Origin of the sequence: Citrobacter sp. W9, assembly GCF_026719375.1 — a bacterium.
GTDB lineage: Bacteria > Pseudomonadota > Gammaproteobacteria > Enterobacterales > Enterobacteriaceae > Citrobacter > Citrobacter werkmanii.
Map to the genome: position 1 here is coordinate 53,655 of NZ_JAPPTE010000012.1, position 104,960 is coordinate 158,614.

Consider the following 104,960-nt stretch of genomic DNA (forward strand, 5'->3'; position numbering starts at 1 on the left):
TGGGCTGGAAAGCGGAGAAAGTGGACGCGCGCCTGCACCACATCATGCTGGATATTCACCATGCCTGCGTTGAATACGGCGCCGAAAGCAAACAAACCAACTACGTACGTGGCGCCAATATCGCGGGCTTCGTGAAGGTTGCCGACGCGATGCTGGGCCAGGGTGTGATTTAATATTGTCTCTGTAGAACCGTAGGCCGGATAAGGCACGGGTGCCGCATCCGGCAAAGCCTGATGGCGCTACGCTTATCAGGCCTACAGACTTACACGCCTGCCTCTTCGGATGGCGGGCTTTTTTTCGCCGGGCGTTTACGCGGCGCGCTCTTTTTCTTATCACCACCACTGCCACCCGGCGCGACAATTCCCCGGAAGCGCCGTACCGGCGTACTGCGCGCCTGATCGATGAGCTGATACAGCGTTCCCACCAGCGGCTGCATGAAATCCTGATAACGACACTGTTTTTCGCTGATTTGGGTCAGAATAGATTCCCAGTGCGCGGTCATATCCGGACGCGTCGCCATTTCCGGCAGCGAGTGAAACAACGCTTTTCCGGCATCGGTCGAATGGATATAGCGCCCTTTTTTCACCAGGAATCCGCGTTTAAACAGCAGCTCGATAATCCCGGCGCGCGTCGCTTCCGTACCTAATCCATCCGTGGCGCGCAGGATCTTTTTCAGATCTTTATCCTGCACAAAGCGCGCAATCCCGGTCATCGCTGACAGCAACGTCGCATCGGTAAAATGGCGTGGCGGCTGAGTCTGACGTTCAACCACTTCGCCTTTTTCGCACAGCAATTCATCGTCTTTAGCCACCACCGGCAACGGCGTCCCGTCGTTATCTTCATCGCGCTCCTTATTGCCAAGCAGCGTGCGCCATCCGGCCTCCGCCAGAAAACGCGCTTTGGCGACAAACTTGCCTTTGGCAATATCCAGCTCAATAACGCACTTGCGGAATACCGCATCCGCACAAAACTGCATCAGATACTGACGGGCAATCAGGTTGTAAATTTTCGCTTCGTTGTCGGTAAGGTTAATCGATGAACTCCGGGCCGTGGGAATGATAGCGTGGTGCGCATCCACCTTTTTATCGTCCCAGCAGCGATTTCGCGTATCGGGATCCACCGCGGGTTGCGGAAGCAGATCCGGCGCATGAACGCTAATTGCGTTCATTACCGCATGACGTCCGGCAAAATGTTCTTCCGGCAGATAACGGCTATCCGAACGCGGATAGGTAATCAATTTATGGGTTTCATACAGTTTCTGGCAGATATCCAGAACGTTCTGCGCGCTCAAACCAAAGCGTTTCGCCGCTTCAATCTGCAACGCCGACAGCGAAAACGGCAGCGGCGCGGATTCTGATTCCCGTTTATCGTTATAGCTGGTAACGAGCGCCGGCTGGCCGTTAATACGGTTCACCACGTGTTCGGCCAGCGTACGATTCAGCAAGCGCCCTTCTTCGTCCTGATACGGCTCACATGCTTCGCTGGGCTGCCAGATAGCGGTAAACCGCTCATCGGCGGGCGTCACGATATGCGCTTTCACTTCAAAGAAATCTTTGGCGACGAAGTTTTCAATCTCTTCATCGCGACGCACAACCAGGCCGAGCACCGGCGTCTGTACGCGCCCGACCGAGAGCACACCCTGATAGCCTGCGTTTCGCCCAAGAATGGTGTAAGCACGGGTCATATTGATGCCGTACAGCCAGTCTGCCCGCGCCCGCGCCAGGGCCGACACGCACAGCGGGATGAACTCACTGTTGGCCCGCAGTCGCTCAATAGCGCGTTCGACGGCCTGCGGGTTGAGGTCGTTAATCAGACAACGTTGCACCTGCTGGCGCTTTTCGGGAGCCAGTTGCAGGTAATCCAGCACTTCATCCACCAGCAGTTGTCCTTCACGATCGGGGTCTCCCGCGTGAATAACCTCGCTGGCTTCATGTAAAAAGCGCTTGATAACGTTGAGCTGTTTGGTCACCGAAGGACGTGGCTGCAGTTGCCACTTTTCCGGGACAATCGGCAGATCGACCAGACTCCAGCGCGCATAACGGCTGTCGTAGGCGTCTGGCTGCGCCTGTTCAAGCAGGTGACCAATACACCAGGTCACCACTTGTCCATTTCCGCATTCAATAAAGCCGTCACCTTTGCGTTGCGGCTTTGGCAGCACATCGGCGATAGCGCGCGCCAGACTCGGTTTTTCGGCAATAAACAACCGCATCGAGTTAACGGATCTCAACCATGGCGCGACCGCCACGAGCTTCCACTAACTCACCAATCGCGGTGAGATCGATACCAAACTGTGCCGCTGCCGCTTTCACTTCGGCCTCCGCTTGTGGCGTTACCGCCAGCAGCAAACCGCCGGAGGTTTGCGGATCGCAGAGCAGGTCGCGAACCGGCTGCGGCATTTCACCCATCAGGTGTCCGTAGCTGGCAAAGTTACGCTGGGTACCGCCCGGCACCGCGCCCTGCGCGATGTACTCTTCAACGCCAGGAAGCTTAGGAATATCCTGGTAAACAATCTGCGCCTGAATGCCTGCGCCCTGACACATCTCGCTCAGATGTCCCAGCAGACCAAAACCGGTAACGTCGGTCATGGCTTTCACGCCCTCGATATCGGCAAATGCCGCACCGGCAATGTTCATCCGACACATCACTTCCGTCGCCAGCCCTTTGTGCTCCGGCTTCAGCAGCGATTTTTTCTCTGCGGTAGTCAGGACGCCAATGCCCAAAGGTTTGGTCAGGAACAGCTTGCATCCCGCCTCGGCGGTGCTGTTTTTCTTCACGCGTTCAGTCGGCACAACGCCGGTAACCGCAAGACCGAAGATAGGCTCCGGGGCATCGATAGAGTGACCGCCCGCCAGCGCGATACCCGCCTGACGGCAGGCAAAGCGTCCGCCTTCGGTCACTTCACGGGCGATTTCCGGCGCCAGCTTATCCAGCGGCCAGCCCAGAATAGCAATTGCCATAATCGGTTTGCCGCCCATAGCAAAAATATCGCTGATGGCGTTGGTGGCGGCAATACGGCCAAAATCAAACGGATTATCGACAATCGGCATAAAGAAATCGGTGGTGCTGATAACGCTGGTGCCATTACCCAAATCGTAGACAGCGGCGTCATCGCGGGTTTCATTACCCACGAGTAAGTTTGGATCAACGAACTTCGCCTGCTCGCTGTGCAGGATGGTTTCCAGCACTTTAGGGGAAATTTTACAACCGCAACCGGCTCCGTGGCTGTATTGCGTTAAACGAATAGCTTGCTCGCTCATGGACATCTCCTGTCATTGCAATTCGGATATGGTAGCGCTCATTCCATGATGTGGTAAGAGTGACTGTCTGAATTCAGGTGTCTTTGCTCATAATCCAGACAGTTTTGCCGTTGATATCAGAAATAACGAACAAAAGCGCTCGGATCGGCCAGGCTAATGGTCGTGGACGCTTTTAGCTGCGGTGTACCCAGATAGAGAAAACCGACGATCTTATCCTGCGGACGACAATCAAACGCTTCGCGAACTTCCGCGCTTTCCGTTAATGCGCCGCTACGCCAGATACCGCCAAAGCCCTGAGCAACAGCGGCCATCTGCATGGCCATTACCGCGCAACCGGCAGACATTTCCTGTTCCCACAGCGGAACCTTGTCGTTTTCTTCACATTTCGCGACGACGGTAATGATCAGCGGGGCGCGAAACGGCGCCGTCCGCGCTTTTTCCTGAGCTTTCTCGTCGCTGCCGGCGGCAATAGCGCCTTTTTCAAGCACGGCGCTAAAGCGCTCGCGCCCTTCGCCCTCAATGACAAAGAACTGCCACGGTTGCAGCGTTTTGTGGTCTGGCGCGCGCATTCCCGCCCGCAGAATGTTTTGCAGTTGCTCTCCCGCCGGTGCCGGTTCGACAAGACGAGAAGCGCTACGACGGGTGATGAGTAATTCGAGTGCATCCATTTGTTTAACTCCAACAATGAGATTTATTCACAAAATTAACACGTGAGCGGATTTTGTTACAGCACAGGCGGTGATTCCTGCTGACAAGTGCCCGTTGGGTCATTACGATAGCCACATCTTAACGCCTTTTTCGGGATAACCGGGTGGCGTGTTGTTAATCGGTAGGGAGAATACATGCGAACCCTGTGGCGATTTATTGCCGGATTTTTTAAATGGACATGGCGATTACTCAATTTCGTCCGTGAATTTGTGCTTAACCTGTTCTTTATCTTCTTGGTGCTGGTTGGCGTGGGGATCTGGATGCAGGTCAGTAGCAGCAACACCAGTGAACATGCTGAACGTGGCGCGCTGCTGTTGGATATCTCGGGCGTGATTGTCGACAAGCCTTCAAGCACCAGTCGCTTGAGCGCCATTGGTCGTCAGCTGTTTGGCACCAGTTCTGACCGACTGCAGGAAAACTCCCTGTTTGATATCGTGAATACCATTCGCCAGGCGAAAGATGACCGCAACATCACCGGCATCGTGATGGATTTGAAAAACTTTGCCGGGGCCGATCAGCCGTCCATGCAGTACATCGGTAAAGCGCTGCGGGAATTCCGCGACAGCGGCAAACCGGTCTTTGCCGTGGGCGATAACTTCAGCCAGGGGCAATATTACCTCGCCAGTTTTGCCAACAAAATTTACCTTTCTCCGCAGGGTTCCGTTGATCTGCACGGTTTTGCCACTAACGGTCTGTACTACAAGTCCCTGCTGGATAAACTGAAAGTCTCAACGCACGTGTTCCGCGTCGGTACCTATAAGTCTGCGGTAGAACCCTTCATCCGCGATGATATGTCCCCTGCCGCGCGCGAGGCCGATAGCCGCTGGATCGGCGAGCTGTGGCAGAACTATCTCGATACGGTAGCCGCAAACCGTCAGATCCCAGCCCAACAGGTGTTCCCCGGCGCGCAAGCGATGCTGGACGGTTTGACAAAAGTCGAGGGCGATACCGCAAAATACGCGCTCGACAACAAACTGGTGGATGCACTCGCCTCCAGCGCTGAAGTCGAAAAAATGCTGACCAAACAGTTCGGCTGGAGCAAAGCGGATAAAAACTTCCGCGCCGTCAGCTACTACGATTATTCGCTGAAAACCCCGGCGGATACCGGAGAGAGCATTGGCGTCATCTTCGCGAATGGCGCGATTATGGACGGTGAAGAAACCCCAGGGAATGTGGGCGGCGACACCACTGCCGCACAAATCCGCGAAGCGCGTCTTGATCCGAAGGTGAAAGCCATTGTTCTGCGAGTGAACAGTCCTGGCGGCAGCGTAAGCGCCTCCGAAGTGATCCGCGCTGAACTGGCTGCGGCCAAAGCAGCGGGCAAACCGGTCGTCGTGTCGATGGGCGGTATGGCGGCATCAGGCGGTTACTGGATCTCCACGCCAGCCAGTTACATTGTGGCTAACCCCAGCACACTGACCGGTTCAATCGGGATCTTTGGCGTGATCAACACAGTGGAAAACAGTCTGGATTCCATTGGCGTACATACCGACGGCGTAGCCACCTCTCCGCTGGCGGACATTTCCATCACTAAAGCGTTACCGCCTGAAGTACAGCAAATGATGCAACTGAGCATCGAGAACGGCTATAAGCGCTTTATCACGCTGGTCGCGAATGCACGTAAGACAACGCCAGAGCAGATTGACAAAATCGCTCAGGGCCACGTCTGGACCGGCCAGGATGCGAAAGCCAACGGTCTGGTCGACAGTCTGGGGGATTTTGACGACGCCGTCGCGAAAGCGGCTGAACTGGCCAAACTGAAACAATGGCACATTGAGTATTACCAGGACGAACCCACATTCGTGGATATGGTCATGGACAGTATGTCAGGTTCGGTTCGCGCCATGCTGCCCGCCGCCATTCAGGCAATGCTTCCGGCTCCGCTGGCTTCTGCGGCAAGTACGGTAAAAGCTGAAAGCGATAAGCTGGCCGCGTTTAACGATCCGCAAAACCGCTATGCGTTTTGCCTGACCTGCGCCAACGTTCGTTAACCGTCAAATGCTGCCCCGGATGGGGCAGCATTGATTCGGGTATTCCGACAATCCCCAGGCGTACAGCCAAATTCCCGACTAAACATGCGAATAAAGTGCGCGCAGTCGCTAAACCCCAGACGCAGCGCAATCTCCGTTACGCTCTCTCCAGAATTTATCAGCAGCCAATGGGCATAACGCAATCGGGCGCTACGGATAAACTCCCCCGGCGACTGAGAAAACTCAGCATTAAACAACCGGGTCAACTGCCGTGGACTCAGATTGACTTCTGCGGCAAGCCATTGGGTGGAGATAGGTTTAACCAACCCTTTCTCAATCAAAAATACGGCCTTACGTAAGCGGCTATCGCTCACATGCGTAAAGCCTATCGCTCTGGAAACCGCCACGGAAGTGCCGTCTATTCGGTTAGGCACTGACATCTGGAAAATGGCTTTTGTCGCTCTGTCGGGGCCACAGTGTCGGCGAATAAGCTCCGTCGCCAGTCCGATCGTTGAGATACCGCCCGGGCAAGTCAGTATCCCCTTTTCTTCATGGAAATCGACGCCGGTTCGGGCGGTCAACAGAGGAAATTGCGTCTTAAAATCGTTCAGATGCCAGGGATGAACCGCCGCAGTTAATCCCTGTAGAAAACCCTCCTGCGCCAGAACAAAGCTGCCCGTACAAACACCGACCAGCGGGATATTCCGCTGATGGGCAAGATGCAGATAACGCCGCGCGGCAGGGTCCGCTTTTGCCATACTGCGCAATAGCCCACCGATCACCACGATATAATCGAACTGCTCCGGGGTAACGAATGCACTATCCGGCATCATCGCCATGCCCGAACTGCTTAAAACAGGCTGTTCTGGCGTAGCGCTCATCAGACGCCAGGAACAGCGGATCTTCTGGCTGTCATCCCCCATATCCGCCGCGTGACGCAGCGCATCCGTCAACCCCGCCAGTGCCAGTAAAGGAAATTCAGGCCATAGTACAATCCCGACATTTAATTGCGGCCTGAGGGGCATCGCTGTCTGGTTCGCATCAATGGCGGTGATAATATCGCGATCCGCTTTTCCACCTGGGGGCAACGCAATGTTGTTTTTCTTCACTTCAGGCTCCGGTTTAAACCCGGGCGATGGCGCAAAATTGCCCGGGACGGTAATGACACACAAAGCAATCCTGTCAGTATCAACAGCGCCCCTACGATAAACGCAGGCTGTAGCGATTCTCCCAGAAACATCACACCGGCGATAATCCCCATCGCAGGCGTCATCAGAACCAGCGTTCCCAGCGAAGCAACATGATAATTACGCAGCAGAGTAAACCAGATTAGATAGCTTGAAAATGCGACGACCAGCGTCTGGAAAGTCAGACTAGCCATCAATGTCGAGGTCATATGTATCGTCGTTTCACCCAGCATCAAACCAATAAGCAATAACACAATACCGGTGATAGCGAGTTGATAAAACAACGTACACGATGAAGGGATAGTAGCAAGACGACTGCAGCGAATCACAACGCTGGACGTTCCCCAGGCAATGCCCGCAAACAGCCCGCACAAATCGCCTGCCAGACTCCACTGCGTATTCCCGTCATGCGCAACCCACATCACGGCGACGGCAATCCCGAAAAAGGCGATGCCCAACCCGCACCACTGCAGACGGCTCAGGCGTTCCTCAGGCAAAATAATATGTAACCCGACAGCGGAAAACAACGGCGCGGTGTACAGATAAAGCGCCATATGAGAGGCAGTCGTCAGCGTTATTCCGACAGAAACCAACACGAACTCAAGCGCAAAAAGCAGCCCAACGATAGTACCCATTCTGGCAATACTGCGCTCACGCAGGCGGCCAAATATATTATCCCGGCGGTGAAAAAGCAGTCCAATCAGCAGCGCGGCGATTGCAGAACGCAACCCCACCTGAAGAAACGGCGACATATCATCAGCCGCGGATTTAATCGCAACCTGTTGACTGCCCCAGACACCGCAAATCACCACCATCAGCAAAATAGCGGCATTATCAATTCTCTTTCTGATCATTTCTCGATCCGTAAAAGTACGCGTAAAAGAAGGTCGATACTGTAGGACTGAGGGGGGAGAACCACACTGTATAATCGGGACAACGCACTGAACGTAAATGACATATTGATCAGACAACCGGTATGCGTCATTTGCGCTGTCTTTTTTCAGGAGGGACTTTATACTGCGCCTGTTCATGCACAACTTAATCTGTGACGCCCATGCAAAAGAAATCGATTTACGTTGCCTATACCGGCGGTACCATTGGTATGCAGCGCTCAGAACAGGGTTATATCCCCGTTTCTGGTCATCTTCAGCGCCAGCTGGCATTGATGCCAGAATTCCACCGCCCTGAGATGCCAGACTTCACCATCCATGAATACGATCCGCTGATGGATTCTTCCGATATGACGCCGGAAGACTGGCAGCATATTGCGGAAGACATTAAATCGCACTATGACGATTACGATGGTTTTGTCATTCTCCACGGCACCGACACCATGGCGTTTACCGCTTCGGCACTCTCTTTCATGCTGGAGAATCTCGGCAAGCCGGTGATTGTGACAGGGTCACAAATACCACTGGCAGAATTACGCTCCGACGGACAAATTAATTTGCTGAATGCGCTCTACGTTGCAGCGAATTATCCGATTAACGAAGTGACCCTGTTCTTCAATAATCGACTGTTTCGCGGCAACCGTACCACCAAAGCGCATGCCGATGGTTTTGACGCCTTTGCCTCACCCAATCTTTCCCCTCTACTGGAAGCGGGTATCCATATCCGTCGACTGGGAACACCACCTGCGCCACACGGGACGGGCGAACTGATTGTTCACCCTATCACGCCACAACCGATTGGCGTGGTGACTATTTATCCTGGGATTTCTGCCGATGTGGTACGCAACTTCTTGCGCCAGCCGGTTAAAGCGTTAATTTTACGCTCTTACGGCGTGGGCAATGCGCCACAAAATAAAGAGTTTCTGCAAGAGCTTGAAGATGCCAGCTCACGCGGCATCGTGGTGGTTAACCTTACGCAGTGTATGTCCGGCAAGGTGAACATGGGCGGTTACGCGACGGGGAACGCGCTGGCGCATGCTGGCGTTATCGGCGGTGCGGATATGACGGTCGAAGCAACGCTCACCAAACTGCACTATTTGCTGAGTCAGGGGCTGGACACGCAGAGCATTCGTCAAGCAATGTCGCAAAACCTGCGTGGCGAGCTCACGCCAGACGAATAAAGGAGTCAATGCCCATGGCCCGAGCCTTACTGTTGGTCGATTTACAGAATGACTTTTGTGCCGGCGGCGCCCTCGCCGTCCCGCAAGGCGACAGCACCATCGATATTGCTAACCGCCTGATCGACTGGTGCGCCCCACGCGGCGACACCGTCGTCGCCAGTCTGGACTGGCATCCGGCTAATCATGGTAGTTTTGCCAGCCAGCACCAGGTTGAACCTTACAGTCAGGGGCAACTGGACGGCCTGGCGCAGACGTTCTGGCCCGACCATTGCGTGCAAAACAGCGAAGGGGCAGCCCTGCATCCTTTGCTGAACCAGCGCGCGATAGCGCAAACCTTCACTAAGGGCGAAAACCCGCTGGTCGACAGTTATAGTGCGTTTTTTGATAATGGTCGTCGTCAGGCAACCGCACTGAACGCATGGCTGCTCGAACATCGCGTTGCCGAGCTCATCATCATGGGGCTGGCGACCGATTATTGCGTAAAATTTACCGTTCTGGATGCGCTCGATCTGGGTTACGCCGTCAGCGTCATTACCGACGGTTGTCGTGGCGTCAATATTTCCCCCCAGGACAGTGCAAACGCCTTTATGGAAATGGCGGCGGCGGGTGCGACGTTGTATACGCTGGATGACTGGCTGGAAACCCAACCGTAAGCGACGCCGACAGGATCGCTCCTGTCGGCACGTTATTTCAGGCCAGGGTTGAAATCTCTTCCAGAGAAACTTTGCGTGTTTCGATGCCAAAGCACAACAGAATCAGTGCGCAGAGCACCAGCATAACGCCCAGCACGATAAAGACAGTGGTCGAGCCGTAGCGTGTCAACAGAATAGCGACGCCATAAGGCGTAAATACCGCGACAATCCTGCCCACCGCATTCACGAAACCCGAACCACGCAATCTCAGATGTGTCGGCCACAACTCCGGGACATATACCGCAGAGGCAAAGCAAACATACATATACAGAAAAAAGATCATCACCAACCCGTAGCTCAAAATGGCCCACTCTTCAGTTTGAATCGAATAGAAATATCCGAGCAGCGCGATAATAACGAGTAAGAATGAACCAAACAGCCTCCGTGGAAAACGATCGATAATCATCGCGGCAATAAATATTCCAACGGGCGCGCCAATCATAATTATCGCGGTCATAAAGATAGACTTCGTCACATCGATTCCCGAATTAACAAAAATCGTTGGGATCCATACTGTGATGGTATAGAGCGAAATATTCATCGCGATAAGCACAGTGATCGCCACCAGCGTACAGCGCAACATCGGCCCCTTGAACAGTAGCCAAAATGAACCACTTTCCACGCCAGAGTGCACCGCCAGGCACTGGCTCTGACAGGAGGGTAAGGTGATATTTTTCTCTGTCTCAATCTGCGACTCCACCAGTATCAGGTGTTTTTCAGCTTCACTTCTCTGTCCCTTACCAGCCAGCCAACGGGGAGATTCGATAAAGTACTTTCCGGACAGATACCAGGCCAACAGCATTGTCGCGCCACCGAGCAGAAACATCACCCGCCAGCTTAACCAGGCAATAACCACGACGCCAACAGCCGCGGACAGCATCGGCGACCAGTTACCAACAAATGACAGGCGGGCAGACCACTTTCCACGTACTGCAGGCGGAATAAATTCGGTAAACGAAGCATAGCCCACCATAATCAGCGCCCCCATTCCGATCCCCATCAGGCAACGGAAAAAAATAAGCCAGTACATGTTGGGCACAAACGTTGCCGCGCAAGCAGAGACCCCAACAATCAGCAAATTAATGCGGAATGCCTTGCGTCGACCGAGATAATCACCAATAAAGCCCCCGGTTAGCGAACCGACAAAATAGCCAAACATCAGCGCCGAGGTAAATGCTGCGTTGAGATAATTGTTAGACCAACCAGTACTGACTAATTTTGCCAATACCACATTCCCGGAATAACTGAGGAAACCGGTGACTAATAAACTAAAACTTATAATGCCAAAAATACGAAAATGAAATCGCGATAAGGGTAAACGATCTAATCTTGCACCGATAGGGTCACATTGTTCCATCTGGATGCCTCAAATTCAACTAAACAGAAAGTATGGCGCTCGCGGCAGTGGTAATTTTGCCGCGCCATCCATCATCATTAGATTTTTATGGCATTATCCAGGTGCAAACTAAAATAATATCGACACGAGTAACGTTAAAATTAATAAACGAGTTGAATATTATTCTCTTTACAAAACGCAATCCACTCTGCACCCGGTGCCTTATTGGTTATAAGGTAGTTAATATGGCTAAAGTCCACGAGCTGGACGAAAGCTTTACGATCAAACTTTGAGTGATCAACCAACAGGGCCACCTCAGTCGCCTGGCGGATCATGGTTTTTTTGATTTCCGCTTCTGCTTCGTTAGAGTCAAGCGCCCCACTTTGCATATCCAGACCTTTGCAGCTCATCACCATAATATCAACATGATAGCGACTAATGATCTCCTTGGTGATCCTTCCCTGCAACGACAACGTATTCTTATTCAGTTCGCCGCCAGTAGAAACGACGTTAATTTCTGACTGCGCCAGTTCATGAAATGCTTCAGCCGAGTTGGTTAACAGCGTCAGATCGTTTCTTTCCTTTAACAACTTTAATAATTCCATCGCCGTACTGCTGGAGTCAGCGGCCATTGTGGTTTTATTTTTAATAAACGGTAATGCATTACGAGCAATGATCTGCTTCTCTTCAAAAAAAGACTTTGCACGTTTATAAAAATGAATATTGTCAGACAACGCGGTGGTATTAAGTACCGCACCACCATATGTTCGGGTCAAAAAACCTTCATCTTCCAGCTTCTCGAGATCGCGGCGAATTGTTTCCTCAGTTACCTGAAAGATGGAACTTAAATTAGATACCGCCACTTTCTTATCATTAGCCACCATTTGCTTAATGGCCTGAATCCTGTCTTTTGCCGCCACGATGACACCTCTGTTTCCTGCAAAGTAATAATAAGACCCTAGTATCTCACAGGCTATGTTTATTTTCAAAAGAACATGTCTGAATCACAGATTTAGTACTCTTTTACACAGAAACAGAGGTCATTGCCAGCTGGATTATTTTATATCCAACGCTTCTGCCATTTGTCTCATCAATGATGAATCGCCATCAGTCAGGGCAACGGTCAGCGCCTCGACGTTTTCGCGAACCTGTTCAGGCGCGGTCGCCCCGCTCAGTAAGGTGATTAAATCGCTTTGCTTCAAAATCCACGCCAACGCCAGCGCGGGGATCGTGCAACGGTATTTTTCACACAATGGCCGCCATTGCTCGAGCATATCAATCACCCGCAGCATATTTTCCCGTTGGAACCAGACTTTGTTGGCCCGTGCGCCGCCAGGAATATAATCCCGCGCGATTGTTCCAGTCAGTAAACCCTGTTCGAGCGGTGAATAAACCTGCACGACGATGCCATGCTGCTGACATAACGGCAACAATTCAGCTTCCAGTCCGCGATCAAGGATGCTGTACTTAGCCTGCACGATATCCAGCTCACCGTGTTTGAGATACTCCCTGATATGCCCTGCATCCACGTTGGCAGCACCGATAGATCGAATCTTGCCTTCTTTCTTAAGTGCGTTCAGCGTGTCTACGGTTTCCGCAATCGGTGTAAAACAGGGTTCGACCGATTGCCAGTGGGTCATATAGATATCAATGCTTTCTATACCCAACCTTTGCAAACTGGCATCGACCTCTTCACGAATCGACTCGGGCGTGAGGTTTTTATACAACTGGCGATCGCCCACTTTGTTAAAAAGGCTGCCTGTCCGCTCCCAGACAATGCCGCATTTAGTTTCAACCACGATATCTTTACGCGGTAACTTTTTCAGCGCCTGCCCAACAATGACTTCACTATTACCAAAGTTGTAGCCTGGAGCGGTATCAATCAGATTAATACCGCAGCGATGCGCCTCGACAATGGTATCGATACAAACCTGCAGATCGAGATCGCCGTTCCATGCCGGACCGCCACCAATGGCCCATGTCCCTAATCCCATGCGGGAAAGCATAATATCCGTACTGCCTAAAGGAATCTTTTTCATCTGCCGTTATTACCCTTCATATTCATCAAGAAGTTGTTCAACCAGCTTTCTGTTTTTTACGCCCGTTGTGGCGCCCACGCTCAGTACCGATATTGCTGCCGTTGCGTTAGCAAACAGTGCGCACTCGCGCAGCGACTTGCCTTCAAGTAACGCGGAGATAAATCCCGAGGCAAAATTATCTCCCGCGCCGATGGTGTCGATAGCGGTAATTCCTGAAACCGCCGGGACCTCCATTTTCATATCGGTACGCTTGATAAAGCAGCCTCTTTTACCGGTCTTAATCACTACCGTTTTTACGCCACAGCTCAGGAAACTGTCGGCAATTTCATCCAGCGTCTCTTTGCCGGTAAGCTGTTTTGCTTCCTCAAAATTAGGAAACAAATAGTCTACGTAGCTCAAAGCCTGGCGAATATCGTTCAGCGTTTCATTAAGTCGTGGCTTAATCATATCGGCACAAATAATTAACCGATGTGCTTTCGCCTGAGTGAAGATCGTCGTTAATGCTTCGCCGTCGAGTAGCGGGCTGTTAAAAATACTCGCCAGCGACAGCAGCTTTGCCTGAGAGAAGCGGTCAAAATCAACATCGTTTATATTCAGCTTCCACAGGCTACCATTGCGGTTGGTGACAAAGGTGCGTTCGCCATCAGCTGTAACCAAACCCACGTTAATAGAAGTATCAATATCCGCATTCTGTTTCAGACTTTGAATATCAATGTTCTCCCGACGACAGTGGTCGAGAATAAAATGACCTGCCGCATCATCCCCTACCCGACTAATTAACGCAGTACGATGCCCAAGGCGAGAAATAATAGTCGCTTCATTAATCGCGTCGCCCCCGGTGGTCATGGTAATACGTTCTAACGGATAAGAATCTACATCAAAGATATTTTTACTCACTGGCTGTAAGGGGATATCAACAATTGCAGCCCCTATACAAATAACCTCGATATTATCCATATTGTCATTCCGCTTTACCGTCAGAGCCAAACAGTTTGATTTTTTCCAACGCTCGCTCTTTTACTGCTTTACGAACTTCACGTTCAACATGCAGGAATGGCTGGTTCTGGTTCTCCTGCACCGCCACCATTGCCGCCTGACACAGTTCGGTATGAATATTGATTTTAGAGATGCCTAATGAGATGGCTTTTTTAATATCCGCATCGCTAATGCCGGATGCCCCGTGCAGCACCAGCGGAACAGAAACCGCTCGGCGTACGCGCTCAACCACCTCGAAATTAAGTTTCGGCTCGGAGGTATATACGCCATGCTGGTTGCCAATCGCCACCGCCAGAGAGTCACAGCCGGTACGCTCGACAAATTCCGCCGCCTGGCTCGGGTCGGTATAGTGATAACCCGCCAGCGCCTCTTCGTACACCGTCTCATTGCCCACGTGGCCCAGCTCCGCTTCGACCGGAATGCCTAACGGATGAAAGAAGTCCACAGCCTCTTTGGTCAGACGAATATTCTCTTCAAAATCAAAGGCGGAGGCATCGCGCATCAGAGAGTTCATGCCATGAACCCAGGCGTTGTGAATAATCTCCATGCTACGTCCGTGATCCCAATGAGTAATAACCGGTACCGAGGCCTTTTTCGCCATCGAAACCATCATGTGCGAAAAATCTTCAAACGAGGTATTCCCCACAAATCCGGTGCCAAAAGAGATAATTACCGGCGATTTAGCCTCTTCTGCCGCATCAATGACCCCCATTAGCATTTCCGCATTCCACACGTTAAAGTGAGCAATCGCATAATGTTTATTCTGAGCATCGTTTTCCCAATATTTAATATCTGCCAGCATGGTGTTTCTCCCTATTTAAATTAATGGTTAATTTTAATAACGCCTTTAATAATCTCGCGTTTGTTATTGACGGATTCGTCAAACGCGCGCTGAACATCTGCATAATCATAAATATGCGTCACCATCGACTTCACATCGAAACGCCCGGAGGAAATGGCTTCAATGGTGACCGGGTAGCGATTGGCATAGCGGAAAACAGTTTGTATTGAGACTTCACGATTAATTTTGAGGAAGTTAATCGCTGAATCGCCAGGCACCGTGCCCACGATCATGATTTTCCCACCGCGCATTACCAGATATGGCGCCTGCTTAACCGTGATGGCCGAACCGGCAGTTTCGAAAACAATGTCTGCCCCCATATCGCCGGAAAACTGTTGGCAGCAGGCAACGGTGTCCTCCTTCGCACCGTTAATCACGACCGTCGCGCCAAGCTGCCCGGCCATCGCCAGACGTTTATCCAGGACATCAACAACAGCGATGTCGGTAGCCCCCAAACATTTACAGGCTTGCAGGGTCATTAAACCAATACAGCCAGCCCCCAGAATGACGATTTTCTTGCCCGGCTTCACGTCCGCCAGCATTGCGGCATGCATCCCTACCGCCGCAGGCTCTACCAGAGCGCCTTCCATGGTGTCCATATTGTCCGGCAGCTTGTAAGTAAAGCTTTCCGGGTGGCACAGATAGTACGTTAGCGCACCGCGATAATTTGGCTGTGTGGCCATAAAATCGACGTCAGGACAGATGTTGTATTTCCCTTCCAGACAGTAGCGGCAGTGGCCACACGGCACGCCGGGTTCAATGTTGACCCGGTCGCCCGGTTTAAATTTACTAACGCGACTTCCCACTGCCACCACCGTACCGGCGCATTCATGCCCAAGACCTATTTCCTGATTGGGATCTTTCGGCGGAATAAAGGGGCCCGATTCAAAACCGTGAACATCTGAACCGCAAATACCAACATATTCAACTTTAATTAGCACTTCATGCTCTTTAGGTACCGGAATATCGGCGGCAATGATTTTCATCGTGCCCGGCGTTTTTAATATCGCTTTTGAATTTTTCATTTTATTTCCCGTCAATATTATTTGCTGGTAACGGCATCGATACCGAGACTCTCGACAGAGACGCCTTTTGTTTCAATTCCAATGGTGGCAATAGCAACAGCGACAATAATTGAGACTGCGCCCAGCAGTACAAATACGCCCGTCACGCCATAACTATTAAGTAATACAGCGACCGCATAAGGCGCGGCGATACCGCTGATACGCCCTATCGCGTTAGCAAGCCCAGACCCGCGCAGCTTCGCTTCAGTCGGCCATATCTCTGGAACATATACCGCGGAGGCATAGCAAACGTACATATACACAAAGGTAATCAGGAAGAAACCAATTAATGTGATTAGCAACATGCTGGTTTGCAGCGAATAGATATAACCCAGCAGGGCAATTAACACTAATAACCCCACCCCCATCGTTTTCCTCGGAATTTTATCCATTACCAGCATGGCGATGAAAATCCCAAACGGCGCACCGAACATACTCATGGTATTTAAGACTATGGAGTCTTTCAGATTAATCCCCTGAGTCATAAATATTGTCGGTAACCAGTTAATTAAGGTGTACTGCACAACGTTCATGGCAATCAGAACAAAGGAGCCCAGAATCACCCGCTTTAATAAAACTCCCGTTAATAAGGCGGAGTACGGCACTGAACGCGGTTGTTTGTCATCATCTTCTGTCACGACCGGCGGTAGTGGCTTACCTGTCTGTCGAATGACACCGTCTTCAATGGCCCGCATCACCTGTTCAGCTTCCTGATAGCGTCCGCGAGACTCCAGCCAACGGGGCGACTCCGGGAAACTGCGCCATGCAATAACGGTTGCAATGAGCGACAGCACAGCCGGAATCAACAACTGTACGCGCCAGTTCCATTCCGCGCTGATCAGTGGCGTTAACCCCATCGCAATCAGTGAACAGAGCGGATAAGACCAGTTGCCGATAAACGAGACCCGACTGGACCATGTGCCACGATTCCGTCCTGGCATATATTCGGTAAACCCGGCAAAAAGGGTTACCAGCAACGCGCCTAAACCCACCCCCATGACAAAACGACAGGCGATCAGAAAGGTCATATTGGGTGAAAACGCGCCAATTACCATGGATATAATATGAATCGCTTCATACAGGATAAACGCGTTTTTACGCCCGGTTTTATCACCGATAATTCCGCCACCCAGTGCACCAAGAAACATACCCGCTGTAGTAATGGCGGAAAACGTGGCGGTGGTAGAATTATCGGTCCAACCGAGTTCTTTTAGCTGCGCGAGAATTAATCCGCCAACGGCATTACTCCAGCAAACCAGTAATCCGAAGGCTACCATAGCGAACATCGACGTATGCCAGCGGCAGTCAGGCAGCCTGTCCAACCTGGCGCCGCAGTGCGGTTTTGCAATCTGTTCCATGCGATAACGTCCCTTTAATAAACATGTTATTCATCAAAGTCGTAAGTCATGATGACTTTAATCGCGGTTTTATCGACCATGGCGTCAAAACCTTCGCGCCATTGCGATAAGCCGATACGGTGAGTGATCATCGGTTTGACTTTAATCGCACCGCTCGCAAGCAGACGAATGGCGTTACGCCAGGAAGTGGAGTCGTAAGCCATATGACCAATAATGCTTTTGTTCCACGCGGTAATATCATTAATGGAGAAGTCGAGTGGTTTGAAACCCATCCCTACGCGGACAACTTCACCGTTGGGACGCAGCATTTCAATAGCTTGTTTCAGGGCAATATTGGCACCGGAACATTCGATAACTAATCCCAGATTGTCTTTGCCGCAGATTTCCTGACAACGGGCGACCACATCTTCGTTCGAACCGTTGACGACCGCCGTCGCCCCCAACTCTTTGGCGATAGGAAAGCGCACCGCGACATCCTCTTCCAGCCCGACCATGACGATATTAACGGCCCCCATAATGCGTGCCATTTGCACGGAAAAGAGACCTAGCGGGCCAGTACCGAAAACCACCACGTCCTGACCTGGGAGAAATTTGGACTGTTGGGCGATAGATTTGTAGGCATTACAGATGGGGTCCAGGACTGCCGCCTCTTCATAATCAACACCAGGCGGGATTTCCCACAGCGCATGGCGGTGAATTTTGAGGATTTCCCCAGGAACCAGACAATATTTCGAAAACCCACCGCCCCAGGTATTGTTGTCCAGGCCTAAATTCACCTTTTCTGTACAACAAAGAAAATCACCTTGTTCGCAGGCAGGACAGACACCGCAAACGTGCCCGCTGTTGTCAGAAACCACGCGCTGACCCACTTTCCAGTCCTTAACCTTGTCGCCGACCTGGACAATTCGACCGGCAAATTCGTGACCACGAATCGAATTAAACTGGTCGGAACCACTGTCAACGTTATAGTGCTTCATATCTGCGCCACAGATAGCAGCTGCCCTGATTTCAATCACAACGTCATCCGGACCACATACCGGCTCCGGAACATCAATCATCTTGTAGCCACCAAAGGCCTTGCCAAATCTTGCCAGTGCTTTCATTGAATTTTCCTTTGTGTTTAGTTTTGCATCAGTGATCATCATACTTATCCATGTAATTTTTGAGGTCAACACAAAATCTTTAAAACACAGATTAAGATCTGCATTTCACAACTCAGATCACAAATAAGTGCAAAGATGTACTGAAACCTACAGAAACGTGGAGGCCGCTTCGCCTGTACGCCGTGAACCCCTTCGCATTTTTTCTGTTATGAAACGGTTAATCTGTAAGAGCTGTTTTTTTCGCCACGCCTTTCCGTGGCGTGTTTACTTGTTTAAATGTCAAAGAGGAACACCGATGAAACTATTGCCTTTGTTGGCAGCATTCCCCCTGCTCTGCGCCAGCGTTGTTTCCGCCAATTCACTGATGTCAGTTGGCTACTTTAATGGCGGTGGCGATGTCACTGCCGGTCCAGGCGGCGATATCAATAAACTGGATGTGCGCCAGATAACCCACCTCAACTATTCGTTTGGTCTTGTCTACAACAACGAGAAAGACGAAACCAATGACGCCCTAAAAGACGCCAGCAAGCTGCATCAGATTTGGCTTTCAGAGAAAGTGCAGGCTGATTTGCAGAAAATCCCGGAGCTGCGTAAGCAGAATCCGAATCTGAAAGTTCTGCTTTCTGTCGGGGGTTGGGGGGCGCGTGGATTCTCAGGCGCGGCAGCAACGAAAGAAACACGAGCGATATTCATTCAGTCTGCGCAGGAAATCATTGAGAAATACGGTCTGGATGGTATCGACCTCGACTGGGAATATCCGGTCAATGGCGCATGGGGACTGGTCGAAAGCCAACCAACCGATCGCGCTAACTTTACCGCGCTGTTAAAAGAGCTGCGGGCAGCATTAGGGCATAAAAAGCTACTGACCATTGCCGTGGGTGCGAATGCGGAAAGTCCGAAAAGTTGGGTGGATGTAAAAGCCATTGCGCCATCACTCGACTACATCAATTTGATGACCTATGACATGGCCTACGGCACTCAATATTTCAACTCCAACCTGTATGATTCGACGAAATGGCCGACCGTCGCCGCCGCAGATAAGTACAGTGCGGATTTTGTGGTCAATAACTATCTCGCCGCCGGGTTAAAACCGAGCCAGATGAATCTGGGTATTGGTTTTTATGGACGCGTACCAAAACGCGCCGTTGAACCGGGAATTGACTGGAGCAAACCTGACGCGCAGAAGAGCCCTGCCACCCAGCCCTATTTCGAAGCAGCACAAATTGCGTTGTTCAAATCATTGGGCGTCGATCTGAGCAAAGATACCTATGTGAAGTACAACGATATCGTGGCGAAGCTGATCAACGATCCGCAGAAGCGCTTTAGCCAGCATTGGGATGATGAGGCGAAAGTACCGTGGCTGTCGGTACAGTCAGCAGACGGGAAAGCGCTCTTTGCCCTCTCCTATGAAAACCCGCGCTCGGTGGCGATCAAAGCCGACTACATCAAGAGTAAGGGGCTGGGAGGCGCCATGTTCTGGGAATACGGTGCGGATGACAACAATCAACTGGCTAAACAGTTAGCCGATTCATTGGGCATCAAACACTGATCCCAACGCCTGACACAATAGGTTATGATTACCGAATTCCGCTGCGCCAGCCTTTGGCGCAGCTATTCATTTTCTATTGGAGGCATGAGCTTTTATGGCTTTTATCCCTAAAAATTACGCTCGTCTGGAAGTTGGTTACCGGGAAAAAGCGCTTAAGCTCTTCCCCTGGGTCTGCGGACGCTGTTCCCGCGAGTTTGTCTATTCAAATTTGCGCGAGTTGACGGTACACCATATCGATCACGATCACTCCAATAACCCGGAAGATGGTAGCAACTGGGAAATGTTGTGCCTGTATTGTCACGATCACGAGCATTCTAAATATACGGAAGCGGACCAGTATGGTTCAACGGTGGTTGCCGGAGAAGATGCGCAGAAGGCTGTTGGCGAAGCGAAATATAATCCGTTTGCCGATCTGAAGGCGATGATGAACAAAAAATAACAGCGACTGCGGGCCCGACATCATGACTGCCGGGCCAGGATTATCAGGATTTGAACGTTGCTATAGGCTCAGGCGTAATACCAAATTCAACCTTTAGCTGCTGCTTGCTCTTCATCACCATCTCACCGTTGGTATCAATCGTCATATGTTGCGCATCAATGTTGTTGCGCGCCTGCCATAACATCACCAGTTGTAAGCTGTTCTCTTTTTGTTCTGCCGTTAGCGCCACGCCATCCGGCCATTTTCCGAGTTCAACGGCGGTAGATAAGCGCTGATAAACTTCCGGCGTCATGCTGTTGATCATCTCATCAAGATTCATGTTAAATCCCCTCTCCGTAGAATAATTTGCTGAATCGTTTCTTCAACCCTTAATTTGTTCACCGTTTTCGCCATCGGTAAAGTTCAAAGAGGCTGAGTTGACACAGTAGCGCTCACCGGTAGGTTTTGGGCCATCCGGGAAGACGTGTCCCAGGTGCGCATCACAGTTCCCACAGCGGATTTCAATGCGCTGCATACCATGCGAGGTATCTTTTATGTAACGGATAGCCTCTTCGCTGACCGGCTCGTAAAAACTGGGCCAGCCGCAGCCAGAGTCATATTTTGTCTCGGAACGAAATAGCGGTTTATCGCAGATCAAACAGTGGTAGATGCCGTCACGCTTGTTATGCAGCAAACGCCCGGTAAATGGCGGTTCTGTCCCGTGATTCTGCGTCACGTAGAACTGCATTTCTGTTAAATTTTTTTTCAGTTCTTCTGGAGAAGGTTGATTAGCCATTTGCTCACATCTCGCTTTATCTAAACTCACATCGCGAGACAGATTCTAACAAAACATTAACACCGGAGTGCGAACTTTTGTTCTAAACTTGATCCTTGCGAAATGGCAGCCTGCAATTCGTGATCAGAATCACGTTTTTATCTTGATTGCCCTTTAAAATTCGGGCCGCCGACCCCATGTGGTTTCAAGCCCAAAGGAAGAGTGAGGCGAGTCAGTTGCGTAAAGCTTAGGCAGCAGATTGATTTGTCGCAATGATTGACACGATTCCGCTTGACGCTGCGTAAGGTTTTTGTAATTTTACAGGCAACCTTTTATTCACTAACAAATAGCTGGTGGAATATATGACTATCAAAGTAGGTATCAACGGTTTTGGCCGTATCGGTCGCATTGTTTTCCGTGCTGCTCAAGAACGCTCTGACATCGAGATCGTTGCAATCAACGACCTGTTAGACGCTGACTACATGGCTTACATGCTGAAATATGACTCCACTCACGGCCGTTTCAACGGTACCGTTGAAGTGAAAGACGGTCATCTGATCGTAAACGGTAAAAAAATCCGTGTTACCGCTGAACGTGATCCGGCTAACCTGAAATGGGACGAAGTTGGTGTTGACGTAGTAGCTGAAGCTACTGGCCTGTTCCTGACAGATGAAACCGCTCGTAAGCACATCACTGCTGGCGCGAAAAAAGTGGTTCTGACTGGTCCGTCCAAAGATAACACTCCGATGTTTGTTAAAGGCGCTAACTTTGACAAATACGAAGGTCAGGACATCGTTTCTAACGCTTCCTGCACCACTAACTGCCTGGCTCCGCTGGCTAAAGTTATCAACGACAACTTCGGCATCATCGAAGGTCTGATGACTACTGTTCACGCGACCACCGCTACTCAGAAAACCGTTGACGGCCCGTCTCACAAAGACTGGCGCGGCGGCCGCGGCGCATCCCAGAACATCATCCCGTCCTCTACCGGCGCTGCTAAAGCTGTAGGTAAAGTACTGCCAGAACTGAACGGCAAACTGACTGGTATGGCGTTCCGCGTTCCTACCCCGAACGTATCCGTTGTTGACCTGACCGTTCGTCTGGAAAAAGCTGCTTCTTACGAAGAAATTAAGAAAGCAATCAAAGCTGCTTCCGAAGGCCCGATGAAAGGCGTTCTGGGTTACACCGAAGACGACGTAGTATCTACCGATTTCAACGGTGAAGTTTGCACTTCCGTGTTCGATGCTAAAGCAGGTATCGCACTGAACGACAACTTCGTGAAACTGGTATCCTGGTACGACAACGAAACCGGCTACTCCAACAAAGTTCTGGATCTGATTGCTCACATCTCCAAATAAGTTGAGATGAAACAGTAATCTGTAAGAGCGACTATGGTCGCTCTTTTTTTTGCCTGAAGATACCCGTCATACTTCGAGTTGCAGGTGTGTTGGCTACGCTCTCTCACCCGAATCACTTACTACAGTAAGCTCATCGGGGTTCGTTCACTTGCCGCCGTCCTGCAACCCGAATTATTTAGGGTTAAAAAGGATTGCGTAATGATTAATAAAATTTTTGCACTTCCGGTAGTCGAACAAATTGCCCCGGTACTCTCCCGCCGTCAGCTTGATGAGCTTGAGGTCATTGTTGTCGATCACCCGCAGGTTAAAGCCTCTTTTGCGCTGCAGGGCGCACATCTTCTTTCCTGGAAACCAAACGGTGAAGAAGAAGTCCTGTGGTTAAGTAACAATACGCCGTTTAAAACCGGTGTTGCGCTGCGTGGCGGCGTACCGATTTGCTGGCCGTGGTTTGGCCCTGCCGCTCAGCCAGGCCTGCCGTCTCATGGTTTTGCACGTAACCTGCCCTGGACGCTGAAGGCGCATAACGAAGACGAGAAAGGTGTCGTACTGACGTTCGAACTGCAAAGCAGTGCTGAAACGCGTCAGCTTTGGCCGCACGAGTTCTGCCTGCTGGCCCGTTTCAAAGTGGGCGCCACCTGCGAGATGGAGCTGGAAGCGCACGGTGAGTTTGAAACCACCTCCGCGCTGCATACCTATTTCAATGTGGGTGATATTGCGGCGGTGAAAGTCAGCGGTCTTGGCGATCGTCTGATCGATAAAGTGAATGATGCCAAAGAAGACGTACTGGCTGATGGTATCCAGACCTTCCCGGACCGTACCGATCGTGTCTATCTGAATCCGGAAGCGTGCAGCGTCATTCATGATGATGCGCTGAATCGCAATATTGACGTAATCCACCACCACCATCTGAATGTCGTGGGCTGGAACCCAGGCCCGGCGCTGTCTGTCAGCATGGGCGACATGCCGGATGACGGCTACAAAACATTTGTTTGCGTAGAAACGGCTTACGCCACGGCACCGCAGAAAACCACCGAAGAAAAACCGTCTCGTCTGGCACAAACGATTCGTGTTGCTAAGCGCTAAGATCGTGTCAGTTGCCTGATAGTGTTTGCGCCATCAGGCAACTCAGCGCGCCATGCGGCAAATCAGGCCATATCCAGCGCCGTTTTACCTTTTGGCGCCGGATATGCCTTATCTAACTGCGTCAGCTCATCGGCAGAGAGCGTTATCTCCAGTGCCGCGGCATTCTGTTCGACATGCGCCACATTCGCGGCTTTCGGAATGGCTATCACCCCCGAAAGACGAATAACCCATGCCAGTAAAATCTGCGCAGCGCTGGCATTGTGGGCGCGCGCAATGTCATTGACCACTGGGTTAGAAAGCAAGTCCCCCCGGAGCCGTCCTGCCTGAGCCAGCGGACTGTAGGCCATAACCGGCATCTGCTGTTGCTGGCACCATGGCAGTAAATCATATTCAATGCCGCGCGATGCTAAATGATAGAGCACCTGATTAGTTGCACAGTGTCGTCCACCTGCAACCTGCCATAATGCCTGCATATCATCGTAATCAAGATTAGAGACGCCCCAGCGGCGGATTTTGCCCTGCGCAATAAGCGTTTCCATAGCGTCGACGGTGTCAGCAAATGAAAAGTCTCCCGTCCAGTGCAACAAATAGAGATCCAGATAATCGGTTTTCAAACGACGCAGGCTGGCTTCGCAGGCGGCAATCGCTTTCTTGCCCGCGGCATTCCATGGATAAACCTTCGAAACTAAAAAAGCGCTATCACGCCGACCTGACAGCGCCTCGCCAACAACCTCTTCCGCTGCACCATCTGCGTACATTTCGGCTGTATCAATCAATCGCAGGCCAAGATCCAGCCCAGCCCGTAACGCGGCGACTTCATCCCGACGTCGGGCTGAATCCTCGCCCATGTACCATGTTCCCTGCCCAATCGCAGGAAGCGATACCTGCTCCGTAAACATCACCTGTTTCGCTGTCATCGCACCCTCCTGTGTTAATGCACCACAGTAAAGCAAAACAACAGACATGTGTCCTGTTATGGTGCACAAATTGCACCATCATAGTTTGGCGTGTCGCCCGTTAATGCGATTAAAGTCAAAGGCCCGGGATCTGATGCAGATCACGGACCTAAATAATGCAAAATTTTCACTAGCCAGCGCTTATTTCAACCGACCTAAATATTTGCCCTCTTTCATGGCGTTAATTTTTCCGTTTTTATAGACAATGACGGAAATCAAACCCGCACTGTAAGTTTGTGCATCGGCATTATTTTCATCATTTGCCGCAGGGTTGCCATTAATATATGCAATACCATCAGCGCCACGTTTAAAGTCCACGCCCAGCTTATTCACATGCACGGATGTGGTTTTGCTGGCGTGCACCGGGGCATTAGCGTCGCTGACCTGAGTTTTGTGTTCATGCTGTAATTGCTGACGATATGCTTCGCTGATAGCATAAGCAGGCGCAGCAGATGAAGCCACCAGCGCAGCGATAATAATCAATTTCTTCATGAGTTAAACCTTAGTATTTATCGTGTTTGTGGTGATGGTCGGGATGGGTGCCATCAGAGCTATACAGATTTTGCGCGTTTTCCAGGGCCTGTTTTTCAGCCGCGGCATTGATTGTCGCCTGACGGTTTTGTTCGGCGATGTAGCAGGCATCGCGGCTGATCCCTTTGTTTTCGCATGCACTCATGCGTGAAGCCTCGCTGGTGCATCCAGCCAGGACCCCGCCCATCACAGCTATCATGATTAACTTTTTCATTATTTATACCAGGTTTTTACTCAAGATATCCCCGTGGCATATTTAAGGCCTTACCACGAGAGTTGCTATCACTACTTTTAAAGTTTAATGAATATCGGCAATAGGATATTTAATGTCAATTTTAATTTTTTCAGACAAATACCTAAAGGATGTAAAATAAAAACAAATGATTAATTTTTTATTTTTTCACCTGAAAGTTAACATTCGAAATAAGCCAAAATAGTTATCAGTTATCTTTATGCCACTTGAGAATAAATACCCCGCGCATCGCGACACAATAAACCACAGTATTATCAATAAATTATGAACCCAGAAAACGACAGACCACAACAATAAATCATTAAGGCATGACGATATTACCTCATAAAAAAAACAATAGCTATCAGGCTAATCAAATGAGAGGTTTATTTTTAGTAACGGCAAAAGAAATACCTGGTTAAATAATCGTTGCGGCCAGGCGAAACATAAAACCACTATAAAAATGCAATCTCATGTTTTAGATCAATATTCATCCCCACGAAGCATAAAAAAGCCCGCATCTCTGCAGGCTTGTATTTGACACGCAATAGCATCAGAACTTGTAGGTCACACCCACCGAGAAGATGCCAGACCAGGATTTATCGACCATCGGGCTATCCTTCACTTCATCACTCAAACGCACATAACGGCCAGTGCCGTATACGTTCCAGTTGCCAAGGAAGTTATAGCTCGCAGTCAACTCCAGGTATGGATCCCATCCATCGTCAGCGCTGTAGCTTTTCAGACCACTGCGGCGAGACTCGTGATTGGACACGCCATAATAATAGTCGTTGTAGTTTTCGCTGCTGTACTGCACACCGATACCCGGCGTCAAAGTCAGCGCACCGTTAGTGTAACGGTAGAGCCAGGCCAGATCCCAGATAAAGCCGTTGCTATTATCCAGGGTATCACCCGCCAGAGCGGTACGCAGGAAACCATACTGGGTGTTATGTACATACGAGAGGCCAGCCATCAGGCTGCTTTTACGCTTGTCGAGTTGGCGCAAAGCATGGCTGTCGCTGTCACCCGGCTTGAAATGCGTCGGATCATAGTACGCCATGATGGAGAGCTTATCTGCCGTATCATTCCACAGATAGTAGCCGCCACCCAGACCGTGGAACCAGACGTTATCGCCTTCATAGGTGACAACCGGAACGGGATAAACATCGCGGTCATACTGTTTGTACGGGCTGTTAATCACGCCGACACCTGCACCAACAGTCCACTGACTTTCCGCGTGTGCGGTGCTAACTGCGGTTGCGGCAAGCACGCCAAGTGCCAGAAGTTTGAGTTTGGTCACAATCCATAATTCCTTATTCAAATGTGTAGCGGTCAAAGTGTAACCGCCAATACGCTTCAGCCCAACTATTTTACGTATTAGTCCAGGAATGTAACCCCCTAATTTCTCAGCGAGTGATGACATTTTGCTTGCAGGATAGTGAACACCACATGAATCCCGCCCCATTTCTTTACATAAGATGTGCTTTTTTTGCTGATGAGTTATTGATATGCCATTGAAATTCATTTGCGCACCCAGGCAAGTTTTGCAAATGCCATCTACGCTTAATTTTAGAAGGTGTATCACCGAATACGTTGATCTCCTGACCATCAAAATGGCATGAGAGTTGCTTATTTCTTCAGCAGCGACGTCGTTCAGTTTACCTCTTCAGGGGCCTCTACTATTCATATGAACGGCTCTTAACATGTGCTAAAAAACGAAAGGACGGCATACCATGAATATATTCGATCACTATCGCCAGCGTTACGAAGCTGCCAAGGACGAAGAGTTCACGCTGCAGGAGTTTCTTACCACTTGTCGGCAAGATCGCAGTGCTTATGCCAACGCGGCAGAGCGGCTATTAATGGCTATTGGTGAGCCTGTCATGGTTGACACTGCCCACGAACCTCGTCTTTCTCGACTCTTTTCGAATCGGGTAATTGCACGCTATCCCGCTTTCGAAGAGTTTTACGGCATGGAAGACGCCATTGAGCAGATTGTTTCTTATTTGAAACATGCAGCTCAGGGGTTAGAAGAGAAGAAACAGATTCTGTATCTGTTGGGGCCTGTGGGAGGGGGGAAATCATCTCTCGCTGAGCGACTCAAGTCGCTGATGCAGAGAGTTCCGATTTATGTCCTGAGCGCCAATGGCGAACGTAGCCCGGTTAACGATCATCCGTTGTGCCTGTTTAATCCACAGGAAGATGCGCAGATCCTGGAAAAAGAGTATGGGATCCCGCGTCGCTACCTCGGAACGATCATGTCGCCATGGGCGGCGAAACGCCTGCACGAATTTGGCGGGGACATTACAAAATTCCGCGTCGTCAAAGTCTGGCCGTCTATTCTGGAGCAGATCGCTATCGCCAAAACGGAACCTGGCGATGAAAACAACCAGGATATCTCTGCGCTGGTCGGGAAAGTGGATATTCGTAAACTCGAACACCACGCCCAGAACGATCCTGATGCCTACGGTTACTCGGGGGCGTTGTGCCGCGCTAACCAGGGGATTATGGAGTTCGTAGAGATGTTTAAAGCACCGATTAAAGTGCTGCATCCTCTGCTGACCGCCACCCAGGAAGGTAACTACAACGGGACGGAAGGTATCTCTGCCCTGCCGTTTAACGGAATTATTCTTGCCCACTCGAACGAGTCCGAATGGGTGACGTTCCGCAACAACAAAAACAATGAGGCGTTCCTTGACCGTGTTTACATTGTCAAAGTGCCTTATTGCCTGCGGATCTCCGAAGAGATCAAAATTTACGAGAAATTGCTTAATCACAGTGAGCTGACCCATGCGCCTTGCGCACCAGGCACGCTGGAAACGCTCTCTCGTTTCACCATTCTTTCTCGTCTGAAAGAACCTGAGAACTCGAGCATTTACTCGAAGATGCGCGTTTACGATGGCGAAAGTCTGAAAGATACCGATCCAAAAGCGAAATCCTATCAGGAGTATCGGGATTACGCCGGGGTCGATGAGGGAATGAACGGTCTGTCCACGCGTTTCGCGTTTAAGATCCTCTCTCGCGTCTTTAACTTTGATCATGCCGAAGTCGCGGCGAACCCGGTGCATCTGTTCTACGTACTGGAACAGCAAATCGAGCGTGAACAGTTCCCTCAGGAGCAGGCAGAACGTTATCTTGAGTTCCTGAAAGGCTACCTGATCCCTAAATATGCTGAATTTATTGGCAAAGAGATTCAGACAGCTTATCTCGAATCCTATTCCGAATACGGACAGAACATTTTCGACCGTTACGTCACCTATGCGGATTTCTGGATTCAGGATCAGGAGTACCGTGACCCGGATACCGGTCAACTGTTCGATCGCGAGTCGCTGAACGCAGAGCTGGAAAAAATTGAGAAGCCAGCGGGTATCAGTAACCCGAAAGACTTCCGTAACGAGATCGTCAACTTTGTTCTGCGCGCCAGAGCGAATAACAGCGGTCGCAATCCAAACTGGACCAGTTACGAAAAACTGCGCACGGTGATTGAGAAGAAAATGTTCTCCAATACCGAGGAGTTGCTGCCGGTTATTTCGTTCAACGCCAAAACCTCGACTGACGAGCAGAAAAAACACGACGATTTTGTCGACCGTATGATGGAAAAAGGCTACACGCGTAAACAGGTGCGTTTACTGTGCGAATGGTATTTGCGCGTACGTAAATCGTCTTAAGAGCATAAATGGCCCGGAAAATTTTTCCGCTTACCGGGCCAATATTTCTTCTGTACGCGAAATCATTCAAGAGGTATCAAGGCGGCAAATGAGTGAATTCCCAGGAGCGTACATAAGTACGTGGCTGGGTGAGCGAATGCAGCCAACGCGGAGACAACTTGAAGGATGAAGCGTAAGTTGGCAAATGCAGTACGGGGGGCTTATGACCTGGTTTATTGACCGGCGTCTTAACGGCAAAAACAAGAGCACGGTAAACCGCCAGCGCTTCTTACGCCGTTATAAATCGCAAATTAAACAGTCGATCTCCGAGGCCATTAACAAGCGTTCGGTGACTGATGTGGATAGCGGCGAATCTGTCTCTATTCCGACTGAAGATATTAGCGAACCGATGTTCCATCAGGGGCGCGGTGGCTTGCGCCATCGTGTGCATCCGGGTAATGACCATTTTGTGCAGAATGACCGTATTGAACGTCCACAGGGCGGAGGCGGCGGTTCGGGAAGCGGACAAGGCCAGGCGAGTCAGGATGGCGAGGGTCAGGATGAATTCGTCTTCCAGATTTCTAAAGATGAATATCTCGATCTGCTGTTCGAAGATTTAGCTCTGCCAAACCTTAAACAGAATCAGCAGCGTCAGCTAACGGAGTACAAAACGCACCGGGCTGGTTTTACCTCTAACGGTGTGCCGGCCAACATCAGCGTGGTGCGCTCCCTGCAAAATTCACTGGCGCGTCGCACGGCAATGACGGCAGGTAAGCGTCGCGAACTGCATGCGCTCGAAGCGGATCTTGAGACCATCGCGAAAAGTGAACCGGCTCAGTTGCTGGAAGAAGAACGGTTACGCAAAGAAATTGCCGAACTACGGGCAAAAATCGAACGCGTGCCGTTTATCGACACCTTTGACTTACGCTACAAGAATTATGAAAAACGGCCCGATCCTTCCAGCCAGGCGGTGATGTTCTGTCTGATGGACGTCTCCGGTTCGATGGATCAGTCGACCAAAGATATGGCAAAGCGTTTTTATATTCTGCTGTATCTGTTCTTAAGCCGCACCTATAAGAATGTGGAAGTGGTTTATATTCGCCACCACACCCAGGCGAAAGAGGTAGATGAGCATGAGTTCTTCTACTCTCAGGAAACCGGGGGAACTATTGTCTCCAGCGCGCTGAAGTTAATGGATGAAGTGGTGAAAGACCGCTACGACCCTGCTCAGTGGAATATCTATGCCGCGCAGGCGTCGGATGGTGATAACTGGGCGGATGATTCACCGTTGTGTCATGAGATTCTGGCGAAAAAACTGTTGCCGGTAGTGCGATATTACAGCTATATCGAAATTACCCGCCGCGCGCACCAGACCTTATGGCGTGAATATGAACATCTACAATCAACCTTTGAAAATTTTGCGATGCAGCATATCCGCGATCAGGATGATATTTATCCGGTATTCCGCGAACTGTTTCATAAGCAAAGTACCACCAGCAATAATTAAGTAACCACTTTCGGCCGAGGCTCAGGCTTCGGCTGATTACATTACCCTGTATCATGATCGTGACATTTTGCAATGGTTTATCCCGCCGCTTCGTTAGAGCGAATGTGGAGCATGTGGTAAAATCGCATCTCTAACCTATGGGCTGTAATTCATTATGAAGTTGCATCATAAAGCGCTCAGGCTCTTTATCTCAGTCAGCGTTGTTGTTTTGACATCTTCTTTTTTAGTTTATGAACTCATTGCCAGCGATAAGGCAATGAATGCCTATATGCGCTATATCAATGAGAAAGCCGACTCCTCCTTTCTCTATGATAAGTACACCAATCAGAGTATTGCAGCCCATCTGATGCGCACATTTTCATCCCCTAAGGGCCCCGCATCTGTCGAACAACAAAAAGCGTTCTGCGATGCTTTCGATAGCGTTAACGGTACACATGGGCTCAATCTCACAGCGCATAATTATCTGCCATTACACGGTACGTTGCAGACCACCTCTACGAAATGTAGCGGGCAACTTGAAGACGTATTCCTGTTACCCTCTTTTGACCGGGCGGTGAACGTCAATCGCCTGCAAAAGGATTATGGGCAGGGATTAGGGACGCTGGAGTATAAATTTCGCTACTACGTCGATCTGAAAAATAACTACGTCTATTTCTATGACCTGATCGACTCACGGAAATTTGCGATACACAACTGGACATTTTTGCAAAAAGGCTCGCTGGGAATCGATCAGAATGATATTGACGGTATTTTCACTGGTCGGACGGTGATCTCCAGTATTTATAAGGATAACCTGACCGAGAAAAAGGTGATGAGCTTTTTAACGCCGGTCTACTATGCCGGTAAGCTAAAAGGCGTGGTGATGGTGGATATTAACAAAGAAAATTTAAAAAATATCTTTTATACCAGCGATCGCCCTCTCGTCTGGCGTTTTCTTAACGTGACGCTCTCGGATATCAGCTCAGGAAAAGAGATTATTGTTCACCAAAGTGAGACCCATTTATTCCGCTACGTTCACTACGAAAAGGACATCCCTGGCGGCATACGCGTCACGTTATCTCTTGATTTTATGTACTTTATCGTCTCATCATGGAAAATATTTGCCTTTTATCTTCTGGCAACGATATTGCTGCTGAATATGGTCAGAACTCATTTTCGGTTGTATCACAACGTCACGCGGGAAAATATCAGCGATGCGATGACCGGACTCTATAACCGTAAAATTTTGACGCCGATGCTCGAACAGCGTTTGCAGCAGTTGGTCAACACGGGAACCCTCGTGACCTTTATCGCCATTGATTGCGATAAGCTAAAAGTCATTAATGACACATTGGGGCATAAGGAAGGCGATCGCATTATCACCCTTCTGGCTAAAGCCATTCAAACCTCGATTCGCAAAAGCGACTATGCCATCCGACTCGGCGGGGATGAATTTTGCATTATCCTCATCGATCATCCCAGTGAATTAACGCACCGCGTGCTGGAACGGATTCGCTACAACTTACAAATTATTGCGCAAGATATATCAATCAGCTTCTCTGCCGGGATTTATAATATGCAGCCAAATGACACCATTGATGATGCTTACAAAGCATCGGATGCCCAACTCTATCTGAACAAACAGAAAAAGCGCACCGATGCGTAATCATTTTTCAGCCAGGATTTTCATTGTTGTACCAGGAGCAAGTCATGACGGAAGTGAACAAAGGTAACGCAACGCATCAGCGTTTAATTTCGTTATTATCAGAACAAGGCGCGACGTATCGCGTGGTTAGCCATGAAGCCGTCGGCAAATGTGAAGCGGTCTCTGAAATTCGAGGTACTGCACTGGGCCAGGGCGCAAAAGCGCTGGTCTGTAAAGTGAAGGGTAACGGCGTTAATCAGCATGTTCTGGCGATTCTCTCTGCCGACCAGCAGGCCGACCTGAGCCTGTTGGCCGGCCATATCGGCGGGTTGAGAGCGTCGCTCGCCAGCCCGGCGGAAGTCGATGAACTGACGGGTTGCGTATTTGGCGCCATCCCACCATTTAGTTTCCATCCGAATCTCAAACTGGTCGCCGATCCGCTGTTGTTTGAACGTTTTACTGAAATTGCGTTCAATGCCGGAATGCTGGAAAAATCCGTGATCATGGATACTGCTGATTACCTGCGAATTGCACAACCGGAATTAATTTCGTTCCGCCGCGTTCAATAACAGCCGAGTTAGCAGTAAATAACGCCGCATCGTGCATTAGCTCAAAAAAATCATAATTATTAAATAAAGCCTGTTCCGTCACGCATTTACGCGTACAGTAAGCAGGCTTATTTTTTCTTTTGGCAAGGAAACTACGATGTTTGATGTCACTCTGCTGATCCTCCTCGGACTGGCAGCTCTGGGCTTTGTCAGCCACAACACCACTGTCGCTGTTTCAATTCTGGTGCTGATCATCGTCCGTGTAACCCCTCTGAATACGTTCTTTCCGTGGATTGAAAAACAGGGACTGACCATCGGGATCATTATTCTGACTATCGGCGTAATGGCACCGATCGCCAGCGGAACGCTACCGCCCTCCACGCTCATTCACTCCTTTGTAAACTGGAAATCACTGGTCGCAATTGCCGTCGGCGTGGTTGTCTCCTGGCTTGGCGGGCGCGGCGTCACGCTGATGGGCAGCCAGCCCCAGCTTGTGGCCGGTTTACTGGTCGGTACGGTGCTGGGCGTGGCGCTGTTTCGCGGCGTACCGGTGGGGCCGCTTATTGCGGCAGGTCTGGTCTCGTTGATTGTTGGGAAGCAGTAGCAAGTCAGCTCAGATAACGGCCAGGGGTCTGCCCCAGGCCTTTTTTGAACATCGTGATAAATGCGGTGGTTGAATCATAACCGAGCATTTGCGCGACCTGCTGCACATTATGACCATCGATCAGCGCCTGCAGCGCCAGAATCAACTGCAGCTGATGACGCCAGCGGCGAAAGCTCAATCCCGTTTCCTTGACGACCAGCCGGGCAAGGTTGCGCTCACTCATCGCAAATACGTCGGCCCACTGCCCCAGCGTCTGCCATTGGGCAGGCTCTCGCGCCATTGTCGCGACCATTCTGCGGATTTTCGGATGATCGGAAACCGGTAACTGCAGTTGCTCCTGCGGCTGCTGCGGGAGTTCATCAAACAACACCTGCGTCAGTCGCTGAGTTGACGGTTCCAGTCGTTGGTCGTCCGTTTTCGACGCCAGCGAGAGAATGAGCTCCCGGCACAAGGGAGATATCTTTAGCGTACAACAACGCTCAGGCATCACGACGGCATGAGGTTCAATAAACAAGAAACACAATTGTGCGCCTACGGTTACATGGTTACTGTGCGGAATTTCACCAGGGATCCACACCGCATATTGGGGAGGTACCATCCACATGGCATTTTCGACCTCGCAGGTAATCGCGCCATGCAAAGCCAGAATCAACTGCCCCTTACGATGCTGATGCAGCGGACTAAAGAGTTCATCTTCCCGGGCCTGAATGCAGAACGCCACCGCGGCATCATGGTGAAGGTCAGGTTCATACCCATCCAATCTTAGTCCCAACATAAGAATGTCCGATTTTAGCGATAAACTGTCATTTTAGCTTGATTCACTCATGGCGTAAAAACGCTAAGGTATCGCCTCGCCTGACAAGATGAGAAAAAAATGATAAATACGCCTTCCTCCCGCGGTAAAAACGCTGCTTTGCTGATCGCGGGTATCCTGATGATTGCCACCACGCTGCGCGTTACCTTTACCGGCGCCGCCCCGCTGTTAGATGCAATTCGTGCCGACTACGGTCTGAGTACCGCCCAAACGGGACTGTTGACCACCCTTCCGCTGCTGGCCTTCGCGCTGGTATCCCCTCTGGCCGCAGCCGTTGCGCGCCGCTGGGGCATCGAACGCAGCCTGTTTGCCGCTATGCTGCTGATTTGCGCAGGTATTACGATACGCTCGCTGCCCTCACCGGGATTGCTGTTTAGCGGAACCGCTATCATCGGGTGCGGAATAGCCCTGGGAAATGTCCTGTTGCCAGGGCTGATTAAGCGTGATTATGCCCAGCATGTGGCAAAACTTACTGGCGCTTACTCGCTGACCATGGGCGCAGCGGCAGCGCTGGGTTCAGCCATGGTTGTTCCGCTGGCGTTAAATGGATTTGGCTGGCGCGGCGCACTGATGGTACTGATGGTTTTTCCGCTGCTGGCGCTGGTTATCTGGTTACCCCAATGTCGTCAGACGGGCAATGCCAGCTTGAGTAACTCACGCGCATTACATTCCCGTGCTATCTGGCGCTCCAGCCTCGCCTGGCAGGTGACCCTGTTTCTGGGAATCAACTCGCTTATCTATTACGTGATCATCGGCTGGTTGCCCGCCATTTTAATCAGCCACGGCTACAGCGAGGCGCAGGCCGGTTCGTTGCACGGTTTACTGCAACTGGCGACCGCCGCGCCAGGGTTATTGATTCCTCTCGTCCTGAACAGATTTAAGGATCAGCGTGCCATCGCCGCCCTGGTTTCAGTAATGTGCGCCGTTGGCGCGGCGGGATTCGCCATAATGCCCGACCAGGCTTTACTGTGGACCATTCTGTTTGGCTTTGGCTCAGGTGCGACCATGATCCTCGGCTTGACCTTCATTGGCCTGCGCGCAAGTTCCGCACATCAGGCCGCGGCGTTGTCCGGAATGGCGCAGTCTGTCGGCTATTTACTGGCCGCCTGCGGGCCGCCCTTGATGGGTAAAATTCACGACCTCAACGGTAGCTGGCTGATTCCATTAGCGGGTGTCGCCGTGTTAGCGATGCTGATGGCCGTGTTTGGTCTGTGCGCTGGGCGCGATCGGGAGATCGCGAACGCATAATGTAGCGGGCAGGTTAGCTAACCTCCTGCCCGGCATTTTATCCCCGCGCAGCGCGGAGCATCGCCTGGACTAACGGCACGGGTTTTCCCGCCAGCGCGCCACGCTCATGTTGAAAGAGTGTGCCAACAAAGAAAGGATGCGTTACCAGTTCAATGGCGCGAATATCCCCGGCGTCATCCCAACCGGTCACCCGGAGATCGCCGCTCTCAAGCTCGGTGGCAAAAGCGTCCGACACACCATAGTTGCAGTGATACCCCTCCGTGATAGCATCGCGTCCATAGGCTTTCGCAATCAGCGTATTGGCCCGGAGCTCAATATCATCCGTTTTTTCAACCAACGAGCAGGTCAACGGCGCGATTACCATTCGCCCAGCGGTATCCGTTTCAGCATGCGCGGCATCACTCCAGCCCAGCACGTTTCGGGCATACTCCAGTATGGCGTGTTGGAAACCACCACAGGTGCCTAAAAATGGAATGCTGTTCTCGCGTGCGTAGCGTATCGCAATCAGCGCCCCTTCCGGGTGTCGATAGGGGCTGCCTGGCACGACCCAGATGGCATCATAGCCAATCAGGTCTTCACGGCTATTGATATCAGAAGTGGTTAGCCAGTCATAATCAGCCACTAACTCCAGCACGGCAGCAGCATCATCAATGGCAAGGGGAATCGCCTGGTGCGCCACAATATCGGGGTTGTAATCGCCCACCAGCGCAATGCGAAGCGTATCTTTTATCGGGGAAATGTCCATTAAGGTTTCCTTATGTCCAGACAATAAGGGACAACATAAGGAGCCTCAGCCTACCGACTTTTCATCGGTATCACAATCCCTTAAATTGGGAGTCCAGGCTGGCAAAATGCTATAATGGTCACGTTTTAGGATCTTATTTAACCGTCATAAAAATGATGCTAAATACCAAAGCGGCGGCTTAATGGAGCGGATGAAAAGATGAATATTCAGTGTAAACGCGTGTATGACCCGGCAGAAACAAGCGATGGTTATCGCGTTCTGGTCGATCGGTTGTGGCCACGGGGGATAAAAAAGACCGACCTTGCTTTCAATGAATGGAATAAAGCGCTGACGCCGTCATCAGATTTACGTAAAGCATTCCACGCAGAGCTGATTGATTTTTCTCACTTCTCCCAGCAGTACCGTAGCGAACTAGCCCAACAGCAGCAGGAAGGGAAGCGCCTCGCAGAAATTGCCCGGCAGCAAACCTTAACGCTACTGTATGCGGCGAAGAATACTCAGCAAAACCACGCGCTGGTGCTGGCTGAATGGCTACGTCAATGCTAACAGCGGATCACTTCCCCGCTGCCGGATGATCTCTACGCCAGAGTTCCCATTCATCTATCACTTCCCCTCCGGGGAGTTTGCAGTCAGACCTTACCCCTTGCGGAGTCTGCACCGCAATCAGCGAGCCGCCCTTTTGTTCGCAATACACCGATGCCGGATTCGCCATACCAATTTTCGGCGGCATTGGCGCTTCCGGTTGTGGGGTACTACACCCTGCCAGTACCAGCATGCCGGGCAAAATAACAGACGCCAGTTTCATATCAACTCCTGCTAAGAACGTTATCCGGCAAGATTACCCCGACTCCTCATATATCTCCATGTTTTACCACCGGGCTTCAATTTTATGTTTACATTTTAACCGGGAGCACGTGTTTCATCTTTCACCTTGATGTTCTATCATGCGGGCAACGCCAGCCTTGTCATTATTCAGGAGTATTTACACCTCATGTCGGACATGATCCTCGCCAGAGTCTCACAATCCTTAGCCACGGAGCAGTCTGTTGAGAGTCTGGTTCGGCAACTTCTGGAGATGCTGGAGGTGGTGACAGAGATGGAATCAACCTATTTAACCAAGGTCGATTTAGATGCTCGCCTGCAGCATATTTTGTACGCGCGCAATAGCAAACAAATGCAGATCCCGGAAGGGCTGTCCGTCCCGTGGGATGAGACGCTATGCAAACGCGCCATCGAAGATAACTGTCTGTATAGCGACAACGTGCCCGCACGCTGGCCGGAATGCAGCGCAGCCCGCGCGCTGGAAATCACTACGTTTCTCAGCACGCCTGTTCATCTTCCGGACGGAACGTTTTACGGTACGCTCTGCGCCACCAGTCGCCGTCAGCAGGCATTGAGCGAGCGAGGTGAACAGGTGCTGAATCTGTTTGCCGGCCTGATCGCCCAGTCTATTCAAAAAGAGTCGCTGGTCGCTCAGTTACGCGAAGCCAACGCCGCGCTGATTGCGCATTCCTACACCGATGCGCTGACCGGATTACCGAACCGGCGCTCGATTTTTGAAAATGTTGAAACCCTATTTTCGCTTGCCCGACATCTCCGGCAGAAGGTCGTCGTTGCCTATATTGATTTGGATGATTTCAAACTGATTAATGACCGCTTTGGTCATGAAGTTGGCGACCAGTTCCTGATCCAGATCGGACAGCGCCTGCTCCACGAATGCAGCGACAATGATATCCTTGGTCGACTGGGCGGTGACGAATTTTTAGTCGTTAGCCTGTCGCCGGAAGATGAAAGCGATCGGTGTGAGCGCCTGCAAAAGGTGAAAAATCAGCTGCAACAGCGCATTTGCGGCGACTATCACTTGGGAAGCGTCCATCTGTTTTATCCTGGCGCCAGCCTGGGCGTGGTGGAAATTGATCCGCATGAGACCGATGTAAACTGTGCGCTCCATATGGCAGACAGCGCAATGTACAAAGATAAAAAGCGACAGGATAAAACCACTTTTGTCGTACATTAAGCCCTGCTATGCTGGCTCGTCTTTAAATAACTCTGGCAGATAATCCTATGCGACTCGGTATTATTTTCCCCGTCATTATTTTCATTTCCGCTGTCGTTTTCTTATCCTGGTTTTTTGTTGGCGGCTACGCTGCGCCGGGTGCATAACGATGAAAAAAACAACGCTCATTATGATTGGCGTGGCTATCATCGTGGTTCTGGGAACGGAACTGGGCTGGTGGTAACTAATAAAAAGGCCACATATCAGTGGCCTTTCATCTCTGTATATTGAGTTAGCTTTTGATCTTTCTGTAGATAAACAGCACCACGATCGCGCCGATAACCGCTACGACGAAACTGCCGAAGTTGAAACCATCAACTTTGCCAAAGCCAAAGAAGGTACTGATCCAGCCGCCAACCACCGCACCAACAACCCCCAGGATAATGGTCATAAAGAATCCGCCGCCATCTTTACCCGGCATAATCCATTTTGCCAAAATCCCCGCGATAAGACCGAAAATCACCCATGAAATAATGCCCATTATTTTCCTCACTTATGTTTTTAAGTTAACGATTGACTCGTTGTATAAAAGCATAGCATAGCGCTGAAAAATTATAATTTGTGATCGGCATCACCTGTAATTTTCATCTTTTTCTGATGTTTCATAGAGTTAGACCAACGACAAAACGGTGATATTTATGACGCTTCTCGTCAATAGTGACGAATCGACAGTCATTCCTCTCTGCTCTCTGGGCAGCAACCCCTGCCAATGCTGGTTTTTCATCTTTGGCATGCTTTATGCTTTAACAACCCGTCACTACGACACATCGTAGCCCGTGATATCTATTCACGTGGCTTCGTCTACAATTCGCGCTATTTCAGCATTTAACAGGTCTGTTATTGATGAAAAAAATCACCAGTGTATGCCCATACTGTGGGGCCGGGTGCAAGCTCAAGCTTGTTGTTGAAAATAACAAAATCATCCGCGCCGAAGCCGCTGAGGGTGTAACGAACCAAAATCAGCTATGCCTGAAAGGCTATTATGGTTGGGACTTTCTGAACGACACCCGCCTTCTGACTCCCCGTCTGACTCGCCCGATGATCCGTTATGAAAAAGGTGGAAAATTCACTCCCGTTAGCTGGGATGAGGCCATTCGTTACACCGCTAAACGCTTATCTGAAATCAAAAATACCTATGGTCCTCGCGCCATCATGACGACAGGTTCCTCCCGGGGAACAGGCAATGAGACCAACTACGTGATGCAAAAATTCTCCCGTGGGGTGCTCAACACCAACAATGTCGACTGCTGTGCCCGCGTCTGTCACGGCCCTTCCGTTGCGGGTCTCCAGGAAACGCTGGGCAATGGCGCAATGAGCAACTCCATCAGCGACATTGAAAACTCAAAATGCCTGCTCATCTTTGGTTATAACTGCGCGGACTCACACCCCATAGTGGCCCGTCGGGTGATTAAAGCTCGTCAGAACGGCGCGAAAATCATTGTTTGCGACCCTCGCCGTATTGAAACCGCCCGTATCGCCGATCAGCATTTGCAGTTAAAAAATGGCTGCAACATGGCGCTGGTCAACGCTTTTGGCCATGTGCTTATTGAAGAGCAGCTTTACGATCGCGAGTACGTGCATAAACATGCCGAAGGTCTGGAAACATACTGGGAAACCGTTAAGGACTATGCCCCTGAAGCCGTAGAACATTTAACCGGCGTCCCTGCACAACAGGTTCGTCAGGCGATGCGTACATTTGCCGCGGCGCCATCGGCAACCGTGATGTGGGGGATGGGCGTCACGCAGTTTGGCCAGGCCGTTGATGTGGTGCGTGGACTGTCGAGCCTGGCCTTACTGACCGGGAATCTGGGACGTCCAAACGTCGGTGTTGGCCCGGTACGCGGGCAAAATAACGTGCAGGGCGCATGTGATATGGGCGTACTGCCTAACCAGTTTCCGGGGTATCAGGACGTGACCGATTTTACCGTCAGGGAGAAATTCGCCACCGCCTGGGGGATTGACGTTAATCAGATGGATGACAAGGTCGGAACGCGCATCACCGAAGTTCCGCATCTGGCGATTGAGGGCAAAATAAAAGCCTACTACATCATGGGCGAAGATCCGCTGCAAACCGAGGCTGATTTGGGGCTGGTCCGGGAAGGATTTAACGCGCTCGATTTTATCGTCGTGCAGGATATCTTCATGACCAAAACGGCAGAGATGGCCGACGTCCTGTTGCCTGCAACATCATGGGGCGAACACGGTGGTGTCTTTACCTGCGCCGATCGTGGTTTCCAGCGTTTTGAGAAAGCGATTGAACCCCACGGGGATGTTAAACGTGACTGGGAAATTATCAGTCTGTTGGCCAGCGAAATGGGCTATCCGATGCAGTATCAAAATAATCAGCAAATCTGGGATGAGATGCGCGAACTGTGTCCGCTATTCTATGGCGTGACCTATGAGAAAATGGGTGAGATGGGCCATGTTCAGTGGCCTTGTCCGGATCTCGATCACCCGGGCACACCGTATCTTTACGCACACAGCCAGTTTGATACCGCGAATGGCAAAGGCAAACTGTTTGCCGCTCCGTGGCGCGCTCCTGCTGAAGTCCCTGATGAGAACTATCCGCTGGTATTGTGTACTGTGCGCGAGGTCGGACACTACTCCTGCCGCTCCATGACCGGCAACTGCGCGGCATTACAGGCGCTGGCTGATGAGCCAGGGTATGTTCAAATCAACACCGATGATGCAGAAAAACTGGGTATCCGTCATCGTGACCTGGTGTGGGTAAGCTCGCGCCGAGGCAAGGTCATCAGCCGTGCGGATGTCTCCGAGCGTATTAATGCCGGCACAGTGTATATGACCTATCAATGGTGGATTGGCGCGTGTAATGAGTTAACACAGGATAACCTTGATCCGATCTCGAAAACGCCGGAAACCAAATATTGTGCTGTCAAAATTGAGCACATTACCGATCAGGGATGGGCGGAGAAGTATGCCGCACAAACGTACAGCGAAATGAAATCACGCTTGTGTGAGGCCATTGCGTAAATTATCGCCCTGACCGCCTGAGTCTGGCCTTCCAGACTCAGGCCTTTTCCAACTACTTCGCCAGATGCGGTTCACTGAAGCAAATAGCGGCAGACTCATGCTGTTTATCCCGCTGCATAAAACCGAGGTTCATCAGAAACAATCCCACCATAAACGGCAGTTCGTACAATTCTTCAATCAAATCGCCGTAGCTGGCGTTATGCAAAAAGACAGGCGCCAGCAGGCGATGATGCTCCACTGTATCGGAAATCAAAAATGCGCAGACGGTGATCGCCAGTAGCCACAGCGGTAGCGGTTCATTACGCAAGCGCCGGGCAATATCCTGGCGTAGGTGCTTCGACAGCAGGACCGGCAGAATAATCATCGCAATTAACACGACTGAGATAGCTCTGAACAGCAGTTTAGGATGCTCCGGGAAGTAATCACGGCCCCAACTGGTGCTTCGGCCCAGTAATACCAGCCACCATACCGCCGCCCAAAGCCAAAATTGCTTCTCGCCTGCAGGACGCGATAAAGGCCGGATGTAGCAGAAAGTAAATACAGCACCAAACAATAACCATAGCGCCTGGCCATTTTCAATCCATGTGACAACCGCGCCATTGAGCAGAGGAAGATGCCAGTTTGCGGTGAACGGGATCGCGACGAGGACCAGTCCAAGAATGAATGCGGATAATGTAAGTCGGGTATTCAATTTCATAAGCGCGAAGTTCTGTATTGTTACTATTTCACGATCATAACCCCTATGAATGATCAACTATTAGCAAACGATGCGAATTTCTTAAGGTATTCTTAAGAAATCTTTTTCCGGACTGCGATCTATCCGGCGCAAATAAAAAACCGCCCTGCGTTATCAAAATGCAGTGCGGTTTTCAAGTTAAGAATCAATCAGTTCAAACGGTATCAGAAGTGAAAGCACTACCATCCGCAGACTTCATGCTCATTTTCGGTATCGTATGAACGGACGGTATTGACCAGGTCTTTGACCACTTCTGCCGCGACATCCGGAACCAATAATGTCATCGGCGCTTCGGTCTCGTAATCAACAGACACACCGTTGCTGTTATTGGTTACTGTGACGGTATAGGTTGCTTTGCCCATGATTTACTCCTTGCCAGTGCGCACGACTTTTCGTTGATTTGCACTCTCCATCAGTACTTCCGGGGCAACGAAAAAATCGATATTAAAGTAAGTGTCGTCGGTCATCACTTCGATGTTATGCCATTTTTCCGGCGGGAAAACGCCAAACTGACCGGCTTCAATAACCATCACCTCTACTGGCTCTGGGCTGTGTTCATCTGCGTAGCCGAGATATTTGACCGCCCCCTGCATAACTGACAGTCGAGGATAAACCCCGGCACGGGTGCCTTTATCAAGGTGGCGTTCGAAAATTCCGGCAGGTGCAGTTTGTTTGTTCCAGAACGGAGTTGAGCGTGTATGGATATGATTCTGTGGAATTTGAAGCATTTTTCTTCCCTTTTCCAGTCGACAACCAGCGAGTCTTATTGAACCGCTGCTGTGTACAGAGTACGCCTCAAAATATACATTTAAAATACCATTTATTGGTTATAACCATTAGCTGATATGTGTGGGGAAGAAAAGCTTAATATTGAAGCCCGCCATATTCAGCGGGCCAATGATTACGACTGAAGCGTCGCCAGACGGGCAGCAAAACCTACGAAAATCAGACCGATAAGGGAGTTACCCACCTTAGCCAACTTCTTCTTGGTACGAATGTACTGGGTCACAAACGCGCCGGAAAAAATAAGGAAACTCAGGTAGAAAAAGCTCACTATCTCAAGCGTTATAGCCAGAATAAAGAATGACAGCCCTGAGTGCGGCGCATTGACATCAATGAACTGCACGAAGAACGAAACATAAAACAGAATTGCTTTCGGATTAGTCAGGCTCAGAATTAAGGCGCGCTTAAAAATGGCGCCAAACGGGACTTCCTCAGCCGCGGCGTCGCTTGCCTTTGATTTCAGTGTGGCGTACAGGATCTTCGCACCGAGATACAGCAGATAAAAAGCGCCGAGATAACGAACGATATTAAATAAAACAGGCGTAGTTTTGATCAAGGCGGCAACACCGGCATAGGCCAAAAACATCAACACAGCATCACCGATAAACACACCGCTTGCGGCGAGATAACCGCCCTTCACTCCCCGACCAACGCTATTCTTCAACACAAATATCGTATTTGGCCCGGGAACCAGCACGATAAAAATAGCCCCCACCAGATATGTCCAGTAATTCAGAACTCCATACTCTGCAAACACGTTAACCTCTTCCTGAAAAAACACATGCACTTGCTGCAAGACAATATGCTAACGAATGCGCAAGGGGATGGAAAGAGAAGGTTGTTAATTAAAATACCCGCCACCAGCGCGGGTATGTACCGTTAACTTAGGCCGGATTAATGGTGCAGCATCTCATCCACCACTTCTTCGCCTTTCAACTGATAAGGATAGTAGGTAGGCCAGTTCTCCATTTCTTCGAGCAAGGCTGCCTGCGAGGTATTTCCCATAAAAATATGGAAGTGGCTTGACTTGCGCGGAGCAATGATATGATCGCTGAACTGGACGTATTTAGGCGCTTTGCTATCAGCAGCTTTACACTCAAACAAATAACGTACACCTTTCTTGCCTGATTTATAGTGCAAGATTTTATATCCGGCATAATCGTATTTGCATGATGTAACCTGATTACCGGTATGAAATTCCATCACACCATTTTCAATGCCGATGGTGTCTACGTTAGTTGCATAGCCTTGACGGTAATAATCTTTAATCTGTTCTGCCGTTTTGCTTTTATCTTTCTCCGCTTTCTTTTTGAATACCGGATCAAGTTCGCCACTGACCAGATACGGATAGACAGATTGCCACATGCCATCCCAGTCAGTCAGCGCTCTGTTCTGTACCTGATCATCATCAAACACGCCTTCTGACGCCTTTTGTTCTGTTTCACTCATCGGAACACCATGTGAATGGTGACCGTGAGCCAAAACCTGACCACTGACCAAAATCATCCCCAGAGCGATTGCCAGTTTTTTAAAATGAATAGCCAAAATTTCACCCTCAAATCGTTTGCGAGTGAAATGTTATAATATAACATAACTATTTAATCAACATCGTAACTTACCGGAACGGGGAAAATCACGGCGTGAGTAGCGCTCGCGTGCAAATCTGATCAAGCAGCGCCTGCTGATGGCTGATAATCAGCATGCCTAACGATCGACGCTGGCACTCTTCGAGCAGCAGCCCCCAGATATCTCTTTGAATGGAAGGATCGAGCTGGGCGGTAATCTCATCGGCAATAAGAAAACGGGTCCGCGGGTCCAGCGCGCGAAGTATGGCGATTCGCGCCAGTTCACCACCAGAAAGCTGTCCGGGGCGACGGGTTAGCCACTCCGGCTTGATATGCAGACGGGTAAGGATTTCCGCGTCGGGCCGCCAGGCGTCATGAACCGCATCGCCGGTGCTACGCCGTGGGTTAAAAGTTAATTCCGGATGCTGCGGTACCAGTTGCACCGGACAATATTGATGCATCGGTAGCGGCTGGTCATCGATAAGAATGTCGCCCGAGGTCGGCTTTTGCCAGCCCGCCAGCACGCGCCCCAACGTCGTTTTGCCGGTTCCGCTGGGCGCACAAATCCCAATACGTTCACCGGGGTGCAATGAGAAAGAAAGGTTTTGCCACAGCACCTTCCCTCCCTGGCGAATCACGACATCACGACAGCACAGCATCGCGCACTCCAAACAATTGATTTCTCTCAGGCAGAGCCCGCCATTGACGTTGCAGATGCTCGCTAATTTCCCCGCGCAACAGCTGTTCACGACTAACGTTATCCGACACGCTTCCCTGATACAGCGCGACGATGCGATCCGCATGCTGGGCCGCCAGCGTGAGATCGTGCGTCACCCATAAAACACCAGCCCCTTGCTCACATAAACCACGCAACTGCTCAAGCAGTTGATTAGCCAATGGCGCATCAAGCCAGGCGGTAATTTCGTCAGCCAGAATATAGCGGGCCTGACTCAGCGACGCGTGACAGGCCAGAACACGTTTCGCCATACCGCCTGAAAGCTGACGTGGGAAGGCATCTAATACGCTGGTTTCCAGTTGACTACGCTGGAGCAATTTTTCTATTTTTCCGGCATTCCAGGTTTGGCCGGAGAGCTGACTTGCTCTGCGCAAATGCTTTTCAATTGAGAGCAGCGGGTTCAGGGCCTGAACGCCTTGCGGGACATAGCTGAAGGTATTGCCCCGACATTCGCGGATGTCATGACTGTTCAGCATTTTGCCATCAAGGGTTATGGCGCCGTGCAGACGCAAATTTTCCGGTAACAGATCGAGCAGACATTGCAGGAGCAGACTTTTCCCTTCACCACTTCCCCCAACTAAGGCCACCATCTGACCGGGCGCAACGTCGAAAGAGATATTCTGCAACATCGGAGACCATTTTCTCGCCCCGAACCAACGATAACGCGCCACGTCCAGCGAGACCTGTCTTAAACTCAACATATGTCACCTCGCAACCATAAACGATGCACCGCCCTCGCGAGCTGATCGAATAACATCACCAGGCTGAATAACATCAGCCCCGGAAACAGCACTAACCACCAGTCCCCATGACTGATAAACCTCAGCGCATCCGCCAGCAGCAGCCCCAGCGACGGTTCATGCGGCGCCAGTCCAAAACCGAGGAAACTCAACGCCGCGCTGTGCAGCACCGCATGGGGGAACATCAGCAATGTCCCCGTGAGCCATTGGGGTAACAATGCCGGTAAATAGTGATGTCGCCAGCAGTAAAAATGACCATGTCCCAGACGCCATGTCAGCGTCAGATAATCGCTATGGGCAACACGTTCGGCCTCTGCACGCAGAATCAGTGCGAGGCGCGGCCAGTGGGTTAGCGCCACTGCCATGATCACCCCACTTTTCCCACCGCCCAGCGTAAAACAAATCAAAATAAGCAGCAGCAGATGCGGCATCGACAGCATGGCATCAGTTATCAGACGCATAAGCACGTCCAGACGTGGATGCAGGCGCGACAACGCCGCCATCATTAACGCAATGAAGCCGCTGCACAAGGCTGCGCCGATACCAATTTGCAGACTGGTTAACGCCCCCTGAAAGCAACGCACCCACAGATCGCGACCGAGGTTATCGGTGCCAAACCAGTACAGCGCATCAGGGGGCAGATGACGGGCAAGCAGATTTACATTCAACGGGTTATCCAGCGTGGCCGCGCCATAAACCGCAATGAATAGCAGACAACTAAAAGAGAGCACCAGACGAATAAGCGTCGGCGTCGGATTATAGAGCATCGGGTCGCTCCAGAGCACGGTTCAACACGTGAACAAACCAGGTAGAAAGTGAATTGCCAATAAAAACCAGCACGGTGCTAAACAAGACGATCCCCATCAGTAACGGTAGATCGCCCCGCAAGCCGGCATCAATGGTCGCCTGCCCAAGTCCGGGATAAGCAAAGACCTTTTCTGCCAGCAGCGCGCCCCCCAACAGTTCTCCCAGCGAGGCGAACTGCAGGCACAGCGCGGGCGTGATAGCGTGGCGCAGAACCTGATGGCGTAACAGTGACCAACCTTTGTCGCCCTGAGAGCGCGCAAAACGGACAAATTCACTCCTCATTACGCTGGCGATACTTTCCCGCGTATGAAGTGTAATCTGCCCCAGCCCCAGTAAACTTAGCGCGCAAACGGGAAGCACCAGATGGCGCAGACGCTCGGTTAGTGTCGCCATATCGCTGTTGTTGCCCGGCTCCCACGCACAGCAGACCGGGAATACCGGCCAACGAACGGCAAATAACGCCAGCAGCAGCATGCCAATCCAGAAGGTCGGTAACGAGGAAAGCAGATAGCTGAGGCGACAAATTGCTTTATCCGGCCAGCGATTCAGGTAGCGTCCGGCGACAAATCCCATTGCCGTCCCCACTATACCGGAGAGCAGCCATGCGCCGCTAAGCAGCGCAAACGAGGTAGCAAAGCGCTCCTTGATCACGCTGGCAACCGGCGCATTAAACAACATCGAGTAGCCGAGATCGCCCTGCAATACCCGTATAAACCAGTTACCAAAACGCTCCCACAGCGGCTGATCCAATCCCCAGCGTGCGGCGATACGTGCATATTGTTCCGGTGGCACGTGCAGGAGATCGTTGCCAATATAAGCACGAATCGGATCGACCGGAGAAAAGCTGAGCAGCACAAAAGTGCCAGCCGCAACCAGCACTAATAACACCATCAGCCGGAAAAAATGGCCCACTACAGACTTCATCAACGGCAGGTCCAGGTCCATTCATCCAGATTATTGAGCAGTGACCAGCTCCCGTGAATTTCCGGTGCGCCTTTGCCTAAGTCAATACATGGATTTGCCAGGTAAGTGTGCTGAATATTCAATAACCATGCCCATGCGGCATCGCCCTGTACACCAGCGCCTTGCTTGCCATCCCACTCAACCTGTTGCCAGAAAGGCAGCGCTTTTTGCCAGTCCGGTGCATCAATAGCCTGTTTGAGATGCTCTTCAACGACAGAATTACTGTAGTAACCGGGGTTGTAATACTCCACGCCCGCAGCCTGATTGCTGTAATGATGGAACAGCTCCATGGGATCCAGGCTTCCCCAGCCAAACAGCGTCGGGTTGGCATGCATATGACGCTCAACGGTTTCCCAGCTTCCGGATTGCAATGATACCTGGATACCCACAGGCTCCAGCATCGCACGTACGGCTTCGGCTAAATCCCGACGCGTACTGTCACCGCTGGCATACCATAAAGTCAGGCGCGCCTCTTTGCCCTCTTTCACTCGTACACCGTCTTTACCCACTTTCCAGCCGGCGTCTTCCAGAATCGTCCGTGCTTTTTCGCTGTCGCCATCTTTGAACGCGACTGACTGCCCCTGCCATGGCAGGCCCTGAACCGCGCTATAGGCGGGGATCGCATGACCTTCCATAACCTGATCGGCGAGCTGCTTACGATCAATGGCGTAATTGATGGCGCGTCTGATCGCGACATCGGCTGTAATATCGTTACCAATCGGATAACCATTGGCGTCTTTTTTACCTGCAGGAATCATCGGGAACACAATGCCCCGATTCTCCACGCTGTCACGCACCCACAGTTTCAAATTCTGCTGCTGAGGGGCAACCGCCATCGAAGGCGCAATACGTACTAATCCCAGTTGCCCACTGCGTGCTGCGGCATAAGCGTTATCTTCATCAAGGAAAACAAACACCAGCTTACTGAAATCATTTTTCTTACCGGCATACCAGGGATTAGCCTCCACAATCAGCTGCTGCCCAGGCTGGAAACTCACCAACCGATAAGGACCTGCGCCAATCGGATGTTTGGCGAATGTTTTTTCGTTATAAAACTTTGCCGGAACAATCCCTAAAGATCCCAGCACATTCACAAAGGTGCTCTGCGGGCTGCTCAGCGTCACTTCGACCGTGCGGTTATCTTTCAAACTGGCATGAGCGAAGTTCCCCATGTCAATTTTTCCACCACTTTTTGCTGCTTTGTTATAAGTGAACACAACATCTTCAGCGGTTAGCGGCGACCCATCAGAAAATTTAAGGTCAGGTTTTAACGTCAGCGTCCAGGTTTTGCCGTCAGCACTGGTCACCACCTTCTCCGTCAGCAGGTTTCCCCAGCTCATATCTGCATTTTGTTTTAATAACGGCGCATGCAAAAGCAAATAGCTGCCATGACTCCATCCCAACATTGGGTCAAACCCTTCCGTTGGCTCCGGTCCAATCGCCAGTTTTAACGTCTGACCTGCGCCCGCATTCTGCGCGGCGAGGAGTGGTGAGGTTAATGCGAGAGTTAATGCACACGTCAGGAGTGCCAGCTTGCCTTTGATCATTATTTTATCCAGATTTGCGTTATGTTTATGCCGCTTAACGATGCATTGTCGTTAAGCAGTCTCCTGGGAAAGGGATTATGGCGAAGAGAATTGGCGAAAAAAATGATGCGGCGCAGAAAAGTATGACGATTTTCTAAAATTATCATACTTTTTTCTGATACTCCGTTATGAGTACGATGTGAACCCCAGAAATTGTTTAAAATTCAACCATTCATTCAATAACATATTAATTCAATTCTAATAATTACCATTAAGACTATTGTCTTAACCACCATTCCCTTACGCTAAATCAATGACAATTTATGTATATTTATTCAAGAAAAACACCAGAAATGACAAGTTATGTAAATCTATAATGATAATTATTTGTATTATCATTTTCATCAATTATCTTACTGCCTTTGAATTTTAACAAAGGAAGTTTGACTATGCGTTTAAAACCGATTGCCTCTGTCGTTCTGTCCTGTATGGGTTTTACCAGCCCCCTGGTTTTTGCCGAAGATGTCATGGTAGTCACCGCCTCCGGTTACGAAAAGAAAATTACCAATGCAGCAGCCAGTGTTTCCGTGATTTCGCAGCAAGAGTTACAAACCAATAAATATAATGATTTAGGTGAAGCCCTGCGTTCAGTAGAGGGCGTGGATGTCGAAAGCAGCACCGGTAAAACCGGTGGTCTGGAGATCAGCATCCGTGGCATGCCTGCGAGCTATACCCTGATACTGATTGACGGTATTCGTCAAAACGGCAGCAGCGATGTAACGCCAAACGGCTTCTCTGCCATGAATACCAGCTTTATGCCCCCGCTGGCGGCAATCGATCATATCGAAGTGATCCGCGGCCCAATGTCGACGCTGTATGGCTCCGACGCAATCGGTGGCGTGGTGAACATCATTACCAAAAAAAGTACCGATAAATGGAGCACCTCCATCAATACCGGCGTTAAACTGCAAGAGAGTAATAAATGGGGTAACAGTACGGTGGCCAACTTTTGGTCCAGCGGTCCGTTAATCGCAGGCGTGCTGGATATGCAGGTTCGCGGGAGCACAACGCAGCGCCAGGGCTCAAGCGTCACCTCTTTGAGCGATACCGCCTCTACTCGCGTACCCTATCCAACTGAATCTGAGAACTATAATATCGGCACGCGCCTGGACTGGAAAACCAATGAGAACAACACGTTGTGGTTAGATCTCGACTCTGCCAGACAGCGCTATGACAATGACGATGGACAGTTGGGCAACCTGACGGGAGGTTATGATAAAACGCTGCGCTATGAGCGCAACAAAGTGACTCTCGGCCACGATACCGCTTTAACGTTCGGCACCTGGAAATCTTCCCTCGGCTGGAATGAAACCGAGAACAAAGGCCGACAACTGGTCTCCTCCGCGCTCACGCCGGAAAACGCGGGCCGTGCCGGTGATGCGCGAGAACTCAAGAACACTAACGTCATTCTGGACTCGGTGCTACTGACGCCATTAGGTGACTCACACCTGTTAACTCTTGGTGGAGAATACTGGGATGCGCGAATGAAAGACGGTGTCGTACTGGCCAATACCGGCGAGACGTTCCACCAAAAAACGTGGGCAGCCTATGCGGAAGATGAATGGCATATACTCGACTCATTGGCGTTAACCGCAGGTACCCGTTATGAGCATAATGATGTCTTTGGCGGCCACCTGAGTCCTCGCGCCTATATGGTTTGGGATGTCTCCGATGAGTGGACGCTCAAAGGCGGTGTTACTACAGGTTATAAAGCGCCCTCACTCAGCCAGTTGCATAACGGCATTAGCGGCGTAACTGCGCAAGGAACCGTTAATACTGTCGGTAACCCTGACCTCAAGCCGGAAGAAAGTATCAGCTACGAAACCGGGCTATATTATGAAAACGAGGCCGGACTGAACGCCAACGTTACCGGCTTCTATACCGAATATAAAAATAAAATTGTCTCGTATTCTATCGATGATAATACCAACAGCTATACCAATAGCGGTAAGGCAAGGACCGATGGTATTGAATTCGCCAGCACCTTCCCTCTCTGGTCGGACGTACTGAGTTTATCTCTTAACTATACCTACACACAGAGCAAGCAAAAAGATGGTGATAATAAAGGCGCACCGTTGAGCTATACCCCCAAACATATGGCTAACGCCCGCCTGAACTGGCAGGCTACAGAAGATATGAACGCCTGGTTGAGCGCCCGTTATCGCGGTAAGGCGCCACGCTTTACCGAAAATTATGAGAACCTCAGCGCGGTACAAAAGGCGGTGTATGACGACAAAGGCGCGAATTTAAAAGCCTGGACCGTTCTCGATATGGGAATGTCTTATAAGCTGACCAAAGACCTGACGCTGAATACGGCAGTTAATAACGTACTGGATAAAGACTTCAGCGAAGTTAAACTGTATCAGGTTGGTCGCAATAGCACCTACGCAGGTGACTACTATCAGACTGCACAATCCACTACCGGCTACGTAAATCCGGGTCGTAACTACTGGGTTTCGTTAAACTATCAGTTCTAATTGTAAAATGTTTTATTGGCAGGACTATCTCTGATAGTCCTGTTCCAATATGCAACTGATATCATCCTCGCGTATATGAATTCGATATTCCCGTCTAAACAACATTAACACATCCCTATTTTTGTGCGTGCTTAATGTTGATATTAATAAAATGTGAGTTGATACCGTAAGTTATCAACAATGACCTACAAAGCATAAACAAAAAACTTATCTATTATTTATCTAACTAAATAATAGATAAACAGCCAGCACAATACTGTCATGCATACACGCTGGTCGGATATGTACCAGCGACATTAAAGAAGATCATTTTCTCACTATCCAACACTTGAGAATGGTAAAAATGAAAAAGTTAATGATTGCGATTATTGCTGCAACAGCTTTATCCGGTTGCGCTCAGCAAACCTTTAAAATCAACAACGGTATTGCAGAAAAACCCACACAGGAAACCAGACAGAATTTTTTTATTAATGGTATTGGCCAGTCACAAACCATCGATGCAGCTTCTGTTTGCGGCGGTGCAGACAAGGTTGTTCGCACTGAAGTTCAGGAGTCGGGTATGGATGTTTTCTTGCGCATCATCACGATTGGCATCTATACCCCTCGTGAAGCCAGAGTGTATTGTTCTAAATGATATTTTAAGCAGGTATTTTCAGGAATACCTGCTTAACTTAATTGATGGTTAATAATATTGAACATTACTGAGAGATGGTAGTACCGAGTCAATATACGCCTTAATAAAACATAAGAAAAATTAAACAATCAGTACAGAAAAACGCCCTCCTGCATCATTAAGTACATTGCCAAAACAATAGCTCCGGCGATACCGCCTAAAAACAGAACAGCGGCAATTGCTAGTTGGTCGCGGTTTGTGTACTTAGTATTACTGCGCACATCCACCATTTTCTTATGTACTACCTTCACTCCACGATTTGAATCGCGTGCCCTGGTAAATGCTATATCAGTCATGCTGTTATCCGTTTGCTGTATGTAAAAATGCAAATAACCACCACATGACTAAGGATATGTTTTTTGAATAGCGCGATCTGAGATTTATCTCACGATAAAGAAAAACACAGGATTTCTACGGCCGATTCTCCCCCATTCTCACCTTTATCAACAAGATTTCTCCCGTTTTATTCGACAAAAACCTTCACTTTGGGTTTTGAAAGCAGAATAAGGATAAACTCAGTAAAAGTGACCGGTTTATAGAAGTAGTATCCTTGCAGAAAAACAATGTTGTTTTTGTTAAGATAATCAAGCTGCGCTTTCGTTTCTACTCCTTCTGCAACAATGCTTAAAGACAGCTTACGCGCCAGATCGAGTACACAATCTAAAATTCGGGTTGAGTCAGGAAGGTCATTTACCCGTCCCACAAAACTCTGATCGATCTTGATATAATCAATGTGCAGATCATGCAAGTAAGAAAGTCCAGAATAACCTGTACCAAAATCATCTAACGCAATGACAAAACCATTTTCATGTAGCGTATTAAGCCTCTGCACAAGATCATCATCCACATGCAATGGTTCTCGTTCAGTCACTTCGATCACCAAATTTAGATCATCACGACTGAAACTACCTCTGTAGCGCAGGCACTCCTCCACAAACGCAGGGGAAGTAATATGGGATGCGCTGAAGTTAATTCCGACATGGAAACCGGATGGTAATTTGCTGGCGATGGAGTTCATATTCGCAGAGACCTGCTTCATCAAGTTTTGAGTAAGCGGTACTATCAGACCTGATTTTTCGGCAACCGGAATAAAAGAGGCAGGAGAGATATATCCAGCCCGTGGGTGCTTCCATCTTGCCAGCACCTCAACACCGCGTAACGTTCCATCGCGACCATTTACGATTGGTTGATAAAAAGGCACTATCTCCCCTTTATCTATCGCTCGGCGCAACGTTTCTTCAGGGGTATCGTTCTTATTCAAATATTTATCGATAGCATACGCTACAGCTGCCGAGATCAGCAGGATGAAAATCAGTATTCCCAGACCATTAGTGACAAGCCTTTTTAAGCTAAATAATGGAGGCTGATCGAAAATAATGCTGAAGGGATACTTTGCAGAATCCACCTGACCAGACTGCCGCGCGTTCGCCTTGATGACTTTCACTTCCGCCGATGAACCAAGTACTTTGTCGCCCACCCGCAACGAATAGGACAGCCCTTTTATTGGGACATTCAATGCGCCCCGGATATGCACTCCACTTATTGTGATAATGATACTACTTGTTTGAAAATGAGTTTGGTAAAGCAGAACAGGTATCTCATTCACCGTATATTGCGCAGGGGCCAGCAGCAAATTTGTATCAGGTATGACGGGTATTTGCTTCAGCAGGATCCGATTACCAGGCAGTGAGGTGCACCAAACCTTCCCTTGCCGAATAATAATCAACGTTCGTAGATGAGGCCGAAGCGCGGCTTCAGTTCCGAGCTGATATTGGCTCTCCAGATCGCATTTCTTTTCAGCGATGCGCTTAGCTGTGCCCGTTGCCTGGAAAGCTTCATTAAGTATGTTGTCCATATTTTTCGCAGCATATCGAGCGCCCCCCAAAGCTTCCTGCGATGAGGAATACCAAAGCTGCATATTGAGAATAAAAACGCCGATTACGAACAGACATATCGCAGCAAATATCGGTAACAGTGCTTTGCGCATTCTTATATCCTGTGGCGAAAAATGAACACGTAAAACGAACGTTGACTGGGTCAAGTTTGTCTCTACAGAGCATGGTAGACAGCAACATAAATCGCCATGGAACCACTCACATTTTTTAAATCACATCATAACGTATTGATTAATAGTAAATAATCATTGAACATTTTCAGTGCAATACCAGTATTGCACCACATTTAATTTGCTATCATATGTAGGCATAACGAGGAGGTGAGCCAATGAAAATTTTTATTACTGACGATGGCGGAAATCTGATCCCTGTCGATGGAAAAAGCGTCGTCATCGAACTAAATAATGGCAAAACGATTGAGATAGCCGAGGAATACGGCAGAGACGACATTCCTGAAGGGATCAATCTTTGGGGTGGACGGGAACCGTCTCCTTCACTCCCTTTTGAGGAAATCAAAGCCAGAACTGAAAGCCTCGGCGTTTACCCATTAGCAGCCAATGCTCTACACGTTTTCCCGTACAAAATCTCGTCGAAAAATTGAATCCTGACAAACTCGCAGTGAACACCAATCAACTATCCGATCGTGTTACCCGAAGCAGACATAACAAAACCCTAATCTCTTAATGAAAATAAGGATTTGTTAAGCTTAATACGATACGGTTGTGGTGGCGTATCATTCGAGGAAAAATAATGAACAGATTCTCAAGACTTCAGATTCGCTTGCACTGGTTAACTCTGGTGTTAATCGCGATAACCTATGCCGCAATGGAATTTCGCGGTTGGTTTCCCAAAGGCAGTACCCTCTATCTGTTGATGAAAGAAACACACTATAATGCAGGGGTATTTGTCTGGTGTTTAATGATAATACGTTTAATTCTCAAACATAAGTATGACGATCCAGCGATCGTACCTACGCCACCCCAGTGGCAGAGGATATCAGCCAAATTAATGCATATCATGCTCTATGTCTCTTTTCTGGCTCTACCGTTATTAGGTATCTTGACGATGGCTTACGGCGGAAAGAGTTGGTATTTTTTAGGGCTAAACATTCCCGCTTTCTTTCATAGCAACGGTGAAATAAAGGCCGTCGTAAAAACTATTCATGAAACTTTGGCAAATGTAGGGTATTTCCTGATTGCAGCCCATGCTGGCGCGGCATTATTTCACCACGCCATACAGAAGGACAATACCCTGTTGCGAATGATGCCTGAGCATAAACACCTGAAATGATAATCTTAGAAACATAGGCACTAAAACACCAAGAAAGCATTAGTTTATTTATTAGTCATCATAATGCTTATGTTTCTTTCTCTCTCCTCATTACATTATCATCACCAGGCGACGTCAATTCGTATTGACGTCGCCCCTTGTATATCAGATAAAAACACAGTATAAGTACTGTGTTTTTATACAGATAAAGGAAAGTAACAATGTTCGTGGAACTCGTTTATGACAAAAGGAATTTTGATGGTCTGCCAGGCGCAAAAGAGATCATTCTGGGCGAATTGAGAAAGAGAGTACAGCGAATCTTTCCAGATGCTGATGTCCGGGTTAAACCGATGCTGACTCTACCAGCGATCAACACTGACGCCAGTAAGCACGAGAAAGAACAGATTAGTCGCACTGTTCAGGAAATGTTTGAAGAAGCCGATATGTGGCTGCTTTCAGATTAAACGCCTTAATTCACTGCCGGAGAAGTACAATCTGCGCGGTTGGTAACAATTATTTATCATTTTACATAGCACATTATGCTTCCTGCTTCATATTGATACTGTTAGAATACCACATTACTACAGATATCAAAAATATATTCCCCATAATCAAATGGTTATTGGATTGAAAAACGGACTACATAGAAATGAATTCATCTATTACCATCGTTACAGCATTTTTCGATATAGGACGAGGAAACTGGACGAGTGATAAAGGTTTCTCTCCTCATCTAGAGAGAACATCTGATACCTACATCAATTATTTTAAAAACTTGTCTGAGTTAGATAATGACATGGTTATATTTACATCCTGCGATCTCAAACCAAAAATAGAAAAAATTAGAAATGGTAAACGTACTGTTGTAATCCCCTTAGATATTAATAAAAAATTCCAACACATTAAAAACAGGATTTCTCAGATCCAGAGAAATGATGAGTTTAGAAATAAGCTTGAAACTCGCCAACTAATAAACCCTGAATACTGGTCCTCAGACTACGTACTAGTTTGCAACCTGAAGACATACTTTGTAAATAAGGCAATAGAGTTAAACCTTGTAAATAATAATATGGTTGCATGGGTTGATTTTGGTTACTGTCGTAATGCGAAAGTAATAGATGGATTATCTCGCTGGGATTATCGTTTTGACGTCAACAAAGTTAACTTATTCACAGTAAAAAAAGGTTTAACTGTCAAAACGCTTCATCAGGTTTTCGATCACATGATTAATAATCGCTCTTATATTATTGGCGGTGCCATTATTGCAACACAAAATAAATGGAAAGAATTTTATGAATTGGTTTGTCAGTGCCAAATGACAACGCTTAAAAACAATATTGTGGATGATGATCAGGGTATTTTTATAATGTGCTACCATTATAAACCTCAATTAATCAAACTAAATCATCTCGGTAAGAACCGATGGTTCAATTTGTTTAAACTGTATGGCAGGAATGATTTTGTTTCTTTTTCACGAAGGTTAAAAGTAACACTTATCGGGAAATAAGATTAAATTGTAGACATACACAATACCGATAAAGGTAAAGCTGACGTCTACTATAAGCGAAGAGTGGTAATTAAATATTCGAACACGACATAAATTATCACTCTGCTCGGTTCTGTTTATCAGTCATGATCAATTAACAGTCAGTCGCAATGCTAATTCTTGCGGGTAGGGATCAAAGTAATTCTGCGTCAGCAGATAATCGTCCGGGTATTCCGCCAGATAATGTTTCAGCAACGTCATCGGGGCCAGGATGGGCAGTAGTCCTGCGCGGTAATGAAGGATCACCTCGCGCAACTCGCCGCGCTGACGCATTGTTAATTGATTACGGAAGTACCCCTGAATGTGCAGAAGCACGTTTGTGTGGTTTTTACGTGAGGCGGGTTTCTTCAGAATTGTCATTAAATTATCCCGGTAGACCGCAAAGAAAGCCTCCAGATCCTCCCATTCATGCAGTGATGCGACAAATGGGCCAATTTGCCTATATCCGGCCTGATGGTGAGCCAGCAATTGCAATTTATAACGGCTATGAAAATCCAGTAGAGCCCGCCGCGTCAGGCCATTTTTGCGCAGCATATTGAGCTCATGTAGCGCGAAAACCCTTTCGACGAAGTTTTCGCGTAGGACCGGATCGTGCAGTCGCCCGTCTTCTTCTACCGGTAGCCACGGATATTTCTCCATCAGCGCGGCGGTAAACAGTCCTACCCCGTCTTTACGCCCGCGATTGCCTTTATCGTCATATAAGCGCACACGTTCCATGCCACAACTGGGGGATTTTGCACAGACGATAAAACCGGACAGTGTGTCCAGCCCTGCCAGATACCGCTGGCAGAAGTCAGCCATTTCGTCGGTCACGTCTTCGTGAGGTGCGTGACTGAAACGCATGCGAATATCCCCGACAGTCGTTTGCACCAGGCGCAGCGCTGGCCGAGGGACAGGCAAACCTATCGCCATCTCCGGGCAAACAGGCTGGAAAGTCACCCACTGGGCTAGTTTCTCCATCGCAAATTCTGCCCGTTTATGCCCGCCGTCAAAGCGGACGGCAGATCCCGTTAAACAGCCGCTGATCCCAACGATGGGTTGCATTTTCATGACCTCTTCCTCACTATCGCGTTTTACGGGAGAAGAAAAGCGTCACCGTACCGACGGTGAGGCCAAATTTCTTCATCTCCGTTTTATTAAACAGATGGTTAGCATCCTGCATGTACATCCAGTCGTCAAAATTCAGCAACCAGGTTCTGCCGCTGGCTTTCACATTCATGCTGTAATGCCAGTTGAACGCGTTGCCCGCTGCTTGCCCCTTCGCCACGCCTTCAATGTCACCGGCAGTACCTTCGTAACGATCGGCGCTAACTTTACGGATACGCCATACCCGCTGCTGTTTCTCTCCATCGTCGTACACAAAGCGTTCGTTGAGGGTCAATGTGTCTCCCACCACATCGCCGTTAATATCGACATGGAAGCGACGAAGCTGTTTACCGCTGCGGTCCTGAATCATCCCCCATGCTTGCGTTTCTCCCTGAAAATACTGAAAGATATCCAGCGTCGGCTGCTGTTGCCGATAGTCGGCAATTTCAGCGCTACAACCAGCCACCTGCATCAGCAAGGGCAGGCTCAGGGCCAATAAACGTTTCATTTTTCACCTCCAGTAAGCTGCTGACGCAGCTCAGGATATTGCGTGCGGGAACCCAGCCAGACAGAGAGAAAGTTTTCGCTGAACGCCGCCGACTGCGGTGGGCCAAGCGGGATAAAGTGCCTTTGAGCCGCCGAAGCGCGATACCAAAACTTCCCCTGCTTATCTTGCAATACAAAAGCCAGTTGCGTACCTGGCGCGACGTCTGGCCATATCTCACTCAACATGCGAAGCCAGGACTCACTCTGCGCTTCCCGCCCGAGAATACCCTGCGCTCGCCACTGATCGCGGGTGGCATTAACCAGTTCTTGCCGTTCAATATTGCGCTGATAGGTGATAATCAGTGCTTGATCCTCTTTCAGCCCGCGATAGCGCCCATCCGGCGTGCGCAGTTGTGAGGTATAGATCGTGAATGGTCCCCAGGAGAGCGTCGCATCGCCGACTATCCGCCAGCTTAACCAGTCAGCGGCACCGGCAAAAGGCGCCGTCGCCATGACGCCCAGCAGTATCAATAGGGCAGGTTTCATTAGTGTTTCCCCATGAAAATATGAAAAAACAGCATCAACACCAGCCAGCCCGTCGCCATTAAGCCAACAACAATAAATGTTGGTTCCAGAAAAATAATGGCCCCCAAACGCTCTCCTATCACATAGGCGATCGGCCCACCACCGGTGGCCATTATGGCCAGCAGCCATCCCGGCAAGGTAGTCGAGCAGGTAAGGTGCGTCCACAGGACAGCGAACATGAGCCAAAGCGCAACCATCCATAACGGCAACAATGCTTCGCCGTGAAAATTAATCAACCCCGTCAACGCCCACAGCGCATCCAGACCACTACCCACCGCTGCCAGCATTAACGCGTACAGACGTTGCGCAGACGGCAGCAAGAAGCAGGCCAGAATAGCCAGCCCAAGCCATAACGCCAGGCCGCGCTCACGAAATATCACCACCATGAGCCAGTACAGATCGAACCCGACAGCCAGGATAAAGACCTGTAAATGGCGGTTCATGGACGTTCCGCCGTCAGTTGCACCACGCTGATCGTGCGGGCGTTAAAACCGGCTTCGCAGTAGCCGAAGTAGTACAGCCACATACGGCGAAAACGCTCATCAAATCCCAGTTTTTCAATGTCATGCCAGGCGTGAACAAATCCTTGTCGCCAGTGCGCAAGCGTTCGGGCGTAGTCGGGCCCCATATCGAACAGATTACGAACCACAAAGTCAGTATGCTTTGTCATCAGGCCGCTCATCGCGGTGATACTGGGTAAAAAGCCCCCTGGAAAGATATAGCGCTGAATAAAATCAACGCCTTTGCTGTATTCGCGATAGCGCTGATCCTGAATGGTAATGGCCTGAATCGCCAGTTTTCCCCCACGACGCAGTCGCGCCTGGCAGGTACGGAAAAACGTCGGCAGATAACGCTGACCAACCGCTTCGATCATTTCAACCGACACCAGTTTGTCGAATTCCCCGGTCAGGTCGCGGTAGTCGCACAGCAGGACGTTGACTCTCTCCTGTAAACCTGCGCGGGCAATCCGCGCTTTCGCCCAGGCAAACTGTTCCTGAGACAGGGTCGTGGTGGTTACACGGCAACCGTAATGGCGGGCGGCGTATTCCGCCATCGCCCCCCAACCAGTACCAATCTCCAGCAGGTGGTCATTCGCGGTCAGTGCCAGTTGCTCGCAAAGCCGCGCCATTTTGGCCTGCTGAGCCTGCGCTAAAGACTGCTCGGGGCGGGTGAATAAGGCGCTGGAATAGAGTAAATCCTCATCAAGAAAGTGCGCGTAAAATGCATTGCCGAGATCGTAATGCGCGGCAATGTTTTCTCTTGCTTGTTGCCGATGGTTGCGACGCGTCCAGTGACGTAAACGCTCGGCGGGTCGGCCAAGCAGGCGAAAACCGCTTTCCAGGCGTCCCAGTAGGGTGCTGTTAAGCGCAAATATTTGCAGTAACGGCGTGAGCTGTTGCGTTTCCCACTCTCCGTCCATCCAGGCCTCAGCCGCCGCAAGACTTCCGCCTTTCAGCACCCGCCAGTACACCCTGGGCGAGAGAATATGTACGTCAGCGCGTAATTCAGCTGAAACATCACCAAAGTGTAAGGTCTGCTCCCCTTCCCGCACCGTGACTGAACCCTGGCGAAGGCCGCTCAGCATGCGGAAAAGAAGCCAACGCGCCACACGCAGGTTGCGCGGAACATCAGGTTCAAGCGCAAAGACGGGATCGGTCATGATCGTTCACTCCTGCTGACGGGATGGTTGTAGAGAGGGACTCGCTTGAGCCACAGGCGTAGCGCCTGCCAGTAAATCGCGAACACCGTTTTCAGCGTCATTAACGGCAGTCGTAGCAGCAACGCGCGTAAACTCACCTGCGTCAACGGCTCGCGTTTGAGCATCAGGCTGGCATCAAAAATCTTCTCTGCCTGGTGGTTTTCGATATGCATATGCAGCGTTTTACCCGGCGGGTTAAATCGCCAGTGATAGACCATATCCATCGGGTTAAACGGCGATACATGGAACGCTTTTTCCAACGGACGCTTTTCCTGTGCGTCTACAGCGTAGTAATGTCGCTCATTCCATGGCGTATTGCGGACTTCCGCCAGTACCCAGCGCAGACGCTGTGAACGGTCATAGCAGTAGTAAAAATTGACCGGGTTAAAATGAAAACCGAAATAGCGCAGCTGTGTCAGAAGCATTACACGCCCCCCGGGATGTTCGCCCGTCAGGCAGGTAAGCTTATTCAACACGCTCTCTCTTAACGGTGTCCCCAGCGGGTAATCCGCATCATGAAAAGCGGCCGCGGCGAAGCGATTGCGTTTCACGCCCACGCCCGGAAGCTGTGCGAGTTCATCTAAATCGAGCCACGCCATAAACACCTGATAACTAAACTGGTGTGTTGCTGGCTGGAGGCGGCGATGGCGCAAAACACCGTGGTACAGGCAGCTGTTCATCTTAGCCCCCCTCTCCTGCGGCAATGCCGTGTACTACATCGAGCGCGCTGCGCACGCCATCCTCATGAAAGCCGTTGTACCAATAAGCCCCGCAGAACCAGGTCCGACGCAGGCCGTTGATCTCAGTGCGGCGCGCCTGCGCGCGCCAGCTGTCGGGATTAAACAATGGGTGCTCGTAGACAAAGCGTCGCCAGACGAATCGCTCGTCAATAGGGGTGTCCGGGTTGAGGGTCACGCAGAATAGCGGGCTTCCTTCGGGTAATCCCTGGAGAATATTCATGTTATAGGTGACGCAGGCGCTGGCGCGATCTTGCCCACTCAGGCGGTAATTCCAGCTTGCCCACGCGCGTTCACGTACCGGTAACCAGCGGCGATCGCTGTGCAATACGACCTCATTACGCTGCCAGCTAATTGCGCCCAGCACGTCGCGTTCTGCGGGGGTGGCATCACCAAGCACGACCAGAGCCTGCGAAGAATGACAAGCGAAGATCACCTGATCAAACGTCTGTACTGATCCTGCCAACTGGATTTTGACGCCGCTGTCGTGACGAATAACCTGCTGAACAGGCGCATTGAGGTGCAATGCCAGACGCTCACCCAGCTTCGCTAGCATAACGCGAATGTACTCGCGCGATCCGCCTGGCACCACGTACCACTGCGGACGATGCCAGATATCCAGCAGGCCGTGGTGTTCAAAGAAGTGTAAGAACAGCGGCAACGGAAAACGGCGCATCTCCTGTAGCGAAGATGACCAGATAGCTGCGCCCATCGGCAGAATATAATGACGCGCAAAGAACGCGCTGAAGTGGTGCTGGTCGAGGAAGGTCTGTAGCGTGGCGTTTGCATCGACATCATTCAATGCCCGTTTAGCCAGACGATTAAAACGGACAATCTCTTTCAGCATTCCCCAAAATGCGGGTTTGAGCAGGTTCTGACGTTGGGCGAACAAGGAAGTCAGCGTATGACCGCTGTACTCCATACCGCTTTGCGTATTATGCACCGAAAAACTCATCTGCGTTTTTTGCCCCTGGATACCGAGTTCACTCAGCAAGCCCATAAAACGCGGATAAGTTCGGTCGTTGTAGACGATAAAGCCGCTATCAATCGCGAAATTCCCCTGTGGAGTCGCAATATCTACCGTCGCAGTATGGCCGCCCGGGGTCGACGCCGCTTCAAAAAGCGTCACCTGATGATGTCCGGCCAGACGCCAGGCGCAGGTTAATCCGGCAATACCACTGCCAATGATAGCAATTTTCATGAACGCACCATCCTGCGCAGCAACGCGCGCTGGAGACTCTCAGGCAGCCCGGCTAACAGACGCAGCAACACGCCAAAACCTGTCGGGAAGGCAATACTATTTTTTCCTTTCGCCAGGCCACGGCGAATAGCCTTCACCGCCTGCTCTACACTCACCTGCCCGGGCATAGGAAAATCGTTTTTACGGGTAAGCGGGGTATCAACAAATCCTGGCGAAACAACGGTTACAGCAATCCCCTTTGGCTCCCAATCCAGACGCAAACTATTGGCAAACCAGGTTAGCGCGGCTTTAGACGCACCATAGGCTTCCGCCCGTGGGAACGGCAGCCAGTGCGCCATCGAACTGACCAGCACCACGCGGTTACCGGAAGTTAACTGCGGCTGAAGCGCTGCCAGGCAGTTGATGGGGCCCTGATAATTCGCCGCCATCACCCGTTCAATCTTCCCTGCATCTATCCAGCCGTGGTCGAGATATTCGCAAGTTCCGGCACAGAGAATAACCAGTTCGGGTTTGCAGTCCGCCAACGCCTGGCGACAGGCGTCCCTGTCTGTCATATCGAACAGGCGTACTGTGATGTTGGCGTGGGATTGGCGCAGTTGTTCCAGCCTTTCGGGATTGCGGCCACAGGCAATCACGTGACAGCCGTCATCGGCCCATGATTTTGCAAGCCCGGCGCCAATCCCAGAACTTGCGCCAGTAATGAGGACAGTCATCATGCGCGCACCCTCCTTTTAACGTGGCGAACGGCCCAACCCAACAGCGGTAGATGCTCATAGAGCATCTCACCGGCATCGTAATAATCACGCTGGCGAAAAATCTTCTCGCCATGTGTCTCGACCATTGAACATCCCGGCAAAGATCGTATTTCTCCGCCAGCAATACGCGGATGCGACCAGTACATTGTCCACGTCACGGCAAACCGCCCGGTCTCACACAGTGGAGGGTCAATGGCAAAACGGCAGGCATTCACACTCGCCAGGAGATGCGAGAAATAGCGCTGAATGGCAAACAGCCCGTTATGTTCCCCGAAGGGATCGACAAGTACCGCGTGCACGTCGTACAACCCGGCAAGCGCGGGGACGGACTGGCGATCCAAACTGGCGTAGTAATCCACAAACCTGTCGATAACGGATGGCGGTGCGCGCATAGCTCTTACCCTTGTGTGAACCACATTACGTAGGCGGTATAATTAAAACTTACACAAACACTTTAATTTGTCCAAGTTTATACTAAAAAATAATTATAAATTCATTTAATTCAACAAATTAAAATTTAGTATTTTTGAGAGAATTTATTCGAAAGCCACTAAGGTAGTGGCCAATCAACACACAAGAAAGGTAATGACAGAGGATTAAAGCGGGATCACTTCGAGGGAGTTGACCTGCTGTTGCCAGAGGTCTATCTGTTTTTTGCGCGCTACGGTGAGTTTGCCGGACGTCACCAACAGCCATTTGCGATCGGGGAAAATTTCAGGCGCAAGCATCGCGGGCGGTACAGGAAGCACATCAATGCGATGTCCCTGTCCAGTGCGACCAAGCGCTTCAAGCCAGATCTCGCAGGGGTCGGTAAGATGCCAGCCTGTAATCAGGTAGTTATCGCCCGGCGCACGCTTATCTCCTTCCAGGCAAAACGAGGTGTAAGAAATAATAATACCATCGAGGATTTCACGCAGCGTCATGATAGCCGGCACGTTAGCTGATACCTGGCTTCGCAGAGGGCGCAGCACCTCGCTCACCAGTTCAGGGCGGGGATATTCGCGGCCGGCATCATAAATAAGCTGGCGCAGAGATTCTATTTTCCCTTCGTTCAGGCGCTGCAGCATACTCTCTTGCAGAGCGAACCAGTTATTCGTTCGCCGGGCACCAGGGCGGGACAGCAACGGTTTAACCTGGCTTATCGGTACGCCTTTTTTCACCCAATCGAGAATTTTAAGCGCCTGTTGGATATCGTCATCGCTATACAACCGGTGCCCACCATCCGTACGCTGTGGTTTGAGAAGTCCATAACGACGTTGCCAGGCGCGCAGCGTTGTGGCGGTTATTCCACAAAGCCGCGCAAATTCACCGATGGAATAGGACATACAGAGCACCGAATAACCAAGAATACTTTCAATATACTACGAACCACGAGCAACAATCACTTTCAGAAAGAAGATATAAAGCACAAGGGATTGATATCCAGAAATTATTGGAACATAAATCAAGAGAAATGACAGACAAATATCACGACGACAGGGGTAAGGATTGGACAGTTGTCGAAGTAAAAACAGGGTGAGTACGCCTGGTTTTGGGGAAACGTTTTGGGGAAACAATGTTGCAGGCATAAAAAACGGGAACCTCTCGGCTCCCGTTCTCACACAACCCAGAATCTGGATTACATGTTTTCGATGATCGCGTCACCAAACTCTGAACATTTCAGCAGCTTAGCGCCGTCCATCAGACGTTCGAAGTCATAGGTTACGGTCTTAGCGTTGATTGCGCCTTCCATACCTTTAACGATTAGGTCAGCCGCTTCAACCCAACCCATGTGGCGCAACATCATTTCAGCAGACAGAATGATGGAACCTGGGTTCACTTTATCCTGGCCTGCGTACTTCGGCGCAGTACCATGAGTCGCTTCGAACAGCGCACATTCGTCACCGATGTTCGCGCCCGGCGCGATACCAATACCACCCACCTGTGCTGCCAGCGCATCAGAGATGTAGTCGCCGTTCAGGTTCATACACGCAATCACATCATACTCAGCAGGGCGCAGCAGGATTTGTTGCAGGAACGCATCGGCGATAACGTCCTTAACCACGATTTCTTTGCCGGATTTCGGGTTCTTGATTTTCACCCACGGGCCACCATCGATCAATTCACCACCGAATTCTTCACGCGCTAACTGGTAACCCCAGTCTTTGAACGCGCCTTCAGTGAACTTCATGATGTTACCTTTATGTACCAGGGTAACAGAATCGCGATCGTTCGCGATGGCGTATTCAATCGCCGCACGAACCAGACGCTTAGTCCCTTCTTCAGAACACGGCTTGATACCAATGCCGCAATGTTCCGGGAAGCGAATTTTCTTCACGCCCATTTCTTCGCGCAGGAATTTAATCACTTTCTCAGCGTCTGCGGAGTCCGCTTTCCACTCGATACCCGCATAGATATCTTCGGAGTTTTCACGGAAGATAACCATGTCGGTCAGTTCAGGGTGTTTTACCGGGCTTGGCGTACCCTGGTAATAACGCACCGGGCGCAGGCAGACATACAGGTCAAGTTCCTGACGCAGAGCGACGTTCAGAGAGCGAATACCGCCGCCAACTGGCGTGGTCAGAGGGCCTTTGATGGCAACACGATATTCACGAATCAGATCAAGGGTTTCAGCAGGCAGCCAGACGTCCTGACCATAAACCTGAGTGGATTTCTCGCCGGTGTAGATTTCCATCCAGGAGATTTTACGCTCGCCTTTATAGGCTTTCTTGACAGCAGCATCGACAACTTTGATCATCGGTGGGGTTACATCAACGCCGATACCATCGCCTTCAATGAACGGGATAATCGGATTTTCAGGAACGTTGAGTTTGCCGTTTTGCAGGGTGATCTTCTTACCTTCCGCCGGAACAACTACTTTGCTTTCCATTCACCTCTCCTTCGAGCGCTTCTGGTTTGCTCGTCTGTCATCGCGCTGCATGTGCATTGGCGTCCTGCTGCACGACTGCGTTAGAGCAATTTTTTGTTAATGATTTGTAATGAGCGTGTCAATACTACCCTATTGTTCGTCGCCATGAAAGACACTCGTTCTTAGGCTATAATGCGGCAATTGATATAATCTGAAAATACCATGCAAAAAACTTCTTTTAGAAATCACCAAGTTAAGCGATTCAGCTCACGACAAGTCACTAAACAGCGTAAAGAAAACCAGCCAAAACGCGTGGTTTTGTTCAATAAACCCTACGATGTTTTGCCACAATTTACTGACGAAGCGGGACGCAAAACGTTAAAAGATTTTATTCCCGTGCAAGGCGTGTATGCTGCGGGTCGTTTGGATCGGGACAGTGAAGGGCTTTTAGTGCTGACCAACGATGGCGCATTACAGGCGCGGTTAACGCAGCCCGGCAAGCGCACGGGGAAAATTTATTATGTTCAGGTTGAGGGAGAACCTACGCCCGAAGCGCTGGAAGCCCTGCGCACTGGCGTAACGCTCAACGATGGCCCTACACTGCCCGCAGGAATTCAAATGGTAGAAGAACCTGCCTGGCTGTGGCCGAGAAACCCGCCCATTCGTGAACGGAAGAATATTCCCACCAGTTGGCTAAAAGTCACCTTATATGAAGGCCGCAACCGTCAGGTACGTCGGATGACGGCGCATGTTGGGTTTCCTACACTGCGCCTCATACGCTATGCCATGGGCGATTACACACTGGAAAATCTCGCTAACGGCGAATGGCGGGATGCAACTGTATAAGGAAGCTGTATGTTCAAACCACACGTCACGGTCGCCTGCATTGTGCATGCAGAAGATAAATTTTTAGTGGTTGAGGAAACCATCAACGGCAAAGCTTTGTGGAATCAACCTGCCGGGCACCTGGAAGCGGACGAAACTCTGGTGCAGGCCGCCGCTCGTGAGCTATGGGAAGAGACAGGCATCAACGCACAACCGCAGCACTTCATTCGAATGCATCAATGGATTGCGCCGGACAAAACGCCCTTTTTACGTTTTCTGTTTTCTATCGAACTTGCCAATATGTGCGCTACTGAACCTCATGACAGTGATATAGATTGCTGTCGCTGGGTCTGCGCAGAAGAGATTCTTTCAGCGCCAAATCTGCGCTCGCCGCTGGTTGCCGAGAGTATTCTCTGTTACCAGAGTGGAGAGCGCTATCCGCTGGCAACGATCGGCGAATTTAACTGGCCGTTTACAGAGGGTGTCAAGTAAAGGGCTGCGTGCTAGAATATGCCGCCTTGAAGTTCAATGTCGTGAGTATTCCTATGTCTGAAAGCCCAAAAAAAGTGATCGTCGGCATGTCCGGCGGTGTCGATTCTTCCGTATCTGCCTGGTTGTTGCAACAACAGGGTTATCAGGTAGAAGGCCTGTTCATGAAGAACTGGGAAGAGGACGATGGCGAGGAATATTGCACAGCGGCTGCCGACCTCGCGGATGCACAGGCTGTTTGCGACAAACTCGGCATTGAACTGCATACCGTTAACTTTGCTGCAGAATACTGGGACAACGTCTTTGAACTGTTCCTGGAAGAGTACAAAGCGGGTCGTACGCCGAACCCGGATATTCTGTGCAATAAAGAAATCAAATTTAAAGCCTTCCTTGAGTTTGCCGCCGAAGATTTAGGTGCCGATTACATCGCCACCGGTCACTACGTACGCCGCGCGGATGTCGACGGAAAAAGCCGCCTGCTGCGAGGGCTCGATGGCAATAAAGACCAGAGCTATTTCCTCTACACGCTCGGCCATGAGCAAATCGCGCAAAGCCTGTTCCCGGTTGGCGAACTGGAAAAACCACAGGTGCGTAAAATTGCCGAAGATCTCGGACTAATTACGGCCAAGAAAAAAGACTCCACCGGTATCTGCTTCATCGGCGAACGCAAGTTCCGCGAATTTCTTGGTCGCTACCTGCCCGCTCAGCCAGGTAAAATCATCACCGTTGACGGTGAAGAGATTGGCCAGCACCAGGGGCTGATGTACCACACTCTGGGCCAACGTAAAGGTCTGGGCATTGGCGGTACAAAAGAAGGGACGGAAGATCCATGGTATGTGGTGGATAAAGACGTTGAGAACAACATTCTGGTTGTCGCTCAGGGCCACGAACACCCACGTCTGATGTCCGTTGGGCTGGTGGCGCAACAGCTGCATTGGGTCGATCGCGAACCGTTCACCGGCACCATGCGCTGCACGGTGAAAACCCGTTATCGTCAGACCGACATTCCGTGCACCGTTAAAGCGCTGGATGCTGAACGTATTGAAGTCATTTTCGACGAACCTGTCGCGGCGGTAACGCCGGGTCAGTCGGCTGTCTTTTACAATGGCGAAGTCTGCCTCGGCGGCGGAATTATCGAACAACGCCTGCCTTTGCCGGTCTAATTATTTACACATTTGATACAAGGAAGCAGTGAACGTGGCAAAGAACTATTATGACATCACCCTCGCCCTGGCAGGTATATGCCAGTCGGCACGCCTGGTGCAAGAACTGGCGCACCAGGGGCATTGTGATGCCGATGCGTTACACGTTTCGCTCAACAGTATCATCGACATGAACCCCAGCTCTACGCTTGGGGTTTTTGGCGGGAGTGAAGCTAACCTGCGACTTGGCCTTGAAACGTTGCTCGGCGTGCTCAACGCCAGCAGTCGTCAGGGGCTAAATGCGGAACTCACCCGCTACACGTTAAGCCTGATGGTACTGGAGCGTAAGCTGTCAGCTGCCAAAGGCGCTATGGACACGCTGGGAGACCGTATCAACGGCTTGCAGCGCCAGTTGGACCATTTTGATTTGCAGTCAGAAACGCTGATGAGCGCAATGGCCGGCATTTATGTTGACGTCATCAGCCCACTCGGCCCGCGTATTCAGGTTACGGGTTCTCCTGCCATCCTTCAGAGCCCGCAGGTTCAGGCCAAAGTACGCGCTTCGCTACTGGCTGGCATTCGTGCAGCAGTGCTCTGGCATCAGGTTGGTGGAGGCCGTCTGCAACTCATGTTTTCTCGTAATCGCCTGACGACTCAGGCAAAACAAATTCTTGCTCATTTAACCCCGGAGTTGTGATCTATGGAATTATCCTCACTGACCGCCGTTTCCCCTGTCGATGGACGCTACGGCGATAAAGTCAGCGCGCTGCGCGGGATTTTCAGCGAATACGGTTTGCTGAAATTCCGTGTACAGGTTGAAGTACGCTGGCTGCAAAAACTGGCCGCGCACGCAGCGATCAAGGAAGTTCCTGCTTTTGCTGCCGACGCAATCGGTTTCCTTGATGCGATCGTCGCTAACTTCAATGAAGAAGATGCTGCGCGCATCAAAACCATTGAGCGTACGACCAACCATGATGTGAAGGCAGTTGAGTATTTCCTGAAAGAAAAAGTGGCTGATATCCCGGAGCTGCATGCCGTTTCCGAGTTTATTCACTTCGCGTGTACGTCAGAAGACATCAACAACCTGTCTCACGCGCTGATGCTGAAAACCGCTCGCGACGAAGTGGTCCTGCCGTACTGGCGTAAGCTTATCGACGCAGTGAAAGATCTGTCCGTACAGTATCGCGATATCCCTCTGCTCTCCCGTACCCACGGCCAACCCGCCACCCCATCCACGCTGGGCAAAGAAATGGCGAACGTGGCCTACCGTATGGAGCGCCAGTACCGCCAGCTTAACCAGGTCGAAATTCTCGGTAAAATCAACGGCGCCGTCGGTAACTATAACGCCCACATCGCCGCTTACCCGGAAGTTGACTGGCATCAGTTCAGCGAAGAGTTTGTTACGTCGCTGGGCATCCAGTGGAACCCTTACACCACGCAGATTGAACCGCACGACTACATTGCCGAGCTGTTTGATTGCATCGCCCGTTTCAACACTATCCTGATTGACTTTGACCGCGATGTCTGGGGTTACGTGGCGCTGAACCATTTCAAACAGAAAACTATCGCCGGTGAGATCGGTTCCTCCACCATGCCGCACAAGGTTAACCCAATCGATTTCGAAAATTCCGAAGGTAACCTGGGTCTGTCTAACGCGGTTCTGCAACACCTGGCGAGCAAACTGCCGGTTTCCCGCTGGCAGCGCGACCTGACGGACTCTACCGTTCTGCGCAACCTGGGTGTCGGTATTGGCTATGCGCTGATCGCGTATCAGTCCACGCTGAAGGGCGTGAGCAAACTGGAAGTCAATCGCGAGCATCTGCTTGATGAACTGGACCATAACTGGGAAGTGCTGGCCGAACCTATTCAGACCGTAATGCGTCGCTATGGCATTGAAAAACCGTACGAGAAGCTGAAAGAGCTGACGCGCGGTAAACGCGTTGACGCCGAAGGTATGAAACAGTTTATCGATGGCCTGGCCCTGCCGGAAGACGAGAAAACTCGCCTGAAAGCGATGACACCAGCCAACTATATTGGTCGCGCCATCACCATGGTTGATGAACTGAAGTAATCTGGTTTGTGCCGGACGGCGGTTTCGTCAGTTCCGGCCTCCAGTTGATGTTATATTGAAGCCGGATAAGCGTCAGCGCCTTCCGGCTTTTTAGCCAGTGATAGCCTCCCTTCCCCCGGTTTATTAAATGTTTATCCCCACGGACACATAATCAGCGTTAAACTATTCATACCGTTCATATAGGGAGTAACGATGATGCGCGTACTGGTTGTCGAGGATAATGCTTTATTACGCCACCACCTCAAGGTTCAGTTACAGGATTTAGGGCATCAGGTGGATGATGCAGAAGATGCTAAGGAAGCAGACTATTACCTTAATGAACATCTGCCGGATATCGCGATCGTTGATTTAGGGCTCCCGGATGAAGATGGCTTGTCGTTGATCCGCCGCTGGCGCAGCAATGATGTTTCACTCCCGATTCTGGTATTAACCGCCCGTGAAGGCTGGCAGGACAAGGTGGAAGTGCTCAGCGCCGGCGCCGACGATTACGTCACCAAACCGTTTCACATTGAAGAAGTGGCTGCACGCATGCAGGCGTTGATGCGTCGCAACAGCGGTCTGGCATCGCAGATTATCTCCCTTCCACCTTTTCAGGTGGACCTCTCTCGCCGCGAGTTATCCGTCAATGATGAGGTTATCAAGCTCACGGCGTTCGAATACACCATAATGGAAACACTCATCCGCAATAACGGCAAAGTGGTCAGTAAAGATTCGCTCATGCTGCAGCTTTATCCGGATGCCGAGCTGCGTGAAAGTCATACTATTGATGTTCTGATGGGACGTCTGCGCAAAAAAATACAGGCGCAATATCCTGACGACGTCATCACCACCGTGCGTGGCCAGGGATATCTTTTTGAATTGCGCTAATGAATAAACTATTGCGTCATTTTTTCCCGTTATCGCTACGGCTACGTTTTTTACTGGCAACCGCTGGCGTGGTATTGGTGCTCTCACTGGCCTACGGCATCGTTGCCCTGGTGGGTTATAGCGTCAGCTTTGATAAAACCACGTTTCGCCTGTTGCGCGGCGAGAGCAATCTGTTCTATACCCTGGCGAAATGGGATAACGGTAAAATTAATGTCGAGTTGCCCGAAAATCTCGACATGCAAAGCCCCACAATGTCGCTGATTTATGATGAAAACGGCAAGTTGCTGTGGGCGCAGCGCAACGTCCCGTGGCTGACCCAGAGTATTCAACCTGACTGGCTGAAAACGAATGGTTTTCATGAAATTGAGGCCAATGTCGACGCCACCAGCACATTGCTGGGTGCAGATCACTCCGCACAGCAGCAGTTAAAAGAAGTCAGAGAAGACGACGACGACGCTGAAATGACCCACTCGGTAGCGGTAAATGTCTACCCAGCCACCGCCAGAATGCCCCAACTGACCATTGTGGTTGTCGATACCATTCCTATTGAGTTAAAGCGCTCGTATATGGTCTGGAGCTGGTTTATTTATGTGCTGGTCGCTAATCTGTTGTTAGTCATCCCACTGTTATGGGTGGCCGCCTGGTGGAGCCTGCGGCCTATTGAATCGCTGGCGCGTGAAGTTCGTGAGCTTGAAGAACATCATCGTGAGATGCTGAATCCCGCCACCACGCGTGAACTGACCAGTCTGGTCCGCAACCTCAACCGGCTGTTGAAAAGCGAACGTGAGCGCTACGACAAATACCGCACCACGTTAACCGATCTCACGCATAGCCTGAAGACACCGCTGGCCGTATTGCAAAGTACGATGCGCTCGATGCGTAACGAAAAAATGAACGTAAGCGACGCGGAGCCCATCATGCTCGAGCAAATCAGCCGTATTTCCCAGCAGATTGGCTATTACCTGCATCGCGCCAGCATGCGTGGCAGTAGCGCCCTTCTCAGCCGGGAACTGCATCCTGTCGCGCCGTTGCTGGATAAACTTACTTCGGCGCTGAATAAGGTGTATCAGCGTAAAGGCGTTAACATTAATCTCGACATCTCACCTGAAATCAGCTTTGTAGGCGAGCAGAACGATTTTGTCGAAGTGATGGGAAACGTGCTGGATAACGCCTGTAAATACTGTCTGGAGTTCGTCGAGATTTCAGCGCGACTATCAGAGGATCAACTGCATATTTTGGTTGAAGATGATGGCCCCGGCATTCCGCATAGCAAACGCGAAGTGGTGTTTGACCGCGGACAACGTGTCGATACGCTACGACCAGGACAAGGTGTCGGGCTGGCGGTAGCGCGTGAAATCACCGAACAGTATGACGGGCAGATTATTGCAGGTGACAGCCTGTTGGGCGGCGCGCGCATGGAAGTTATTTTTGGTCGCCAGCAGCCGGGGCAGAAAGACGAGTAATCGTCGCATGTAATAAATATGTACTGACTTCACGCTTGAGGTTAAGTATCCGTTATAATCGGTTGCAGATACCAGCCTGCGGATGCTCATTATGGAATACCAACTCACACTTAACTGGCCCGATTTTCTGGAACGCCACTGGCAAAAACGCCCGGTGGTCTTAAAACGCGGGTTTAACAACTTTATTGATCCACTCTCTCCTGACGAACTGGCTGGACTGGCAATGGAAAGCGAAGTCGACAGCCGACTCGTCAGCCACCAGGACGGTAAATGGCAGGTTAGCCACGGTCCGTTCGAAAGCTATGACCATCTTGGCGAAAACAACTGGTCGCTGCTGGTGCAGGCGGTCAATCACTGGCATGAGCCAACCGCGGCGCTGATGCGTCCGTTTCGCGAGCTGCCGGACTGGCGTATTGACGATCTGATGATCTCCTTCTCCGTACCCGGCGGCGGCGTTGGCCCGCATCTGGATCAGTACGATGTGTTTATTATTCAGGGTACCGGGCGTCGTCGCTGGCGCGTGGGCGAAAAACTACAGTTGAAGCAGCACTGCCCTCACCCGGATCTGCTGCAGGTCGACCCGTTTGAAGCCATCATTGATGAAGAGCTGGAACCCGGCGATATTCTGTATATTCCGCCAGGGTTCCCACACGAAGGCTACGCGCTGGAAAACGCCATGAACTATTCGGTGGGTTTCCGTGCGCCAAACACTCGCGAACTGATTAGCGGATTTGCCGATTACGTTTTGCAGCGTGAACTGGGCAGCACGTATTACAGCGATCCGGATCTGCCGCCACGCGATCATCCGGCTGACGTTCTGCCGCAGGAGATGGACAAGCTGCGCGAAATGATGCTGGGGCTGATTAATCAACCTGAACATTTCCAACAATGGTTTGGTGAGTTTATTTCTCAGTCTCGTCATGAACTGGATATTGCCCCGCCAGAGCCACCGTACCAGCCTGACGAAATCTACGATGCCCTGAAGCAAGGGGATGTATTAGTGCGTCTGGGTGGATTGCGTGTATTACGCATCGGCGACGATATCTACGCCAATGGTGAGAAAATTGACTCGCCGCATCGTCCTGCCCTTGAAGCCCTTGCCAGTCATATCGTACTGACGGCCGAGAATTTTGAGGATGCGCTGGAAGATCCATCCTTCCTTGCCATGCTGGCCGCACTGGTTAACAGCGGGTATTGGTTCTTCGAAGGGTAAATCATTGTGACTGCGCCGGATGGCGCTGCGCTTATCCGGCCTACAAATATCTCATCCCGTAGGCCGGATAAGCGCAGCGCCATCCGGCATCTACATTTATTTTTGTTTCGCCGCCAGCTCCGCAATACGTACAATGACCTGCACCGCTTTTTCCATCCCTTCCAAAGTCACAAATTCATGTTTGCCATGATAGTTGTAGCCGCCGGTGAACAGATTCGGACACGGTAACCCCATAAACGACAGCTGCGCGCCGTCGGTTCCGCCACGAATAGGCTTCAGCACAGGTTCAATATCGCAATCGCGCATCGCCTTCTGGGCAATATCCAGCACGTGCGGATGCTCAATCACTTTTTCGCGCATATTGTAATAGCTGTCTTCGATCACCAGTTCGATATAGCAGTCCGGGTGTAACCCTTTGCCAACCTTCTTGGCGATATCCATGATCTTGCGTTTACGCGCTTCAAACTGCTTGCGGTCAAAATCACGGATGATGTAGTGCATATCCGCCCGATCAACCGTCCCTTTCATGCTCGCCAGGTGATAAAAACCTTCATAGCCTTCCGTCGTTTCCGGGCTTTCATCGGCCGGAACCTCCGCGTGAATACGTGCAGCCAGCGACAGCGCATTCACCATCACCCCTTTTGCGGTGCCCGGATGCACATTGTTGCCCACGATCTTAATATTAACCGACGCGGCGTTGAAGTTTTCAAACTCCAGCTCCCCCACGCCACCGCCGTCAACGGTATAGGCCCACTGCGCATCGAATGCCGCAACGTCGAAATGCTTCGCCCCTTTACCGACCTCTTCGTCCGGCGTAAAGGCCACGCGAATATCACCATGCGGGATCTCTTTTTGGATCAGCACTGCCAGCGCGGTCATGATTTCTGCGATGCCCGCTTTATCATCGGCGCCCAGCAATGTTTTGCCGTCTGTAGTGATTAGCGTCTGGCCCAAAAGCTGATGCAGTACCGGGAACATCACCGGCGACAGAACTTCATCGCCAATACCTAACGCGATATCGCCCCCGCGGTAGTTTTCAACAATTTGCGGATTAACGTTTTTACCACTGCAATCCGGTGAGGTATCCACATGGGAAATGAAACCGATAGCGGGAATATTGCCAGCAACGTTAGCAGGCAACGTTGCCATCAGCGTCCCCTTTTCGCTGAGTGAAATATTGACCAGCCCCATCTCTTCGAGCTGTTGTTTGAGCAGTTGTAATAACTTCCACTGTCCTTCGGTGCTGGGTACTTGCCGCACGCCCGATTTTGATTGGGTGTCCAGCGACACGTAGTGTAAAAAACGCTCAAGTAGTTTATCCATGCAGTCACCCTCACTTTTTGTGACAACATTATCAATAAGCAACAAAAGACAAATATTGCGTCAGGTCACTTTTATCCCCGCAAGTAAGAATATTTCGCCATGACATCCACTCTGACTATAGGGCTAAGTCAGTAATTCGCAACAAGGATTGGCGATTACCATGGTTTGCCGTAGAATAACGGCCCTCATTAAGAGTCATCAAGGTGGTTAACCACAAACCCCGCATCGGTCAGCCATCCGGTGCGTTTACATGGGACAGAGTAAAAAATTGAATAAACAACCGCGTTCGCTTTCTCCACTGGTGCAATTAGCGGGAATTCGCAAAAGTTTCGATGGCAAAGAGGTGATTTCCAGCCTGGATTTGACCATCAAAAACGGCGAGTTTCTCACGCTGCTCGGCCCCTCTGGCTGCGGTAAAACAACCGTTCTTCGCCTGATTGCCGGTCTGGAAACGGTTGATTCCGGTCATATCATATTGGACAACCAGGACATCACTCACGTTCCGGCGGAAAATCGCTACGTGAACACCGTCTTCCAAAGCTATGCGTTATTTCCCCACATGACCGTGTTTGAAAATGTGGCCTTCGGTTTACGCATGCAGAAAACACCCGCTGCTGATATCCCTCCTCGTGTTACCGAAGCCCTGCGCATGGTACAACTGGAAGAATTCGCCCAACGAAAGCCGCATCAACTTTCTGGTGGACAGCAACAGCGCGTGGCGATTGCCCGTGCGGTGGTCAACAAACCTCGTTTGCTCCTGTTAGATGAATCCCTCTCTGCGCTGGACTACAAACTGCGCAAACAGATGCAGAACGAACTGAAAGCGCTGCAACGTAAGCTTGGTATCACTTTTGTTTTTGTCACGCACGACCAGGAAGAAGCGCTGACCATGTCAGACCGTATTGTGGTAATGCGCGATGGCAAGATTGAGCAAGATGGTACGCCGCGCGAAATCTACGAAGAGCCGAAAAATCTGTTTGTCGCCGGGTTTATCGGCGAAATCAATATGTTTAACGCGACGGTCATTGAGCGTCTGGACGATCAGCGCGTTCGTGCTAATGTGGAAGGTCGCGAGTGCAACATTTACGTCAACTTCGCGGTGGTGCCTGGGCAAAAACTGCACGTATTATTGCGCCCTGAAGATCTGCGCGTTGATGAGATCAACGACGATAATCATATTGAAGGTCTTATCGGCTACGTGCGTGAACGCAACTACAAAGGCATGACGCTGGAGTCGGTTGTGGAACTGGAAAATGGCAAGATGGTGATGGTCAGTGAATTCTTCAATGAAGACGATCCTGACTTCGACCACTCGCTCGACCAGAAAATGGCGATTAACTGGGTAGAAAGCTGGGAGGTCGTACTGGCTGATGAAGAACACAAGTAAATTCCAGAGTGTGGTGATCGTCACCATTGTCGGTTGGCTTGTGTTATTTGTCTTTCTGCCCAACCTGATGATCATCGGCACCAGCTTTTTGACCCGTGACGACGCTAATTTCGTCAAAATGGTCTTTACGCTGGAAAACTATACTCGCCTGCTGGATCCGCTCTATTTTGAGGTACTGGTTCACTCCCTCAATATGGCGTTGATTGCCACGCTCGCCTGTCTGGTACTCGGCTATCCGTTTGCCTGGTTTTTGGTAAAGCTGCCGGAAAAAGTGCGCCCGCTGCTGCTGTTCCTGCTGATTGTTCCGTTCTGGACCAACTCGCTTATTCGCATCTACGGACTCAAAATTTTCCTCAGTACCAAAGGCTATCTCAACGAGTTTCTGTTGTGGCTCGGCATTATTGATACCCCCATTCGCATCATGTTTACCCCCAGCGCGGTGATTATCGGCCTGGTGTACATCCTGCTACCGTTTATGGTGATGCCGCTCTACTCCAGCATTGAGAAGCTCGATAAACCGCTGCTGGAAGCCGCACGCGATTTAGGCGCCAGCAAACTTCAGACCTTTACCCGCATCATTATTCCGCTGACGATGCCGGGAATTATCGCCGGATGTCTGCTGGTTATGCTGCCGGCAATGGGGCTGTTTTACGTTTCCGATTTAATGGGCGGGGCGAAAAACCTGTTGATTGGTAACGTGATTAAAGTGCAGTTCCTGAACATTCGCGACTGGCCGTTTGGCGCAGCTACCAGCATAACGCTGACTATCGTGATGGGGCTGATGCTGCTGGTCTACTGGCGCGCCTCGCGCTTGCTGAACAAGAAGGTAGAACTCGAATGATCGGTCGACTGCTTCGTGGCGGTTTTATGACCGCTATCTACGCGTATCTGTATATTCCAATCATTATTTTGATTGTGAACTCCTTTAACAGCTCGCGCTTTGGCATCAACTGGCAAGGTTTTACTACCAAGTGGTACGGTCTGCTGGTGAACAACGACAGCCTGCTGCAGGCGGCGCAACACTCCCTGACGATGGCAGTGCTCTCCGCAACGTTTGCCACGCTGATCGGTTCACTCACCGCGGTCGCGCTTTATCGCTACCGTTTTCGCGGGAAACCCTTTGTCAGCGGCATGCTGTTTGTGGTGATGATGTCGCCCGATATCGTAATGGCGATTTCGCTGCTGGTGTTGTTTATGTTAATTGGCATTCAGCTCGGCTTCTGGTCGCTGCTGTTTTCGCATATTACCTTCTGTCTGCCTTTTGTGGTGGTGACGGTCTATTCACGTCTGAAAGGCTTTGATGTGCGAATGCTGGAAGCGGCAAAAGATTTGGGCGCCAGTGAAGTGACTATCCTGCGCAAGATCATTCTGCCGCTGGCAATGCCTGCGGTGGCGGCTGGCTGGTTGCTAAGCTTTACGCTGTCGATGGATGACGTCGTTGTTTCATCCTTCGTCACCGGGCCGGGTTATGAAATTTTGCCCTTAAAAATCTACTCAATGGTAAAAGTCGGCGTATCACCCGAGGTGAACGCACTGGCGACCATTTTGTTGGTTCTGTCGCTGGTTATGGTGATCGCCAGCCAGCTTATTGCACGTGATAAAACCAAGGGCCGCTAAGGCCCTTAATTCAGGGGACGTTAAATGATGAAAAAATGGTCACGCCACCTGCTCGCGGCGGGTGCTCTGGCACTGGGCATGAGCGCCGCTCACGCGAATGACAACAACACGCTCTATTTCTATAACTGGACTGAGTATGTGCCGCCAGGACTGCTGGAGCAGTTCACCAAAGAGACCGGCATTAAGGTTATCTATTCGACCTATGAGTCGAATGAAACCATGTACGCCAAGCTCAAAACCTATAAAGACGGTGCGTACGATCTGGTGGTTCCGTCTACCTATTACGTCGATAAAATGCGTAAAGAAGGCATGATCCAGAAGATCGACAAGTCGACGTTGACCAATTTTCACAACCTCGATCCGGAAATGCTCAACAAGCCGTTTGACCCCAACAATGACTACTCCATTCCGTATATCTGGGGTGCGACGGCCATTGGCGTTAACAGCGATGCCATCGACCCGAAAACCGTAACCAGTTGGGCCGACCTGTGGAAACCGGAGTACAAAGGTAGCCTGTTGTTAACCGATGACGCGCGTGAAGTCTTCCAGATGGCGCTGCGCAAGCTGGGGTATTCCGGCAATACCACCGATCCAAAAGAGATTGAAGCCGCCTATAACGAGTTGAAGAAGCTGATGCCTAACGTCGCGGCATTTAACTCTGACAACCCGGCCAACCCGTATATGGAAGGCGAAGTCAATCTGGGGATGGTGTGGAACGGCTCCGCATATGTCGCGCGCCAGGCGGGGACCCCGCTGGAAGTGGTGTGGCCGAAGGAAGGGGGTATTTTCTGGATGGACAGTCTGTCTATTCCGGCTAATGCGAAAAACAAAGAAGGTGCGCTGAAGCTGATTAACTTCCTGCTGCGCCCGGACGTGGCGAAAGAAGTCGCAGAAACTATCGGTTATCCAACGCCAAACCTTGCGGCACGTAAGCTGCTGAGCCCGGAAGTGGCGAACGATAAAACGCTCTACCCTGATGCTGATACCATCAATAAAGGGGAATGGCAAAATGACGTCGGCTCCGCCAGCGCCATTTATGAAGAGTATTATCAGAAGCTGAAAGCAGGACGCTAATTCAGCGTTGTAAGGAATGCCCGATGGCGCTACGCTTATCGGGCCTACATCAATGCGAAGCGTAGGCCGGATAAGGCATTTGCCGCCATCCGGCAAAAAAATTACAGCCCTTTCAATAACTTCTCAACAAACTCAGGCACCACCTGGCTTGCCGGACCGTAATGCTTCTCTTCGAATTCGCTTCCCACCTGGCTCGGCTCGAGATTTAACTCTACCGTATGCGCTCCATGCAGCCGCGCCTCATGCACAAAACCCGCGGCCGGGTAAACATGGCCTGATGTGCCAATGGCAATAAACACATCCGCCATTGCCAGCGCCATATAAATTTCATCCATTCCCAGCGGCATTTCGCCAAACCACACGACGTGCGGTCGCAGCGGAGCCGGGAACTGGCAGCAATGGCATTTGTCTTCCGCAGTCACATCGCCCGTCCACTCCAGAATCTGTCCGCTTTGCGAACAGCGAACCTTGAGCAGTTCGCCGTGCATATGGATGACATTCTGGCTGCCTGCGCGTTCATGCAGGTTATCAATATTCTGCGTCACCAGTAAAAAACGGTCACCCAGCTCGGCTTCAAGTTTTGCCAGCGCGATATGCGCCGCGTTGGGCTGGATTTCTGGTTGCTGCAATTGATGACGACGGGCGTTATAAAACGACTGAACCAGTTCCGGGTTGCGACTAAACCCTTCCGGAGTCGCAACGTCTTCGACCCGATGTTCTTCCCAAAGACCATCCGTCGCGCGGAAGGTTCGAATACCTGACTCGGCAGAAATTCCCGCTCCCGTCAGTACCAGCACTCTTGGTTTTTCCATCAATTCAGGCACCACTCTGTCTCTGAAAAAGATTCGTTGACGCAGGCGATCGCGCAAATGGCGTTTATTTTTACGAAAGCGGCTTAACCGATGACTCCGACGCGACAGCATAACAACCTCTTTGTATTAATCGGTAAGATGTAAAAAAGCGGCCCCGCGCATTCCGCCCGCATCACCGTGCCGCGCCTGCTCAATACGCGGCACTCGGGCAACCGGCAGCAGATGGCGTGGCAATCTGTCCGCCAGTTGCGTCGTAATAGCGGAAAAATTCGACAAACCACCACCAATCACCACTAAATCAGGATCAACGATGGTCAGGATATTCCCCAAACAGACTGCCAGTAAATCCAGATAACGTTCAACATGGGCGCGCGCTTGCTCATCCCCCTGCTCCCACAGCGCGATAATTTCACGGGCATCCAGCGGTTGATGGTAGTAATGCTGATACAACCACGCAAATCCACCACCGGAGAGATAGCTTTCAATACAGCCCAATTGGCCGCATCCGCAGCGGCGCAGTGGGAAATCAAATCCCATCAGCGTCAGCGCATCGACAGGCAAACGAATATGACCAAACTCACCGGTGATATAGCTGCGTCCGGTGATAGATTTACCGTTAAGCACCAGTCCACCGCCGACACCAGTGCCGAGGATTAACCCCATAACCAGCGGATACTGAGTGAACTCGTCGTCCCAGGCTTCAGAGAGGGCAAAACAGTTGGCATCGTTGTCCAGGCGAACATCGCGGTCAAGGCGGGCACTGAGATCGGCACGGAGCGGTTTACCACTGGCGGCAGGCACATTGGCCGCGTACAGCGTACCGTCTTCTGTTTCCGGCATGCCAGGAATGCCGATACCCACCGAACCTTTGACGCCGAATCGCTGGTCCGCTTCCATTACCAGATTGCAGACCGCATTAAGGAAAGCTTAATAGCTGTCGCGAGGCGTAGGGACGCGTGTTTCCCATTGCAAACGGCGTTGGTTATCAAATACTCCCAGCGCAATTTTGGTCCCGCCGATGTCAAATCCGTAATACATCACCGCTCCTTCTTATTGTTATTGGCCGCTAAGTACTCTCGCAGGATCAATATTGCTGGCGCGACGCGCCGGATACCAACTCGCCAAAAGACTCAGCACTAATGCTGTCACCAGCACGTAGATCACATCCAGCCAGTGTAATTCCGATGGCAGGAAGTCAATGAAATAGATATCGCCAGACAGGAACTGATGGCCGATAAGCGCCTCGATGCCGTTGATGATTGGCGTCAACTGCAGCGAGACAACCACCCCGATGACGACGCCTATCAGACTACCGAACAAACCCGCCAGCAGGCCGTACCAGACAAAAATGGCACGGATCAAACCATCTTTAGCCCCCAGGGTTCTTAATACCGCAATATCACCGCTTTTGTCTTTTACCGCCATCACTAACGTGGAAACGATATTAAAACAGGCCACGCCAATCACCAGCACCATCGCCAGATACATGATGGCGCGGATCATCTGGATATCGCGGTACATATAGCCGTAGGTACCAATCCAGCTCTTAATATAAACATAGTTATTGGTGACTTCACCCGCGTCACGTACCAGTTTATTGGCGTTAAAGACGTCGTTAACTTTTAGCGCGATCCCGGAAACGCTGGATCCCATATCCAGGTATTGCTGCGCATCTTCCATGGGGATCATGGCAAAGCTGTGATCGAGCTGACCGCTCAGCTGCAAAATGCCCGTCACGTGCAAACGCACGCGTTTAGGCTGCTGTAACTTATGGTCCGCACTGGCGTTAGGGATCATAATCGACACCCAGTCGCCCTGCTTCACCTTCAGCGCATCGGCAATCCCCTTACCAATGATGATTTGCTGCTCACCGGCTTTGAAATTATCCCAGGCGTGGTTCTGCACGAACGATGGCAGCGCGCTTAAACGCTGCTCCTGTTTCGGGTCAACGCCCTTCACCTGCACCGCGCGTAGATTCGCCCCACTCTCCACCAGTCCGGTAAAGTTGATATAGGGCGCTGCGGCGACAATACCAGGCACTTTCTGTACTTTATCGAGCGCTTCCTGCCAGTTGTTCCACGGCTGGTTGACGGCCTCAATTTCACCGTGCGGGACCACGGCCAGAATACGGTTGTTCAACTCACGCTCAAAGCCATTCATGGCGCTTAACCCGACGATCAACACCGCCACACCCAACGCGATGCCAACGGTAGAAATCACCGAAATCAGCGAGACCATACCGCCGCGCCGCCGACCTCGGCTAAAACGCAGGCCAATCAATAACGATAAAGGCGAAGCCATTACTCTGCTCCCATCAGGCTCAGTTCAGCCGTCAGGCGACCATCGCGCATTTCAAGCTGGCGGCTCATGCGCTTCGCCAACTGCAGATCGTGCGTCACCACCAGAAATGCCGTGCCCTGAGAGCGGTTAAGCTCCCCCAGAAGCTCGAAAATGCTGTCCGCGTTGCGCGCATCAAGGTTACCCGTTGGTTCATCCGCCAGCACCAGACGAGGGTTATTGACCAGCGCACGGGCAATGGCCACGCGCTGACGCTCGCCGCCCGACAGTTCAGACGGGCGATGGCTGGCACGATGGTCCAGCCCTACCGCTTTCAGCATATCGCGCGCGCGCGCGGTGATTTCAGCCGGTTTTTTCTTACCAATCAGCAGCGGCATCGCTACGTTTTCCAGTGCGGTAAAATCCGGCAGCAGATGGTGGAACTGGTAAATAAAGCCCAGCTTCTGATTGCGCAGTTCCGCCTTCGCCGCAGACGAGAGCTTGCTCATCGGCTGACCGCTAAAAATGACGTCGCCGGAAGTTGGTGTATCCAGCCCACCTAACAGATGGAGCAGCGTACTCTTACCGGAGCCGGAGCTGCCGACAATCGCCATCATCTCGCCTTCGCCAACGCAAAAACTGACATCGTGCAGGACATCGGTCTGCACTGAGCCTTCCTGATAGCGTTTGCACAGGTTGTCGCATTGCAACAGGATCTTATTCATAACGTAAAGCCTCAGCGGGTTGAGTGGCGGCAGCGCGCCAGGAAGGATAAAGCGTAGACAGCAGCGCGACGGCCATCGCCACCAGCGCAATGACGATAACCTGCAGCGGCTCGATGGCGACCGGCAGCGCAGCGCCATCCAGAAGCACGCCGATAATGGGCATCAGGTTGTTCAGTTGACTGGCGAGCAATGCGCCCAGCCCTGCGCCCAGCAGCGCGCCGATAATCCCGGCACTGGCCCCCTGAACCATAAACACCATCATTATCTGCCGCGGCGTTAGCCCCTGAGTTTGTAGAATCGCCACTTCCCCTTGCTTCTCCATTACCATCAGACCCAGCGAGGTAATAATATTAAAAGCCGCCACCGCCACGATCAGACTGAGCAGCAGCCCCATCATGTTTTTCTCCATGCGCACGGCCTGGAATAATTCCCCTTTACGCTCGCGCCAGTCCTGCCATTTGGTACCTTGCGGCAGCGTTTGCTGGCTCAACGTGTCAACCTTTAACGGCTCGTTCAACCACAAACGCCAGCCGGTGATATTACCCACCGGGTAGCGCATCAGGCGTGACGCATCCTGAATGTTGGTCAGCATCTGGTAGCCGTCGACTTCGCTGTTAGCGGCAAAGGTGCCGATCACCGTAAACAGACGCTGGCTAGGCAAACGCCCCATCGGCGTAAACTGACTGGCGGACGGCACCATTACGCGAATTTGATCGCCACGGTTAACGCCCAACTGCCCGGCAAGCTGCTCACCGAGGATGACATTATACTTACCCGGTTGCAGATCTGTTTGCTTCACATTGACCAGATACGGCGTGAGCGGATCTTTTTGCGCCGGGTCGATACCCAGCATTACGCCAACCGCCACGCTACGCGCACTTTGCAGCACCACATCACCCGTTGTTATGGGTGCAACGCGGTTGACGCCGTTCAACACCACCGCTTTTTCCGGCAATTGCTGCGGGTTTAGGGAACCCTGTTCAGACGAGAGAACAGCCTGGGGCATCAGGCCAAGGATATTGTTTTGCAGCTCGCGCTCGAAACCGTTCATCACTGACAACACTGTGACCAGCGCCATTACCCCGAGAGTAATGCCGATGGTGGAGAGCCAGGAAACGAAGCGACCGAAGCGATCTGCTGCACGCCCGCGCATATAACGCAGGCCGATGAATAGAGCGACAGGTTGGTACATGAAATCCGTCTGGTTGCTGTTAGCAAAGTCACGAGTATATAAGCGAAAGCGGAATGGGTAAATGACTGAACCGTAAGTGTTCGTCAGCACTATTCCTAAAAGGATAGATAAATCAATCCGCTGTAGTTACCCCTCCCTCTTCAGTCCGGGTCCCTGATCTTTATCCTAAAAAAAACAAAATGCAGACAGTTACGCATTACAGCGTACAGCGGGTTGCGCAGGATGGCAGGCTATAGCAAACAATATGGGTACGCTGTCTCAATGAATAAAAAAGAATTATGGATTAATCAAATCAAAGGGTTATGCATTTGCCTGGTGGTAATATATCACTCAGTCATTACGTTTTACCCACACCTCACCACCTTTCAGTATCCGCTTTCAGAGATGCTGAGCAAATGCTGGATTTACCTCAATCTGTACCTGGCGCCGTTTCGTATGCCGGTATTTTTCTTTATTTCGGGCTATTTAATCCGCCGCTACATCGATAGCGTTCCCTGGACAACCTGTGTGGATAAACGGATCTGGAGTATTGCCTGGGTGCTGGTGCTATGGGGAGTCGTGCAATGGCTGGCGTTAGTCTCGCTCAATAACTGGTTGGCTCCGCAACGCGATCTGAGTCATGCCGCCAACGCCGCGTATGCCGGTTCAATCGCTGGCTTTACCCACGGGATGCTGACCGCCAGCACCAGCTTGTGGTATCTGTATGCGCTGATTGTCTATTTTGTGCTGTGTAAGATGTTCAACCGCTGGGCATTACCGCTGTTGGTGCTGTTTGTCGTGCTGAGCGTGGCGATCAATTTTTTCCCCACGCCGTGGTGGGGAATGAACAGCGTGATGCGCAATCTGCCCTGGTACAGCCTCGGCGCCTGGTTTGGCGCAACGCTGATGGTATGGATCAAAGAGGTGCCTCTGCGCCGCCATACGCTCATATTTATGGTTAGCGTAGTGGCCGCTGTGGTCGCGTGGCTGGCAAATATTTCGCTACTGCTTTCCCTCCTGTCTATTGTACTAATCATGAAGCTGTTTTATCAGTTCGAGCAGCGCTTTGGTATGCGCGCATCCAGCCCGTTAAGCGTGATTGGATCCAATACTATCGCCATCTATACCACCCACCGTATTTTGGTTGAGCTGTTCAGCTTAACGCTAATCCCCAAAATCAATCATGCCGCCTGGCCTGCGTACGGCGAGTTGCTCCTGCTGCTGGTTTATCCCTTCGCCTGCCTGCTGTTGTGCACTCTGTTTGGCTTGCTGGTGCGTAAGATTTCGCAAAAAACCGTTGCCGACTTGCTCTTTTCTCCACCGTCTTTATCGACGGCCTCGCGCTAATTTCAACGCGCTTTTTGCCCCCATCAGGGGGCGAATCAATTTGCTTATGAGAAACGATCACGGATAATAAAGAACATTGCTTATCAGATGTATATCTAAACGAGATCCTGACAACCGAATGCCTGAACAACATCGTTACACGCTCCCGGCCAGCGCTTCTGACCAGCGCCAGTTAGGCGAACTGACCGGCGCAGCTTGCGCGACGCTGGTCGCTGAAATTGCTGAACGTCATGCGGGTCCTGTCGTACTGATCGCGCCGGACATGCAAAATGCCCTGCGACTGCATGATGAAATTCGTCAGTTTACCGACCAGATGGTAATGAACCTGGCGGACTGGGAAACGCTGCCCTACGATAGCTTTTCCCCTCATCAGGAGATTATCTCCTCGCGGCTTTCCACGCTGTATCAACTCCCCGCGATGCAGCGCGGTGTACTGATTGTGCCGGTGAACACGCTGATGCAGCGCGTCTGTCCGCACAGCTATCTGCATGGTCATGCGTTGGTGATGAAAAAAGGTCAGCGGCTCTCTCGCGACGCCCTGCGCGAACAACTGGACAGCGCGGGCTACCGCCATGTTGATCAGGTGATGGAGCACGGCGAATACGCCACGCGCGGCGCGTTGTTGGATCTGTTCCCCATGGGCAGCGAATTACCGTATCGACTGGATTTCTTTGATGATGAAATCGACAGTCTGCGTCTGTTTGATACCGACACCCAGCGCACACTGGAAGAAGTCGACGCCATTAATTTGCTGCCCGCGCATGAATTCCCGACCGATAAAACGGCGATTGAGCTGTTCCGCAGCCAGTGGCGCGATACCTTTGAAGTTAAACGCGACGCCGAACATATTTACCAGCAGGTCAGCAAAGGCACGTTACCTGCCGGGATCGAATACTGGCAGCCATTGTTTTTCAGCGAGCCGCTGCCCCCCCTGTTCAGCTATTTCCCCGCCAACACGTTATTGGTCAATACCGGCGATATAGAGACCAGTGCGGAGCGCTTCCAGGCTGATACCCTGTCGCGTTTTGAGAACCGGGGTGTTGATCCGATGCGCCCGCTTCTGCCGCCACACTCGCTGTGGCTGCGCGTAGATGAGCTGTTCTCCGAACTTAAACGCTGGCCCCGTGTTCAACTGAAAACTGAGACTCTGGCGAACAAAGCCGCGAATACTAACCTCGGCTTCCAGAAGTTGCCAGATATCGCGGTTCAGGCGCAGCAAAAAGCGCCGTTAGATGCGTTACGTAAATTCCTTGAAGGCTTCACCGGTCCGGTGATTTTCTCCGTTGAAAGCGAAGGTCGCCGCGAAGCGCTTGGCGAACTGCTCGCCCGTATCAAAATCGCGCCGAAGCGCATATTGCGTCTCGACGAAGCCGTCGACAATGGTCGCTATCTGATGATTGGCGCAGCCGAACACGGCTTCATTGATAGCAAACGCAACCTGGCGCTGATTTGCGAAAGCGATCTGCTCGGGGAGCGCGTGGCGCGCCGCCGCCAGGATTCTCGTCGCACCATCAATCCTGATACGTTAATTCGTAACCTCGCCGAACTGCATCCCGGTCAACCGGTGGTGCACCTGGAGCACGGCGTTGGCCGTTATGCCGGGATGACCACGCTGGAAGCGGGCGGTATCACCGGCGAGTACCTGATGCTCACCTACGCCAACGACGCCAAACTGTACGTGCCTGTGTCATCGTTGCACCTGATCAGCCGTTACGCTGGCGGCGCGGAAGAAAATGCGCCGCTACATAAACTGGGTGGCGATGCCTGGTCTCGCGCCCGTCAGAAAGCCGCTGAGAAGGTGCGCGATGTCGCGGCAGAACTATTGGATATCTATGCTCAGCGTGCGGCGAAAGAGGGCTTTGCCTTTAAGCATGATCGTGAGCAGTACCAACTGTTTTGCGACAGTTTCCCGTTTGAAACTACGCCCGATCAGGCGCAGGCGATCAACGCGGTGCTCAGCGATATGTGCCAGCCGCTGGCCATGGACCGCCTGGTGTGTGGCGACGTCGGCTTTGGTAAAACCGAAGTCGCGATGCGCGCCGCCTTCCTCGCCGTAGAGAACCACAAGCAGGTGGCCGTGCTGGTTCCGACTACCCTGCTCGCTCAGCAGCACTTCGACAACTTCCGTGATCGCTTTGCCAACTGGCCGGTACGTATTGAAATGCTGTCCCGTTTCCGTAGCGCCAAAGAGCAAGCGCAGATTCTGGAGCAGGTGGCCGAAGGGAAAATCGATATTCTCATCGGCACCCACAAACTGCTGCAAGCGGACGTGAAGCTAAAAGATCTGGGTCTGTTGATTGTCGATGAAGAGCACCGTTTTGGCGTTCGTCATAAAGAGCGCATCAAAGCAATGCGCGCGGATGTCGATATCCTGACGCTGACGGCAACGCCTATTCCGCGTACGCTCAATATGGCGATGAGCGGCATGCGCGATCTGTCGATCATCGCCACGCCTCCTGCCCGTCGTCTGGCGGTGAAAACCTTTGTGCGTGAATATGACAATCTGGTGGTTCGCGAGGCTATCCTGCGTGAAGTTCTGCGCGGGGGGCAAGTTTATTATCTGTTTAACGACGTCGAAAATATCCAGAAAACCGCTGACAGATTAGCGGAACTGGTGCCGGAAGCGCGTATTGGTATCGGCCATGGTCAAATGCGCGAGCGCGAACTGGAACGCGTGATGAACGATTTCCACCATCAGCGCTTTAACGTTCTGGTATGTACCACTATTATCGAAACCGGGATCGACATCCCGACCGCCAACACCATTATCATCGAACGCGCCGATCACTTTGGTTTGGCGCAATTACACCAGTTGCGCGGCCGTGTGGGACGTTCACACCATCAGGCGTACGCCTGGCTGCTGACGCCGCATCCAAAAGCGATGACCACCGACGCGCAAAAGCGCCTGGAAGCCATCGCCTCGCTGGAAGATTTGGGCGCTGGCTTTGCGCTGGCGACCCACGACCTTGAAATTCGCGGCGCCGGGGAACTGCTGGGTGAAGATCAGAGTGGTTCCATGGAAAGCATCGGCTTCTCGCTGTATATGGAGCTGCTGGAAAATGCTGTCGATGCGCTCAAAGAGGGACGCGAACCGTCGCTGGAAGATCTCACCAGCCAGCAAACCGAAGTTGAACTGCGCATGCCGTCACTGCTGCCGGATGACTATATTCCCGATGTCAACACGCGACTGTCGTTCTACAAACGTATTGCCAGTGCGAAAGGCGAAAACGAGTTGGAAGAAATTAAGGTCGAGCTGATAGACCGTTTTGGTCTGCTGCCCGACCCGGCCCGTACGTTGCTGGATATTGCCCGGTTACGCCAACAGGCGCAGAAACTGGGCATCAGAAAGCTTGAAGGCAATGAAAAAGGCGGCACGATTGAGTTTGCAGAGAAAAACCACGTTAACCCGGTGTGGCTGATTGGTTTACTGCAAAAACAGCCGCAGCACTTCCGTCTGGACGGTCCAACCCGGCTGAAATTTATGCAGGATCTGAGCGAGCGTAAAACGCGAATCGACTGGGTACGCCAGTTTATGCGCCAACTTGAAGAAAACGCCGTAGCATAGTGAGCATGCCGGGAGCGCACATAACGCTCCCGGCCTGTGAATTTACAAACTCTTTGCACTTCCCTGCACTTCCCGACACAGCAAACGGCCATAATTCTTGTTTACTTTTACATAATAAAAACCACGTAAAAACAATGGATTTATGGTGATGTTAAACAATAAACGACTCTCTCGCTGGTTAGCGTTTTTTACGCTTGCAGCGACCTTCGCGTTAGCATTTCCGGCTCAGGCAAACACCTGGCCGCTGCCGCCGCCAGGAAGCCGTCTGGTGGGACAGAATACCGTTCACGTTGTCGAAGACAATGGCGGTTCTCTCGAAGCTATTGCGAAAAAATACAACGTCGGCTTTTTAGCGCTGCTGCAGGCCAACCCCGGCGTTGATCCTTTCGTGCCTCGTCCTGGCAGCGTTTTGACTATCCCATTGCAAACCCTGTTACCGGATGCACCGCGCGAAGGTATTGTCATCAACCTCGCCGAACTGCGTCTTTATTATTACCAGCCGGGGACAAATTCGGTGACCGTATATCCTATTGGCATTGGCCAGTTAGGTGGTGATACGCTGACGCCCACCATGGTAACCACCATTTCCGATAAACGCGCTAATCCCACCTGGACGCCTACGGCAAATATCCGCGCGCGCTATAAAGCAAACGGCATCGATCTTCCTGCCGTTGTCCCTGCCGGGCCAGATAACCCGATGGGCCATCACGCAATTCGCTTAGCCGCATACGGCGGTGTTTATCTGCTGCACGGGACCAATGCTGACTTTGGTATCGGTATGCGCGTCAGTTCCGGCTGTATTCGTCTGCGCGACGGTGATATTGAAACCCTGTTCCGTCAAGTGAAGCCAGGAACCAAAGTCAATATCATTAACACGCCGATCAAAGCCTCAGTCGAACCTAACGGCATGCGACTGGTGGAAGTGCACCAGCCGCTGTCAGAAAAGATCAATGATGACCCGCAACTGCTGCCGATCGTGTTGAACGCCGCAATGCAAACCTTTAAGAATGCGGCGCAAACGGACCCTGCCGTCATGGAACATGCGATGGAGATTCGCTCAGGCATGCCGGTCGATGTCACCCGCCATCACGACGTGGCTCAACAACCAATGTAAACATTACCCATAAAAAAACCCCCGCTGGATTTTATTCCGCGGGGGTTTTTTATTTAACTCGCAGTGGCATTGCGATGGGTTAAATCTTATTTGTAGATAACGGCAGTCCCGTGAAGGGTGTTAGGACCGGTAACGGAAGTAATACGGAAAGACTTCGCGCCCATCTCATCCGCTTTTTGCGCCAGTTGATCTTCCAGAGAACCTAAGTTCGTCCCCGCATTTGCAGAGATTGTACCAACTTTCTGTTGACCTGCAGGCGTGGCCTGAACTTCAACAGCGGCGAAGCTGGCAAATGACAGTGAGCTAAGAACAGCAGCAACAAACAGAGTTTTTACGTTTTTCATAATAGTGACCTTTTGCAGATGAATGGGTGTCGTAATGATTAACTTAACGATCGATAGGTAAATCATAGATGTGATCCATGTCACACGTCAACATTTTTTTATAATGATCGTTATATAAAAGATAAAGACCTTATTTTTCATGCTAATAGCTATAAATTATTTTTATCGCTAATCCGCTGGAGTGTGGGGGGGGAATATTTTTATAATGATTATTCAATAAACCCAACAAAGGTACATCGGCGCCATGACAACTGAAACGACAGGTTGTGCAAAAAAAAGCCGTGGCCGACCAAAAGTGTTCGACAGGGAAGCCGCGCTTGATAAGGCCATGACACTCTTCTGGCAGCACGGATATGAAGCGACATCGCTCGCCGATCTCGTGGAAGCAACGGGTGCGAAAGCGCCCACGCTATATGCGGAGTTTACCAACAAGGAAGGGTTGTTTCGTGCCGTGCTGGACCGTTATATAACTCGCTTCGCGGCGAAACACGAAGCTCAGCTGTTTTGCGAAGAAAAAAGCCTTCAGTCAGCACTGGAAGACTATTTCACCGCCATAGCGACCTGCTTTACCAGTAAAGATACTCCGGCAGGATGTTTTATGATTAATACGTCCGCGACGCTGGCGGCCTCTTCCCGCGAGATCGCCCACACGGTGAAATCACGCCATGCGATGCAGGAACAGACGCTTACCCAGTTCCTTCGTCAGCGCCAGCAGCGTGACGAAATTCCGGCCCACTGCAACGTGCAAAAGCTGGCCGAATATCTGAACTGCATTTTACAGGGTATGTCGATTAGCGCCCGTGAAGGCGCGTCATTTGAGAAACTGATGCAGATCGCACACACCACCCTGCGACTGTGGCCCGAACTCATCAAAGCTTAACCCTCTCCTCTCTCTTCCATGAACAGATGACACCGCCGGGGGCTAAAAGCCCTCGGTTTTTTGTACCAATAACCCTTCATTCCTTATTGTTTTCATCGCATTAGCAGATCTTTTTTAAAAAATGTATTGATAACGACAATTATTATCAGCAATATTCGCATTTGTTTTAACACCTGTTTCCCAATGTAACTATCGGTTTCTCTACCGCAATAACAAAAACAGACCGACTTTTTTAAAAGGAATACAAATGCATAAGCGTCTCTGGGTGCTCAATCCGCTCTTATTATCCTTAACCCTACCGGCTATCGCAGCGGAGGAAGAGAATCTCATCGTCAGCGCTAACCGCAGCCAACGCACCGTGGCAGAAATGGCGCAAACGACCTGGGTTATTGAAGGAAGCGAAATTGAACAGCAAGTTCAGGGTGGTAAAGAGTTCAAGGATGTTCTTGCTCAGTTAATCCCCGGAATTGATGTCAGCAGTCAGGGACGAACCAATTACGGCATGAACATGCGCGGTCGCGCCATCGTAGTATTGATAGACGGTGTCCGTCTGAATTCCTCCCGTACCGACAGCCGTCAACTTGACTCCATTGACCCGTTTAACATTGCTCATATTGAAGTCATCTCAGGCGCAACATCCTTGTATGGCGGAGGAAGTACCGGCGGTTTGATCAACATCGTCACCAAAAAAGGTCAGCCTGAGCGTGAAGTCGAACTCGAACTGGGCAGTAAAAGCGGGTTTAATAACAGTAACGATCATGACGAACGCGTCGCCGCCGCGGTGAGTGGAGGAACCGATCGTGTATCCGGTCGTATGTCCGTCGCGTATCAACGGTTTGGCGGTTGGTATGACGGCAACCACGATGCTCTGCTGCTGGATAACACCCAAACCGGCCTGCAGCATTCCGATCGTCTGGACGTGATGGGCACCGGGACGATTGAGCTGGATGATAACCGTCAATTACAACTGGTTACCCAGTACTACAAGAGTCAGGGGGATGAAGATTACGGGCTGGATCTCGGCGAGAACATGTCCGCCGTGACCGGAAACGGTAAAGCTTATACCAGCAGCGGACTGAACTCCGATCGTATTCCCGGCACCGAGCGCCATCTGATCAGTCTGCAGTATTCCGATGCAGATTTCTTTGGTCAGAACCTGGTCAGTCAAATCTATTACCGCGACGAATCGCTAAAATTCTACCCCTTCCCTACGCTGAGCAAAGGCAAGGTCACCAGTTTCTCCGCCTCACAGCAGGATACCGACCAGTTCGGTGCCAAAATCACTCTCAACAGCCAGGTGATGGATGACTGGGAACTGACGTGGGGTATCGATGCGGATCATGAAACCTTCGATTCCAATCAGAAATTCTTCGATCTGGCTTACTCTCTGCCCTCCGGTGGCATGGACAACCGTACCGCTTATACTACCGGGCGTTATCCTGGTTACAGCATCACCAACTTCGCGCCTTTCCTGCAAAACAGCTATGACATAAACGATATCTTCACTCTCAGTGGCGGCGTACGCTATCAATGGACCGAAAACAGGGTTGATGATTTCGTTGGCTATGCCCAACAGCAGGGAATCGCGACGGGCCTTGCAAACTCCGCCGATACCATTCCGGGCGGCAAAACCGATTACGATAACTTCCTGTTTAACGCCGGGATCCTCGCCCACCTGACTGAGCGCCAGCAAACCTGGTTTAACTTCTCTCAAGGCGTTGAGCTTCCGGACCCGGGGAAATATTACGGTAACGGCACCTATTCTCTGGTTGGCGATCACTATCAACTTCTGCGCAGCGTCAACGTGGCGGATTCTCGCCTGGAAGGGATTAAAGTTAACTCGTACGAGCTGGGATGGCGTTACACGGGCGATAACCTGCGCACGCAACTGGCTGCTTATTACTCCACTTCGGATAAATCGATCGTTATCAACCGCAGTGATATGACCATAAACGTACAGCCCGACGATCGTCGGATTTATGGTCTGGAAGGTGCGGTAGATTATTTCATCGCCGATACTGACTGGAGTCTGGGCGGCAACTTCAACGTCATTAAATCCGAAGTGAAACAAAACGGTAAATGGCAGAAATGGGATGTCACTCTGGCTTCACCATCTAAAGCAACCGCATGGGTCGGCTGGGCGCCTGAACCGTGGTCGCTGCGTGTACAGAGCCAGCAGACATTTGATCTGAGTGACGCCAGCGGCAATAAGCTGGACGGCTATAACACCATGGACTTTATCGGCAGCTACCAGCTCCCGTTAGGTAAGCTGACCTTCAGCGTGGAAAACCTGCTGAATGAAGAGTACACCACGCTATGGGGACAACGTGCGCCACTGCTGTACAGCCCAACTTATGGCAGCCCGTCACTGTATGAATACAAGGGCCGGGGTCGTACCTTTGGTCTGAACTACGCCTTAACCTTCTGATAAAAAAAGCCCCCCAGCCTGAGCGAATGGGGGGCTAATGTTCAGGCTAATGCTATTTTACGCTTTGTTATTCAGTACCAACTGTCCGTTGTTATCCAACGGAATTTGCGCGCCGGGGTCCTTATCCATACGAATTTTCCCCTGCTGATCGCCAATTTTGTACGTCACGTCGTAGCCCAGCATTTTTTCTGATTTGTCATACACCGTTTTACAGCGCTGCTGCGTAGTGGTGTACGTATCATTTTCTTGCATCGAACCCTGGATCTGGTTACCGGCATAGCCGCCGCCTAACGCCCCCGCCACGGTGGCAATATCTTTACCGCGTCCGCCACCAAACTGATGGCCGATAACACCGCCGGCAACGGCACCCAGCACAGAACCCGCGATACGGTTTTCATCTTGCACCGGCTTGCGGTGCGTGACCGTCACGTTCCGACACTCCTGACGTGGCGTTTTTACCGATTCTTTAATCGGTGTTGCAGAGACAACTTGTGCATACTGTGGGCCACGCTCGAAAACGTTAAGACTGGCCACCGCTGCAACACCCAGCGCAGCAGCTACGCCAATCCCTATACCCGCCAACATTGATTTATTCACGGGACTTCCTCCTTTTTTGCTATTAGCAACAACTTTGCAACAGAAGGTAAGGAATGCCAATCAGATTACGGATGAAAATAGCGGAAGGCAGGGATAAAGCGAGATGATTCAGAGAACTCTGAAGGAAGGCGTCGGATGCGTGAAATTGTCCGACGCCTGAGGTCAATATTAATGCAGTTTCAGACGCGGACGAATCACCCGGTTAATACTGCCGACCAGCATCATCAGGCCGGTTTTGAAGTAACCATGCAGCGCAATCTGATGCATACGATACAGTGAGATGTAGACAAAGCGCGCAATACGGCCTTCTACCATCATTGAACCGCGCGTGAGGTTGCCCATCAGGCTACCGACGGTAGAGAAGTTAGAAAGCGAGACCAGAGAACCGTGATCTTTGTACTGATACGCTTTCAACGGCTTGCCGTTCATCTGCGCCAGGATATTGTTCATCGCGCAGGTCGCCATCTGGTGCGCAGCCTGAGCGCGCGGCGGCACAAATCCACCTTCCGGACGCGCGCAGGAAGCGCAGTCGCCAATCGCATACACGTCAGGATCGCGTGTGCTTTGCAGCGTCGGCTCAACCACCAGTTGGTTAATCCGGTTCGTTTCCAGACCGCCAATATCCTTCATAAAGTCTGGCGCTTTGATCCCTGCGGCCCACACCATCAGGTCAGCCTCAATGTATTCGCCATCTTTGGTATGCAACCCGCCTTCGTCAGCGCTGGTAACCATCGTCTGCGTCAGTACGCGTACGCCCAGTTTGGTTAATTCATTGTGCGCGGCGCTGGAAATCCGCGGCGGCAATGCCGGCAGGATACGCTCACCGGCTTCAACCAACGTAACGTTCAGCGCGTCATTGGTCAGTCCTTTGTAGCCATAACTGTGCAGCTGTTTAACCGCATTGTGCAGTTCCGCGGAGAGTTCAACCCCCGTCGCGCCGCCGCCGACAATGGCAATATTCACTTTACCGTTAACGCCCAGATTCGCGGAATACTTGAGGAACAGATTCAGCATCTCCTGGTGGAAACGACGCGCCTGATGCGGGTTATCAAGGAAAATACAGTTCTCTTTGACGCCCGGCGTGTTGAAATCGTTGGACGTACTGCCCAGCGCCATCACCAGCGTGTCATACGGCACTTTACGCTCAGGAACCAGCAGATCGCCCTTCTCATCGCGCAGCTCAGCGATAGTAATGGTCTTCGCTTCGCGATCGATATCAACCACCGAGCCCAACTGGAACTGGAAGCCATGGTTACGGGCATGCGCCAGATAGCTCAGCGCATCCACACCTTCATCCAGAGAACCGGTCGCCACTTCATGCAGTAACGGTTTCCATAAATGGCTGTGGTTTCTGTCCACCAGCGTAATTTTGGCCTTTTTCTTACGCCCCAGCTTTTTACCCAGCTGCGTCGCCATTTCCAGTCCGCCAGCACCGCCGCCGACAATCACGATCCTTTTCAATGGTGTAGTCAACGTGACCCCCTCAAATTTATTAACCAATTGTTAATTAAAAGTTATTGGCATAGCCTTTAATTAACAACAAGTTACGATAATGAAAATGTCCTTCGAGAGTGAGAATAACACGAACGGTGCATTGGTCATACCAAAATTGATGTGCATCAAGTTTTGATGCTGAAAAGATAGACAACCCGAAGGTTAAGGACAAAAAAACCAGCCCGAAAGCTGGTTTTTTAGACGCTCATCAGGCTTAACCTAACGTCTTGAACGCCTTAATGCGCTGCAAATGCGGGGAGATATTTTTAAACTTATGCGTCTGCTCTTCGTCCCAGACGATCTCATAAAAGTGATGCAGCTCTTCTGACGAGCGCTGACTGTTCAGTGCTTCATCATGGCGAGAGAGGATCACCAGGCAACGATCGCGGTTCTTTTCACGAAAATTGGTCACGCATTTTGTCGCAATGTCAGCATACTCTTCAGGTCTGTCGATTTTCCCTTCCATATTCTCATATGGGAACAGGTTAGGATTAAATACCACCTGACGAATATCACATAGAAAACCAATACGTTCTGCCCAATATCCCCCCAGCCCGACGCCACAAATCAGCGGACGGTCGTCCACATTAAGCTGCAACATTTTGTCCACTTCTTTCAGCAGATGCTGCATATCATGTTTAGGATGCCGTGTACTGTAGCTAATCAGCCTGACATCCGGGTCGATAAATTGCAGCTGCAACACCTTCTCGTGGTTGCCCGGACTATTAGAGTCAAAACCGTGTAAATAGATAATCATCGCATCCTCGCCAAACGTGCGTTAATGACCTGCTTTCTCTTCCTGCCAGCGCTCATGAAGCTGGTTGAGCTGGGCGCTTACCGTCTTCCAGCGTGTCGAGTCCATCAGTTCCTGACGTGAAAATGAACCTTTATGATACAAACGTGTAACACGTTCTGCATTGATCGGCGACAGATTATCTAACACACTGACCGCTCCCTTACGATTATTGCAGACCAGGATCATATCGCAACCAGCATCCAGCGATGCCTGCCCACGCTCGGCGTAGCTTCCCATAATCGCCGCACCCTCCATCGACAGATCGTCAGAGAAAATAACGCCGTCGAAGCCAAGCTCCTGACGCAGTACCGTCTTCAACCAGTGAGGCGAACCACTCGCCGGACGCGGATCAACATCACTGTATATAACGTGCGCAGGCATAATGGCATCGAGTTTGTTTTCCGTAATTAACGTCCGGAACACGGACATATCCTTCGCACGAATCTCAGTTTCTGAACGTGGATCGGTTGGCGTTTCTTTGTGCGAATCCGCCGTCACAGCTCCATGCCCGGGGAAGTGTTTACCGGTGGTCTTCATGCCAGCGGCATGCATACCGTCAATGAAACGGGTCGCCATCGCCAACGCTTTCAGCGGATCGGCATGGTAAGAGCGCTCGCCGATCGCTGCACAGATATGTCCCACGTCCAGAACCGGTGCAAAACTAATATCAATATCCATGGCGATCATTTCGCTGGCCATCAGCCAGCCGGCGTCCTGAGCCAGTTTGCCGCCCTCTTCCAGACCGTGTAGCGCGGCAAAGGATTGCGCCGCAGGCAGGCGGGTAAAACCTTCGCGAAAACGCTGCACGCGTCCGCCTTCCTGATCAACCGCCACGACCAAATGATTACGTGACGCGCTACGGATCTGGCGCACTAACTCACGCAACTGTTCCGGGTCATGATAATTTCGGGTAAAGAGAATCAACCCACCTACCAGCGGATGCGCCAGAATCTCTCGCTCTTCAGCGTCCAGCTCATACCCTTCGACATCCAACATTACTGGGCCCACACTGCTCTCCTCATCCTTTCATTGTTAGCTGCCGCCAGGTTTCATCGGCCAGCCTGATAAATTGTTGATCGCCGGTTTGTCGCCAGCGATACTCAAACCACCCCGCTTTTAGCATGATTACCCAGGGTCGCCATCGCCTGACCTGTCGCCACAAAACGGTTGGCTCAATGCGTGCTCGTCGGCCATAGGCGCTGACCAGCTGTTGGTGCTGGAGTTCATCACTGACCCACACCGCCGCCAGCTCGAGGGCGATATCGCCGTCTCCGGCATATTCCCAGTCAATCAGCCGCAACCCTGACGCCCCGCGCACGATGTTGTCACCGTGGACATCCATATGCAGCGGCCCCAGCCGCAAAGGTCGGGGCTCGCCGCTTTTTCTTAGCCGCTTCAGCGCTCGTAACCAATGTGGTGTACGACGCGCCGGATCACCGCACTGCCAGTACTGTTCGAGTAACGGCAGCAGACTGATTCGCCAGCCCAGTCGGGGTTGCTGATGCAGATAATACAATAAGTCAGCAAGTTCGTCGGCGTCCGGTAATCTGGATTCTACCTTACCCTGAAAAAAGTCGACTGCCATCCAGCCACGCGTATAAAAACGAGGTCGGGGCGCAAGATTTTCCGGTAGGTGTTTTAAGGCATGATATTGGCGCAGAAAATGCGATTCCGGCGCGTCGGGGTCGTGATGGCAGCGCAGCACTAAACGGTGGGTCTGATATTCGATAATGCAGCTCCCGCCGCTCAGGCCGTGGTGGCTGGCTACGACGGGATGATACTGCGGAAAGTAGCGCGACAGCACTTCATCGCGCGTCAGTCTGTTATTGTTGCTGAACGGCACCTTTACCTGACCAGATTATCTCGCCAGTTTGTACCAGCATTAATTGCATTTGCAGTGCCGGCGAATTGACGTTGCCAGATGCGCTGGAGTAGAGCACATACTGCGCACCAACGTTACGGGCAATACCAATCGCTTTGCTGCGCGTTCCAAGGCTATCGTTCGGCGACAGACCTAACTGCTGCTTGGCGACAGCCAGTTGTTGGGCGGAAACCAGGGTAAATTTGCCGTTATTCGCCAGCGCGTTACGTAAGGTTTCAGTCGCTTCGCCAGCGTTCAACGAGCCGTTGGTACGATTATTCACGCTATCAACCAGCAGAACACCACCCGCTTTGACACCATCGGCCTGCAGCATTTTACCTACCATCGGCTGCATTGCGCTGTTCCAGTCGTAGTGACGTTGGCGCGGTGTTGGCTGCGCCGTTTGATCCTCGTGTTCGATCGGACCCGGCTGCTGCGGTATACTTGGCACCGTTGGTACTACTGGTACTGGCTGTTGCGGCTGCGCGGGCTGTTCCGGTACCGGCTTCACTTCCTCTACCGGCGCGGGTTCACGTTGAGCCACACACCCAGAAAGAAACATCGCCAGCGCGGCAAGCAATGCGTAGCGATTCATTTTGATCATCAAGATTCACCCCTTACAAATATAGATAAAGTCTAACCTTGTGCGCCCCCAGATAATTGGCGCTGCCGTACAGTGTGACCGACGAATGAGCCGGGATAGTCACGCTGCGTGGCGCTTCCAGAGGGTGCATCTCCAACCCTCTGGCGTCATACCAGTAAAACCGATAATGCACGGTGACGGATTCTTGTCTTTCGTTATAGAGTCGCGAGGATGCTGAGGCCTGAATATCAGATGTTGTTAACACGGGCTGTTCTGCGGTTATGCCCGCCGCCAGAATCGTTGATTCCATCACCAGAGACTGTTCATCACTGACCGGAATTTCGGGGTGTGAGCGACAGCCTGCCAGCAACAGCAAGCCCAGTGAAAGTGCGATGCATCCTCTGGTCATGCTTAAAGACCTTTATGTGCGAGCATTGGACCAAGCGCACGTCCACCCAACAGGTGCATATGAATGTGATACACCTCCTGGCCGCCGTGACGATTGGTATTCATGATTAAACGGTATCCATCCGCAGCAATACCTTCCTGCTCCGCGATTTTCGCCGCAACAGTAATCATTCGGCCCAGCGCCTGCTCATGTTCTGCCGTCACATCGTTGACGGTGGGGATCAGGATATTAGGGATGATCAGAATATGCGTAGGTGCCTGAGGGGAAATATCACGAAACGCTGTGACCAGTTCATCCTGGTACACGATATCCGATGGAATTTCACGACGGATAATTTTGCTGAATATAGTTTCTTCTGCCACGACGTTTTCCTTTTTCATTAACAGCCCAAGCGTTATGCCATGCTACGCCGGGTAACACTGCGAGTATAGAGTATGAGCGAGTTACTCACGCTCTTTCAACTTTAACCCTCGATTTTTTAAGCAAAAACCCTGGTCAGCGCCGCTCTTATAACCATTTCCCTATGCTATCGCTTAAGCATAGTACTGAAACGATGCTTCATTTGTGCCGTATCATCTGTATGCGTATGGAATGTTAGTGGTTATAGAGAATCTCAATGATTCTCCCATAGAGAGGGATTACGTGGAGCAATCAACTGGCGTGCTAATCGCCGGTACTCAGTGTAGAAAAACAACACTGTATAACTCAACTCAAAAAGCAGCTCGCCAGGTCACTGCGCCTGGCAGCCAAACAAAAGCAAAAAAGCCCGCTTAGTTTCCTAAGCAGGCTTTTTAAATTTGGCTCCTCTGACTGGACTCGAACCAGTGACATACGGATTAACAGTCCGCCGTTCTACCGACTGAACTACAGAGGAATCGTTGTGGAGGCTAATCTTAGCGGCGAAATTTTTTTTGTCAAACCCCATTTTCCTGAATAACGCTCAATTGATGCTTCTCTCGACAGTTTGTTGCATTTGCAGACATTTTAAATGGAAAAAACTTTGCAGCTTTTTGGATTCTCCCTCATCATTTGAAATGAGGTTTCAACTTTCTTCTTTAAGGTCCACTTTGAACGTCTCCGCTGCCTTACGTCAGGTCGCTTCCCGCACGCCCTGGTATGCCAAACGCAAGAGTTATAAAGTTCTCTTTTGGCGCGAAATCACTCCGCTTGCGGTCCCTATTTTTCTGGAAAACACCTGTGTGCTGTTAATGGGTGTCCTGAGTACCTTCCTGGTGAGCTGGTTGGGAAAAGAAGCGATGGCAGGTGTCGGTCTCGCCGACAGTTTCAATATGGTTATCATGGCATTTTTCGCCGCCATCGATCTGGGTACCACGGTGGTAGTCGCCTTTAGCCTGGGAAAACGAGATCGGCGCAGGGCCAGAGCTGCTGCCAGACAATCGCTGGTGATCATGACGATTTTTGCAACCGTGCTGGCTGCAGTCATTCACTATTTTGGTCAACAGATTATTGACGTTGTCGCAGGTGAAGCAACGCCCGACGTTAAGGCTTTGGCACTTACCTATCTGGAGCTAACTGTGCTCAGCTACCCGGCGGCAGCTATTGCGTTAATCGGTAGTGGTGCCCTACGTGGTGCGGGCAATACCAAAATACCGCTGTTGATTAATGGCGGCATGAATATTCTGAATATCGTCATCAGCAGTATCCTGATCTACGGGATTTTTTCCTGGCAAGGACTGGGATTCGTGGGGGCCGGACTCGGACTAACCATTTCACGCTACATAGGTGCGATCGCTATTATTTGGGTACTGATGATTGGTTTTAATCCGGCGTTACGTATCACTTTCAAAAGTTATTTTAAGCCACTCAACCTCGCCATTATCTGGGAGGTGATGGGGATCGGTATTCCAGCCAGCATCGAGTCAGTGCTGTTTAATGGCGGTAAACTGTTAACGCAGATGTTTGTCTCAGGGATGGGCACCAGCGTAATTGCCGGAAACTTCATTGCATTTTCTATCGCCGCGCTCATCAACCTACCGGGAAATGCTTTAGGCTCTGCGTCGACAATCATCACCGGCAGGCGTTTGGGAAACGGCCAGATTGCCCAAGCCGAAATTCAGTTACGGCATGTATTCTGGCTGTCGACCATTGGTTTAACTGCCATTGCCTGGCTAACCGCCCCTTTTGCTGGCGTAATGGCCTCGTTTTATACCCAGGATCAGGACGTAAAAGAGGTCATAGTCATTCTGATTTGGCTCAATGCGGCATTTATGCCGATATGGGCAGCCTCCTGGGTATTACCTGCTGGGTTTAAGGGCGCACGCGATGCCCGTTTCGCAATGTGGGTATCTATGCTGGGCATGTGGGGCTGTCGCGTTGTGGTAGGTTACACCCTGGGGATCGTTTTAGGATGGGGCGTAGTCGGCGTCTGGTTAGGGATGTTCTTCGACTGGGCCGTACGCGCCGCATTATTTTACTGGCGTATGGTGACCGGCCGCTGGTTATGGAAATACCCGCGTCCCGAACAGGAAAAGTGCATAAAACAACCTGTTGCGCCTGAATAATCGGCGAAATGGGGAATATTTCGGCAAACGATTGAATTTATCGATTCAGGCTTTGACATCGCTGAGTGGTGTCGCTAATATGCGCCTCGTTCACACGATTCCTCTGTAGTTCAGTCGGTAGAACGGCGGACTGTTAATCCGTATGTCACTGGTTCGAGTCCAGTCAGAGGAGCCAAATTTAGAAAAGCCTGCTTTCGAGCAGGCTTTTTGCTTTTTTGCGTCTCTGGTGTTAACACAGAATCGCATCCAGCCTGGCAAGCACCTCATTGACAACGGCGTCAGGTAGGCGTTCCAGACGCTTGCCGTTCCGGGCCGCCATATCTATAGTTCTGGGCTGGTCGCAGCGAATAACGGGGCTGTTTCTGGGGTTCAATAATCAGGCAGCCATCATCAATGGTCATGCCCACTTCGCTGTCCGTCGACAGCCCCAGCGTTTTCAGCACGGCGGGAGGGACCGCCAGCATGATGGATCCTCCCACCTTTTTCAGACGAGTGGTATACATAGAGCACCTCCGGATATTATATTTTAATAAAACCTCTGCGGAGCAGCTTCCATATCCAAGCTGCGCCGGAAGGACATCAGCGATAACGCGAAGGCCAGATTTTTTCAGACGCAACATCTAACGCTTCAGCAATCAATCCTTCACCTTTAGGCCAGCGGCGGATAAGCGCAATAATAACCGCAACGCCACAACAATGCCTTGCTCTTCAAGGAAGACATTAATCCACTTTCATCTGTCTTTTGCGAAAGAAAACCAATGCTGGAACGGTATGAATGAGAAGCATACGAAGAATATGATTCGCCATAACAAAGCTCGCATCCGCTTTTAACGCCAGCGCGGCAAATGACATCGACTCTACGCTACCGGGAACCCAGGAGAGCATCAACACCGGGAAGGGATAATCCAGCAAGCGCGCCGAGATAAATGCCATGATTATCGTCACCCCCAGTCCAATCAGAACAAGCTGTACCGAAGACCAAAGATGACGACTAAATTCAGCCATCGAATAAGTCGTAAAATGATGCCCCAGCAAGATCCCCATCAACACCATGCTAATCTGATTAAAGAGATCGGGAAAAATTAGTGGTTGTGAAGATAAAGGGTGCAATGCCGCCGCGCAAACCAGCGAGGTTATCATAAAGGGTGCCGGGAAATGTAAGCGCTCCAGAAACTTCCCCGCAATATATCCTGCTAATACCATTCCGGTCAGCCAGAGCAGATTGTGCCCGGAGAAAAAAACGGCTGGAGTCGCAGCCAGAATATCTGCAGATGCCCCACGCGTGATATACCCGGCCAGAAACGTCAGGGTGATGAGACGCAGAGAATGCGAGATCACAATCTTTTGTGGCGGCGTCTTAATATGGGAGGCTAACGCCAGTACCGCCGCCATCGCTCCTGGCACCGCGCCTAAAAGCGCCTCTTCTTTACTCCAGCCTAACCGCCGCACACACCAGAAGTAACTCAAGGTAAATTGTAAAGATAAGCAGAGTAATAACAAAGCAAACAAAAGGCTTATCTGCCGATGCTCGCCATATGAAAAATCTCTGAACATAATCCCTATCGAGATTCCGAGAGAAAGCTGGATAACCGTGATACTCCCCGGCATTGAGGATACGGAGAACCCAATACGTTTGAGCATAAGCACGGTAAAAAGGGCACCAAACATCATGCCCAGCGGAACGTTACAGAAAGTGAATCCCTGCCCGACGAGAAAACAGAGGATAATACCTGCCAATACTCTCATCCAGTACCTCTCCAGGCCGGTTGTTCAGATAACAATAGTTTTCGCCGGCACCGTCATGAATATATTCAGTGCACCGTATCTTTAACCCAATGCGTATTATCGATCACCCATTGCGTTAGGGAAGGTGCGAATAAGCAGGTCATTTCTTCCCAAGCTGACTCGCTGATTAAAATTTCGCGGATCTGGGCCGATTTTTTTCCCGCAAACACATCGAATCAGCCTATTTAGGCTATTTTTTCCACCATTTCTGGCGTTATTTCCGGTTTTTACTGAGATCTCTCCCACTGACGTATCATTTGGTCCACCCGAAACAGGTTGGCCAGGGTGAATAACATCG

107 protein-coding genes, 2 tRNA genes and 4 pseudogenes (1 of these 113 only partly in view) are annotated in these 104,960 nt (G+C 50.9%); 45 read left to right on the top strand and 68 right to left on the bottom strand.

Going from position 1 to position 104,960, the window contains the following annotated elements:
* Positions 1 to 173, top strand: the 3' end of a protein-coding gene (gene gdhA / locus OOJ59_RS17035) for an NADP-specific glutamate dehydrogenase (RefSeq protein ID WP_160956201.1). The gene continues 1,171 nt to the left of window position 1, outside the view; 173 of the gene's 1,344 nt are visible here — the last part of the coding sequence; the start codon falls outside the window, past its left edge; its stop codon occupies positions 171 to 173.
* 89 nt (positions 174 to 262) lie between these two features.
* Here gdhA and topB read toward each other — a convergent pair whose 3' ends face one another.
* From topB to OOJ59_RS17050, 3 genes are all read right to left on the bottom strand, one after another.
* A complete protein-coding gene (topB, locus tag OOJ59_RS17040; RefSeq protein WP_160956210.1) occupies positions 263 to 2,209 on the bottom strand; it encodes a DNA topoisomerase III in 1,947 nt (648 codons plus the stop codon).
* 4 nt (positions 2,210 to 2,213) lie between these two features.
* Positions 2,214 to 3,257: a selenide, water dikinase SelD gene (gene selD, locus OOJ59_RS17045; RefSeq protein WP_085049511.1), complete on the bottom strand. Its 1,044-nt coding sequence runs from the start codon at positions 3,255 to 3,257 to the stop codon at positions 2,214 to 2,216.
* 116 nt (positions 3,258 to 3,373) lie between these two features.
* Positions 3,374 to 3,925, bottom strand: a complete 552-nt coding sequence (locus OOJ59_RS17050) for an NAD(P)H nitroreductase (protein WP_038640085.1) — start codon at positions 3,923 to 3,925, stop codon at positions 3,374 to 3,376.
* A gap of 174 nt (positions 3,926 to 4,099) precedes the next feature.
* Here OOJ59_RS17050 and sppA point away from each other — a divergent pair, with 174 nt between their 5' ends.
* Positions 4,100 to 5,956 (top strand): signal peptide peptidase SppA, encoded by a 1,857-nt coding sequence (gene sppA, locus OOJ59_RS17055; RefSeq protein WP_160956200.1) that lies wholly within the window; start codon positions 4,100 to 4,102, stop codon positions 5,954 to 5,956.
* Here the strand turns inward: sppA and OOJ59_RS17060 are convergent.
* Together OOJ59_RS17060 and OOJ59_RS17065 are read right to left on the bottom strand one after the other, a co-directional pair.
* Positions 5,953 to 7,044 carry a GlxA family transcriptional regulator gene (locus OOJ59_RS17060; protein ID WP_038640083.1) on the bottom strand — a complete coding sequence of 364 codons (1,092 nt, stop codon included), beginning with the start codon at positions 7,042 to 7,044 and terminating at the stop codon, positions 5,953 to 5,955. The genes sppA and OOJ59_RS17060 overlap by 4 nt on opposite strands.
* Positions 7,041 to 7,976, bottom strand: a complete 936-nt coding sequence (locus OOJ59_RS17065; RefSeq protein ID WP_226809221.1) for a DMT family transporter — start codon at positions 7,974 to 7,976, stop codon at positions 7,041 to 7,043. Before OOJ59_RS17065 ends, OOJ59_RS17060 begins: the two co-directional genes overlap by 4 nt.
* A gap of 200 nt (positions 7,977 to 8,176) precedes the next feature.
* Between OOJ59_RS17065 and ansA the strand changes: the two genes are divergently transcribed.
* Both ansA and pncA read left to right on the top strand, forming a co-directional pair.
* Positions 8,177 to 9,193, top strand: a complete 1,017-nt coding sequence (gene ansA / locus OOJ59_RS17070) for an asparaginase (RefSeq protein ID WP_038640081.1) — start codon at positions 8,177 to 8,179, stop codon at positions 9,191 to 9,193.
* Positions 9,194 to 9,207: 14 nt separating this feature from the next.
* Complete coding sequence (gene pncA / locus OOJ59_RS17075; RefSeq protein WP_369708910.1) at positions 9,208 to 9,846, top strand: bifunctional nicotinamidase/pyrazinamidase; 639 nt, start codon at positions 9,208 to 9,210, stop codon at positions 9,844 to 9,846.
* Positions 9,847 to 9,883: 37 nt separating this feature from the next.
* On the opposite strand, the gene OOJ59_RS17080 is transcribed toward pncA, so the two are convergent.
* The 8 genes from OOJ59_RS17080 to OOJ59_RS17115 form a co-directional block, all read right to left on the bottom strand.
* Entirely contained in the window at positions 9,884 to 11,242 is a 1,359-nt protein-coding gene (locus OOJ59_RS17080) for an MFS transporter (RefSeq protein WP_069324290.1), read from the bottom strand.
* A 140-nt stretch (positions 11,243 to 11,382) separates the two neighbouring features.
* Positions 11,383 to 12,141, bottom strand: coding sequence for a DeoR/GlpR family DNA-binding transcription regulator (locus OOJ59_RS17085; protein WP_032943120.1), 759 nt, complete (start codon positions 12,139 to 12,141; stop codon positions 11,383 to 11,385).
* A gap of 135 nt (positions 12,142 to 12,276) precedes the next feature.
* Positions 12,277 to 13,260: an NADH-dependent methylglyoxal reductase gene (gene ydjG, locus OOJ59_RS17090; RefSeq protein ID WP_137347181.1), complete on the bottom strand. Its 984-nt coding sequence runs from the start codon at positions 13,258 to 13,260 to the stop codon at positions 12,277 to 12,279.
* Positions 13,261 to 13,269: 9 nt separating this feature from the next.
* On the bottom strand, positions 13,270 to 14,217 hold the full coding sequence (locus OOJ59_RS17095; protein WP_160956199.1) for a carbohydrate kinase family protein: 948 nt from the start codon (positions 14,215 to 14,217) through the stop codon (positions 13,270 to 13,272).
* 4 nt (positions 14,218 to 14,221) lie between these two features.
* Positions 14,222 to 15,058, bottom strand: a complete 837-nt coding sequence (locus tag OOJ59_RS17100) for a ketose-bisphosphate aldolase (protein WP_038640077.1) — start codon at positions 15,056 to 15,058, stop codon at positions 14,222 to 14,224.
* Positions 15,059 to 15,078: 20 nt separating this feature from the next.
* Complete coding sequence (locus OOJ59_RS17105) at positions 15,079 to 16,122, bottom strand: NAD(P)-dependent alcohol dehydrogenase (RefSeq protein WP_069324293.1); 1,044 nt, start codon at positions 16,120 to 16,122, stop codon at positions 15,079 to 15,081.
* A gap of 17 nt (positions 16,123 to 16,139) precedes the next feature.
* The gene (locus OOJ59_RS17110; RefSeq protein ID WP_193157028.1) at positions 16,140 to 17,519 is read right to left on the bottom strand and encodes an MFS transporter; all 1,380 of its coding nucleotides are present in this window, start codon (positions 17,517 to 17,519) and stop codon (positions 16,140 to 16,142) included.
* Between the two features lie 26 nt (positions 17,520 to 17,545).
* Positions 17,546 to 18,622, bottom strand: coding sequence for a zinc-binding dehydrogenase (locus OOJ59_RS17115; RefSeq protein WP_085049517.1), 1,077 nt, complete (start codon positions 18,620 to 18,622; stop codon positions 17,546 to 17,548).
* Positions 18,623 to 18,917: 295 nt separating this feature from the next.
* Here OOJ59_RS17115 and OOJ59_RS17120 point away from each other — a divergent pair, with 295 nt between their 5' ends.
* Both OOJ59_RS17120 and yajD read left to right on the top strand, forming a co-directional pair.
* Positions 18,918 to 20,171 carry a glycoside hydrolase family 18 protein gene (locus tag OOJ59_RS17120; protein ID WP_160956486.1) on the top strand — a complete coding sequence of 418 codons (1,254 nt, stop codon included), beginning with the start codon at positions 18,918 to 18,920 and terminating at the stop codon, positions 20,169 to 20,171.
* A 94-nt stretch (positions 20,172 to 20,265) separates the two neighbouring features.
* On the top strand, positions 20,266 to 20,610 hold the full coding sequence (yajD, locus tag OOJ59_RS17125; protein ID WP_003832478.1) for an HNH nuclease YajD: 345 nt from the start codon (positions 20,266 to 20,268) through the stop codon (positions 20,608 to 20,610).
* A 43-nt stretch (positions 20,611 to 20,653) separates the two neighbouring features.
* Here the strand turns inward: yajD and OOJ59_RS17130 are convergent, their stop codons facing one another.
* Complete coding sequence (locus tag OOJ59_RS17130; RefSeq protein WP_003030693.1) at positions 20,654 to 20,929, bottom strand: YeaC family protein; 276 nt, start codon at positions 20,927 to 20,929, stop codon at positions 20,654 to 20,656.
* Positions 20,930 to 20,971: 42 nt separating this feature from the next.
* The gene (gene msrB / locus OOJ59_RS17135) at positions 20,972 to 21,385 is read right to left on the bottom strand and encodes a peptide-methionine (R)-S-oxide reductase MsrB (RefSeq protein WP_006684886.1); all 414 of its coding nucleotides are present in this window, start codon (positions 21,383 to 21,385) and stop codon (positions 20,972 to 20,974) included.
* A gap of 341 nt (positions 21,386 to 21,726) precedes the next feature.
* Between msrB and gapA the strand changes: the two genes are divergently transcribed.
* Both gapA and OOJ59_RS17145 read left to right on the top strand, forming a co-directional pair.
* Positions 21,727 to 22,722, top strand: coding sequence for a glyceraldehyde-3-phosphate dehydrogenase (gene gapA / locus OOJ59_RS17140; RefSeq protein WP_003030697.1), 996 nt, complete (start codon positions 21,727 to 21,729; stop codon positions 22,720 to 22,722).
* Between the two features lie 198 nt (positions 22,723 to 22,920).
* A complete protein-coding gene (locus OOJ59_RS17145) occupies positions 22,921 to 23,805 on the top strand; it encodes a D-hexose-6-phosphate mutarotase (RefSeq protein ID WP_087857699.1) in 885 nt (294 codons plus the stop codon).
* 62 nt (positions 23,806 to 23,867) lie between these two features.
* Here OOJ59_RS17145 and OOJ59_RS17150 read toward each other — a convergent pair whose 3' ends face one another.
* The 4 genes from OOJ59_RS17150 to OOJ59_RS17165 form a co-directional block, all read right to left on the bottom strand.
* Positions 23,868 to 24,722: an aldo/keto reductase gene (locus tag OOJ59_RS17150; protein WP_159121288.1), complete on the bottom strand. Its 855-nt coding sequence runs from the start codon at positions 24,720 to 24,722 to the stop codon at positions 23,868 to 23,870.
* Between the two features lie 180 nt (positions 24,723 to 24,902).
* Complete coding sequence (locus OOJ59_RS17155; protein WP_042308899.1) at positions 24,903 to 25,253, bottom strand: hypothetical protein; 351 nt, start codon at positions 25,251 to 25,253, stop codon at positions 24,903 to 24,905.
* A gap of 10 nt (positions 25,254 to 25,263) precedes the next feature.
* Positions 25,264 to 25,506 carry a hypothetical protein gene (locus OOJ59_RS17160; RefSeq protein WP_038640050.1) on the bottom strand — a complete coding sequence of 81 codons (243 nt, stop codon included), beginning with the start codon at positions 25,504 to 25,506 and terminating at the stop codon, positions 25,264 to 25,266.
* A 571-nt stretch (positions 25,507 to 26,077) separates the two neighbouring features.
* Positions 26,078 to 26,824: a MipA/OmpV family protein gene (locus tag OOJ59_RS17165; RefSeq protein WP_038640047.1), complete on the bottom strand. Its 747-nt coding sequence runs from the start codon at positions 26,822 to 26,824 to the stop codon at positions 26,078 to 26,080.
* A gap of 433 nt (positions 26,825 to 27,257) precedes the next feature.
* Here OOJ59_RS17165 and yeaG point away from each other — a divergent pair, with 433 nt between their 5' ends.
* From yeaG to OOJ59_RS17190, 5 genes are all read left to right on the top strand, one after another.
* A complete protein-coding gene (gene yeaG / locus OOJ59_RS17170) occupies positions 27,258 to 29,192 on the top strand; it encodes a protein kinase YeaG (protein WP_038640044.1) in 1,935 nt (644 codons plus the stop codon).
* A 202-nt stretch (positions 29,193 to 29,394) separates the two neighbouring features.
* Complete coding sequence (locus OOJ59_RS17175; protein WP_160956404.1) at positions 29,395 to 30,678, top strand: YeaH/YhbH family protein; 1,284 nt, start codon at positions 29,395 to 29,397, stop codon at positions 30,676 to 30,678.
* 154 nt (positions 30,679 to 30,832) lie between these two features.
* Entirely contained in the window at positions 30,833 to 32,323 is a 1,491-nt protein-coding gene (gene dgcJ / locus OOJ59_RS17180; RefSeq protein ID WP_160956403.1) for a diguanylate cyclase DgcJ, read from the top strand.
* 44 nt (positions 32,324 to 32,367) lie between these two features.
* Positions 32,368 to 32,871, top strand: a complete 504-nt coding sequence (locus OOJ59_RS17185) for a YbaK/prolyl-tRNA synthetase associated domain-containing protein (RefSeq protein ID WP_038640035.1) — start codon at positions 32,368 to 32,370, stop codon at positions 32,869 to 32,871.
* A 136-nt stretch (positions 32,872 to 33,007) separates the two neighbouring features.
* Positions 33,008 to 33,454: a DUF441 domain-containing protein gene (locus tag OOJ59_RS17190; protein ID WP_085049524.1), complete on the top strand. Its 447-nt coding sequence runs from the start codon at positions 33,008 to 33,010 to the stop codon at positions 33,452 to 33,454.
* Here OOJ59_RS17190 and OOJ59_RS17195 read toward each other — a convergent pair.
* A pseudogene (locus OOJ59_RS17195) lies at positions 33,437 to 34,229 on the bottom strand (AraC family transcriptional regulator); the annotation flags it as partial. The gene OOJ59_RS17190 and the pseudogene OOJ59_RS17195 sit on opposite strands and share 18 nt — an antisense overlap.
* Before the next feature lie 99 nt (positions 34,230 to 34,328).
* On the opposite strand from OOJ59_RS17195, the gene OOJ59_RS17200 reads away from it, so the two are divergent.
* Complete coding sequence (locus OOJ59_RS17200; RefSeq protein ID WP_087857704.1) at positions 34,329 to 35,516, top strand: CynX/NimT family MFS transporter; 1,188 nt, start codon at positions 34,329 to 34,331, stop codon at positions 35,514 to 35,516.
* A 37-nt stretch (positions 35,517 to 35,553) separates the two neighbouring features.
* On the opposite strand, the gene OOJ59_RS17205 is transcribed toward OOJ59_RS17200, so the two are convergent.
* Positions 35,554 to 36,261, bottom strand: coding sequence for a CTP synthase C-terminal region-related (seleno)protein (locus OOJ59_RS17205; RefSeq protein WP_085049526.1), 708 nt, complete (start codon positions 36,259 to 36,261; stop codon positions 35,554 to 35,556).
* A gap of 198 nt (positions 36,262 to 36,459) precedes the next feature.
* On the opposite strand from OOJ59_RS17205, the gene OOJ59_RS17210 reads away from it, so the two are divergent.
* Positions 36,460 to 36,807, top strand: a complete 348-nt coding sequence (locus OOJ59_RS17210; RefSeq protein ID WP_038640022.1) for a DUF488 domain-containing protein — start codon at positions 36,460 to 36,462, stop codon at positions 36,805 to 36,807.
* A 7-nt stretch (positions 36,808 to 36,814) separates the two neighbouring features.
* Here the strand turns inward: OOJ59_RS17210 and OOJ59_RS17215 are convergent, their stop codons facing one another.
* Positions 36,815 to 37,066, bottom strand: coding sequence for a putative hemolysin (locus OOJ59_RS17215; protein ID WP_087857707.1), 252 nt, complete (start codon positions 37,064 to 37,066; stop codon positions 36,815 to 36,817).
* Positions 37,067 to 37,252: 186 nt separating this feature from the next.
* On the opposite strand from OOJ59_RS17215, the gene OOJ59_RS17220 reads away from it, so the two are divergent.
* From OOJ59_RS17220 to yoaJ, 3 genes are read left to right on the top strand one after another with little or no spacing between them, the layout of a single operon-like run.
* Positions 37,253 to 38,278: a sensor domain-containing diguanylate cyclase gene (locus OOJ59_RS17220; protein ID WP_087857708.1), complete on the top strand. Its 1,026-nt coding sequence runs from the start codon at positions 37,253 to 37,255 to the stop codon at positions 38,276 to 38,278.
* Positions 38,279 to 38,325: 47 nt separating this feature from the next.
* Positions 38,326 to 38,424 (top strand): YoaK family small membrane protein, encoded by a 99-nt coding sequence (locus OOJ59_RS17225; RefSeq protein WP_038640017.1) that lies wholly within the window; start codon positions 38,326 to 38,328, stop codon positions 38,422 to 38,424.
* A gap of 2 nt (positions 38,425 to 38,426) precedes the next feature.
* A complete protein-coding gene (gene yoaJ, locus OOJ59_RS17230) occupies positions 38,427 to 38,501 on the top strand; it encodes a protein YoaJ (protein WP_099530266.1) in 75 nt (24 codons plus the stop codon).
* A gap of 48 nt (positions 38,502 to 38,549) precedes the next feature.
* On the opposite strand, the gene OOJ59_RS17235 is transcribed toward yoaJ, so the two are convergent.
* Positions 38,550 to 38,798, bottom strand: coding sequence for a GlsB/YeaQ/YmgE family stress response membrane protein (locus OOJ59_RS17235; RefSeq protein WP_005120370.1), 249 nt, complete (start codon positions 38,796 to 38,798; stop codon positions 38,550 to 38,552).
* A gap of 362 nt (positions 38,799 to 39,160) precedes the next feature.
* On the opposite strand from OOJ59_RS17235, the gene fdhF reads away from it, so the two are divergent.
* The gene (fdhF, locus tag OOJ59_RS17240) at positions 39,161 to 41,308 is read left to right on the top strand and encodes a formate dehydrogenase subunit alpha (protein ID WP_160956402.1); all 2,148 of its coding nucleotides are present in this window, start codon (positions 39,161 to 39,163) and stop codon (positions 41,306 to 41,308) included.
* A 52-nt stretch (positions 41,309 to 41,360) separates the two neighbouring features.
* Here fdhF and OOJ59_RS17245 read toward each other — a convergent pair whose 3' ends face one another.
* The 10 genes from OOJ59_RS17245 to OOJ59_RS17290 all read right to left on the bottom strand — a co-directional run bounded on the left by OOJ59_RS17245 (position 41,361) and on the right by OOJ59_RS17290 (position 49,185).
* Positions 41,361 to 42,005, bottom strand: a complete 645-nt coding sequence (locus tag OOJ59_RS17245) for a hypothetical protein (RefSeq protein ID WP_085049529.1) — start codon at positions 42,003 to 42,005, stop codon at positions 41,361 to 41,363.
* 218 nt (positions 42,006 to 42,223) lie between these two features.
* Positions 42,224 to 42,406 (bottom strand): DUF1869 domain-containing protein, encoded by a 183-nt coding sequence (locus tag OOJ59_RS17250; protein WP_003832433.1) that lies wholly within the window; start codon positions 42,404 to 42,406, stop codon positions 42,224 to 42,226.
* Between the two features lie 3 nt (positions 42,407 to 42,409).
* Entirely contained in the window at positions 42,410 to 42,772 is a 363-nt protein-coding gene (gene yeaR / locus OOJ59_RS17255; RefSeq protein ID WP_038640001.1) for a DUF1971 domain-containing protein YeaR, read from the bottom strand.
* Between the two features lie 173 nt (positions 42,773 to 42,945).
* Positions 42,946 to 43,584: a leucine efflux protein LeuE gene (leuE, locus tag OOJ59_RS17260; protein WP_032940118.1), complete on the bottom strand. Its 639-nt coding sequence runs from the start codon at positions 43,582 to 43,584 to the stop codon at positions 42,946 to 42,948.
* Between the two features lie 137 nt (positions 43,585 to 43,721).
* Positions 43,722 to 44,372, bottom strand: a complete 651-nt coding sequence (gene zinT, locus OOJ59_RS17265; protein WP_069324307.1) for a metal-binding protein ZinT — start codon at positions 44,370 to 44,372, stop codon at positions 43,722 to 43,724.
* An 88-nt stretch (positions 44,373 to 44,460) separates the two neighbouring features.
* Positions 44,461 to 45,051, bottom strand: a complete 591-nt coding sequence (locus OOJ59_RS17270) for an ATP-binding cassette domain-containing protein (RefSeq protein WP_038639993.1) — start codon at positions 45,049 to 45,051, stop codon at positions 44,461 to 44,463.
* On the bottom strand, positions 45,035 to 45,829 hold the full coding sequence (locus OOJ59_RS17275; protein WP_087857710.1) for an ATP-binding cassette domain-containing protein: 795 nt from the start codon (positions 45,827 to 45,829) through the stop codon (positions 45,035 to 45,037). Before OOJ59_RS17275 ends, OOJ59_RS17270 begins: the two co-directional genes overlap by 17 nt.
* Positions 45,823 to 46,635: an ABC transporter permease gene (locus OOJ59_RS17280; protein ID WP_069324310.1), complete on the bottom strand. Its 813-nt coding sequence runs from the start codon at positions 46,633 to 46,635 to the stop codon at positions 45,823 to 45,825. The genes OOJ59_RS17275 and OOJ59_RS17280 overlap by 7 nt, the downstream gene beginning before the upstream one ends.
* A complete protein-coding gene (locus tag OOJ59_RS17285; RefSeq protein WP_160956405.1) occupies positions 46,625 to 47,599 on the bottom strand; it encodes an ABC transporter permease in 975 nt (324 codons plus the stop codon). The genes OOJ59_RS17280 and OOJ59_RS17285 overlap by 11 nt, the downstream gene beginning before the upstream one ends.
* Entirely contained in the window at positions 47,599 to 49,185 is a 1,587-nt protein-coding gene (locus OOJ59_RS17290) for an ABC transporter substrate-binding protein (protein ID WP_160956401.1), read from the bottom strand. The genes OOJ59_RS17285 and OOJ59_RS17290 overlap by 1 nt, the downstream gene beginning before the upstream one ends.
* Positions 49,186 to 49,613: 428 nt before the next feature.
* Between OOJ59_RS17290 and OOJ59_RS17295 the strand changes: the two genes are divergently transcribed.
* Positions 49,614 to 51,701, top strand: a complete 2,088-nt coding sequence (locus OOJ59_RS17295; RefSeq protein ID WP_160956314.1) for a TonB-dependent receptor — start codon at positions 49,614 to 49,616, stop codon at positions 51,699 to 51,701.
* Positions 51,702 to 52,044: 343 nt separating this feature from the next.
* Positions 52,045 to 52,335 carry a Bor family protein gene (locus tag OOJ59_RS17300; protein WP_038643122.1) on the top strand — a complete coding sequence of 97 codons (291 nt, stop codon included), beginning with the start codon at positions 52,045 to 52,047 and terminating at the stop codon, positions 52,333 to 52,335.
* A 128-nt stretch (positions 52,336 to 52,463) separates the two neighbouring features.
* Here the strand turns inward: OOJ59_RS17300 and OOJ59_RS17305 are convergent, their stop codons facing one another.
* Positions 52,464 to 52,670 (bottom strand): hypothetical protein, encoded by a 207-nt coding sequence (locus OOJ59_RS17305; RefSeq protein WP_137347165.1) that lies wholly within the window; start codon positions 52,668 to 52,670, stop codon positions 52,464 to 52,466.
* A gap of 167 nt (positions 52,671 to 52,837) precedes the next feature.
* Positions 52,838 to 54,361, bottom strand: a complete 1,524-nt coding sequence (locus OOJ59_RS17310; protein WP_160956446.1) for an EAL domain-containing protein — start codon at positions 54,359 to 54,361, stop codon at positions 52,838 to 52,840.
* A gap of 236 nt (positions 54,362 to 54,597) precedes the next feature.
* Between OOJ59_RS17310 and OOJ59_RS17315 the strand changes: the two genes are divergently transcribed.
* The 4 genes from OOJ59_RS17315 (at position 54,598) to yibB (ending at position 57,045) form a co-directional block, all read left to right on the top strand.
* Entirely contained in the window at positions 54,598 to 54,870 is a 273-nt protein-coding gene (locus OOJ59_RS17315; protein ID WP_085049536.1) for a hypothetical protein, read from the top strand.
* A 149-nt stretch (positions 54,871 to 55,019) separates the two neighbouring features.
* A complete protein-coding gene (locus OOJ59_RS17320) occupies positions 55,020 to 55,559 on the top strand; it encodes a cytochrome b (RefSeq protein ID WP_087857715.1) in 540 nt (179 codons plus the stop codon).
* A gap of 200 nt (positions 55,560 to 55,759) precedes the next feature.
* Complete coding sequence (locus tag OOJ59_RS17325; protein ID WP_085049538.1) at positions 55,760 to 56,002, top strand: DinI-like family protein; 243 nt, start codon at positions 55,760 to 55,762, stop codon at positions 56,000 to 56,002.
* A gap of 185 nt (positions 56,003 to 56,187) precedes the next feature.
* Positions 56,188 to 57,045, top strand: a complete 858-nt coding sequence (gene yibB / locus OOJ59_RS17330; protein WP_193157024.1) for a protein YibB — start codon at positions 56,188 to 56,190, stop codon at positions 57,043 to 57,045.
* Positions 57,046 to 57,174: 129 nt separating this feature from the next.
* Here yibB and OOJ59_RS17335 read toward each other — a convergent pair whose 3' ends face one another.
* The 10 genes from OOJ59_RS17335 to OOJ59_RS17380 form a co-directional block, all read right to left on the bottom strand.
* Entirely contained in the window at positions 57,175 to 58,134 is a 960-nt protein-coding gene (locus tag OOJ59_RS17335) for a YbgA family protein (RefSeq protein WP_193157022.1), read from the bottom strand.
* A 13-nt stretch (positions 58,135 to 58,147) separates the two neighbouring features.
* Positions 58,148 to 58,678 (bottom strand): DUF3833 domain-containing protein, encoded by a 531-nt coding sequence (locus OOJ59_RS17340; RefSeq protein ID WP_160956197.1) that lies wholly within the window; start codon positions 58,676 to 58,678, stop codon positions 58,148 to 58,150.
* Positions 58,675 to 59,202: a hypothetical protein gene (locus OOJ59_RS17345; RefSeq protein WP_160956196.1), complete on the bottom strand. Its 528-nt coding sequence runs from the start codon at positions 59,200 to 59,202 to the stop codon at positions 58,675 to 58,677. Before OOJ59_RS17345 ends, OOJ59_RS17340 begins: the two co-directional genes overlap by 4 nt.
* Entirely contained in the window at positions 59,202 to 59,684 is a 483-nt protein-coding gene (locus tag OOJ59_RS17350; protein ID WP_160956195.1) for a DUF2878 domain-containing protein, read from the bottom strand. The genes OOJ59_RS17345 and OOJ59_RS17350 overlap by 1 nt, the downstream gene beginning before the upstream one ends.
* Entirely contained in the window at positions 59,681 to 60,901 is a 1,221-nt protein-coding gene (locus OOJ59_RS17355) for an SAM-dependent methyltransferase (protein ID WP_160956194.1), read from the bottom strand. Before OOJ59_RS17355 ends, OOJ59_RS17350 begins: the two co-directional genes overlap by 4 nt.
* Positions 60,898 to 61,620, bottom strand: a complete 723-nt coding sequence (locus tag OOJ59_RS17360) for a DUF1365 domain-containing protein (protein ID WP_160956193.1) — start codon at positions 61,618 to 61,620, stop codon at positions 60,898 to 60,900. The genes OOJ59_RS17355 and OOJ59_RS17360 overlap by 4 nt, the downstream gene beginning before the upstream one ends.
* 1 nt (position 61,621) lies before the next feature.
* Positions 61,622 to 62,878, bottom strand: a complete 1,257-nt coding sequence (locus tag OOJ59_RS17365) for an NAD(P)/FAD-dependent oxidoreductase (RefSeq protein ID WP_160956192.1) — start codon at positions 62,876 to 62,878, stop codon at positions 61,622 to 61,624.
* Positions 62,875 to 63,594 carry an SDR family NAD(P)-dependent oxidoreductase gene (locus OOJ59_RS17370; RefSeq protein ID WP_038639926.1) on the bottom strand — a complete coding sequence of 240 codons (720 nt, stop codon included), beginning with the start codon at positions 63,592 to 63,594 and terminating at the stop codon, positions 62,875 to 62,877. The genes OOJ59_RS17365 and OOJ59_RS17370 overlap by 4 nt, the downstream gene beginning before the upstream one ends.
* Positions 63,591 to 64,025, bottom strand: a complete 435-nt coding sequence (locus tag OOJ59_RS17375) for a nuclear transport factor 2 family protein (protein ID WP_160956191.1) — start codon at positions 64,023 to 64,025, stop codon at positions 63,591 to 63,593. Before OOJ59_RS17375 ends, OOJ59_RS17370 begins: the two co-directional genes overlap by 4 nt.
* A 204-nt stretch (positions 64,026 to 64,229) precedes the next feature.
* Positions 64,230 to 64,958, bottom strand: a complete 729-nt coding sequence (locus OOJ59_RS17380) for a MerR family transcriptional regulator (RefSeq protein ID WP_150344927.1) — start codon at positions 64,956 to 64,958, stop codon at positions 64,230 to 64,232.
* Positions 64,959 to 64,996: 38 nt separating this feature from the next.
* Between OOJ59_RS17380 and OOJ59_RS17385 the strand changes: the two are divergent.
* A pseudogene (locus tag OOJ59_RS17385) lies at positions 64,997 to 65,152 on the top strand (integrase); the annotation flags it as partial.
* 99 nt (positions 65,153 to 65,251) lie between these two features.
* Here the strand turns inward: OOJ59_RS17385 and icd are convergent.
* On the bottom strand, positions 65,252 to 66,502 hold the full coding sequence (gene icd / locus OOJ59_RS17390) for an NADP-dependent isocitrate dehydrogenase (RefSeq protein WP_038639915.1): 1,251 nt from the start codon (positions 66,500 to 66,502) through the stop codon (positions 65,252 to 65,254).
* A 201-nt stretch (positions 66,503 to 66,703) separates the two neighbouring features.
* Between icd and rluE the strand changes: the two genes are divergently transcribed.
* The 8 genes from rluE (at position 66,704) to roxA (ending at position 74,551) form a co-directional block, all read left to right on the top strand.
* Positions 66,704 to 67,327 carry a 23S rRNA pseudouridine(2457) synthase RluE gene (rluE, locus tag OOJ59_RS17395; RefSeq protein WP_069325366.1) on the top strand — a complete coding sequence of 208 codons (624 nt, stop codon included), beginning with the start codon at positions 66,704 to 66,706 and terminating at the stop codon, positions 67,325 to 67,327.
* Between the two features lie 9 nt (positions 67,328 to 67,336).
* Positions 67,337 to 67,798, top strand: coding sequence for an NUDIX hydrolase (locus OOJ59_RS17400; protein ID WP_160956190.1), 462 nt, complete (start codon positions 67,337 to 67,339; stop codon positions 67,796 to 67,798).
* Between the two features lie 53 nt (positions 67,799 to 67,851).
* Positions 67,852 to 68,958, top strand: coding sequence for a tRNA 2-thiouridine(34) synthase MnmA (gene mnmA, locus OOJ59_RS17405; protein WP_003832402.1), 1,107 nt, complete (start codon positions 67,852 to 67,854; stop codon positions 68,956 to 68,958).
* A 34-nt stretch (positions 68,959 to 68,992) separates the two neighbouring features.
* Positions 68,993 to 69,634 carry a high frequency lysogenization protein HflD gene (gene hflD, locus OOJ59_RS17410; protein WP_032940122.1) on the top strand — a complete coding sequence of 214 codons (642 nt, stop codon included), beginning with the start codon at positions 68,993 to 68,995 and terminating at the stop codon, positions 69,632 to 69,634.
* A 3-nt stretch (positions 69,635 to 69,637) separates the two neighbouring features.
* Entirely contained in the window at positions 69,638 to 71,008 is a 1,371-nt protein-coding gene (gene purB / locus OOJ59_RS17415) for an adenylosuccinate lyase (RefSeq protein WP_038639900.1), read from the top strand.
* Between the two features lie 195 nt (positions 71,009 to 71,203).
* Entirely contained in the window at positions 71,204 to 71,875 is a 672-nt protein-coding gene (phoP, locus tag OOJ59_RS17420; protein ID WP_042309337.1) for a two-component system response regulator PhoP, read from the top strand.
* Positions 71,875 to 73,338, top strand: coding sequence for a two-component system sensor histidine kinase PhoQ (gene phoQ / locus OOJ59_RS17425; protein WP_069323350.1), 1,464 nt, complete (start codon positions 71,875 to 71,877; stop codon positions 73,336 to 73,338). The genes phoP and phoQ overlap by 1 nt, the downstream gene beginning before the upstream one ends.
* A gap of 91 nt (positions 73,339 to 73,429) precedes the next feature.
* Complete coding sequence (gene roxA, locus OOJ59_RS17430; RefSeq protein ID WP_038639870.1) at positions 73,430 to 74,551, top strand: [50S ribosomal protein L16]-arginine 3-hydroxylase; 1,122 nt, start codon at positions 73,430 to 73,432, stop codon at positions 74,549 to 74,551.
* Positions 74,552 to 74,647: 96 nt separating this feature from the next.
* Here roxA and pepT read toward each other — a convergent pair whose 3' ends face one another.
* Positions 74,648 to 75,874, bottom strand: coding sequence for a peptidase T (pepT, locus tag OOJ59_RS17435; RefSeq protein WP_069323349.1), 1,227 nt, complete (start codon positions 75,872 to 75,874; stop codon positions 74,648 to 74,650).
* 250 nt (positions 75,875 to 76,124) lie between these two features.
* Here pepT and potA point away from each other — a divergent pair, with 250 nt between their 5' ends.
* The 4 genes from potA to potD are packed head-to-tail and all read left to right on the top strand — an operon-like array spanning position 76,125 to position 79,952.
* The gene (gene potA, locus OOJ59_RS17440) at positions 76,125 to 77,261 is read left to right on the top strand and encodes a spermidine/putrescine ABC transporter ATP-binding protein PotA (protein ID WP_038639864.1); all 1,137 of its coding nucleotides are present in this window, start codon (positions 76,125 to 76,127) and stop codon (positions 77,259 to 77,261) included.
* Positions 77,245 to 78,102 carry a spermidine/putrescine ABC transporter permease PotB gene (gene potB / locus OOJ59_RS17445; protein ID WP_038639863.1) on the top strand — a complete coding sequence of 286 codons (858 nt, stop codon included), beginning with the start codon at positions 77,245 to 77,247 and terminating at the stop codon, positions 78,100 to 78,102. Before potA ends, potB begins: the two co-directional genes overlap by 17 nt.
* Positions 78,099 to 78,878 (top strand): spermidine/putrescine ABC transporter permease PotC, encoded by a 780-nt coding sequence (gene potC / locus OOJ59_RS17450; protein WP_006684943.1) that lies wholly within the window; start codon positions 78,099 to 78,101, stop codon positions 78,876 to 78,878. Before potB ends, potC begins: the two co-directional genes overlap by 4 nt.
* A 27-nt stretch (positions 78,879 to 78,905) precedes the next feature.
* Positions 78,906 to 79,952 (top strand): spermidine/putrescine ABC transporter substrate-binding protein PotD, encoded by a 1,047-nt coding sequence (potD, locus tag OOJ59_RS17455; protein WP_121530002.1) that lies wholly within the window; start codon positions 78,906 to 78,908, stop codon positions 79,950 to 79,952.
* A gap of 101 nt (positions 79,953 to 80,053) precedes the next feature.
* Here potD and cobB read toward each other — a convergent pair whose 3' ends face one another.
* From cobB to lolC, 5 genes and pseudogenes are all read right to left on the bottom strand, one after another.
* The gene (gene cobB, locus OOJ59_RS17460) at positions 80,054 to 80,875 is read right to left on the bottom strand and encodes a Sir2 family NAD+-dependent deacetylase (RefSeq protein WP_069323348.1); all 822 of its coding nucleotides are present in this window, start codon (positions 80,873 to 80,875) and stop codon (positions 80,054 to 80,056) included.
* 15 nt (positions 80,876 to 80,890) lie between these two features.
* A pseudogene (gene nagK, locus OOJ59_RS17465) lies at positions 80,891 to 81,802 on the bottom strand (N-acetylglucosamine kinase).
* A gap of 18 nt (positions 81,803 to 81,820) precedes the next feature.
* Positions 81,821 to 83,065 carry a lipoprotein-releasing ABC transporter permease subunit LolE gene (gene lolE / locus OOJ59_RS17470; protein ID WP_069323346.1) on the bottom strand — a complete coding sequence of 415 codons (1,245 nt, stop codon included), beginning with the start codon at positions 83,063 to 83,065 and terminating at the stop codon, positions 81,821 to 81,823.
* A complete protein-coding gene (gene lolD, locus OOJ59_RS17475) occupies positions 83,065 to 83,766 on the bottom strand; it encodes a lipoprotein-releasing ABC transporter ATP-binding protein LolD (protein ID WP_159121303.1) in 702 nt (233 codons plus the stop codon). The genes lolE and lolD overlap by 1 nt, the downstream gene beginning before the upstream one ends.
* Positions 83,759 to 84,958 (bottom strand): lipoprotein-releasing ABC transporter permease subunit LolC, encoded by a 1,200-nt coding sequence (gene lolC, locus OOJ59_RS17480; RefSeq protein WP_137351545.1) that lies wholly within the window; start codon positions 84,956 to 84,958, stop codon positions 83,759 to 83,761. The genes lolD and lolC overlap by 8 nt, the downstream gene beginning before the upstream one ends.
* Before the next feature lie 261 nt (positions 84,959 to 85,219).
* Between lolC and OOJ59_RS17485 the strand changes: the two genes are divergently transcribed.
* The 3 genes from OOJ59_RS17485 to ldtC all read left to right on the top strand — a co-directional run bounded on the left by OOJ59_RS17485 (position 85,220) and on the right by ldtC (position 90,963).
* The gene (locus tag OOJ59_RS17485; protein WP_121528890.1) at positions 85,220 to 86,284 is read left to right on the top strand and encodes an acyltransferase family protein; all 1,065 of its coding nucleotides are present in this window, start codon (positions 85,220 to 85,222) and stop codon (positions 86,282 to 86,284) included.
* A 118-nt stretch (positions 86,285 to 86,402) separates the two neighbouring features.
* The gene (mfd, locus tag OOJ59_RS17490; RefSeq protein ID WP_085048508.1) at positions 86,403 to 89,849 is read left to right on the top strand and encodes a transcription-repair coupling factor; all 3,447 of its coding nucleotides are present in this window, start codon (positions 86,403 to 86,405) and stop codon (positions 89,847 to 89,849) included.
* 148 nt (positions 89,850 to 89,997) lie between these two features.
* A complete protein-coding gene (gene ldtC, locus OOJ59_RS17495; protein WP_121528888.1) occupies positions 89,998 to 90,963 on the top strand; it encodes a L,D-transpeptidase LdtC in 966 nt (321 codons plus the stop codon).
* A gap of 86 nt (positions 90,964 to 91,049) precedes the next feature.
* Here ldtC and bhsA read toward each other — a convergent pair whose 3' ends face one another.
* Positions 91,050 to 91,307, bottom strand: a complete 258-nt coding sequence (gene bhsA / locus OOJ59_RS17500; protein ID WP_029139491.1) for a multiple stress resistance protein BhsA — start codon at positions 91,305 to 91,307, stop codon at positions 91,050 to 91,052.
* A gap of 244 nt (positions 91,308 to 91,551) precedes the next feature.
* Here bhsA and comR point away from each other — a divergent pair, with 244 nt between their 5' ends.
* A complete protein-coding gene (gene comR, locus OOJ59_RS17505; RefSeq protein ID WP_160956189.1) occupies positions 91,552 to 92,187 on the top strand; it encodes a TetR family copper-responsive transcriptional repressor ComR in 636 nt (211 codons plus the stop codon).
* A gap of 247 nt (positions 92,188 to 92,434) precedes the next feature.
* Entirely contained in the window at positions 92,435 to 94,615 is a 2,181-nt protein-coding gene (locus tag OOJ59_RS17510; protein ID WP_160956188.1) for a TonB-dependent siderophore receptor, read from the top strand.
* A gap of 57 nt (positions 94,616 to 94,672) precedes the next feature.
* Here the strand turns inward: OOJ59_RS17510 and OOJ59_RS17515 are convergent, their stop codons facing one another.
* The 9 genes from OOJ59_RS17515 to OOJ59_RS17555 form a co-directional block, all read right to left on the bottom strand.
* Positions 94,673 to 95,212, bottom strand: coding sequence for a glycine zipper 2TM domain-containing protein (locus OOJ59_RS17515; protein ID WP_003030814.1), 540 nt, complete (start codon positions 95,210 to 95,212; stop codon positions 94,673 to 94,675).
* Between the two features lie 168 nt (positions 95,213 to 95,380).
* Positions 95,381 to 96,685 carry an NADH-quinone dehydrogenase gene (gene ndh, locus OOJ59_RS17520; RefSeq protein ID WP_038639829.1) on the bottom strand — a complete coding sequence of 435 codons (1,305 nt, stop codon included), beginning with the start codon at positions 96,683 to 96,685 and terminating at the stop codon, positions 95,381 to 95,383.
* 235 nt (positions 96,686 to 96,920) lie between these two features.
* Positions 96,921 to 97,463 (bottom strand): alpha/beta hydrolase YcfP, encoded by a 543-nt coding sequence (gene ycfP, locus OOJ59_RS17525; RefSeq protein ID WP_003030817.1) that lies wholly within the window; start codon positions 97,461 to 97,463, stop codon positions 96,921 to 96,923.
* 21 nt (positions 97,464 to 97,484) lie between these two features.
* A complete protein-coding gene (gene nagZ, locus OOJ59_RS17530) occupies positions 97,485 to 98,510 on the bottom strand; it encodes a beta-N-acetylhexosaminidase (protein WP_160956187.1) in 1,026 nt (341 codons plus the stop codon).
* 10 nt (positions 98,511 to 98,520) lie between these two features.
* On the bottom strand, positions 98,521 to 99,345 hold the full coding sequence (thiK, locus tag OOJ59_RS17535) for a thiamine kinase (RefSeq protein ID WP_069323338.1): 825 nt from the start codon (positions 99,343 to 99,345) through the stop codon (positions 98,521 to 98,523).
* Positions 99,326 to 99,967, bottom strand: coding sequence for a penicillin-binding protein activator LpoB (gene lpoB, locus OOJ59_RS17540; RefSeq protein ID WP_038639817.1), 642 nt, complete (start codon positions 99,965 to 99,967; stop codon positions 99,326 to 99,328). The genes thiK and lpoB overlap by 20 nt, the downstream gene beginning before the upstream one ends.
* A 13-nt stretch (positions 99,968 to 99,980) precedes the next feature.
* Entirely contained in the window at positions 99,981 to 100,355 is a 375-nt protein-coding gene (locus OOJ59_RS17545; protein ID WP_038639814.1) for a YcfL family protein, read from the bottom strand.
* A gap of 2 nt (positions 100,356 to 100,357) precedes the next feature.
* Complete coding sequence (gene hinT / locus OOJ59_RS17550; RefSeq protein WP_003030826.1) at positions 100,358 to 100,717, bottom strand: purine nucleoside phosphoramidase; 360 nt, start codon at positions 100,715 to 100,717, stop codon at positions 100,358 to 100,360.
* 436 nt (positions 100,718 to 101,153) lie between these two features.
* Positions 101,154 to 101,229: transfer RNA gene (locus tag OOJ59_RS17555), tRNA-Asn, on the bottom strand.
* 160 nt (positions 101,230 to 101,389) lie between these two features.
* Here OOJ59_RS17555 and OOJ59_RS17560 point away from each other — a divergent pair.
* Together OOJ59_RS17560 and OOJ59_RS17565 are read left to right on the top strand one after the other, a co-directional pair.
* On the top strand, positions 101,390 to 102,877 hold the full coding sequence (locus OOJ59_RS17560) for an EmmdR/YeeO family multidrug/toxin efflux MATE transporter (RefSeq protein WP_121528886.1): 1,488 nt from the start codon (positions 101,390 to 101,392) through the stop codon (positions 102,875 to 102,877).
* Between the two features lie 99 nt (positions 102,878 to 102,976).
* Positions 102,977 to 103,052 (top strand) — tRNA-Asn (locus OOJ59_RS17565).
* Positions 103,053 to 103,106: 54 nt separating this feature from the next.
* On the opposite strand, the gene OOJ59_RS17570 is transcribed toward OOJ59_RS17565, so the two are convergent.
* The 6 genes and pseudogenes from OOJ59_RS17570 to OOJ59_RS17590 form a co-directional block, all read right to left on the bottom strand.
* Positions 103,107 to 103,196, bottom strand: coding sequence for a hypothetical protein (locus OOJ59_RS17570; protein WP_319022731.1), 90 nt, complete (start codon positions 103,194 to 103,196; stop codon positions 103,107 to 103,109).
* Positions 103,156 to 103,380: an AbrB/MazE/SpoVT family DNA-binding domain-containing protein gene (locus OOJ59_RS17575; RefSeq protein ID WP_319022730.1), complete on the bottom strand. Its 225-nt coding sequence runs from the start codon at positions 103,378 to 103,380 to the stop codon at positions 103,156 to 103,158. Before OOJ59_RS17575 ends, OOJ59_RS17570 begins: the two co-directional genes overlap by 41 nt.
* Positions 103,381 to 103,456: 76 nt before the next feature.
* A pseudogene (locus tag OOJ59_RS17580) lies at positions 103,457 to 103,549 on the bottom strand (helix-turn-helix domain-containing protein); the annotation flags it as partial.
* A gap of 48 nt (positions 103,550 to 103,597) precedes the next feature.
* Positions 103,598 to 104,548 (bottom strand): AbrB family transcriptional regulator, encoded by a 951-nt coding sequence (locus OOJ59_RS17585; protein ID WP_233600338.1) that lies wholly within the window; start codon positions 104,546 to 104,548, stop codon positions 103,598 to 103,600.
* A 171-nt stretch (positions 104,549 to 104,719) separates the two neighbouring features.
* The gene (locus OOJ59_RS28105) at positions 104,720 to 104,908 is read right to left on the bottom strand and encodes a hypothetical protein (RefSeq protein WP_326929223.1); all 189 of its coding nucleotides are present in this window, start codon (positions 104,906 to 104,908) and stop codon (positions 104,720 to 104,722) included.
* A partial coding sequence (locus OOJ59_RS17590; protein WP_002906209.1) for a hypothetical protein occupies positions 104,890 to 104,960 on the bottom strand: 71 nt, incomplete at its 5' end. The genes OOJ59_RS28105 and OOJ59_RS17590, both read right to left, overlap by 19 nt.

Bases quoted from the DNA above. Each gene is read 5' to 3' on its own strand.
- OOJ59_RS17270 (WP_038639993.1), bottom strand. From the start codon at position 45,051: ATGCTGTGCTGTCGTGATGTCGTGATTCGCCAGGGAGGGAAGGTGCTG.
- OOJ59_RS17185 (WP_038640035.1), top strand. From the start codon at position 32,368: ATGACGGAAGTGAACAAAGGTAACGCAACGCATCAGCGTTTAATTTCG.
- yeaR (WP_038640001.1), bottom strand. From the start codon at position 42,772: ATGCTTCAAATTCCACAGAATCATATCCATACACGCTCAACTCCGTTC.
- OOJ59_RS17300 (WP_038643122.1), top strand. From the start codon at position 52,045: ATGAAAAAGTTAATGATTGCGATTATTGCTGCAACAGCTTTATCCGGT.
- OOJ59_RS17335 (WP_193157022.1), bottom strand. From the start codon at position 58,134: ATGAAAATGCAACCCATCGTTGGGATCAGCGGCTGTTTAACGGGATCT.
- OOJ59_RS17080 (WP_069324290.1), bottom strand. From the start codon at position 11,242: ATGGAACAATGTGACCCTATCGGTGCAAGATTAGATCGTTTACCCTTA.
- OOJ59_RS17245 (WP_085049529.1), bottom strand. From the start codon at position 42,005: ATGAAATTGAATACCCGACTTACATTATCCGCATTCATTCTTGGACTG.
- potC (WP_006684943.1), top strand. From the start codon at position 78,099: ATGATCGGTCGACTGCTTCGTGGCGGTTTTATGACCGCTATCTACGCG.
- OOJ59_RS17285 (WP_160956405.1), bottom strand. From the start codon at position 47,599: ATGAAGTCTGTAGTGGGCCATTTTTTCCGGCTGATGGTGTTATTAGTG.
- OOJ59_RS17095 (WP_160956199.1), bottom strand. From the start codon at position 14,217: ATGGATAATATCGAGGTTATTTGTATAGGGGCTGCAATTGTTGATATC.
- sppA (WP_160956200.1), top strand. From the start codon at position 4,100: ATGCGAACCCTGTGGCGATTTATTGCCGGATTTTTTAAATGGACATGG.
- OOJ59_RS17210 (WP_038640022.1), top strand. From the start codon at position 36,460: ATGAATATTCAGTGTAAACGCGTGTATGACCCGGCAGAAACAAGCGAT.
- ydjG (WP_137347181.1), bottom strand. From the start codon at position 13,260: ATGAAAAAGATTCCTTTAGGCAGTACGGATATTATGCTTTCCCGCATG.
- OOJ59_RS17115 (WP_085049517.1), bottom strand. From the start codon at position 18,622: ATGAAAGCACTGGCAAGATTTGGCAAGGCCTTTGGTGGCTACAAGATG.
- OOJ59_RS17155 (WP_042308899.1), bottom strand. From the start codon at position 25,253: ATGAAGAAATTGATTATTATCGCTGCGCTGGTGGCTTCATCTGCTGCG.
- OOJ59_RS17575 (WP_319022730.1), bottom strand. From the start codon at position 103,380: ATGTATACCACTCGTCTGAAAAAGGTGGGAGGATCCATCATGCTGGCG.
- OOJ59_RS17325 (WP_085049538.1), top strand. From the start codon at position 55,760: ATGTTCGTGGAACTCGTTTATGACAAAAGGAATTTTGATGGTCTGCCA.
- OOJ59_RS17250 (WP_003832433.1), bottom strand. From the start codon at position 42,406: ATGGGCAAAGCAACCTATACCGTCACAGTAACCAATAACAGCAACGGT.
- phoQ (WP_069323350.1), top strand. From the start codon at position 71,875: ATGAATAAACTATTGCGTCATTTTTTCCCGTTATCGCTACGGCTACGT.
- msrB (WP_006684886.1), bottom strand. From the start codon at position 21,385: ATGGCTAATCAACCTTCTCCAGAAGAACTGAAAAAAAATTTAACAGAA.
- ansA (WP_038640081.1), top strand. From the start codon at position 8,177: ATGCAAAAGAAATCGATTTACGTTGCCTATACCGGCGGTACCATTGGT.
- OOJ59_RS17145 (WP_087857699.1), top strand. From the start codon at position 22,921: ATGATTAATAAAATTTTTGCACTTCCGGTAGTCGAACAAATTGCCCCG.
- OOJ59_RS17570 (WP_319022731.1), bottom strand. From the start codon at position 103,196: ATGGCGGCCCGGAACGGCAAGCGTCTGGAACGCCTACCTGACGCCGTT.
- lolD (WP_159121303.1), bottom strand. From the start codon at position 83,766: ATGAATAAGATCCTGTTGCAATGCGACAACCTGTGCAAACGCTATCAG.
- OOJ59_RS17315 (WP_085049536.1), top strand. From the start codon at position 54,598: ATGAAAATTTTTATTACTGACGATGGCGGAAATCTGATCCCTGTCGAT.
- OOJ59_RS17120 (WP_160956486.1), top strand. From the start codon at position 18,918: ATGAAACTATTGCCTTTGTTGGCAGCATTCCCCCTGCTCTGCGCCAGC.
- comR (WP_160956189.1), top strand. From the start codon at position 91,552: ATGACAACTGAAACGACAGGTTGTGCAAAAAAAAGCCGTGGCCGACCA.
- OOJ59_RS17065 (WP_226809221.1), bottom strand. From the start codon at position 7,976: ATGATCAGAAAGAGAATTGATAATGCCGCTATTTTGCTGATGGTGGTG.
- ycfP (WP_003030817.1), bottom strand. From the start codon at position 97,463: ATGATTATCTATTTACACGGTTTTGACTCTAATAGTCCGGGCAACCAC.
- rluE (WP_069325366.1), top strand. From the start codon at position 66,704: ATGCAAAAAACTTCTTTTAGAAATCACCAAGTTAAGCGATTCAGCTCA.
- icd (WP_038639915.1), bottom strand. From the start codon at position 66,502: ATGGAAAGCAAAGTAGTTGTTCCGGCGGAAGGTAAGAAGATCACCCTG.
- mfd (WP_085048508.1), top strand. From the start codon at position 86,403: ATGCCTGAACAACATCGTTACACGCTCCCGGCCAGCGCTTCTGACCAG.
- OOJ59_RS17190 (WP_085049524.1), top strand. From the start codon at position 33,008: ATGTTTGATGTCACTCTGCTGATCCTCCTCGGACTGGCAGCTCTGGGC.
- OOJ59_RS17510 (WP_160956188.1), top strand. From the start codon at position 92,435: ATGCATAAGCGTCTCTGGGTGCTCAATCCGCTCTTATTATCCTTAACC.
- potA (WP_038639864.1), top strand. From the start codon at position 76,125: ATGGGACAGAGTAAAAAATTGAATAAACAACCGCGTTCGCTTTCTCCA.
- pncA (WP_369708910.1), top strand. From the start codon at position 9,208: ATGGCCCGAGCCTTACTGTTGGTCGATTTACAGAATGACTTTTGTGCC.
- OOJ59_RS17340 (WP_160956197.1), bottom strand. From the start codon at position 58,678: ATGAAACGTTTATTGGCCCTGAGCCTGCCCTTGCTGATGCAGGTGGCT.
- OOJ59_RS17275 (WP_087857710.1), bottom strand. From the start codon at position 45,829: ATGTTGAGTTTAAGACAGGTCTCGCTGGACGTGGCGCGTTATCGTTGG.
- OOJ59_RS17215 (WP_087857707.1), bottom strand. From the start codon at position 37,066: ATGAAACTGGCGTCTGTTATTTTGCCCGGCATGCTGGTACTGGCAGGG.
- OOJ59_RS17485 (WP_121528890.1), top strand. From the start codon at position 85,220: ATGAATAAAAAAGAATTATGGATTAATCAAATCAAAGGGTTATGCATT.
- lolC (WP_137351545.1), bottom strand. From the start codon at position 84,958: ATGTACCAACCTGTCGCTCTATTCATCGGCCTGCGTTATATGCGCGGG.
- roxA (WP_038639870.1), top strand. From the start codon at position 73,430: ATGGAATACCAACTCACACTTAACTGGCCCGATTTTCTGGAACGCCAC.
- OOJ59_RS17220 (WP_087857708.1), top strand. From the start codon at position 37,253: ATGTCGGACATGATCCTCGCCAGAGTCTCACAATCCTTAGCCACGGAG.
- phoP (WP_042309337.1), top strand. From the start codon at position 71,204: ATGCGCGTACTGGTTGTCGAGGATAATGCTTTATTACGCCACCACCTC.
- OOJ59_RS17205 (WP_085049526.1), bottom strand. From the start codon at position 36,261: ATGGACATTTCCCCGATAAAAGATACGCTTCGCATTGCGCTGGTGGGC.
- topB (WP_160956210.1), bottom strand. From the start codon at position 2,209: ATGCGGTTGTTTATTGCCGAAAAACCGAGTCTGGCGCGCGCTATCGCC.
- OOJ59_RS17200 (WP_087857704.1), top strand. From the start codon at position 34,329: ATGATAAATACGCCTTCCTCCCGCGGTAAAAACGCTGCTTTGCTGATC.
- OOJ59_RS17295 (WP_160956314.1), top strand. From the start codon at position 49,614: ATGCGTTTAAAACCGATTGCCTCTGTCGTTCTGTCCTGTATGGGTTTT.
- purB (WP_038639900.1), top strand. From the start codon at position 69,638: ATGGAATTATCCTCACTGACCGCCGTTTCCCCTGTCGATGGACGCTAC.
- OOJ59_RS17380 (WP_150344927.1), bottom strand. From the start codon at position 64,958: ATGTCCTATTCCATCGGTGAATTTGCGCGGCTTTGTGGAATAACCGCC.
- OOJ59_RS17160 (WP_038640050.1), bottom strand. From the start codon at position 25,506: ATGAAAAAGTTAATCATGATAGCTGTGATGGGCGGGGTCCTGGCTGGA.
- OOJ59_RS17345 (WP_160956196.1), bottom strand. From the start codon at position 59,202: ATGAAACCTGCCCTATTGATACTGCTGGGCGTCATGGCGACGGCGCCT.
- OOJ59_RS17105 (WP_069324293.1), bottom strand. From the start codon at position 16,122: ATGAAAAATTCAAAAGCGATATTAAAAACGCCGGGCACGATGAAAATC.
- OOJ59_RS17150 (WP_159121288.1), bottom strand. From the start codon at position 24,722: ATGACAGCGAAACAGGTGATGTTTACGGAGCAGGTATCGCTTCCTGCG.
- potD (WP_121530002.1), top strand. From the start codon at position 78,906: ATGAAAAAATGGTCACGCCACCTGCTCGCGGCGGGTGCTCTGGCACTG.
- OOJ59_RS17350 (WP_160956195.1), bottom strand. From the start codon at position 59,684: ATGAACCGCCATTTACAGGTCTTTATCCTGGCTGTCGGGTTCGATCTG.
- OOJ59_RS17280 (WP_069324310.1), bottom strand. From the start codon at position 46,635: ATGCTCTATAATCCGACGCCGACGCTTATTCGTCTGGTGCTCTCTTTT.
- OOJ59_RS17100 (WP_038640077.1), bottom strand. From the start codon at position 15,058: ATGCTGGCAGATATTAAATATTGGGAAAACGATGCTCAGAATAAACAT.
- yeaG (WP_038640044.1), top strand. From the start codon at position 27,258: ATGAATATATTCGATCACTATCGCCAGCGTTACGAAGCTGCCAAGGAC.
- pepT (WP_069323349.1), bottom strand. From the start codon at position 75,874: ATGGATAAACTACTTGAGCGTTTTTTACACTACGTGTCGCTGGACACC.
- yajD (WP_003832478.1), top strand. From the start codon at position 20,266: ATGGCTTTTATCCCTAAAAATTACGCTCGTCTGGAAGTTGGTTACCGG.
- OOJ59_RS17290 (WP_160956401.1), bottom strand. From the start codon at position 49,185: ATGATCAAAGGCAAGCTGGCACTCCTGACGTGTGCATTAACTCTCGCA.
- OOJ59_RS17375 (WP_160956191.1), bottom strand. From the start codon at position 64,025: ATGCGCGCACCGCCATCCGTTATCGACAGGTTTGTGGATTACTACGCC.
- lolE (WP_069323346.1), bottom strand. From the start codon at position 83,065: ATGGCTTCGCCTTTATCGTTATTGATTGGCCTGCGTTTTAGCCGAGGT.
- OOJ59_RS17235 (WP_005120370.1), bottom strand. From the start codon at position 38,798: ATGGGCATTATTTCATGGGTGATTTTCGGTCTTATCGCGGGGATTTTG.
- OOJ59_RS17560 (WP_121528886.1), top strand. From the start codon at position 101,390: ATGAGGTTTCAACTTTCTTCTTTAAGGTCCACTTTGAACGTCTCCGCT.
- OOJ59_RS17320 (WP_087857715.1), top strand. From the start codon at position 55,020: ATGAACAGATTCTCAAGACTTCAGATTCGCTTGCACTGGTTAACTCTG.
- dgcJ (WP_160956403.1), top strand. From the start codon at position 30,833: ATGAAGTTGCATCATAAAGCGCTCAGGCTCTTTATCTCAGTCAGCGTT.
- OOJ59_RS17360 (WP_160956193.1), bottom strand. From the start codon at position 61,620: ATGAACAGCTGCCTGTACCACGGTGTTTTGCGCCATCGCCGCCTCCAG.
- fdhF (WP_160956402.1), top strand. From the start codon at position 39,161: ATGAAAAAAATCACCAGTGTATGCCCATACTGTGGGGCCGGGTGCAAG.
- selD (WP_085049511.1), bottom strand. From the start codon at position 3,257: ATGAGCGAGCAAGCTATTCGTTTAACGCAATACAGCCACGGAGCCGGT.
- OOJ59_RS17545 (WP_038639814.1), bottom strand. From the start codon at position 100,355: ATGACCAGAGGATGCATCGCACTTTCACTGGGCTTGCTGTTGCTGGCA.
- OOJ59_RS17175 (WP_160956404.1), top strand. From the start codon at position 29,395: ATGACCTGGTTTATTGACCGGCGTCTTAACGGCAAAAACAAGAGCACG.
- lpoB (WP_038639817.1), bottom strand. From the start codon at position 99,967: ATGATCAAAATGAATCGCTACGCATTGCTTGCCGCGCTGGCGATGTTT.
- OOJ59_RS17310 (WP_160956446.1), bottom strand. From the start codon at position 54,361: ATGCGCAAAGCACTGTTACCGATATTTGCTGCGATATGTCTGTTCGTA.
- OOJ59_RS17585 (WP_233600338.1), bottom strand. From the start codon at position 104,548: ATGATGTTTGGTGCCCTTTTTACCGTGCTTATGCTCAAACGTATTGGG.
- ldtC (WP_121528888.1), top strand. From the start codon at position 89,998: ATGTTAAACAATAAACGACTCTCTCGCTGGTTAGCGTTTTTTACGCTT.
- OOJ59_RS17355 (WP_160956194.1), bottom strand. From the start codon at position 60,901: ATGACCGATCCCGTCTTTGCGCTTGAACCTGATGTTCCGCGCAACCTG.
- OOJ59_RS17305 (WP_137347165.1), bottom strand. From the start codon at position 52,670: ATGACTGATATAGCATTTACCAGGGCACGCGATTCAAATCGTGGAGTG.
- OOJ59_RS17130 (WP_003030693.1), bottom strand. From the start codon at position 20,929: ATGAATCTTGATGAGATGATCAACAGCATGACGCCGGAAGTTTATCAG.
- OOJ59_RS17365 (WP_160956192.1), bottom strand. From the start codon at position 62,878: ATGAAAATTGCTATCATTGGCAGTGGTATTGCCGGATTAACCTGCGCC.
- bhsA (WP_029139491.1), bottom strand. From the start codon at position 91,307: ATGAAAAACGTAAAAACTCTGTTTGTTGCTGCTGTTCTTAGCTCACTG.
- OOJ59_RS17110 (WP_193157028.1), bottom strand. From the start codon at position 17,519: ATGGAACAGATTGCAAAACCGCACTGCGGCGCCAGGTTGGACAGGCTG.
- mnmA (WP_003832402.1), top strand. From the start codon at position 67,852: ATGTCTGAAAGCCCAAAAAAAGTGATCGTCGGCATGTCCGGCGGTGTC.
- potB (WP_038639863.1), top strand. From the start codon at position 77,245: ATGAAGAACACAAGTAAATTCCAGAGTGTGGTGATCGTCACCATTGTC.
- yibB (WP_193157024.1), top strand. From the start codon at position 56,188: ATGAATTCATCTATTACCATCGTTACAGCATTTTTCGATATAGGACGA.
- OOJ59_RS17370 (WP_038639926.1), bottom strand. From the start codon at position 63,594: ATGATGACTGTCCTCATTACTGGCGCAAGTTCTGGGATTGGCGCCGGG.
- gapA (WP_003030697.1), top strand. From the start codon at position 21,727: ATGACTATCAAAGTAGGTATCAACGGTTTTGGCCGTATCGGTCGCATT.
- OOJ59_RS17400 (WP_160956190.1), top strand. From the start codon at position 67,337: ATGTTCAAACCACACGTCACGGTCGCCTGCATTGTGCATGCAGAAGAT.
- OOJ59_RS17050 (WP_038640085.1), bottom strand. From the start codon at position 3,925: ATGGATGCACTCGAATTACTCATCACCCGTCGTAGCGCTTCTCGTCTT.
- cobB (WP_069323348.1), bottom strand. From the start codon at position 80,875: ATGCTGTCGCGTCGGAGTCATCGGTTAAGCCGCTTTCGTAAAAATAAA.
- OOJ59_RS17225 (WP_038640017.1), top strand. From the start codon at position 38,326: ATGCGACTCGGTATTATTTTCCCCGTCATTATTTTCATTTCCGCTGTC.